A 115,343-nucleotide genomic window follows, 5' to 3' on the forward strand; every position below is an offset into this window, starting at 1 on the left:
TGGCCGTCATCCCACCAGTGGATGTGGCCGCAGCCAGATGTCCGAAACTATCCAGTGCAACCGCCCCGACTGTCCCGTGCTTACGGGCAGGATCGCCATCGTCAGCAGCGCCACTGCGGCGACGTGCCATTTCGTCATGCAATGCCTTGCGACGTTGATCCGTCGAGAACCATTCCGGAGGCATCATTTCCAAACCGGCCGCTTCGCAGAAACGCTTTGCTCCTTCGCCTGCGAAAAATACGTGGTCAGTCTGTTCCATGACTGCACGCGCCGCCAGAACAGGATTGCGTGGTCCGCAAATTCCGGAAATGGCACCGCATGCGCGGGTTGCACCATCCATGATAGCGGCATCCATCTCATGCATTTCATCAGTTGTGAACACGGCCCCACGGCCCGCGTTGAATAGCGGATTTTCCTCCAGCGCGATCACAGATGCCGTGACAGCATCGAGAGCTTTTCCACCGCCCCGCAACACGTTCAGCCCAGCCTGTAAACATTCGCGCAAACCAGCGTGATAGGCCGCTTCCTTCTCCGGCGTCATATTAGCCTTGAGAATGGTTCCAGCGCCGCCGTGCAACGCAATTACGGGTACGAAATCAGACATTTTAGCTCACTATTAAAGATGCGTTCACAGATCGGAAAAATGCGAAAAGGCATGCAAATTATCGAAATGTGTCGGCTGGTTTTGACTGGTTCGTTTCAGTTTGCATATTCTCAAGTTCCTTCGGCAAAGGCTGGCTTGAGCAACGCATGTGCATTTCACGAACGAATAGTTTTCGCCGCTTCTCGTCATTCTCTTTTATTGCCATTGCAATACCCAGTCCGTAGGGGCCGATAAGAAGTCCTGGAGCCAGATCGGAAACCTTCTTTTCTCCCGCTTCATAATTCACAGCCTCCGCGCGGATTTGTTCGCATTGCGGTGACTGCCATTTAGGGTCCTGCGAGGAGAGAGTGGCTGCATAGTTTTGCGGCGATGTGGTGCATCCTGCCAATGTCAACGACAGCAGGCCAATAGCCGCTGCCCCTATACGATCCATCGTCATGCTGCTCCATCTCATTGTTAAAACAGTTCCAATCCTGTGCCGATTGGTAGCGGCAGTTTCGAATACATCAGCCGCGCTTTCAGGTGGAGCTTCTTAATTTTTTCCATCTTCAAGAATCGCTTCTGCAACCAGACCGCCAGCTACACGAAAATCATCGGACCATTCTTCATCATCAAATACACAAAGCGCAATTGTTGCGCATCGCTGCCTCTCTCTGAGAATGGCGAGTGAAATAGCCTCTATGGAAGCCGCTTCTCCACTCGTTTGGGCGATTTCGAGCCACAAACTTCTCGCAACGTCTGCAATATCACGGGAAAACTCCATCTAGTCCGCCTCCTCGGACGCATCAGCAAGCAGAAACCTTATTTTACCGAATCATAAAATAGACCCTGATTTTTAGCGATTCAGAATGAATTGCGTCAGACACTTTTCAATCACACTACGGTCAACGATACTTTCTACTCGAATATAAGCTTTTGAAGCTTCAACGCATCACGACCGGTGGGTAGTGGTTTAACAATGAGCGAGGTCGAGTTTGAAGCCGGATTTACTCTTTAAAGTCATTCTCGCGCTTTGCACCGCCTTCCTTCTGATCGCTATATTTGTCAGATTCTATCACGAATATCATGGTATCGATCCGACCTGGGGCAATATGCGTCCCGGAATTCATCCTGGATGGAATGATCACGAGGACTAGTTTCATTCAGCCATGTTGATTGATTTGAGCTTCATCGAAGGGCCAACGTCGATCATGCAAACCTTCAGAGAAGAAAATCGCAGTAATCGTCACAATTTTATGACTGCAATCGTTAGACACCTTAGGCTAGGTTTCAACCTGCGAAGGTGATTTTTCGAACCCATAGTGGAGAGGCATGGCATGACGGCTGAATCTAAGTCCATCCGCATCATACGAACAGTCGTGGAAACGCTGCGCCCACAATTCAATATAGAACTGTGGGACGGTACGCGGATAGGCACATTCGACGGTCCGTCGCTGGTGATCAACGATCCGACGATTGTTCGGCAACTGATTCTCAAGCCCAATTACGATTCCCTGATTGATATCTGGACTTCGGGTCGTGTCGATATCAGCAATGGCACTATTTTTGATCTGGCCAATGCCCGAACCGACGGCAGTGTGAAGAACAGACTAAAAGAGCTGCCCAAGTGGCAATTGCTAAAGGATCTCCCGGCACTCCTATTTGCTGGAAAGTCCGACGCACGTGCGGCTTTGGACGGTAAGGAGCCTTTTGTCAGTGGATCAAGCAAGGAAGCGATTACCCATCATTACGATGTATCCAACGAGTTCTATCGTTTGTTTCTCGATGACCGGATGGTTTACACTTGCGGTTATTTTACCGATTGGACCAACGACATAGATCAAGCACAGAAAGACAAGCTGGAGCTGATCTGCCGTAAATTGCGTTTGAAATCCGGTGATCAGCTTCTGGATATTGGCTGCGGCTGGGGCGCTCTTCTTATTTATGCAGCGCAGAATTTTGGCGTCATCGGCACCGGTGTTTCGCTCTCAGAAGCGCAAACGGCGCTGGCTCGCGAGAAGATCAGGCGAGCGGGGCTTGAAGACAGGATCACCATTCACGTCAAATCCTATACCGAGCTTGACGGCCAGTTCGACAAGATATCGTCCGTGGGAATGTTCGAGCATGTCGGCATCACCAATTACGACAGTTATTTCAGCACAGTGAACCGGCTTTTGCGTCCAGGCGGACTTTACATGCACCACGCAATCACTCGGCGTATGAAAAAGAACAAGAAATCCTTCAAACGCAAAAGTGCAGAGCATAAGGCACTTGTGAAATACATTTTCCCCGGTGGGGAACTCGATCATTTGGGAATGACGGTAGAAAATCTCGAAGGGTACGGCTTCGAAGTTCACGACGTGGAAAATCTGCGCGAACATTATGGCCGTACCTGTCGTTTATGGAGCGAACGGCTCCATTCCAATTTCGACAAGGCGGTTGCCGAAATTGGCTACCCAAAAGCGCGGCTCTGGCTCCTCTATCTTGCAGGATGCGCTCTGGCATTTGAAAGAGGCACCGTTCAGATTAACCAGACATTGGCTTCAAAACGCAAACGCGGCATTTCCGCCGTGCCTCAGACCAGAGCGGATATCTACACCAATTTCGGTAACCCCGGCACTGGCTGAAGCAATACAAGACATCTGCACCGAGTTCGTCATCGATGGAGACATCTTCGCTAACTGCACGCCCTTTGTACCGAATTGGTCTGTATCAGACGCCAAAGCGGTGTCATTGCCTCCGTGATATCCCTGTAAAGCGCATAGCGACGATTGTAGTGTCCAACCAAAGCGGCATTCGGCTTATAGTGCCGATCGGCGCGCACCATAGCATTGGCACCCTCTGTAAAATCGGAGAACAAACCGACACCGGTTCCTGCTGCTATAGCGGCGCCGAGCGCTCCTGTTTCCCGCGAAACGGCAACGGACACAGGCACACCAAGCACGTCAGCAAAAATCTGGGGCCACAGACGGCTCCGGGAACCACCACCGGAAAGCACAGCCTCCTCGAAGGTCGCACCTGCTTCGCGGATTGTCTCGACGTGCTGGCGATGACCGAAGGCAACACCTTCGAGTAACGCTCGGATCAAATGCCCCTTGGTGTGCCAGCCCGCAATACCGTAAAATCCTGCACGCGCATGACCGTCTTGCTGCGCTCCATAGAGATAAGGATGGTAAAGCGGATCATCATTCGCGGGCTCAATCGCCGCTGCCAGGCCGCAACAGACATCAAATGGCGAGACATCGGCGTGATGTTCACCTTCGAAGAACTCCCGCACCAGCCATTCCAGATTTGCCGCCGAGGTCGCGCTGTTTTCCATCGCCATGTAACGGCTGCGATCGAAAGTCGAGGTCATGAAGACGGGCCCTTCAAGATCGGGACCGTCGACAATGATCTGATTGATGCTCCACGTGCCAGCGATGATCGACGCGCTCCCCGTGCGTGAAACCCCGGAACCGAGCGCCGATGCGACCACGTCGAAAAGCCCGCCAATCACAGGCGTACCCGCAGCAAGGCCAGTCTCACGCGCCACTGCTTCCGTTACGTTGCCTGCAATGTTGTCACTTTCGATGAGCGGCGGCAGGATATCCATGCAATCGCTCAGACCGTAAGCTTCCATCAGAGCACTGTCATAACGGCGCTTTGCCAGATCAAGCAAACCTGCCCCAGACATATCGGAAACTTCGCTGAAACGTTTTCCGGTCAAGCGATTGACGACAAAATCCTTGGAGAAGAATACCGTGCCAATCCGGTCAAACAGATCAGGCTGATAACGCTTCAGCCAGGCAAGCAGGGTCGGGGTTTGGGAGGGCCAAGGGCGCTGACGAGCTATCGGATAGGTCTTCGCACCCACGCCTTCCGCCGCCCACTTTTCCACGAGACCGGTCGCACGTGTGTCGATCGACTGTATGCCGATGAGAGGTTCCCCCTCCCGGTCAAGCGCATAGAGGCCGTTGCCGTGTCCGGCACAACCGATAGCGACTATATCGCTCGCCGCTATACCCGCCTTATCAAGGCAAGTCCGTATGACCCTCTTGGCATTGGACCAGAGTTCACCAAGGTCACGCTCGACATGGCCTGGATGCGGCATGCGGCTATGTCCTTCCTCCCCCGCATGTGCGAGTTCCCGTCCCGCCAGATCAAAGACCACCGCTTTGATGACGGTATTGCCGGCATCAAGCCCCAACAGATATTTTTGCATCCAGAACCCCTCCCAAGGTTCAACTAGTTCAGCAACTCAGCTCCGCTGATAGAGCGAGTAAGCCTCATCGCCACCTGCATCCTGATGAATGATCGCCATCAATCCGCGTACGACGGCGTTAGGATTGGCATGCTGATATATGTTGCGCCCATAGACCATGCCCATTGCGCCCTGCCGCATCAAGGCAGCAGATTTTGCAAATACTACCGCAAGATCTTCCTTGCCGCCGCCACGCACCAGAACCGGACAACGCGCCGCTTCCACAACACGATGGAAATCCTCCGCATTCGTTGTGGGATCGGCCTTGATGATATCAGCTCCCATTTCACGGGCGAGCCTCGTAAGTGTCACGATCTTGTCGGCATCACCATCAACCATGTAACCCCCGCGCTCCGTGACCGGCTGCATGACGAGTGGTTCGATCATCAGCGGCATGCCGTATTTTTCGCAATCAGCTCTGACACGCGAAATATTCTGCACGCATTGGCGAAAAAGGTCCGGCTCGTCCGGCAGCATGAAAAGGTTCACCACGACACAGGCCGCATCCATCTGCAGAGCACCGACCAGCGGTTCGGCTTCATTCTGCAGCACTGCCCACATGTCGCGATGGCGTATACGATTATAGGGATTGCCCATATCGAGGCGCATGACCAGAGCTGGCTTATCCTTGCCGGGGATGTCCTGCAAAAGATCTGCCTGGCCATAATTCATCTGAATCGCATCAGGCTTTGCATCGACCAATGCCTGGACGACGGACGACATGTTCTCCAGTCCGTCGAGAAAAGAAGGCTCGTTGCACACGCCATGATCGATAGCTACATCCAGACAGCGGCCATTGCCGAACAGCCGGTTCATCCGGACTTTGCGGTTCTCTCGCATAATTCACTCCTTTGTTCGTTCCTTGCGGAAAGGGTTTCCTCGGTGACACCGTGGCGCTCACGCATGAGGGTTAAAAATCGTGTCAACTCTGCATCGCTACGCTGCGACGGCCAGCTTTTCTCCGTCGCAAGCAGATCAAGCACAGCGTCGGTCATAGCGAGGGACAGTTCACCAGAAATCGCCAGTGTCGTGCGTCGCAGAAGCAGGTCATCCAGATGCTCAACGGCCTCAGCACGGATGAGATACAAGAACTCTCGCGTGCTGTAGTCGGTATTGGGCAAGGTGCGATCCACCCCACCCGCGATGAAACGGGCGATTTCGGCTGTATCGGTGCCGTAACGTTTGAAAAGCGATGCGATGCGAGCCGAAGATATTCCCGTGGTGGTGGCCAGTTTTTCGATCCAGCTTGCGCGATCTTTCGGAAATGCGCGTCCACCACCTATTGCACGTTCCGCCGTGTCGGTCCCGCGCGATAGACCCAACCGTTTCAGCACCATGTCGGCTGCCATTTCACCGAACGACCGGAAAGTCGTCCACTTGCCGCCAATCATGCAGAGCACGGGAGGGCGGCCGTCACATCCTTCAAGCACAGTACAGAAATGGTCGCGCGGAATACGTCCTGTAAAACTGTCATCGCTGGCTGGCAATGGACGCACGCCGGCGAACTGAAAGACAATCTCTTCGGAATGTATTTTGATCTCAGGCAACACGAAAGCGAGCGATTGCAAAATGTAGTCCCGCTCGTCCGCTTCGCAACGCACCTTGCCGGGGTCATCAACGCGGATGTCCGTCGATCCAACGAGAACCTTGCCGAGATAGGGAAACAATATGCAGATCCGCCCGTCCTCATTCTCATAATAGATCATATGTCCATCGAGGCTGTCGCTGAGGGCAGGATTGTCGACGATGAGATGCGACCCTTTGGTGCCCCCCACCAGAGGCGCGGGCTGCGCCTCTTTCGGAAAGAGCGAGCCATTCGCCATGTCGATCCAGCCGCCGGTCGCATTGATAATCAGCCGTGGCTTGATTGGCAGCGTTTCGCCGGAGATTCCATCGAGCAACAAGAAATCACCACGACCACTTTCCCGAACTGTCGCATAGTTCAGCGCCTTCGCATGGTGGCCGGCAGCAAGGCCATCGCGAAGAAGCTCTATACCGATCCGCTCGGGATGACTGACCCAGGCATCAAAATACGTAGCAGAGTTGCGGATCGCTGGATTGAGCGCAGGCCATTTCGCAAGCGTCGTCTTGCGATTGCGAAAACTGTGCTTTGGCATAAGCGCCCGTTTACGCGTCAGGAAGTCGTAAATGCCCAGCCCTGCTTTGATGGCGATTGCGCCACGTCGGCTTGGACGGCGGGTGAGCCCCATAAAGCGTACAATCCCATTACCGAGGCCCGAAAAAGTATCGAAGATCGGAACCGTCGTCGGCAAAGGAGCTACGTAGTGGGGAGCATTCCGCAGCAGTCTGTCACGCTCGACAAGAGATTCCTTGACGAGGCTGAATTCGCCATTCTCCAGATAACGCAAACCTCCATGAACCATGCGCGAGAGCGCAGCACTGGCACCCGAACAATAATCCGACTGCTCGACCAGCAGCACATTCACGCCCTGCAGCGCAAGCTCGCGGAAAACGCTGAGCCCGTTAATGCCGCCGCCAACAACACAAACATCCACCTTCGGGCTCTGGCGGAGCCCGTTCAACATCTCTTCACGGTTCATGATGGCCGTCCGTTATCCGTCCATGTTAACCAGTTGCGCCGAAATAGCCGTTTCGATTGCCATAAGATCGTCAACTGACAGCCGAAGCTCTCCCGCATGCGCATTGTCGAGTGCCTGCGTCGGGTTTCGCGCGCCGCAAAGCGCAAAGGTGACACCTGGCTGCGCGAGCGTCCATGCAATCACGATCTGAGCAACAGTCGCGTCATGCTGATCAGCGACCGGCTGTATCGCCCTGGCAAATTCCCTTACCTTCTGCCTGTTGGCGACGGAAAAGCGCGGATTGTCCTTGCGCTGATCGTCACCGGAAAATACTCGCTCCGGTCCGATCATACCGGACAGAAGACCAAGCGCGAGAGAGGAATAGCTCAACGTCGATACATCGTTTGCCGTGGTAAGCGGCAACAAATCCTTCTCGATTTCCCGATCTATCATGCTGAATCGCTCCTGGATCGCATCGAGTGCTCCCAACTGGATATATTGTTCCAGCTCCGAACGATTAACATTGCTCGCACCGACGGCACGGATTTTTCCTGCCTGCTTCAATTCCTCAAGCGCCGCGACGGTCTCTTCGATCGGCGTTGTCGGGTCCTGCCAGTGAGTGATGTAAAGGTCAATATAATCGGTACCGAGGCGACGCAGACTTTCTTCCACCTCATGGATGATCGCATCCCGTCCCAGATAGCGATGGACTGGTTTTCCATTCTGGTCGAAGAAGTGGTTACCTTTTTGGGTGTGCCAGACCAGGCCGCATTTTGTAGCAATAACTGCCTTGTCGCGACGCCCGGCAATCGCCTTGCCAACAATTTCCTCAGATCGCCCGAGACCATAAGCCGGTGCCGTATCGATCAGTGTTACACCAGCTTCCAGCGATATCTGGATTGCGGCGATGGATTGAGCTTCATCCGTTCCGCCCCACATCCAGCCCCCTATGGCCCATGTACCCAGACCGACTGCGGAGGCTTTGACGCCGGAGCGTCCGATTTCGCAGATCAACTGTTCGCCGCTCATGCGGAAAATCCTTCTTCGGATGCGAGTTCGAGAATGCGGACACCGGTCACCTCATCGGTGACAAGCGTATCGAGATGTTTGCCGCGAAGGACACTCAGGATAGACTCGGCCTTGTTCAGCCCGCTGGCGACACCGATCTTCGTCGGGATGTGCGCAAACTCATCCAGCGTCAGCGAGACCAGCGCACTGTTCAGACTGTACTCACAGACCTGACCGTCGACATCGAGCAGATGAGCAAGAAGCTCGGCACTCGCTCCGGAATGTTCGATAGCCGTGCGATCCTCACTCGAAGAGGGGTGCAGGTCGTAATAAGTCGAATCCGTACTGACGATGGAGCCTATGCCCACAACTGCTACCTTGGCTTCCCTTGCCCGTTGGAACACGTCCGCTACCGAACGCATATTCATCAGCATGGCGCGTTGCCCAGCGTCATCTGCAAACAGAGGCGCATGTATCTGATATGAGTGTCCACCAAGCTTTTCGGCCATCAACGTCGAGACGTGATTGACGTCAGTATAGTGCTTTCCCTGCACGCAGCCCGTTGCCGGGATGACCTCAATATCGAAACGACGTGGTGCCTGAATGCCTGTAACAACGGCACTCACGCCCTTGCCGCCGGTGATGCAGATCGTGTCGCCATCAGCGATTTCTTCAAGAAGCAAGCGGGCCGCGGCTTCCCCAACCGCCAGCAAAGCAGTTTGCGGGTTGTCGGATACGGACGGCACGACAACAGCGCGGCTGATACCACCGAGCGCCAGCAGACGTTCTTCCAGATCGACAAGAGGCTCGACCGGCGACTTGATCTTGATTTCAACGAGACCGAGCTGGCGACCGCGCTTGATGAGCCGGTTGACTGTCGCATGTGATATGCCGAGCTGGTCCGCTATCTGCGCCTGCGTCAGTCCTTCAAGAAAATGCAGGACGAGCGCCTGATGCATCTGGCGAGCGACAACGATTTCCTCTCGTGGCGCCGTTGTTCTGGGTTTCAGTTTGGCAATGGGCATATCAGGACGCCTTCCGCTTGTGGAGGAAATGGTCGATGGAAACCGCCGCGAGAAGAATGCAACCCTTGATCATGTCCTGCCAGTACACTGAAACATTGAGAAGGATCAGCGAGGATGTGACCAGCGAAAGCAGTGCCATGCCGAGAATGGCACCGAGGATCGTGCCGGAACCGCCGCTCAGCGATGCACCGCCGATGACTGCGGCAGCAATGATGTTCAACTCCATGCCAACGCCAAAGGTAGGCGTCGCAGCGCCGAAGCGGGACATATAGATGACGCCTGCAACACCGGCGAGTGTTGAGCACAAGACTGTCACCCAGAATTTGACGTGGTTCGTCTTGATGCCCGAATAGAGCGCTGCCTTTTCATTGCTGCCGGTATAAAACACCTTGCGAAAGGCCGTGGCCCGGCGCAGCAGGAAGTCGAACAGAATGACGACAGCAACGAAAATCAGAATGACATAGGGTATGCCGTAGAAGGTACCCTGTCCTACTGCCTTGAAACTGGGTGGCAGCGTGAAAAGCGATAGCGGCGTGCCTTTGGTAATGATCAGACAAAGGCCGCGTACAATCACCATGGCCGCCAGCGACGTGATGAAGTGGTTGAGACCGACAACGGTCACGAAGAACCCCATAGTGGCGCCGATGGCGCTGCTCGCCGCAATGCCGACGAGCGAAGCCGTCCATGGATCGAGCCCGGCAAGAAAGAGCGCGCCGGAAAGGACCATGGAGAAACAGACCACCGAGCCCACCGAAAGGTCGATGCCCCCGACAATCAGCAGGATTGTCATTCCCACGACGACAATGCCTTCCACAGAGAAGCTCATCAGCATCGCGCGAAAATTGCCGAGTGTTAGAAAATGCGGCGATGCGAAGCTCATCACCACGCCCAATGCAAGAATGATCGCAATCAGACCGGCCTCACGCATGGTACCAATGCGCCTTATCGACGATGTTCTCGGCACAGCCGCCACCATTGTGTCGATTGCCATTTCACCCTCTCCCATTTTCTTTTTATGCAGCATGGTGCGATGTCCGTTCCGTACCAACGCCCGAAGCGAGACGGATCACCGCCTCTTCTGACATCGCAGCCGCTGAAAGCTCTCCTGCAATGCGCCCTTCCCGGACCACTAGCAGGCGGTCGGAAAGACCGAGCAGTTCAGGCATCTCCGATGAGATGACGATGATGCCGATCCCAGAGCGCGCAAGCTCCCGCAGCAGTCGATGAATTTCCGCCTTCGCGCCGACATCGATGCCCCGTGTTGGTTCATCCATCAGAATGACTTTGGGTTTCACGGCGAGTTGCTTGGCGATTGCGACTTTCTGCTGATTGCCGCCGGATAGTGATTTCACCGGCGCTTCGATGCCGCCCATGCGTACCGAAAGTCGTTTCGCAAAATCCTCTGCAAGCGCGGCCTCGGCTCGACCATTCAGAAGTCCAGCGGAGTTGGTCAGTGATTTCAAATCCAGCACGGAAATATTCTGCGCGATGGACATCTCCAGAAACACGCCTGATCCCTTGCGGTCTTCAGAAAGATAGACGATGCCCGATCTGACGGCATCGGAATAGGAATTGATTTTCTGCGTTTTACCATGGAGGCGGACTGCTCCCGCCGCACGCGGACGAAGGCCGCAAATACCTTCGGCGATCTCGGTTCGTCCGGATCCTATAAGGCCACCTATACCAAGAATTTCCCCTTTGCGGACGGCAAAGCTCACATCGTGGAAACGCACACCATCGGCAATGTTATCGACTTCGAGAATGACTTCACCTGGCGCCTCGTGGGGTCCAAGCTTATCCGGGTAGAGCTGCGTTATCTCACGTCCCACCATCCGGCGCACCACATCGTCCGGCGTCACATCTGCGATACGGTCAGTGCATACATAACGACCATCGCGAAAGACGGTTACGCGGTCGCAGAGACTGAAAATCTCGGCCATACGATGACTGATATAAATGATGGAAATGCCATTGCTCTTAAGATCGCGGATGATCGAGAAAAGCTGCTTCGCTTCCGTTTCGGTGAGCGCTGCCGTCGGTTCATCCAGGATCAACACGCGGCAGTCGAGTGTCAGCGCCTTGGCGATCTCGACAAGTTGCTGACTGGAAATCGGCAAGTTGGCAACTTTCTGTCCAACATCAATAGCCGCTAGACGATTCATCACGATCTGTGCATTTTTTTCCAGAGCGCGATAATTCATGAAAGGCGAACGGCGGTGATTGGTCGCCGCCATGAACATGTTTTCAGCCACCGTTGCATCCGGGCACAGTGCAATTTCCTGATGCACAAGACCGATGCCGAGAGATTGCGCCACAGCGGGCGAAGCAATGTGAACCGCTTTCCCGTCGATACGTATTTCACCTTCAGTCGGTTGTAGTACGCCGGCGATGATACTCATCAACGTCGACTTGCCAGCACCGTTCTCGCCGCAAAGCGCATGAACTTCGCCGCGTTCAAGCGTGAAATCGACATGCGTCAGCGCCTTCACCGCTCCGAAATGCTTGGATACACCATGAATGGTCAGCACCGGCTCAGCCATCATCTTCCTCCTCTCCGTCAAAACCATCCGCGCCGCTTGACGCGGATGGTTCATGAGCAGAGCCTACTACTCTTCAATGCCCTTGGTGCCACGACGCTTCAGGTATTTGTCCCAATAGAAGTCGTCGGCATTTTCCGCCGTCACGATGGAAAGCCCGTTGTCGACAACGGGAATGCTCATCGCGTTGAAGCCGGAACGCTTGGCGTCATTCATCGGATCGATCAATTCCGGGTGCTTGGCGAGCCACAGCAGCATGAAGCCCATATAGCCCTGCATGCCCTGGTTCGGATTGATAGAACCGAAGACTTCGCCAGCCTTGATCATGTCGAGAATGTTGGCGTTGACGTCCGCACACATGACGAGGACCTTGCCACCTGCTTCCTTGTTCGCCTGCGCGGCGCCGATCGCCGAATTAGCCTCCGGCATGAAAACCGCGCCAAGGTTCGGATTGGCCTGAATCAGGCTCGATAGCCCTTGATAAGCCTTGGTCGGGTCCTGATTGGAAGCAGCGCGACCAACCAGTTTCATGTCCGGCCACTTCTCTTCCATGCGAGCGACGAAGGCAGCAATACGCTTGTCGTGATTATCCTGTCCGGGGTTTTCAAGAACGGCGTATTCGCCCTTGCCACCCATTTTCTGGGCGATGGCATCGGCAGCATAGGTACCTTCGCGAGTGTTGTCCGAAGTGATGAAGGACACACGCTTCGACAGTGGTGAGTCTGCTGCGAATGTGACAACCGCCGTGCCTTGATCGATGGCCCGGTTGATGGGCTCGATGAATGGATCGGAGTTCATCGGATGTACGAGAATACCAGCGGGATTCTGCGCCAAAGCCTGATCGAACGTAGCGATCTGCTTGTTCACATCGTATTCCGGCGTACCGGTATACTCTGTCTCGCAGCCGAATTGCTGGCCGGCCTGCTTGAACATTTCATAGACTGGAAACCAGTATTCAACGCCAGAAACCATGACGTTCATCACATATTTTTCACCCGGTTTGCAGCGGAACGGATTCTCCGTCTCACCTGCCGTAGCGGAACCGGCCAGAAGCGTTACCGCAAGGACCGTCAGTGCGGTCGTGCTCAGAAATTTGCGCAAGTGTCCTCCTCGAGGCCGAAGCCCCTCCCAAACGCGCCGAAAGCGTCCCAAAAACGCCGTTGAACTTTATGAAAACCGGCCCTCCTCCTCGAAGACCAGTATTGATAGCTAATCTCAAAGAAACGAGGCTGTCAATATAATTCAGCAAATGAAATATATTTCAAAATGACTGCACATTTTACTCGGCGGCGATTTCGATCGGCGGTGAAGCACATATCTGCGCAATGAAATTTTCGACACTAGCCGCATTCTCTTTGCTTCTGAAAATGGCGGCCACCTCCGACATGATCGGCTTTCCCGTTATTGGACGAAAAACCGTATTAGGCATGCTTACGACGTTTCTCACCACGCCGGGTATCACCGATATACCAGCGCCCAACGACACCTGTGTCAGAACGGCAAGAAGACCACCGGGCTTTGCAACGATTCTTGGCGTGAAGCCGCCGCGCCGCGCCACCTCGTACGTACCTGCCTCCTGTTCCGGCAGAATAAACCGGCTTTCTGAGAGGAGATCGTACTGATCTTCCACTTCGTGGATTGCAAGTCGATGGTCGGATGGCAAAGCCAGACAAAAATAATCCTGCAACAAGACATGGGCGTTGAGCGAAACCGGAAGTATCATCGGCAGACGGACGAAGCCAATGTCGAGATGCCCCTCCTCTATGAGCTTTGGCAGTTCTTCCATTGGAAACTCTCGCGAGTGAAGCTCCACCTGAGGCCAATCGCCTGCAAAACGGCTGATCTGCAACTGCAGTGCCCCCGCGTAAGCCGCCGAACCGACATAACCGATTTCGATCCGTCCGATCTCCCCGCGTCCAGCTCTTCGCCCCACGCTTTCGGCCCTGTCGAACTGGTCCAACACAAGCCTTGCTTCCTTCAGAAACATCTCACCAGCAGCGGTGATAGCGACGGATCGTTTTGTTCTGAGGAAAAGCTTTGCACTAAGCCGCCGCTCGATTTCCTGTATCTGGACTGTGAGCGTCGGGGCGGCAATATTCAACCGTTCGGCTGCTCTGGAAAAGTGAAGTTCTTCGGCGAGTGCCACGAAATAGCGAAGGTGCCTGAGTTCCATGTGCGATTCCAATAATTAGGTAAAAACTAATACTAGATCAAAACGCCGTGAATGAAAGTAATTCTAACATCCTGTTTATTGGCGCTTCATTCGCAATGAAGGAAAGCCCGATGTCCCCACGTCCTGCCACAATCCTCGCCTCGATGATCACAACTATAACCCTTGCCAACTCGGCATCAGCGGTAGACTTGCCAACAAAGCCCTATCTTACCCTCGAAGCCGCCCGTTCCGTAGTGGCTGCTGCCGAGGAAGAAGCGAAGACGAATGGTTGGCCTTGCGTGATCTCCGTCGTTGATGCGGAAGGACTGCCCGTTCTCACTGTACGTATGGACGATGCGTCAGTGCCTGCCGGCGTCGAGCTTGCGCCTGAAAAGGCCAGGACAGCCGCTCTTTTCCGTCGGGAAAGCGGCGCTCTGGAGGATGCCATCAACGGGACACGCCCTGCTGCCATTACCGCTCGCGGATTTGTGCTTATGCGTGGTGGCGTGCCAATCACCGTGGATGGTACGATTGTCGGCGCAATTGGCGTATCGGCAGATACGCCTGATCATGACCAGCAAATTGCAAAGGCTGGCGCGGCTGCGTTGACGACAAAATGACGACTGTTATTGCATCCACACCGCGCCTTACCAATTCGACTTTCATTTTGCTGACGACATCGACCGGTTGCGCGATGACCGTGCTGGACACAAATGTCGTCGCGATGGTTCTGCCGACCATCGCGCGGGAATTTTCTGCCAGCTTTGCCGATGTTGAGTGGGTAATCAGCACCTATGTTCTTTGTTTCGCATCCCTTCTCCTTCCCGCCGGGGCCGTGGCCGACCGGTTCGGACGCCGCACGGTTTTCCTGATCGGGATTGGCGCATTCGCATTCTCGTCGTGGCTTTGCGGTGTAGCGGATTCAGCCGCTTCGCTCTATTTCGCGCGTGCTTTCCAAGGTGCGAGCGCTGCATTCCAACTGGCACCTGCACTTGCAATCATTGGCCATACGTTCCACCGCGAGGAAGAGCGTAATCGGGCATGGTCCATCTGGGGCGGAATCATGGGGCTGACCATGGTATTGTCACCCATAATCGGTGGCCTTATCGCCCATGGTCTCGGCTGGCGATGGGCATTCTATATAAACATACCTGTCAGCATTGCGCTGGGGCTCGCAACGCTGCGCTTCATCACGGATTCAAAAGATGAAAATGCGCGCCGTCTCGATCCTGTCGGGATTATTTCCTTTGCCGCATCCATGTTCGCCCTGACATGGGGGCTCATCAATGGGCAGGCGCACGGCTGGACGTCTCCAGTAGCTGTGGCCGGCTTTGCTGGGGGTATGGCGGGATTGGTGATTTTTCTCATTGCCGAACGCGTCCAACAGCGCCCAATGCTCGACCTTAGCCTGTTTCGCAATCCCCGCTTTATCGGCGGGGTGTGGGCGATGTTCGCCTACGCCGCCTGCGCGCAGGTGATGGCATCCATGCTGCCGCTCTTTCTTCAAAATGGCTTCGGTCGCGCACCGTTACAAGCCGGTTTTGCCATGCTTCCATTTGCGAGCGCCATGCTGATCTTTCCCAATGTCGGGCGCTATCTCGGAAAGAGAGTATCTTCACGGGAAATTCTTTCTCTCGGGCTCATGATCGTGGGCATCGGCAGTCTCGTGACGAGCTGCGGCGCCTACTATAGCAACTGGTCTATTGTCATGTGCGGCATGTTTCTGATCGGGAGCGGTGGCGGCCTGTTGAATGGAGAAACACAGAAAGCGATCATGAGTACCGTTGCGCGCGACCGTGCCGGGATGGCATCCGGCATCAGCACAACCGCTCGATTTACGGGGATTTTGCTGGGCTTTGCGGTCCTGAGCGGCGTACTGGCAAGTGCTGTCAGGACTCATTTGATGCAAACGGGGTGCAACGATTCCACGTGTAGTGGAGAGTTTGCTGATGCGATAGTCGCAGGTGACCTGCCTAACGCACTTGGCATGGTCGCGCCTTCGGCAAGGGCCATCGCAACAGAACTTGCCATGCGGGGTTATTCCGTTGGCTTCTCGGTTGCGCTTCTTGTTTCCGCAATCGTGGCCATAGTCTCCTCGCTTTTGGTGTACCGCCTGATGAAACGACGATAGCCTTTTGGCGAGAAGCCCTATTCTTTCTTGTATAGTGTGCGTGATCGCTCCAGATGGCGCAGCATGGCAGCCTCTGCACGGTCCGCATCCTTCGCGGACAGGCAATCCAATATCTCCTCGTGTTCCACGAGTGTATATTTCTCCTTGCCGGTCCAGATAAGCATATGAGTGTGATACTCTTTCAGCCATGCCAGCATGGCTTCGCTCACTGCCGTTAATATTGGATTGCCGGAAATCCTGGCTATCCGGACATGAAACTCCATATCGGCAGCGATAAATGCATCCGCATCACCGAGCGATTCCCGCTGCCGCTCGATGATCTGCCTCAGTTCCGCGATGTCGCCATCCGTTATCCTCTGCGCAGTCTCGCGAACAATACCACGCTCGAAGAAAATTCGCGCACTCTTCAGATGCTCCAGGGTATCCATTGATTGCGCAAGCATGATCTTCGCCGTCGGGTCCACCTGCTGAAAGATCGACCTAGCCGTCAGCTTCAGCACCTTAGCACGCTCTCCATGCGAAATGCTGACCAGCCCCATCTTGGCAAGCGATTGCATTGCCTCGCGAATTGCGGGGCGACCAACACCGAAACGCTCCATCAAAACTCGTTCCGACGGCATTTCATCCCCCGGCCCCAACTCGCCGGAGGTGATCATGTTTTCGAGCCGATCAAAAACTTCGTCGGACAATTTGCGACGAACAATAGGTTCGAATGGCTGGTTCATTGCATCTCACCCCTCACGCGCTTCTCCCCCTTATGCATCTTCGACTGCCCGGAGAAAAGCTATTTGCCCACAGCAGCCGAGACGCCTCACAATTTTTCGCTTGCGCATATTGGGGTACTCATTATACCAGTCAACCTGTATACGCCAGGCGGACGCCGCTGGCAACAAACCAATAGCCAGTCCCCGGTAAAGACCATGCACATAAACTTGACCTATCGCATTGAGACCACCGGCAGCATCGAACAGATGGCCGCCAAGATCGCCAGCGATCAGTCGACCGGCACTTTCGTCGCCGTTCCCGGAGAAACTGAAGAGTTGAAGGCGCGCGTCGCAGCACGCGTGCTGGAAATTCGTCCGCTTGAAGCTGCGTGCGTGCCTGCTTGGCCAGAGCTTAAATCCGGTCACGGGCCGATCAAGCGCGCCGATGTCGATATTGCTTTTCCGCTCGATGCAATCGGCACCGATCTTGCAGCACTGATGACGATTGCGGTTGGCGGCGTCTATTCGATCAAGGGCATGACCGGTATTCGCATTGTCGACATGAAGCTGCCGGATGCATTTCGTACAGCCCATCCCGGACCACAATTCGGCATTGCCGGAAGCCGTCGCCTCACACGCGTTGAAACGCGCCCGATCATCGGCACTATCGTCAAACCAGCCCTTGGTTTGCGTCCGCATGAGACGGCAGATCTCGTCGGCGAATTGATCGAATCTGGTGTTGATTTCATCAAGGACGATGAAAAGCTGATGAGCCCGGCTTATTCGCCGCTCAAAGAGCGCATCGCCGCGATTATGCCGCTTATTCTCAATCACGAGCAGAAAACCGGCAAAAAGGTCATGTATGCTTTCGGCATCTCGCATGCCGATCCTGACGAGATGATGCGCAATCATGACATGGTGCTGGAGGCTGGCGGCAATTGCGCCGTGGTCAACATCAATTCGGTTGGCTTTGGCGGCATGAGCTTCCTGCGAAAGCGCTCTGGCCTCGTGCTTCACGCCCACCGCAATGGCTGGGACGTCCTGACCCGCAATCCGGGCGCTGGCATGGATTTCCGCGTCTATCAGCAGTTCTGGCGCCTGCTCGGCGTCGACCAGTTCCAGATCAACGGCATCCGCGTGAAATATTGGGAGCCGGACGAAAGCTTCGTCAATTCGTTCAAGGCTGTCAGCACGCCATTGTTCACGCCTGCCGATTGCCCGCTTCCCGTTGCCGGTTCCGGCCAGTGGGGCGGTCAGGCACCTGAAACCTATGAACGCACAGGCCGCACCACGGACCTGCTATATCTGTGCGGTGGCGGCATTGTCAGCCATCCGGGTGGTCCGGCAGCCGGTGTTCGCGCCGTGCAACAGGCATGGGAAGCAGCAGTCGCTGGCATCCCGCTTGAAACCTATGCAACGGACCATCCTGAACTTGCAGCTTCGCTCGCGAAATTCGGGAAAGGTGGCGAGTAATGTCACAAGCTTCCAACGAATTGCTGCTGTCCTATTACGGTGACGACCTCACCGGCTCGACTGATGTCATGGAAGCCATGGCTTCCAATGGCGTTGACACTGTCCTGTTCATGAATGTGCCGGATGAAGAACTTCTTTCGCGCTTTTCACACTGCAAGGCTATCGGTCTTGCAGGCACCAGCCGCAGCGAAACGCCGGAATGGATGCAGGAAAATCTCACGCCTGCATTCAACTGGCTCAAAAGTCTGAATGCTGCGATTGCGCATTACAAAGTCTGCTCAACATTTGATTCCGCACCACATGTTGGCAATATCGGTAAGGCCGTTGAAATCGGCAAAGCGATCTTTAATCAGGCCTATGTGCCACTTGTTGTCGGCGCACCGCAGCTCAAGCGTTACACTGCTTTCGGCAATCTCTTTGCCGCCTATCAGGGCGAAGTCTATCGCATCGACCGCCATCCGGTCATGAGCCGCCATCCCGTCACGCCAATGCACGAAGCGGACCTGCGCGTGCATCTGGCTCAGCAGACAGCACTTAAAACCGTGCTTGCTGATCTTGTTGCGCTTTCAGCCGCCGATGCGAATGAGCGTATAAACGCGATTGTCAAAGGTGCTGACGGCATGTTGCTCCTCGACGTCGATAGCCATGAAAGCCAGTTGCAGGCAGGCGAACAGCTCTGGCGTTTGCGTTCCCGCGATGGCTGGTTTGTCGCTGGTTCGTCGGGCATTGAATATGCGCTTCTGGCCGCTTGGGCCAAAGCCGGACTGATCGGCGCGAAAAAAGAGTTTCCGCTTCCGGGCAAGGCTGACCGCATTGCGGTCGTTTCGGGCAGCGTCTCGCCGACGACAGAACGCCAGATTCGTCATGCGACAGCATCAGGCTTTACCGGCATAGATCTCAACCCGCTCGATCTTCTGGGCGAAAGCAGCAATCAGGCAATCGAAACTGCCATTGCTGAAGGCCAGAAGGCGCTCAAGCAGGGCAACAGCGTGATCCTCAACACAGCGCTTGGCCCTTCGGCTGATCGCGGCACTGAAATCGATAAGATCGCAGGCAGCCGTCACAAGCTGGCGCGCAGCCTCGGCTTCATCCTCCGCAGCCTTGTCGAGCGCGAAAGGCTTACCCGCGCGGTGATCGCAGGCGGTGACACTTCCAGCCACGCATTGCGTGAATTGCATGTCGATGCACTCACCACGCTTTTGCCGCTTCCACAAACTCCAGGGTCGCCGCTTTGCACGGCACACGGCACTCACGCTGCCACCAACGGCCTCCAGATTGCTCTTAAGGGTGGTCAGGTGGGTTCTGACGGTTACTTCAGTCAGATTCGTGACGGGTTGACCGCTTGAATCTGGAATACTCATTGACTGGTTATACCAGTTGAGCTACCAAAAGTCTGGGAAGGAAATACAATCATGACAGCTATCGCTTTGTTCGGAGCGGGCGGCAAGATGGGCTACCGTCTGGCCAAGAACCTCAAGGGTTCGCGCTTTGACGTACGTCACATCGAAGTCAGCGACGCAGGCAAGGCACGTCTGAAGAACGACCTCGGCATCGACACCATTGATGCCGATGCAGGTCTCGAAGGCGCTGAAGTCGTCATTCTGGCGGTGCCGGATACCATCATCGGCAAGGTTGCTGCAGGCATCGTTGACAAGCTGAAGCCGGGCACAATGGTTATTGCGCTCGACGCAGCCGCTCCATTTGCCGGTCATCTGCCAGAGCGCGCAAACCTCACCTATTTCGTGACGCATCCTTGCCATCCCCCGATCTTCAACGACGAAACCGACATGCAGGCAAAGAAGGACCACTTCGGCGGTCTGTTTGCAAAGCAGCACATCGTTTCGGCTCTGATGCAGGGTCCAGAAGAAACCTATGCGCTTGGTGAAGAAATCGCCAAGGTCATCTGGGCACCTGTCATGCGCTCGCACCGCGTAACCGTCGAGCAGCTCGCAATCCTCGAGCCGGGCCTTTCGGAAACCGTTTGCGCTTCGCTTCTGGTCGTCATGAAGCAGGCGATGGACGAAAGCGTTCGTCGCGGCGTTCCTGAAGAAGCCGCTCGCGACTTCCTGCTCGGCCACATGAATGTTCTGGGCGCCGTCATCTTTGGCGAAGTTCAGGGCGTATTCTCCGATGCCTGCAACAAGGCAATTGAATTCGGCATTCCTGCGCTGATGCGCGACGACTGGAAGAACGTTTTCGAACCGGAAGAAATCGCAGAAAGCATCCGTCGCATTACGTGACGTCACTTGGGAGGGCGCAAGCCCTCCCCATTTACTGCCCTTTTGGGAAACGGGGCTTATTGGGAGGTCTACATGAAGTTTACACGCAGGAAAATTGCGCGCGGTTTTGCGATTGCAGCCGTTTCAGCAACATTGGCAGGTGGCGTGGTTATGCCAGCCTGGGCTGCCGATCTTATTGCGATCATCACACCATCGCATGACAATCCATTCTATAAGGCTGAAGCTGTCGGCGCAGAAGCCAAGGCCAAGGAACTTGGCTACGATACGCTGATCCTTCAGCATGACGACGACGCAACCAAGCAGTCGCAGCTCGTCGATACGGCTATCGGCCGTGGCGCCAAGGCGATCATCCTCGATAACGCCGGTTCGGAAGCATCAATTGCAGCCGTTCAGAAGGCCAAGGACGCGAAGATCCCTTCGTTCCTGATCGACCGTGAAATCAATGCCTCTGGTGTTGCGGTTTCGCAGATCGTTTCCAACAACTATCAGGGCGCACAGCTCGGTGCGGAAGAATTCGTCAAGCTGATGGGTGAAGCTGGCAATTATGTCGAACTGCTCGGTCGTGAATCCGATCTCAATGCCGGTACTCGCTCGAAGGGCTATCACGACGTCATCGACGAATATCCAGACATGAAGATGGTTGCGCAGCAGTCTGCCAACTGGAGCCAGACTGAAGCTTTCACCAAGATGCAGAGCATTCTGCAGGCAAACCCTGATATCAAGGGCGTGATTTCCGGCAACGACACCATGGCTATGGGTGCATGGGCAGCGCTTGAAGCTGCTGGCCGCAAGGACGTTATCGTTGTCGGCTTTGACGGCTCCAACGATGTGCGGGACTCCATCAAGGCTGGCGGCATCAAGGCAACTGTTCTTCAGCCAGCTTACGCTCAAGCACAGATGGCTGTCGTACAGGCTGACGAATATATCAAGACCGGTAAGGGTCCTGCTGAAGAAAAGCAGCTGATGGACTGCGTCCTCATCAATCCTGACAATGCAGACAAGCTCGAAACCTTCGCTTTGAAGGACTAACTCCCAAGGCTTGCGACATCGGGAGCGCCGACAAATGTTAGCGCTCCCCATGTGTTCCTAATACCGAGGATAAATTCATGTCAGTGCTGAAGTCAGCTTCCATTATCCTGCTGGCCTGCGGTGTCGCGCTTTCGGGCTGCAAAATCATCAAGACTCCGACAGCAGAAGAAGCCGCAGAAGCACGCGGCGATAATTTCAATCCTGATCGTTCGGTTGCCGATATCTGGGATTCAAAAGTTAAACCGTTCTTTGCCGAGAAAACTGCAACGCTCGATGAAGTGATGCAGGCAGCTTCCGCAGATGCGGATGCGGCCGGAGCAAAATACGGCCATCGCGAAAAACAGGGCAATGCCCCCTGGACCTTTGCAGCCAAGCTTGAAGGCACGGTGGTCGCCGCCGAAACGAAATCGCGCGCAGCCTACGTTGATGTCGACAGCAATGGCGATGGCAAGGCCGATGCACGCGTGCAGATCGGGCCGACCGTTCGCGGCAGCGCAATCCGCGACAGCCTGTCCTTCGTGAACTTCAACGAGTTCCGCAATCAGATCGACTGGGCTCAGTTCGGCAAGGCGTTCAACACCCGCGTCAATGACGATGTTCTTTCAAAGCTTTCGCGTGAAGATCTGGTTGGCATGAAGGTGAAAGCCGAAGGTGCTTTCCCGTTGCCGTCGAAGAGCCAGCTTCCACTTCTGACACCCGTTTCCATCTCTCTGGAGAAATAAACCATGGAGACGGAATTGAACCAGAAGGACGATATCGTCCTCAAGCTTGAGGATGTTTCCAAGGTCTACTCGGGCATTGTCGCGGTCAAGCGCGCCAATCTTGAGTTACGCCGCGGTTCGGTCAATGTGCTTGTCGGCGAAAACGGCGCTGGCAAATCCACGCTGATGAAAATCATCGCTGGCGTTGAGCGTCCGACCATGGGGAAGATCATTCTCGATGGCGAGGAAGTGTCATTCGACAATCCCGCCGACGCGCAGAAGCGCGGCATTGCGATGATCTTTCAGGAACTCAACCTGTTTTCAAACATGACGGTGGCAGAGAATATCTTTGCCACACGCGAGATTACACGCGGTTTGCGCGGCATTGATCACAAGGCGCAGGTTGTAAAAGCCAACGAATATCTCGACCGGCTCGATGCAGGCATCAGTGCAAATACGCTCGTCGCCGATCTGCCGATTGGTCAGCAGCAGCTTGTCGAAATCGCAAAGGCAATCTCGATTGATGCACGCATCGTCATTATGGACGAGCCGACATCCGCACTTTCTGCAGCCGAAGTCGACATTCTTTTCAAGGTGATCGCCGAGCTGAAAAGTCAGGGTGTGGCAATCGTCTATATTTCGCATCGTCTCGAAGAACTGATGCGGATCGGCGATTACATCACGGTTCTGCGTGACGGAAAAATCACCGGCCAGGAAGAGATCAAGAATATCGATACGCAATGGATCGTGCGTTCGATGATCGGCTCCGATGCCAAGGATTTTGCCAAGCCTGTGACCCACAAGGTCGGCGGGGAACGGTTTCGCGCTGAAAACATCACCCTGCCCCGCCCAACCGGCGGGCTGGCAGTCGATGATGTATCGCTGACCGTGCGCGCAGGTGAAGTTCTGGGCATTTACGGCCTTATGGGCGCGGGGCGCTCCGAGTTTTTCGAATGCGTCATGGGCCAGCATGGGCATTCCACCGGTAGGATCTATATTGATGGCGAGCAAGTGAAGGAGCGCGATACGACCCGTCGCATCCGGCGTGGCCTTGCCCTGATACCGGAAGATCGCCAGCGCGAAGGTCTGGTGCAGATTTTGTCGATTGCCAGCAATCTGACACTGGCAAGTCTCGACCGTCTGGCTCGCTTCTTCCACATCACGCCAAAGCGTGAAAAGCAGGCCATTCAACAGGCAATCAAAGACCTTTCGATCAAGGCACCGAACCCCGAATTCGAAGTCACTTCGATGTCAGGCGGCAATCAGCAAAAGGTTGTCATCGGCAAGGCGCTGATGACCAATCCGAAAGTTCTTCTGATGGACGAGCCATCGCGCGGCATCGATGTCGGTGCGAAGGCCGATGTCTTCCGCACCATGCGCAGGCTTGCTGCCGAAGGTCTCTCCATTCTCTTTTCAACCTCTGATCTGGAAGAAGTCATGGCGCTCTCCGATCGCATCGCGGTGCTCAGCAACGGAAAGCTGATTGCCATATTCGACCGCGATAAAGCGACGGAAGCCGACATTGTTGCCGCATCGGCCAAGGGCCACGGGCACACACATGACAACGACCACAACAAACAAACAAGGGAACTCGCGTCATGACAGCCAACACAACGGCGGCGGCCACTGACTCAACCTTTAACAGCGGCACGGCCCTGCTGACGCTGATGAAACTGAGAACCTTCATCGCGCTTTTCGCTGTGTTCATCTTCTTCTCATTCGCAGCGCCCAATTTCCTTTCTGCCGCCAACCTGATCCTGATGTCGAAGCACGTCGCCCTTAACGCATTCCTTGCAATGGGCATGACCTTCGTCATCATCACAGGCGGCATCGACCTTTCGGTCGGCTCCATTGTCGGGCTTTGCGGCATGGTTGCCGGTGGTCTGTTGATCTATGGCATTGACCTTGGCATCGGCTATACGATCTATTTCAACATCATTGAAATCTCGCTGATCACACTGGCTGTGGGTGTCGCAGTCGGCTTCATAAACGGGCTATTGATAACCAAACTGAATGTTGCGCCCTTCATCGCGACACTCGGCACGCTTTATGTAGCGCGAGGCCTGGCACTTCTGTCGTCGGATGGCCAAACCTTCCCGAACCTTGTAGGCCGTGAAGACCTGGGCACAACCGGCTTCGCCTTCCTCGGATCAGGCAGCATTCTCGGTCTTCCAGTTTCGATCTGGATTCTGATCGCCGTCGCACTAGCCGCAGCCTATATCGCGCGATACACACCACTTGGTCGCCAGATTTTTGCAGTCGGCGGCAATGAACGTGCGGCACGCATGTCGGGTATTCGCGTCGATCGCGTAAAGATGTTCGTTTATATGTTTTCGGGCTTCTGTGCGGCGATTGCTGGCCTTATCATCTCGTCCGAACTGATGTCGTCGCATCCGGCAACCGGCAACTCGTTCGAGCTGAACGCCATTGCAGCAGCCGTTCTCGGCGGCACTTCGATGTCGGGCGGACGCGGCACCATTGGCGGCACAATCATCGGTGCATTCGTTATCGGCATTCTCTCCGACGGTCTGGTCATGATGGGTGTATCGTCCTTCTGGCAGATGGTCATCAAGGGCCTTGTCATCATCATTGCCGTGGTGGTCGATCAGGCACAGCGCCGCCTCCAGCAGCGCGTTACACTCATGCAAATGGCAAAAGCGGGTTAAAAATGGCAGAATTGAATGGCGCTCTGATCGGCTGCGGTTTCTTCGCAATCAACCAGATGCATGCATGGAATGACGTTTCGAGTGCCAAAATCGTGGCAGTCTGCGACCGCGATCCTGAGCGGTTGAAGATTGTCGGCGACCAGTTTGGGATCGAACGCCGCTACACGGATGCGCAGGCGCTGTTTGCAGATGGCGGCATCGACTTTGTCGATATCGCCACCACGGTTTCAAGCCATCGCGCTCTGGTGGAACTTGCTGCTGCCCACAAGGTGCCAGCAATCTGCCAGAAGCCTTTTGCCAAAACGCTTGATGATGCAAAGGCCATGGTGAAGGTCTGCGACGAAGCAGGCATTCCGCTCATGGTGCATGAAAACTTCCGCTGGCAGACGCCTATTCAGGCGGTGCGCAAGGCACTCGACAGTGGCGTCATCGGCACGCCGTTCTGGGGACGTTTCTCCTTCCGCTCGGGCTTCGACGTGTTTTCCGGGCAGCCATATCTTGCAGAAGGCGAACGCTTCATCATCGAAGATTTAGGCATTCATACGCTTGATATTGCACGCTTCATTCTGGGCGATGTGACCAGCCTTGTTGCTCGCACAAAGCGTGTGAACCCGAAGATCAAGGGTGAAGATGTAGCAACCATTCTTATGGATCATGAGAATGGCGCTACTTCCATTGTTGACGTAAGCTATGCCACCAAGCTCGAAACCGATCCTTTCCCCGAAACGCTCATTGAAATAGACGGCACCGAAGGTTCGATCCGGCTTTATCAGGGTTATCGCCTTGAAGTGATTACGCCGAACGGCACCACGGTTTCCGACGTTTCGCCAAAACTGCTCTCATGGGCCTCACGTCCTTGGCACAATATTCAGGAAAGCGTTTTTGCCATTCAACAGCATTGGGTGGACAAGCTGGAAACTCGCGAAGAAACCTCGACATCGGGTGCGGATAATCTAAAGACTTTCGCGCTTGTCGAAGCCGCCTATGACAGTGCCGCAAGCGGCAATCGCGTCGACATTACGGCGTTGCTCAAATGAGCAACGTCGATCCTTTCCTGCTCTATGGAACGCCAGAAGCCGAAGCTCAGCCAACGCACCTAAAAGCGGGCTTGCTTGGCCTGGATTTAAGCGACGGCAATCTTCGCACCATCACTTATGACGGCGTCGAAGTTTTGCGCGCGGTCTCCTATCTCGTGCGGGATCGAGACTGGGGAACATACAACCCGGAAATCCATGATCTGAATGTCGAGCAAAACGACAGCGGTTTCATTGTCACCTATCAGGCACGTTGCGAAGGCCCGGATGCGACCCAACTCACCATTGATGTCCGCATTCAGGCAGAGAGTGGCGGTACGCTCACTTTCGATGCCGTAGCGAATACGGCGACAGGCTTTGAAACCAACCGGTGCGGCTTTTGCATTCTGCATCCAATCGTCGGCGTGGCGGGCTCACCTGTGAGCATCGAGCATGTCGACGGTACACTTAACAAGACTCGCCTGCCCGATCTGATTGAACCATGGCAGCCTTTGAAGGACATGCGCGCGATCATCCATGAGGCCATGCCCGGCGTTTCAGCCGAATGCCGCATGGAAGGCGATACGTTTGAGATGGAAGATCAGCGCAACTGGTCCGATGCATCTTACAAAACCTATGTGCGTCCGCTGGCCTTGCCATGGCCTTACCAGATCGAAGCCGCTAAACCCCAGCATCAGCGCATCGTGCTCAACATTTCCGACACACGCGCGGCGACACCAAATAGCACTCAATATGCGGAGCCGGTGGGCATCACGCTTGGTGACGCAAGCGGCAGAATGCCGAATGTCGGCATTATCATCACACCTGAAGAAGCCAAAGCAAGCCTCGCTGCAATTGATCTGTTGCAGGAAATTGGCCCGCAGGATTTGTTATTTCATTATGATCCGCTGGCAGGGCACAAAGGTTTGGCCTTTGCGGATTTTGCTGCCTTGGCTACGAAGCATAGTGGGCGCGTTTCGCTCGAAATTGCATTGCCTTGCGCGAAATCGCTCATCGAAGAGACGACTGCAATCGCTTCTGACATGAAAGCGGCTGGCTTTAACCCAGATGCGGTCATTGTTTCACCGGCTATAGATCGGCAGTCGACACCGCCCGGCAGCGAATGGCTACCCTGCCCCCCGCTTGAAGATGTTTATGCAGCAGCAAGAGCAGCCTTCCCGAATGTGCGGCTTGGTGGCGGAATGCTGAGCTATTTCACCGAACTTAATCGCAAGCGCATTCCGGGCGAGCTTGTTGATTTCGTCACCCATTGCACCAATCCAATTGTTCATGCCGCTGATGATCTGAGCGTTATGCAAACACTGGAGGCGCTGCCTTTCATTACCCGTTCGGTGCGCGCGATCTACGGCGACAAACCCTATCGCATTGGACCGTCCACCATCCCCATGCGTCAGAATCCTTATGGCAGCCGAACGATGGAAAACCTGAATGGTAAACGCATTGCTATGGCCAATCGTGATCCGCGCCACAACGGAAACTTCGCAGAAGTGTTTGCTATGGCTTATGCGACACAAATTCTGGATGCAGAACTCGATAATCTCATATTATCGGCACTCACGGGTTCTTTCGGCCTAAAAGCACAAGAAGGCGAACCGACACCCGCAGGTGGAAAACGTCCGCTTTTCAACACAATAAAAACTTTGGCCGAGCTAGCGGGACAGAAATGGCAGCAGCTTATCTCGTCACGGCCTGAGCGTGTTCTGGGCTTTGCAACCAAACAAGAACTCTGGCTGATGAATATTACGGCACAGCCTCAAACTGTCAGCATCGTCCAGTTCAAGGAGATTATCCTCGCACCCTATTCCGTTCGTAGCTTGAGGCGCTCTTAATTCTAGCCAAGTCGCTGTTACATTCTGGTCAAAGACTTCTAATCGGAACATTAAATGATTTATGCCCACCAGCAAAAAACTGATGGGCATAAAACAATATTTTTCAATGAATTAAATCAAGTCTGGCGCGCTATGCAGACCCAAATCATTCCCACTCGATGGTGCCGGGCGGCTTCGAGGTCACGTCGTAGACGACGCGGTTGATGCCGCGAACTTCATTGATGATGCGGGTGGCCGCATTGCCGAGGAAGTTCATATCGTAGTGGTAGAAATCCGCCGTCATGCCGTCTACCGAAGTTACGGCGCGCAGCGCGCAGACGAATTCATAAGTGCGGCCATCGCCCATCACGCCAACGGTTTGCACCGGCAACAAAACAGCGAAAGCCTGCCAGATGGCATCGTAGAGGCCAGCCTTGCGGATTTCGTCGAGATAGATCGCATCGGCTTCGCGCAGGATCTCCAGCTTGTCGCGGGTAATGCCGCCCGGGCAGCGGATGGCAAGGCCCGGACCCGGGAACGGGTGACGGCCAATGAAGCTGTCCGGCAGGCCGAGTTCCTTGCCGAGCATACGCACTTCGTCCTTGAACAATTCGCGCAGCGGCTCGACGAGCTGCATCTTCATGCGCTCGGGCAGACCGCCCACATTGTGGTGCGACTTGATCGTGACCGAAGGACCGCCGGTGAACGAAACGCTTTCGATGACATCCGGATAGAGCGTGCCCTGCACGAGGAAATCCGCGCCGCCGAGCTTCTTGGCTTCTTCCTCGAACACTTCGATGAAGAGACGGCCAATCGTCTTGCGCTTCTTTTCCGGATCGCTTTCGCCTTCCAGCTCGCCGATGAAACGGTCGGCTGCATCCACCAGGATCAGCGGAAGGTTATAATGTTCGCGGAACATTTCCACGACCTGCTGCGCCTCGTTTTTGCGCATCAGACCGTGATCGACGAGAATGCAAGTCAGCTGGTCGCCAATGGCTTCATGCGCCAGAAGGGCCGCAACGGACGAATCCACACCGCCGGAAAGAGCGCAGATAACCTTGCCGCTGCCGACCTGCTTGCGAATTGCCTCTACGGCCTGTTCGCGATAGGCGCCCATCGTCCAGCCTGGCTTCACGCCGACGATGCGATGAACGAAATTCTGCAAGAGCTTCGCGCCATCCGGCGTATGCACGACTTCCGGGTGGAACTGCACGCCGTAATATTTGCGCTTTTCATCGGCGATGGCCGCGAAAGGTGCGTTCGGCGAAGTGCCTATGATGGTGAAACCGTCGGGAAGCGAGGTGACGCGGTCACCATGGCTCATCCAGACCTGATGGCGGGTGCCCTTGGCCCAGATGCCTGCGAAAAGCGGGCTGTCTTCTTGCACGTCGAGGAAGGCGCGACCGAATTCGCGGTCATGGCCGCTTTCGACCTTGCCGCCCAGCTGGGCGCACATGGTCTGTTCGCCATAGCAGATGCCGAGAACCGGAATGCCTTGGTCGAAGACCGCCTGCGGTGCGCGCGGCGAACCAATGTCGGTCGTCGAATGCGGGCTGCCCGAGAGGATGACGCCTTTTGGCTTCAACCGCTTGAATGCCTCTTCCGCAGACTGGAACGGGACGATTTCGCAATAGACATTGGCTTCGCGTACACGTCGCGCAATTAGCTGCGTGACTTGGCTGCCAAAGTCGATGATGAGGATTGTGTCAGGATGTGCCGTGGTGCTCATGTGCAGCATCTATTTAAAAAGTGACCGGGATGCAATGGCTATATGGGGTATCGACGTCGTGCTCAACAAGTGCATTGTCAAAAAAGGGCCTATACTGACACACTGTTGTCAGGAGCAAACAGGAGTCCGTTGGCGATTGCGCCTTCTAATCGCTCGACGGCATTAGCCAGCTTCTCATCGATAATATGCAGATACTGAGTCCAGTCCCCTACGTGCTGCAATTCGCTTGCACCATCGGAAATACCGCGGAGACCTACAAGCGGAACTCCTGCAAGCTGGCATGCACGCAGACAGGCATATGTTTCCATATCGACCATATCTGCCTCAATTGACGCATAGGCCTTACCGGAAATGATATTTGCGCCCGTCGAAAGCGAAGCGGCGGCGACTCCCGGCACGGATATCGGGAGCTCAATCACTCTGGGCAGGTCAAGAAAAGGCGTTGTGCCTTTTTCAAACCCAAGTGGCGAAGCATCCATGTCGCGATACGATACACATGACGCCTGAAACACTTCGGCTTGTGGCAATTTTGCTGAGCCTGCAGAGCCAAGTGAAACCACGAGGTCAGGCTTTTCGCCCGCCTGCACCATACTTGCAAGAGCATAGGCAAGATTGGCGGCGGCTTCGACCGGTCCTACCCCCGTCATGAGTGGTGTAAAGAGTTTCGCCAGATGACGCCCATATTCGGCATCGACAGCCATAACGTAAAGCAGGCGCTTTCCGGCGACAGTTTTCATCATCCCTGCAGGCCTTTTCTGTCCTGCACGACCATCATTGTTCCGGTCATGGTTGCTATGAGGCGCACTTCCGTGTCGGTAACCGCGAATGCCTGCCCGTCGCTGACCATGATCGTGCGGCCGGGCTTGGTGACCTCGCCGCGAAACAGGAACCGTTCCCCCTTGCCGGGTGCCAACAGATTTACCTTGAATTCGATAGTCAGCACGGCGGCATCGGACGGCATCAGCGTCAGTGCCGCATATCCACAGGCGGAATCGAGCGCAGCAGAAATCATGCCAGCATGGAGAATGCCGTGCTGTTGCGTTAGTTCCTCGCGAAACGGCATCTCGACTTCCACGATACCGGGCTCACAACGTGTCAGTTCTGCGCCGATGAGTTTCATGGCAGCCTGCCGCCCGAAACTTTCCTCGATGCGTTCCTTGAAATCCGGTTCGGCTATGCGATGCGCTGACATTTATTCCCCGATGTCTTGGAGCATTTCCAGCAAACGTGCGTAGCGGTTTTGCGTAGGATAATACTTAAAAACAATTAGATAGAGCGGGTCCACGATTCCATTTTAACCGGAACCGCCCTAAGTCGCTTTCTTCATGACGCTTACATAAAACCCGTCCGTGCCGGTGGACAATGGGGAAAATACACTACCATGCGACGGAAACACCGGTTCTGCGCCATCGGCATCCGTGACGACCGACTGCCACAAGGCTTGCGAAGGCATTTCCGTGAAATCGGGATTGTCGGCCAGAAAGCGCGCAACCTGCCGCGTGTTTTCCTCTACGAACAGCGAACAGGTGACATAGGCTAGCCGCCCGCCCGGCTTCACATAATGCTTGGCCGCCTCCAGCACTTCTAGCTGGTCCTGAACCCGGCGCTCCAGCTGCTGGTCGTTAAGACGCCACTTCGCATCGGGGCGGCGGCGCCATGTGCCGGAACCCGTGCAAGGCGCATCGGTTAGCACGAGGTCCATCTGACCCGTGAGCGGGTCGAGTGCATCAATATTTCCATGCACCTGCGTATTGCGCACTCCTGCGCGCTGCAATCGCTCATGCATGGGCGAAAGCCGCGCACGTTCCGCATCATAAGCGTGCACCTGCCCCTTGTTCTGCATTGCTGCTGCAAGCGCCAGCGTCTTACCGCCCGCACCCGCGCAATAGTCAAGTACCTGCTGGCCTGGCTTTGCACCAGCAAAAAGCGCGGCGAGCTGCGAGCCCAGATCCTGCACCTCGAACCAGCCATCAAGAAAGGCCTGTTCGCCCTGCACATTCGGATGACGGCCCAGCGCTTCAATCGGCGGAATGCGCAATGCCTGTGCCAGAAATGGCGCAGGGGCAGCGCCCGCCTTTTCCAAGGCTGCGAGCGTTTGTTCAGGCTTCGCTTTCAGGCTGTTGACGCGCAGATCGACTGGCGGGCGGGTGGCAAGCGCCTTGCCTTCCTCGACCCAGCGCGCACCGAAAAGCTCCTGAAGCGAAGCAGCGCACCATTCCGGCACGTCGGCCTGAACATAGTCGGGCGCGCCAGCAATATCGCGGCTTTCCCACGCGACACGACGCGCCTGCTCCAGCGTTTCCGGCGCAAACTTGTCGCCGTCCAGCGCCGCGTCGATGGCTACGATATCCATGCCGCCATCAGCCAGTAGAGCGCCGAATGCCAAAGCGCGTGCATCATCAGCGTCCATGCGCCATGCAATGGACAGCTTACGACGCAGCGCGTCATAGACGATATTGCCGATCACAGCGCGGTCGCCTGCGCCTGCGAAACGATGGGAAGCGCCCCAATCCTTCAGCACGTCTGAAGCCGGGCGCGTCCCTGCTTCAATCTCGCCTAAAACCTCGATAGCCGCCTGCAAACGTCCGCCAAGCCGCATTGTGTCTCCTTCTCGAATGCCTGCTCGGGCATAGCCTTCATTACAGGGAAAAGGCAATCGGCAAATCAAAACAAAAAGCCGGAGCGGCAAGCTCCGGCTTTCTTTCAAGCTTTTAAAGACGGATTATTCAGCCGCCGTGGCCTCTTCATTGGTGGCAATCGTGTTGGCTTCGTAGCCATGCACTACCTTCAGCGCTTTGCGCACACCGGCTTCGTAGTCGGGATGGATCAGCTTGAAGTGACCGAGCTGACGCTCGACGATGAAGCCTGGCACCCCACCCATTGCCGCGGCAATGTTGGAGAACAAGCGCTGTTTCTGCCCGTCATCGAACAGATTGAACAGAGCTCGCGGCTGCGAGTAGTCGTCGTTACCAACACGATGATCATAACGATCGGCATTGCCGGAAAGACGCAGCGGCGGTTCCTTGGCTGACGGCTGCTCGACCGGGCCGTTAAACGAATTCGGCTCGTAATAAGCATCCGGATTGCCGGTCTTGATGCCGCCATAGACATTCATCTGACCATCGCGGTGGTAGTGATGAACCGGACACTTCGGCTGATTGACCGGAATGCTCTCATAATGCGTGCCAAGACGGTGACGATGTGCATCCGCATAAGAGAAGACCCGCGCCTGCAGCATCTTGTCGGGCGAATAGCTGATGCCCGGTACAATATTCGACGGTGAGAAAGCTGCGTTCTCAATCTCGGTGAAGTAGTTTTCCGGATTGCGGTTCAGCTCCATGATGCCGATATCGATCGGCGGATAGTCAGCATGCGGCCAGACCTTGGTGAGATCGAACGGATTGTACGGCGTCCTGTCGGCATCAAGTTCCGGCATGATCTGGACCTGGACCTTCCACTTCGGGAAATCTCCCTTGTCGATGGAGGTAAACAGGTCTTCCTGTGTGGATTCACGCGTACGGCCAATCACATTCTCGGCTTCTGCATTGGTCCAGTGCTTATGACCTTGCATGGTCTTGAAATGAAACTTGACCCAATAGCGTTCACCCGCATCGTTCCAAAACGAATAAGTATGAGAACCGTATCCGTTGATATGGCGCACATCGGTCGGCAAGCCGCGATCCGACATCAGGATCGTCACCTGATGCAGACTTTCCGGCGAGAGCGACCAGAAATCCCACATGGCAGTCGCCGAACGCAGGTTCGTCTTGGGATGGCGCTTCTGGGTGTGAATGAAATCCGGGAACTTGACCGGATCGCGCACGAAGAACACAGGGGTATTGTTACCGACCAGATCCCAATTGCCTTCCTCCGTATAAAACTTGAGGGCAAAGCCGCGCACATCACGCTCCGCATCAGCCGCACCCTGCTCACCGGCTACGGTCGAGAAGCGCGCCAGCATCGGCGTCTTGGCACCTGGCTGCAGAGCCTTGGCTTTGGTGTATTTCGAAATATCACCGGTAATGGTCAGCGTACCATGAGCACCCCAACCCTTGGCGTGGACAGCACGCTCTGGAATGCGCTCGCGGTTCTGATGGCTCAGTTTTTCAATGAGCTGATAATCCTGCATCAAGAGAGGGCCGCGCTCGCCCGCACTCAGGGAATTCTGGTTGTCCGGTATCGGAGCGCCTGCACTCGTCGTCATTGTCGGGCGATCTGCCATGGGAATTCCCTCCTGAAAAATCAATATTGGAATGCGACTAGCCTTGCTGGAAGCATGACACAGTTCGTCCGCGTCATGCCGTGGCTAGGTAACGGCCTCAGATTAGACCCATTCCAATCATAATCTCCAATTGCTTTTCCGATTATTTTCGATAAGTTTTTCCTATCATGTTCACTGTACGTCAAATGCGCTATTTCGAAGCGCTTGCCACCACGCTGCATTTCCGCAAAGCCGCGCAACTGGCACACGTCTCCCAACCCGCGCTATCGGCCCAGATCGCGGAAATGGAAGCCCTTGCAGGCGCGCCGCTCTTTGAGCGCTCTCACCGGCAGGTCATAATGACAGAGCTTGGCAAGCAACTTTATCCGGGTATCCAGACAGTCTTGCGCGAACTTCACGCACTTGAAGAAATAGCCGCGCAAAGCCGGGGGTTGCTGCAAACGAGGCTACGGCTAGGCATCATTCCTACCGTCGCACCTTATCTGGTTCCCGTTCTCATTCCCCTTTTGCGCGAACGGCATCCGTCGTTCCGCCTTCAATTGCGGGAAAGCGTAACCGCGAAACTTCTCGATGAACTACATGCGGGTGAAATCGATGCGATAGTGGCCGCTTTACCAATTGACGACGAACGGCTTGCGCAAAGAAAACTGTTTGATGACCATTTTCTGATCGCGACCTCCACCGATGATCGAACCGTTCTGGCTTCGCCCATGACACAGGACAACGTCGCTCTCGATCGTTTGCTCCTGTTGGAAGAAGGACATTGCATGAGGGAGCAGGCATTGGCCGTCTGTTCTCTGCCTTCGCAACGCCAACTTGTAAAGTACGGTGCCACCAGCATGACCACCCTTTTACAAATGGTAAGCCATGGCATGGGACTGACATTGATTCCAGAGATAGCAGTGCGTGCCGAAACTCGTGGCAATCATATGCGCATCGTCCCTTTTGATGGCGAACAGCCAAAACGAGAGATTGCGCTTTTCTGGCGTCGACAGAGTATGCGCCGCAAGGATTTTCAGGCGCTTGGCGATTGCGTCGTGGAAAGCGCCACCAAGCTCCTTATCAATCCAAAAGAACTAGAAATTCTCACAAAATGAAAGGGCGGCTTTAAGCCGCCCTTTCATGAATGCACTGAAACCAGACCTCACATACCGCCCGGATAATTCGGGCTTTCACGTGTAATGGAGACGCCATGAGAATGGCTCTCCCGCAAGCCGGCGTTGGAAATGCGCACAAAGGTTGCTTTCTCGCGGAACTCTGCCAACGTTTTTGCGCCTACATAGCCCATGGATGCACGCAGACCACCAGCGAGCTGGTGCAAAACTGCGGAAATCGGACCCTTATAGGCTACCTGCCCTTCAATACCTTCCGGTACAAGCTTCAGTTCGTCCCGCACTTCCGCCTGGAAGTAGCGGTCAGCCGAACCGCGAGCCATAGCACCGACCGACCCCATACCACGATAAGCTTTGAACGAACGGCCCTGATGCAGATAGACTTCGCCGGGGCTTTCTTCCGTACCGGCCAGCAGAGAACCAGCCATCGCCGCGACCGCTCCAGCGGCCAGCGCTTTGGCAAAATCGCCAGAGAACTTGATGCCGCCATCTGCGATCACCGGGATATTCTGCTTTTGTGCAGCCTCAACGGCTGACATGATGGCCGAAAGCTGCGGAACGCCGACGCCGGCAACGATACGCGTAGTGCAGATCGAGCCCGGTCCGATACCTACCTTGACTGCATCCGCTCCAGCATCGATCAGCGCCTGCGTACCGGCAGTCGTCGCCACATTGCCAGCAAGAATTGCGACATTCGGATAGGCTTTCTTGATACGAGCAACAGCGTCAAGAACACGCTGCGAATGGCCGTGCGCAGTATCCACGACCAGCAGATCGACGCCCGCTTCAATCAGGCGCTCCGCACGTTCGTAACCGTCTTCACCGACGCTGGTTGCTGCGGCAGCGCGCAGACGCCCCTGAACATCCTTGGCGGCATTCGGATTGAGCTGCGACTTTTCAATGTCCTTGACCGTCACCAGGCCGACACAACGGCCCTGGTCATCAACGACAAGAAGCTTTTCAATGCGATGAGCGTGCAAGAGACGCTTTGCTTCGTCCTGATTGACGTTCTCGCGAACCGTAATGAGGTTTTCGCGGGTCATCAGCTCGTGGATTTTCTGCTTTGGATCAGAAGCGAAACGGACGTCGCGATTGGTCAAGATCCCAACAAGTCGTCCGGGGCCTTTGGTTGCATTCTCAACGACTGGAATGCCAGAAATTCTGTGCGCCTTCATCAATGCCTGCGCATCCGCCAATGTGGCATCTGGCCCGATGGTGACCGGATTTACAACCATACCGGATTCGAACTTCTTCACCTGACGAACTTCTTCGGCCTGACGCTCCGGCGTCAGATTGCGATGAATGACGCCGATGCCACCGGCCTGCGCCATTGCAATGGCCAAGCGGGATTCCGTCACGGTGTCCATGGCAGCAGACAGAAGAGGAAGGTTAAGTTCGATATCCTTGGCGATGCGCGTGCGCAGATCAACCTGCCCCGGCATTACTTCGGAATGGCCCGGCTGCAACAGCACATCGTCGAATGTGAGAGCGAGAGCGCCAGTGGACGATTCCACGATTTTAGCCATTGCCAATTCCTTTGCCGATTTATTGAATGAGAAAAGCCGCCTCTCCGGAATATGTCCGGGAGCAGCGACGAGTCTGGTTTGCTAGGTTGAATTGGCACCGGCTGGTAACACGGTTATGACCAAATGGAAAGCCTTTTACTGACAAGTTTCAGTTACCGATAAGGATTTGCGTGGTAAATCTCCGCGCATATCGAATTCGGGCAGCAACAGGTTTGCAGGGGCAAAGTGAGAAAATCCTATAAACGCGTTCCGCTTATCCGCCGGTCAAGAGCCATGTGGATGTCCCCACATGTCTGGAAACCACGGCTGGTCTTCTGGTGCGGCGCATTGGCCATAGGCCTTATCAGCGTCGGCTTTGCCGAAGCTGCTGACATTGCACAAGATTGGTTCAAGACCCTTACGAGCGGAAGTGGCTGGCGCACGTGGCTTCCCCTGCTTATCACCCCTCTGGGGTTTATGGCCTGTTCCTGGATTGCTCTCTCCTGGTTTCCGAATTCCGGCGGAAGCGGCATCCCGCAGGCAATCGCCGCGCGTCACTTGCAAGATCATGAAGATCGATCCCTACTGCTTTCGATCCGAACAGCCGTCGGTAAAATCGTGCTTACTCTGGTAGGGCTTTTCAGTGGCGCATCCATCGGGCGTGAAGGCCCTACCGTGCAGATCGGTGCGTCCATCATGATGCAGTCGGCGCGTTTCGGCGGCATGGAACAAGCACGTGGCCTCATTCTCGCCGGCTCGGCGGCAGGTATTGCGGCTGCTTTCAACACACCTTTAGCGGGTGTCGTCTTTGCCATCGAGGAAATGGGGCGTGCCTATGCTGCCCGAACCAATGGGCTTGTATTATCCGCCGTCATTCTCGCCGGCCTTGCTTCGCTTGGTCTCGTCGGCAACTATAATTATTTTGGCCTAACCACCGTTACGGCCTCGACTGGCAAGGACTGGATTCTGGTGATCGCCTGTGGGGTAATCGGCGGAGCACTCGGAGCCGCTTTCAGCGCACTCGCGCTTGAACTGGGGCGTCGTGTGAGACGCCGCATTCAAAAAGCCCCTCTCCGCAATGCAGTATTTTTCGCGGGGATCTGCGGCCTTCTGGTAGCAATCATCGGGATTGCCTCCGGCGGATCTACCTTCGGCGCAGGCTACGATCAGGCTCGAAGCGCAGTTGAAGGGCTAGCCCTTCCACCTCTCTACTTCGTAGGAAAATTTCTCGCCGGGCTACTTTCTATGATATCGGGGATACCAGGTGGCATTTTCGCGCCGTCGCTCTCGGTCGGCGCAGGTCTTGGCAGCACAATCGGTCTTGTTCTTGGAACCAGTGCCAGCCTGGCGGCCGTGCTCGGAATGGCTGGCTATTTTGCTGGTGTCGTGCAGGCGCCCATGACTGCTTTTGTCATCATTCTGGAAATGACGGGTAATCATAACAACGTCATCCCCCTCATGTGTGCATCAATGCTGGGTTATGGCACCGCACGGCTTATCTCAAATGAACCGCTCTATCACGCCCTCTCGCGTGATTATGTGGCTGACGTACTGCGCCAGCGCCGAGCACGCGAAAAGAATACGCTCTCTTAACAGAAAAAATGGAGGAGAAAACTGTTCATGGATCGCAGAACATTTGCCAAGTCGCTTGCAGGAGTTGGAGCAATGCCCTTTGTCATCAATGCCGCGTCAGCAGCTACCAAGGGAGGAGCGAGCATGTTGGAACTTATGGGTGGGAGCATCACGGACGTGCCCGGAATCAAACTGGGGCACCATACGCTGACAAAACGCCCGACCGGCTGCACCGTTCTTCTTTGCGAGGAAAGCGCTTCTGCGGGCGTCGATGTGCGCGGCTCTGCGCCTGGTACACGCGAAACAGACCTGCTCGATCCGATCAACTATGTCCAACAGGTTCAGGCTATCCTGCTTTCCGGTGGCAGCGCCTACGGTCTGGCCGCTGCGACCGGTGTCATGCGTTATCTTGAAGAAAGCAATCTCGGTTTCAAGATCGGTAAAGGCGTTGTTCCAATTGTACCGGCTGCAATTCTGATGGACCTCGGCGTTGGCGATTTTTCTGTGCGCCCCGATGAGGAGGCTGGTTATCTGGCATGCAAAGCCGCCAAGGCAGAAGCCTCCGGGGAAGGTAATATCGGCGCAGGCGCAGGTGCGACGGTCGGCAAGATGTTCGGAATGGACTACGCCATGAAGGGCGGGCTTGGCACAGCCAGTTATAAGGTGCCAGGAACTGAAGTCGTGGTGGGCGCCATTGTTGCCGTCAATGCCGTTGGGGATGTCTACGCGCCGAACTCGCGCCAGATCCTGGCGGGTGCTCGGGCAGAAGACGGCAAGGGCTTCCGTGATACAATGTCTGCTATTATGCAGGGGCATGGCGTGGTCAAGTCCGGCGGCGCCAACACAACGATCGGCGCAATAGCGACCAATGTTCCCTTCGACAAAGCCCAGCTCAAAAAGATCGCTGGTATGGCACATGACGGCTTTGCGCGCACGATCAACCCAATCCACACAATGTGGGACGGCGACACGATATTTGCACTTTCGACTGGCAAGGCGAAGAGTGTGGAAGCCGATGTGACGGCAATTGGAGCGATTGCCGCGACTGTTATGGCAGAAGCTGTGGCACGCGCAGTTATCAATGCAGACAGCCTTCAAGATCTGAATTTGCCCGCATATAAGGATTATGCCTCGCAATAAGGTGATTATCTGCTGACAGTATCCTGTACTTCGGCGGTGCCGGGGAATGCACATGTCGCAGTCTGATCGGGCTATAGAAGCATGTTCTTTACAGAAGCGAATCCTTCTATAGTCCGTCTATGCCAATTCGACACTTAAGCGAAACCATCATCAACCAGATCGCGGCGGGCGAAGTCATCGAACGCCCCGCCAGCGTTATCAAGGAACTTGTCGAGAATGCTATCGACGCTGGCGCGACCCGCATTGAGGTCGTGACGGGCGGCGGCGGCAAGACATTGTTGCGCGTGACTGATAATGGTTCGGGAATTCCAGTCGATGAGCTTCCACTGGCCGTTTCCCGTCATTGCACATCCAAACTGTCCGATGATGTGCACGACATTCGTGCACTGGGATTTCGTGGGGAAGCCCTGCCGTCTATTGGCTCGGTCGCAAAACTGACTCTCAAATCGCGTCCGCAGGATGCCGATTCCGGCTTCGAAGTTTCGGTTTCCGGCGGGCATCTCGATGGTCCCCGCCCCGCCGCGTTAAATCGCGGCACAATTGCCGAGGTGCGCGATCTTTTTTATGCGACGCCTGCCCGGCTCAAATTCATGAAAACGGATCGTGCCGAAGCTTCCGCCATAACCGATGTCGTCAAGCGCATTGCGATTGCCTTTCCGCACGTCCGCTTTTCACTCGCGGGCACCGACAGAACGCCGCTGGAACTTGCGGCTACCGGCATCGGCACTGAGGCAATACTCGAGCGCATCAACCAGATACTCGGAAAAGATTTCGGCGAAAACGCCCTTGCCATCGATGCCGAGCGCGACGGTGTGCGTTTGGCCGGTTTTGTCGGCATACCCTCCCATAATCGCGGCAACGCCCTGCATCAGTTTGCCTATGTGAATGGTCGCCCAGTGCGTGACAAGCAGCTTTTCGGTGCGCTGCGCGGAGCCTATGCTGATGTCATGGCGCGCGACCGCCATCCGGTTGCCGTATTGTTTCTGACACTGGATCCGGCCTTGGTCGACGTCAACGTGCACCCTGCCAAAGCGGATGTGCGATTCCGCGACCCAGGTCTTGTACGCGGATTGATCGTCGGCGCAATCAAACAGGCACTGGCACAATCCGGCATCCGGCCTGCGACCAGCGGCGCCGATGCCATGTTGCAAGCCTTCCGCGCTGAAGGGTTCCAGCCGTCTTCGCCATCATTCACATCCCGTCCAACATCCACAGGTTATGCTTCTGGCGGCTGGCGTCCTGCACCTTCTGCACCAAGAAGCGAATGGTCTCCGCAGACTGCACATCCAGCTCATCGGCCACTCGACTTCGCAGCATCGCCATCTTTCCACGAAAGTGAGCAGGCGAGTCTTGCTGCTGTTATTGTTCCGACGGCTGATGCTCGGGCGACGCTAGATGACACACCGGTAGAACTACAGCGGAAGCCGCTTGGGGCTGCCCGTGCCCAAATCCATGCGAACTATATAGTGTCTCAGACGGAAGACAGCCTCGTCATTGTGGACCAGCATGCCGCTCACGAGCGCCTTGTCTACGAAGCGCTGAAAAACGCCCTGCATTCCGCCCCTATACCGGGACAAATGCTGCTTATTCCTGAAATCGTGGATCTGCCGGAAGAAGACGCCGAACGTCTTGCGGTCCACGCAGAAACACTTGCGCGCTTCGGCCTTGGCATTGAGCAATTTGGGCCAGGTGCTATTGCTGTGCGTGAAACGCCTGCAATGCTGGGAGCAATGAACGTGCAGCAGCTAATCCGCGATCTATCGGATGAGATCGCGGAACACGATACCTCTGAGGGGTTGAAAGCAATGCTGAACCATGTCGCCGCAACTATGGCCTGTCACGGTTCAGTACGTTCTGGGCGACGGTTGAAGCCTGAAGAAATGAATGCGCTTCTGCGCGAAATGGAAGCCACCCCCGGTTCAGGCACCTGCAACCACGGCCGCCCGACCTATATCGAACTGAAGCTGACAGATATCGAACGGCTTTTTGGCAGGCGCTGATAGAATTACGACGAACCGGGATGCGGTACTGCTGGACGCAGTGCCCGGTGCTTGCTAGAGTCGACTGCAAAGGTTTTAGACACATGAATAAATTTGAATCGCCCCGTTCCTCCGAAGCTGTTCTGCGCTATCTCGACGGCGATTATGAAATCGTCAGACACGGAGCTTATGTCGCGTGCGCCGTGACCGGTGCCCATATTCCGCTCGATGAGCTGAAATATTGGAGCGTTTCGCGGCAGGAACCCTACGCAACCGGCTTGATTTCGTTTGAGCGTGAGTTGGAAGTCAACCCAGAACTGCGTAGCCGCAAGAAGGCTTAGAGCCCGTTTCGATCTGATTGAATCAAATCGGCGCTTTAACTGGTTGTTTTGACGCGCAACTCGTTCCGAAAACCGTTTTTACACTTTTCGGGATGCGCTCTAAATTAACTCGTAACACGGTTTTTGAAGCGCTCGATGACCGTATCCAGAATGCGGTCAAGTGCGTCGTTACGGGCAAATTTGAGATCGACGTCAAGAACGGCTAGCTTCGCCAGAAACCCGGCAGGAATTCCGATCATCGTGGCCAGACGCACCAGATCCTTCGCCGTGGTGATCAACCCCAATCCTTGACGACGAGCCGTGTCTATCAAATTGCGAATGTCGTCCGGTTCAAAACTGTGATGATCCGGGAACGAGCGCGTTTCCACAATCTCACCACCTGCTTCGGCAACACTTGCATAGAATTTTTCAGGATTACCGATTCCCGCAAACGCAAGCCAGCGATTACCCGCTACTGGCGTGGTCGAAGACGGTTCTAGCCAGGCTTCATATATTGGTCTACCAGCTCGTGCCGCCTGCCGGATTACAAAATCAGCACCATCGCCCTTGCCGATACGCAGCAAAGCATCAGTTTTACGTAGCTGATCTATCAACGGAGCCCGCAATGGCCCTGCCGGTATGACTCTACCGTTGCCAATGCCGCGCATCGCATCCACCACCAGCAGCGAAAAATCGGCAAAAAGCCGTGCACTTTGAAAGCCGTCATCCATGATGATGAAGTCGCAACCGAGCGTCTCCAAATGTAGAGCCGCCTTCAGCCGATCAGGACAGAGAGCTACCGAAGCATGTCGCGCGAGCAGAAGGGGTTCATCCCCAACATAGCGAGCGCTGTCATGTGATGCATCAACGACATGCAATCCTTTATAGGCACCGCCATATCCGCGCGAGACAATTCCGGGCTTCAATCCCCGTGTTTTTGCACCTTTCGCGAAGGCGATGGCAGTCGGCGTTTTTCCCGCTCCGCCTACGGTAAAATTGCCAACGCAGAGGACGGGAAGAGAAACCTTTGGCGGCTCCGCTCTCAAAAGCCGACGCCCTGCCACTGCTCCGTAGAGCCAGGCAGCAGGTGCCAGAGACAAAGCGCGCCAATCAGGTTTTTCCCACCAGAATGGCGGCGCCTCACTCACCATCGTCAGTGTCCGCCCGTCTGATACGCAGCCTCATTGCGGTTGCCGGGCAACTGTGCCTGCAGGATCAACGGCTGGATAAAGGGCTCCAGAGCTACAAGCGTGCGATCCAGCGCACCACGCATATCCCTGACCGTACTCACCCCGGCATTGATCATTGCACGGAGATGCTGGGGATTGTTGAACAGGAAATTGATCGCCCCTGCCAGCATGTTGCGATCCTTCACAATACGCGCCCCACCATTTTTGATAAGACGCTGGAAGGACTCGCGGAAATTCTGGACGTTCCGTCCGGTTAACACCGCAGTCCCCATCATTGCCGGTTCCAGCGGATTATGGCCGCCTTCCTTGGTCAAGGAATTGCCAATAAATGCTATCTCAGTGAGCTGGAGGTAGAGCCCCATCTCCCCGATAGTATCTCCCAGAAGGATATCCGTGTCGGCTTCAATCGGTTCGGCAGCACTGCGACGCGCAACCTTGAGCCCTTTTTCAACCAGCATGGCCTCGATGGCTGGAGCACGGTCCGGGTGGCGTGGCACGATGATCGTGACAAGATGCGGATACCGGACTTTCAGCATCTGATGAACTTCCGCTGCAATCGCTTCTTCACCATCATGAGTAGAGATTGCAGCCCATGTGCGTCGTCCGGCAATCTGGCGCTGCAATGCGGCCAGCGCCTGCTGATCAGCTGGCGGAGGATTCGTATCTACCTTCAGATTTCCTGAAACGCTGACAGGCCGCGCTCCAAGCGCCCGAAAGCGATCCGCATCGAGTTCCGATTGTGCGACCACATAAGCGAAATTCTCGAAAAGAGCTTCGGCCAGTGCCGGTCTTTTTTGCCAGGCAGCGAATGAACGATCAGACATGCGCCCATTGACGAGAACCTGCGGCGTATGGCGACTGCCGAGCGAAAGTACTGTTGCAGGCCAGACTTCTGACTCACAACCGATGGCAAGATCAGGTTTCCAATGGTTGAGAAACCTGTTCACGGCCGGTTGCAAATCCAGCGGGGCGTATTGGTGAATGACTTTGTTACCCAACTGGTCCGCGACAACTTTTGCCGATGTCACAGTACCTGTCGTCAGCACGACATGAATACCTGTCGTGGCAATGCGTTCAATCAGTGGTCTGATCGCTACAGTTTCGCCAACACTTGCCGCGTGAGCCCAAATAACCGGTCCTTGTGGACGTGCGATGGAGGATTTGCCGTAGCGCTCACCGCGGCGCGTCCGTTCTTCCTTGCCGCGAGACGCACGATAGGCGATGTAGGGGCCTATGAAAGGATAGGCCGCAGAGCCGAGTGCGCGGTAGGCAGACAACATATTGCGCGCCCAACGTTCGCTCATTTCGCTTTCTCCAGCGCAGCATAGGCCTTGGCGGTCGCGTCGTTGAGTTGGCGCGTTAGCTCCATGCGTTTTTCTTCCAGTTGCGTTTCATCGGCATCCGCGTCGACCCAAACATTGTCGCCGCGCACGATAATCGAACGCCCAAAGGGTAGCGGAATCGCCGTCTTGTCCCAGGACTTTTCCAAAACATGGTTCCGCGAGAAAGCATAAGCAACCGGTATTATCGGACGACCGGACAATTTCGCCAATAAAATGATACCGTCTCCCGCTTCACGCGCCTTGCCATGAGCAATGTCCGCTATGATTGACGCCGACTGCCCTTTTTTGAGAGCATTCTTCAACGTCAGAAGTGCACGTGCGCCGCCCTTTTCAGGCTTGGAACGTGAGCCTCGTCCGCCGGAGCCGCGCACCGTCACCAATCCCAGCTTTTCCGCGACACGAGCGTTCAATTCCGCATCGGCACTTCGTGAAAACATGGCAACCAGTTCGATTCCCTTGGGACAGATAAATGGTCCCATAAGATGTTGCCCATGCCAGAAGGTCACGATGAAAGGATCGTCCTTGCCAACCAGCGCTTGCGGGTCGGCAGATTCTTTCAAGCGTGAATTCGTTATGTAAACAAACTTGAAATAAGCAGTAATGAGCCAGACGAGCACCGCTTTAACCGCAGCAGACTGCGCCAGAGGCCCGCGAATACGCCGCCAAAGGCGCTTCGCAAACCCCTGCTTCTTACGCTCGGCTGTTCGACCCGAGCTATCTCCGCTTTGCATCCGATATCGGTCGGGAGCAGGCAAAAGTTCAATCCGCCTTCAGCGTCAAGCTTTCCGGATCGAGCAACCGATGCAGATGCACAATGAAATAGCGCATATGAGCATTATCAACAGTTTGCTGAGCCTTAGACTTCCACGCGGTCTTGGCTGTCTCATAATCCGGGTAGATGCCAACGATATCTAGGTTCTCAAGATCCCGGAACTCAACAGTGCCGAGCTTTTTCAGCTCGCCGCCGAATACCAGATGAAGAAGCTGCTTTTTGTCGCCTTCGACGCTCATGACAATTATCCCTGAACAAATTTGGTTCGCGGCATGATTAACCCAAGGGTTAGCCCGCGACAACACTCAACATTTCTTGCAGAAGGTCCCCGCTGGCGGCGACGAGAGCACCATGACTCATAGTCGGGCCACCATATGTAATCGGCAAGGCATCGCTTGTCAGGATTGCCCCACCCGACTCACTCAGGATCAGATCAGCTGCTGCCAGATCCCAATCATGCGAATTGGGCCGAATGAAGGTACCGGCGATATCTCCGCGCGCCACCATAGCAATACGGTATGCGAGAGAAGGAACATAGGGATGAACCTTTACACGATCTCTCCAGCTATCCGGCAACGCTGTCACCATGTTGCGGGCTGATGCGATAGTGACCGGTTCTCCCGGTGACGGCAGCCTGACATGAACAGCAGTACCATTCTGCGAGGCACCGGCTCCTTTGCCAGCCTCGATCAGTTCCTCGCGCGCCGGGCATTCCAGAACACCAGCCAAAGGACGACCATTTTCAACAATGGCAATGCTAACACACCATTGATCCTGCCCCGCGATATAAGCGCGGGTACCGTCAATCGGGTCGACCACGAAGGCACGACTACGTTTTACAGCGGCCCGTTCATCGACTGTTTCTTCCGAAATCCAACCGTAATCCGGTCGTGCATTTAAAAGGACATCTTTCAAATAGCGGTCGACCGCCAGGTCCGCTTCACTGACTGGCGAGATACCGTCCTTCAGCCAAACTTCCGGAGAACGACCAAAATAGCGCATCGCGATGCGCCCGGCTTCCCTCGCAGCATCACGTAGAAGCGCCAGCTCTCCGGTAATGTCTTTGTGTTTGTCAGTTTCCGGCAAGAGTCATGCCTTCGATCACCAGGGTTGGGGCGGTCATCCCGAAGCTTCGGTCGATATCTGACGCAGGTGTCGTGTTGAGGAACATATCCTTGAGGTTCGAAGCGATCGTCACTTCGCTGACCGGATAGGAGAGTTCACCATTCTCGATCCAAAAACCCGACGCACCACGGCTGTACTGGCCGGTAATCATATCCACGCCCTGCCCGAACACTTCCGTTACATAAAAACCTGTACCTACCGCGCGAATTAATTCGTCTGGCGACTGCGCGCCGGGTTCGATGGCAAAGTTGGTCGATGCAGGCAAAACACCAGAACCGGAGCGGACACCACGACCATTGCTTTGCAAGCCAAGCTCGCGGGCGCTCGATCCGGAAAGTAGCCAATGATTGAGGACACCATCCTCGATCATCGTCAATTGCTGCCCCTCAATCCCTTCCCCATCGAAAGGGCGCGAAGAAGAACCACGTATACGCAATGGATTATCCGTGACATTGATGCCCCGCTTCAGAACCTGCTTACCAAAGTTATCGCGAAGGAAACTGGTCTTGCGGGCAACCGAAGCACCGTTGATTGCACTTGCGAGATGCCCGGCAATACCACGTGCAAGACGGGGATCATAAACGACAGTGACAGGGCCGGTCTTTGCCTGACGCGCACCCAGTCGACGCACTGCGCGTTCACCGGCACGGCGACCAATATCATCGGACGCATCGAGATCGGAGAAATGCAGGCGCGAACTGAAATCGTAATCGCGCTCCATTTTAGTGCCCTCGCCTGCGATAGCCGAAACCGACCTTCCGAAGCGTGTGGCAGCGTAATGCCCCGAAAAACCGGTTGACGTGACCAGCACCAAGCCACCCAGACTGCGCGAAGCGCCAGCCCCACCTGAATTTGTCACGCCTTTGACCGCAAGCGCCGCCGCTTCTGTTGCAAGCGCATCGTGGGTCAGATGTTCGGAATCGATTTCCGTCGAATCGTAGAGGTCAAGATCGCGGGGCGAAACCACAAGTAGCGATGGATCGGCCAGTTGCTCGTAGGGGTCTTCCGGTGCAACACGTGCCATGGCTACAGCCCGCTCCGCGAGGCGGTCCGGATCGGCGCCCGCATTAGCGGAAACACTGGCAATGCGACGACCTACGAAAACACGCAGGGCGAAATCATCACTCTCCGACGATTCGGTTCCCTCAACCTTGCCCAGTCTCACCGACACGCTAACAGATCGCGCCCGCATCACGACTGCGTCAGCGTGATCCGCACCTGCCCGCTTGGCTGCAGCCACAAGAGCAGCGGCCCGATCGACAAGTTTATCCGTCGAATTATCTGAAATCATTATATAATCCGAGTTTCCCAAGTTTATCACGGTTCAACCTTGCACTACAATCTGCAGCGGGACCTAAACCGGGACTTGCCAAAAAATATCGTCAAATTGTTCGACATCGGGCTGATTACAGCCATATCTTGTTTCTATATTGCCGAAATCAAAGAGCTTCAAGGCAAGCCCTTCTACATTTCTCCAAATTCCAAGAGCTAAGCATGGTTGCAACTGGCGGAAGCCTCTACCTACAGTGTCTGATGATTTTGGGCGGTGCCATTATCGCTGCGCCGTTGTTCAAGCGATTGGGGCTTGGCACCGTCCTCGGTTATCTTGCGGCAGGCATCACAATCGGCCCCGTGGCTCGGCTCATTGCGGATGGAGAAGAGTTTCTGCATTTTTCCGAACTCGGCGTCGTCTTTCTGCTTTTCATCATCGGTCTTGAGCTCAAACCTTCCAGACTTTGGGCACTGCGCCAATCAATTTTCGGTCTTGGCACTGCGCAAGTTCTGCTTTGTGGGGCAGCTCTGACTGCTCTCGGCATCTATTTTGCTGGCCTCAGCACAGAAGCGGGTATCATCATCGGTTTCGGCCTTGCACTCTCTTCCACGGCATTTGCCATGCAGGTTCTGGAAGATCGGGCGGAAACAAATCAGAAGCATGGCCAGCGAGCCTTTTCGATTCTGCTGTTTCAAGACCTTGCGATTGTACCGATTCTCGCCATCATCCCAGCACTTTCACCCAACGAACCTTCGCAGGCGAGCGCAGGGTTCCATCTCGCCACTGCCATTGCAGCCATCGCAGCGCTGGTGGTTGCAGGACGCTATCTCATTAATCCGATGTTCCGGATTATCGCCAATACCGGCGCTCGCGAAGTGATGATTGCAGCCGCACTCTTTGTGGTACTCGGATCAGCCAGCCTGCTCCAGGCTGCCGGTCTTTCCATGGCCATGGGTGCATTCATTGCTGGTGTCCTGCTAGCGGAATCTTCGTATCGGCACGAACTTGAAGCCGACATCGAACCGTTTCGCGGTATTTTCCTGGGGCTGTTCTTTGTTGCGGTCGGCCTTTCGCTGAACCTCACCGTGATCCTGCAATACTGGAAGATTATCCTTCTTGCTGTTCCCATCTTCATGGCGACCAAGATTATAATCATTTATCTGCTGTGCCGCGTTTTCCGCTCCAGCCATAATGATGCAGTGCGGATCGCTTTCCTTCTACCGCAGGGTGGAGAATTCGCCTTCGTTCTTTTCTCAGCAGCCTCAGCGGGGGCCATAATCTCAAGCGCCCTTGGATCAGAGCTTGTAGCCGCTGTCACCGTGTCGATGGCGCTCACACCGCTTTCGGTTGCAATAGGCTCGAAGCTGCTTATCAAAGACAAGACAATCGACGAGATTGAAGAGAACTTTGAAGGTGCTGGTTCCGACGTATTGATGATCGGCTTCTCGCGTTACGGTCAGATCGCCGCACAAATCCTGCTTGCTGGAGGCATCGATGTAACAGTGATCGACAGTTCGCCCAATCGCGTCCGCGCCGCCAGCAAATTCGGCTTCCGAATTTATTTCGGCGACGGCACCCGCAAAGACGTACTGGAAGCAGCCGGAATCCGAAAAGCGAAAATCGTCGCCGTGTGTACCCACAAGAAGGAAACAACCAACCACATCGTCAATCTCATACAGTCGGAATATCCCGATGTACGCCTGTTCGTTCGCTCATATGATCGCGAACATACGTTGCAATTACGAGCTCAAGGCGTTGAATATGAACTACGCGAAACATTCGAATCCGGTCTGCTGTTCGGTCAGCGGACGCTTGAGGGGCTCGGCATAGCTGAAACGCAAGCCTACGGAATTCGCGAAGATGTGCGTCAGCGCGACGAGGACCGTCTCCACGTGCAGGCTTCGGAAGGAATCATGGCCGGGCGTCATCTGCTTTTCAACAAGCCGGTCACACCAGAGCCTCTGGTTAAACCAGCTCGAGAAGGCCAGCGCATCGATAAAGGTACAGATGATATCGTATCCGCTTCGCCGTCAAGCGACGCAGTCGAGTCACCAGTACCGGCGGAATAGCAAAGGCGTCAGGATGTCGATAAACTCAAATCGCAATGCTTGAGTTTATCGACCCAATCTTTTGTTCGACCGCGACTTCTATGGCACGTTTCAACTCGTCGCGCACGCTGGCGCTTTGTGACAGGATTTGTTCAAACTTCAGAAAATCCAGAAGCCCGATCCGTTCGACATTCGGTCGTATAAAAATGTGCGGCGGGCGAATGCGAAATTTGTTTTCGATGATAGAACACATCGTCAACTGGTTCGCACCGATCACCGCTTCAAATGTGGTTGGCATATGGTCGTCCGGACCTACCGGCGTACCCACAACGTCGATGCCGATAACAATGTCGGCCTCATCGAATAACAAATCAAAGGGCACGGGGTTAAACAAACCACCATCGACCAGAATTCGACCGTCCCGCCGCACCGGAGCGAAAACCGGCGGTATGGCGCAGGATGCGGCGATTGCGGAATGCAGATCGCCATCGCGAATATGAAGCTCCCGAGCGGCATGAAAATCCGCCGCTGTAATACTCATCGGGATTTTCAGTTCTTCCACATTCGCGGGAAAGCTGGCGGGCAAAAAGACATCCAACACCTTTTCGATGTTGAACTGGCTAACCCGCAAGCCGCCTTTCAGTAACTCTGCCCAGCGAGCCGGTCTGGTTTGCCACATGCGCTTTGCGACTTCGGAGCGGCGATTGAAAATCGCTGCCATATATTCGTGAATTTCCTTGCCGGTCATGCCGCTAGCCATGCCGGCACCAACAATCGAACCTATCGAAGAGCCAGCAATGGCAACCGGTTTGATGCCCAGTTCGTCGAGCACTTCAACAATATGGATATGGGCAATGCCACGCGCCCCGCCGCCGCCGAAAGCGACGGCAATTCGGGGTGATGACGGCACTGCCTTTTCCAAACTGACACCTTTTAGCTTTGGGCTGGTCCAAAGATCAGAATAGCCGGTTCTGCTTCAAGCAGCTTTTTGGCAATGGCCTTGACCTGATCCAATGTCACGGCATCAATCAGCTCAGAGCGCTTATCGATATAATCACGCGGAAGTTCTGTTTCCTGCAAACTGACAAGAGTTTCGGCGATCGCAGCTGACGAGTCCAGATTGTTGACCGCATAAGACCCCTTGAGAAAGCTCTTGGCAGCAGCGAGTTCTTCTTCCGTCGGGCCGTCGGCAGCCATTGCAGCAACCTGTTCGCGGATGATCTTCAGGGATTCCTGAGCCTTATCAGGACGGGTCGCTGTCGAGATCATCAATGCCGAAACATGGTCACGCATGACCATGGATGATGACACTGAATAGGCAAGACCACGCTTTTCGCGCACTTCGGCATAAAGGCGCGAAGTAAAACCACCACCCAGAATATGGTTCATCAGATAGGCAGCAAAGAACTCGGGATCTTTACGCGGAATAGCCGGATAGACAAAGCTGATCGAGGTCTGCGGCATATCAAAATTGAGACTGGTCGTCGTACCAAGTGCCAGTTTGGCGTCCGGCACAGGAACCAGTTCAGCCATCGCGGGCAGATCGCCGAATACTTTATCCAGCAACACACCAAGATCCGTGGCGTTGATGGAACCCACCACACCAATAGTCAGCCGGTCACGCGCAAAATTTTTGCGATGAAAATTGACCAGATCGTCACGCGTAATCGACTGCAGCGACTTCACCGTGCCGTCATCGGGACGCGCATAAGGATGGTTGCCATATAGAACTTCGGAAAACTTGCGTGATGCAATCGTTGAAGGATTTCGCTGCGAAGCTTCGATGCTTGCAATTACCTGCTGGCGAATACGGTCAACAGCATCTTGATCGAAGCGAGGCTTGTTCACAGCAAGGGCGAGGAGATTCGTTACTGCGTCGCGATTTTCAGCCAGCATACGAATACCGCCTGAAACGGAATCCTGCGTTGCGGAAAAGCTCATTTCCGCTCCCAGATTATCCATCCGCTCCTGAAACGCATCCGATTTCAGATCACCCGCGCCTTCGTCGAAAAGCCCCGTCATCAGATTAGCCAATCCCTCCTTGCCGGAAGGATCTTGCGATGTGCCACCCTTGAACGAAAACCGCATCGAAACAAGCGGGACTGAATCGTCCTCTACCAGCCAGGCATGAATGCCCTTTGGCGAAACAACTTCTTGAATTTCGATGGCCCGCGCAGGCAAAGCGCACAAGATCAACAGTGCCATCGAGGCCGCAAGCATAGCTACAGCAGACCGGGCTGGGCGAAATTCGAGAACACGTTTGAAGTTCAGCATGATGATCTTCTTCACTGGATCGCTCCTCCCGCACCATCGGCACCGGCGCCTCCTGCCGACGCGGCCGGATTCTCGCGAGCACTTTCAGGCTCCGCATCTGGTGGAAGCAGGTAACTTGTTACCGATTGGTCTTTGACGAGATAGCGCGTTGCCACGTCTTTGATCTGATCGACCGTGACGCCTTTGATGATCTCAGGCCATTTCTGGATATCGTCAACCGTTTGTCCAACAGACAGCGTCGAGCCATAAATCCGAGCCATACCCGTCTGGCTATCACGTGCAAAGATTACTGCCTTCAGGAAACGATTGCGGGCTTGATCAAGTTCAGTTTGGTTGACGCCATCCTTGATAATCCGCGCCACTTCGGCCTCAACTGCCTTTTCAACGTCTCCGAGCGTCGCACCATTACGGGGCGCGCCATAAACCGAAAAAGTGCCGTCATCAAGCGCATCACTATCGTAGCTTGCGCCCGTATTGGCGGCTATGCCCTGTTTGACGATCAGTTCTTGATAAAGACGCGAGCGCAGTGAACCGCCAAGAATTTCGCTTAAGAGATCGAGAGCTGGCGCATCGCCCGGTTTTACATTCGGAAACCGTTTCTCATTCGTATAGGAGGGAACCAGCCAGGACATACGGAACGAGGGGGTGCTGACGCGCTCATCGTGCAGGGTAACGATGCGGGCTGCATGCTTCGCAGGCTCCTGCGGGCGTTCACGTGGCAAGACCTCGGCGCGTTTCGGCACTTTTGCCCAGGTTTGCAAGGTCAGATCGCGCACGCGTTCCGGCGAAACGTCGCCAGCGATAACGAGCGTTGCGTTGTTCGGCGTGTAATATTGCTGATAAAAGTCGATGGCGTTCTTGAGGCTCAGCTTTTCCATTTCCTGTTGCCAGCCGATGACAGGCTTGCGGTAAGGATGATTATAGAAAAGAACTGCGTCGGTATTCTCCATCAGCATGGATGCCGGATTGGAATCAACCCGCATCCGACGCTCTTCCAGAATGACGTCCCGTTCGGTTTTTACGGCTTCCTCATTGAGCACCAGATTTTCCATCCGGTCCGCTTCGAACTGCATCACCATTTCCAGTGCTTCAGGAGATACGCGCTGGAAATAAGCTGTATAATCATAAGAAGTGAAGGCGTTTTCCTGTCCCCCGATGGAGGCGACTTTCGCAGAGAATTCGCCAGCCGGATGGTTCGTTGTTCCCTTGAACATCAAATGTTCGAGGAAATGCGCGATCCCCGAAACACCGGGCGCTTCATCGGCCGACCCCACATGGTACCAGATCATCTGCGTCACCACCGGAGCGCGATGATCGGGAATGACGACTACTTCCAGACCATTTGGCAAAGCAAAGTGACTGACCCCATCCGACTGGATAATTTCAGGAGGCGTTGCCTGCACGGCAGATGTCGGTGACGCGGGCGTCGGTGCCAGTTGTGCTTCTGCGTTTGCAGCAGGTTGGCTTTCTGCCCGGACAGCACCATTCGTCAATGGTAAAATCAGCACGAAACCCAAGGCGGTGGACAATAGCAAGCGCCGGAGTGAGGGGTTATTCACCAAGCGACATCTCCAATTGGTTTCATTTCCGCCCAGGTCTTCCGGGGCGAAATATTCAATTTTCATGCGAACGGAATCGTCCGCTAATTCAACCGGCGGCTTTCAACTGGATCAGCCGAATGATCGTGCCCCCGTAGTTGCGCTCTTCCAGCACGACGAATCGCTCATCGAGCTCAAGAGCTGCCTCCGCATCTTCTTCAAGCACCAAAAGTGCGTCAGGATTAAGCCAACCACCCTGAAGCGCTGATAAAAATGCCTTTTCCCCCATACGGCGTCCGTAGGGAGGGTCAGCAAAAATCAGGTCAAACGGCTCCATCGTTCCGACGATACCCAACTGGCAGGCGTCCCGTCGCAAAATCTTGGTGTGTCCCTGAAGACCGAAAGCCTCAATATTCTGGCGTAATAATCCCCGCCCTTCCGCAGATTCTTCCACGAAGATCGCGTAGCGGGCGCCACGCGACAAAGCTTCCAGACCAAGCGCTCCTGTCCCTGCGAATAGGTCGAGGACGCGTGCGCCCTCTACCTTGTCGGGGAAATTATGCGCGAGAATATTGAACAGACTCTCGCGTGTGCGGTCGGTGGTGGGGCGGATGGCGTTGGTCGAAGGTGTTACGAGCGCTCGGCCGCGAAACTTACCGCCGACGATCCGCACCACCGCCTCCAGTCCTGCCACCGCCTGACTTGCCACCGCCCGGTTTTCCACCCGGTTTACCGCCCGGCTTATTACCCGGTCCGCGGCGCGGACCATCTTCAAAACTGCGGGACTTGTTACCTGGTCCACTGCTGCGCGGGCCGGAACGCGTATCGCGGTCAGAAGCCCCAGAACGGCCTTCTCCACGCGGTCCGCCCGGCTTCCCTGGCTTGCGGTTTTCAAAGCCAGCCTTGCCACGCTCTCCTACCCGGCTGTCCCCATCACGCAATTCCGCGCGCTCGCGCTTGCCAGGGCGACGCTCCTTGCGTCCATCCTCGCGTGGCTCACGGCGCTCTGGACGTCCTTCATCCGACCGAGTTCCATCCGAGCGATTGCGCGGTGGACGCGTATCCTTGTCGAAACGACCTTCCGGGCGTTTGTTGTAGCGACGTTCGCCGCCTTCTTCGCGTCCCTGATCCTCATCGCCAGCCCGACGCGGGCGCATCTGGAGATCGCCACTGAACTTCGCCGAGCGGTGCGGAACTTGATGCTCGACACGTGCCGATTTCGCAGCCGCCTTTTCGCCCTTGGGACGTGCGCCCGGAGCCATCCAGACATTGGCATTGCCGCGACGACGCGGTTCCACCTTCTCCGCATTCTTGTCGTCGCGACCACGACGACGCTCAGGGCCACTGGAAATCCACTCGCGTTCACGCGGGCCACGACGGCGTTCACCTTCCTCGCCCTCGTCTTCCATTTCGCGACGGGTACGCCCCTGAACAGTGGCATTGGAAAACTCATTCAAGACTGGCGCATCAAAATCTGCGCCCGCGTCTTCGATCAGTTTGTCACCCAGCTGGTCCCGCAGGATACGTCCTTTGATTTCGCGTACCGCACCTTCTTCAAGATCGCCAAGCTGGAACGGACCGAAGGAAACACGGATCAGGCGACCGACGGTGAGACCAAGAGCGCCAAGAATGTTCTTTACTTCGCGGTTCTTGCCTTCCCGCAAACCGATCGAAATCCAGACATTTGCACCCTGAACCCGCTCCAGTTCTGCTTCGATGCTGCCATAGAACACGCCATCGACAGCGATACCGTTCTTAAGTTCGTCAAGCTGTGGCTGCGTAACCTTGCCGTGGGCCCGGACGCGATAACGACGAAGCCAACCGGTGGATGGCAACTCCAGAACACGTGACAACCCGCCATCATTGGTCAGGAGCAAAAGGCCTTCGGTATTGATATCGAGACGACCGACCGAAAGAACACGCGGCATTTCGGCAGGCAGCGCCGCGAAAACCGTTGGGCGACCTTCTGGATCGCGATTGGTCGTCACGAGGCCGGCTGGCTTGTGGTAAAGCCAAAGGCGAGTACGCTCGGCCTGCTTCAGCGCCTTGCCGTCGACTGTGATAATATCCGTGCGTTTGACATTCACTGCCGGGCTGTCCAGCACTTTGCCGTTCACGGCGATACGACCGGCGGCGATCATCGTTTCAGCTTCGCGGCGGGAAGCTATGCCAGCACGCGCCAGGCGCTTGGCAATACGCTCGCTCGTGTCCTCTTGCTCCTCGGTGCTACGCGGCCCGAATTGACGTGGCTTGTCACGCCCACCGTCATCGCGGCGCGGGCGGCTGTCACGGTCTTGCCGACCGGGGCGATCGGAGCGCCCTCCACGGCCATGCGGACGCTTGCCGTCCTTGTTGTCGTCATCTTTAGTCATCTGATATTGGCCTTTCAGCGGCGCTGCCGTGTCACCTTACACCTTTAATGGCAGGCAAGGGACAGCCGGAAACAGGAACGCCGTATAAATCCGTTCGCAAATCGGTTTCGATTTCGTGAATTATGCAGTAACAAATCGCTCCATGGCTTGCGAGCGAAATTTCCGAAAGAATGCATGAAATGGAACAGGCATGAAAAAGATTGCCGACGCCGTGAACCGGAATACGGCCACTCCCATGGAGATCGCACTGCAAGAAGCGCGCACTGCGAGCTTACGCGGAGAAGTGCCGATTGGTGCAGTTGTCGTGCATCAGGGAACGATTATTGCACGGGCGGGCAACCGCACACGCGAACTCAATGACGTGACTGCCCACGCAGAAATACTGGCAATCCGCATCGCTGGCGATGTTCTTCAATCCGAACGCCTCGTCGAATGCGACCTCTATGTAACGCTTGAACCCTGCGCGATGTGTGCAGCCGCAATTTCTTTCGCCCGCGTCCGTCGCCTCTATTACGGCGCTTCCGACCCAAAAGGCGGCGGCGTAGAACATGGGCCGCGCTTTTACACGCAGCCCACCTGCCACCACATCCCGGAGATTTACGCCGGTTTCTCAGAGGCTGATGCCCAGAAGATCCTCAAGGACTTCTTTCGAGAGAAACGCTGAACCTTCAGCTCAACGCCTTGCGGCCGGTCATATAGCGCAACGTATCGTCCCGCAGCGCAAAGTGATGGACAAGCGCCATCAAGACATGTCCGGCAATTACTACAAGCAGGAGCCAACCCAGCAAACCGTGCAGCGCATTACCAGGAGCGGTCAGTGCGGCGTTCTGTATGCTTGTCTGCTCAAAGATCTGGATGCCAAGAAACGAGAAACCTCGCCCACTGCCATATGTGCGTAGCAAAGCCACAGCCGGAACTGCGAACATAAGCCCGTAAATAAGAAGATGCCCCAGCGCAACCAGCTTTCCGGCACGGCCTTGTTTATGCGGGCGCCTGTTAACGTTCAGCAACCCCCAAATACCGCGTAGCAAAACAAGCATTAGAAGCGCAAAACCGAGCTGGTGATGCGCAGACCAGAAAAAATTATAAAACATCGTATCCTTGGCAAAGACACGAAGAATGGCAGAGATGAATTGCCATAGGAACAAAAGGGCCATCAGCCAATGAAAGGCCCTGCTGATCAGGCCATATCCGTTTCGATTATCTAAAAAAGTATTTGTATTGCTCATCTAACCATACCTTACACTCAGAGCTAATATGGTACGATCTATCCAAAATAGATCTTTGATTGAAATCAAATACGCGTTAAAATACCAAACATTACAAATATTTAATATTTTTATCCATCAGTCAAAAACACAACAATCGACAGAGATAGAATATTTATATTCTATCAATAAAATAAGCCGCAGTAAATTTATTTACTGCGGCTTTCTTGTCGAAGAAGGAATAACAATCAGATATTAGTTCCAAGGCAGGTAATCACGCCAGCCTTTGGACTTGCCTGCGGCTTTCTTGCGTTCACGTTCTTTTTGCGCTTCGTCGGTTCCCAACTCGCCTGTGGCGGCCGTAGATGCCGGCTCGCGGTAAGCCAGCGGCGGCTCGCTCAGATAACGGCGCGTTGATGAGGAGCCTTGAGTCTGTTGCTCGCGCATAGCCTTATAGGCTGCAACTTTTGCCGGATCGAATGTCGGAGTACGAGATTCATAATCTTCGCGGCGGCTGTTACCGCGCGGCAATGCCGCCTGGATATTGGATGCAACCGGGCCATCCTGAACAACGGGCGACACGAAATTCGGGTCGTCACGGTTCGCAGTAATCTCGTCACGCAGGCGCTTGCGGCGCTGTTCCGGCGATTCCGGCCAGTTAGGATCATTGGCGCTTGCAAGACTCTGCTGCGGCGCTGGCAGCTGCCCCTTGTCACCCGGAGCGGGACGCACCAAATCGGGACGCGGCTTGTAATCGATGCGTTCTTTTTTGTTCTTGCCCTGACCGAAGCTCGCCATATTGGAAACGTCGTCGAAGAGCTGTGCGCCCGCCGTCTTGTCCGTTCCATAGGTCGGCGAAGAAACGCAACCGGATAGCGAAACTCCCGCTATCGCTGCCATAAGCACCAGAACTCGTCCTTCAATCTTCATTAGCGCCACTTCTTTTACGCTTGCCGATTTTATCTTCACCAAAATTTGCTCAAGCAAGCCTTGACTGAAGAAACCGGCAACTCCAAGGCAGATCGTGAATTTATCCAAGGACTGCCTTGTACATGAGAGGAACCCATGCGGCAATCCGGTGTTAATCTCTATTTCACCATGTTCACGCGCGGACCTGCAACCCCTGTCACGCAAACAAACAATCCGCCCCGGATGAAACCGGAGCGGATTGCGATCTCTGCAATCAGGCGTCGAGCTTGCCGAGCGCCTTCAATTCGCGCAGTGCCTCGGCATCGCGCGCCGACACTTCCGGGAATTCCGGGTCGGAACCCACATCGGTCGTGTAGCGCCACGAGCGGGCACATTTTTCGCCCTCCGCACGCGCTGGCACAACGGCCACGCCCTTCACATCGCCAAGCGTGAAAGCGCCTTCCGGTGCGGCTGCATCGCTGAACGAGATGCCGCTGGTGATGCAGATCTCCGCAAAATCGAGACCGTCCAGCGAATCGCTCAGGCTCTTGTCGGAGATATGAACCACCGGTGAAGCTTCCAGCGACGAACCGATGCGCTTGTCAGCGCGCTCCAGTTCGAGCGCGCCGGTCACGACGCGGCGAACCGCGCGCACCTTGCGCCACTTTTCAGCCAGCACGTCATCGCGCCATTCGGCCAGCGTCGGACGGAACTGCTCGGCATGGACCGAAACCGACTGCGGGTAACGGTCGAGCCATGCTTCTTCCATGGTGAAAGGCAGCATCGGCGCAAGCCAGGTCGTCAGGCGGTCGAAGATTTCACGCACGGTCTGCAGCGCGGCCTTGCGGCGAACACTCGACGGCGCGTCGCAGTAAAGCGCGTCCTTGCGGATATCGAAATAGAAGGCCGAAAGCTCGACATTCATGAAATCAATCAGCGAACGCGCGATGCGCTTGAAATCGAATGTGTCATAACCGGAGCGCACAACCTCATCCAGCTCCGTCAGACGGTGCAGCATCAGGCGCTCAAGTTCCGGCAGATCGGCATGGGCAACGTTTTCGCCTTCGTCATGCGCCAGCGTGCCCAGCATCCAGCGGATGGTGTTGCGCAGCTTGCGATAGGCGTCGATATTGGTCTGGATGATGCTCTTGCCGAGGCGCTGATCTTCCCAATAATCGGTCGTCATGACCCAGAGACGCAGGATATCAGCGCCGGATTCCTTGATGACGTCCTGCGGCGTTACCGTATTGCCGAGCGACTTCGACATTTTCTTGCCGTGCTCGTCCATGGTAAAACCATGGGTCACAACGGCATTATATGGCGCGCGACCGCGTGTGCCGCAGCTTTCGAGAAGCGACGAGTGGAACCAGCCGCGATGCTGGTCTGAGCCTTCGAGATAGACGTCTGCTGGCCACTTCATGTCCGGGCGATCTTCCAGCGTGAAGGTGTGGGTCGAACCGGAATCGAACCACACGTCCAGAATGTCGCGCACCTGCACCCATGGCTCAATAGCGCGGTTGCCAAGGAACCGCTCGCGCGCACCTTCGGCAAACCATGCATCAGCGCCTTCGGCTTCAAAAGCATCGAGAACACGCTTGTTGACCGCATCATCCTGAAGGATGCTGCCTTCTTCATCCACGAAAACGCAGATCGGCACGCCCCAGGCGCGCTGACGCGAAAGCACCCAGTCCGGGCGGCCTTCGATCATCGAGCGCAGGCGTGTCTGACCGGCAGCCGGAACGAAACGCGTATCGTCGATGGCCTTCAGCGCACGCGAGCGCAGCGTGGTGCCGTCGCCAAGGTTCTTGTCCATATAGACGAACCATTGCGGCGTGTTGCGGAAGATGACCTGCTTCTTCGAACGCCAGGAATGCGGATAGGAGTGCTTCAGGCGACCGCGGGCGAAGAGCTTGTCACGGGCGATGAGCTGATCCATCACCGACTTGTTGGCATCGCCCTTCTTGCCGTTGTCGTCGATGACCCGTGCCGGGCCGCCTTCGCGGTCAGGACCAAAACCGGGCGCGTCCTTGGTATAGTAGCCGCCATCATCGACCGGGAACGGGATGCTCGGATCGATACCGCGCGCTTCCAGTTCACGAACATTGTTCATCCAGGCTTCAAAGTCTTCGCGGCCATGGCTTGGCGCGGTGTGGACAAAGCCCGTACCCGCATCGTCGGTCACATGATCGCCGTCGAGCATCGGCACTGCAAATTCATAGCCGCCGCCAAAGCCTTTCAGCGGGTGGTCGAGCACGACCTTGCCAAGCTCATCGGACGAAACGCCACGCAGGCGCTTGAACTGAAGCTTTGCCTTGGCGAAGCTTTCTTCGGCCAGCTTGTCGGCGAAGACGAGCTTTTCGCCCGGACGCGGGCCAAAATCGTTTTCCGCTTCCATGACTTCGTAAAGTCCGTATTCGATGCGCGACGAGTAGGACACTGCGCGGTTGCCGGGGATCGTCCAGGGGGTGGTCGTCCAGATCACCACATCGCTGCCGGAGAGATCGTTCTGACCGGCGACCGGAAACTTGACCCAGATCATATCCGACTCGACATCGTGATACTCGACTTCCGCCTCGGCAAGCGCCGTGCGCTCGACGACCGACCACATCACCGGCTTGGAGCCGCGATAAAGCTGACCGGAAGCCGCGAACTTGAGAAGCTCGCCAGCGATACGCGATTCAGCATGGAAGTTCATCGTCGTATACGGATTTTCGAAATCGCCAAGGATCGCAAGGCGCTTGAACTCATCCGTCTGGACCCTGATCCAGTTGGCGGCGAATTCACGGCATTCCCTGCGGAATTCGTTGATCGGCACTTCGTCCTTGTTCTTGCCTTCGGCGCGGTATTTTTCCTCGATCTTCCACTCGATCGGCAGGCCGTGGCAATCCCAGCCCGGAACATAGTTCGAGTTGAAGCCGCGCATCTGGAACGAACGGGTGATGACGTCCTTGAGGATCTTGTTCAGCGCATGGCCGATATGGATATTGCCGTTGGCATAGGGCGGGCCATCGTGCAGCACATAAAGCGGGCGGTCTTTCGCCTGCTCGCGCAGCTTCTTGTAAAGGTTCATCCCCTCCCAGCGCTCGACGAACAGCGGTTCGCGCTGCGGCAGGCCCGCGCGCATCGGAAATTCTGTCTGCGGCAGATTGAGGGTTTTTGAGTAATCGATCTTGGTCGTCTCGGTCATGATGGGTATTCGCCTGTGGAGCCTCGGCCAGGAATGGCGGGCATGTGGATCAACGATAACAGGAGGACTGTAAGAGCACAGCCGGTCGTTCCCGGACCTCCGCACCAGTTATTGCCTGGCAAAACAGCCATTCAGGCAAAGCGGGAGGCCGGGCCAATAATTCGTATGGCCGTCATGATAAGCCGAAAATCCGTCATCATGGGCACGCTTTTAGCAATGAGCTTTGCAGGAATAAAGAGGCCAGGGGAACAAAGACGCAATAAAACTGCATCCTCGCCCCTGAAAATTGTCACATTGATGCTCTTGAGATCAATCCAGCGAGAAATCGAATCGATAGGTCGCAGATAGACCAACCATGAACTGGTTCGGCGACCCGCGCTCCTTGACGATACTTGAATCCTTTGCCGGTCCCTGCAGGCGACTATATTCACCGAACAGGCTCGTATCGATCTTGTCGGTCGCCTTCCACGTAATTGCGCCGCCGACACCTGCGGATTTAAAGCCGCCGCCCGGATTATACTCCGTAAGACCAGACGCGACTGCTTCCTCGGCATCGACCCCGAAATAGGTCTTGAAGTAATCTTTCGAAGCGAACGTCGCACGCGGACCGCCCGACACGCGGATGGTTGGCGTGACATCATAGAAAGCATCAGCAGCAATATCGGCTACGACACCGTTATGCGCACGAATACCATGACGGACTTCGCCGCGCACACGCAGCCAGTCAGTTGGATAAACGTCAACGAATGCGCCAGCCTCGCCGCCAAATTTCGTATCTTTGAGGCCGTGAATATCGTCGTCTCGCTCGAAAAGAAGTTTGCCAGCAAGGCCAACGCGGAAGCGATTATTATCAATCAGAGCGAAGGATACGTTGTCATTGCGTGAGGAAAAACGTGTCGCCTGCCCCTGTCGGCCAAGTGAGATCAACGGCTGGGCAGAAAAGCGATACTTGTTCGATCCTTCGAACTTCGGAGCAACGAGACCCGCCGCACCGACCTTGAGATACCAGTCGCCAGACCAGAAATGCTTGCGTGCGGGCTGAACCGTTTCTGCCGCATAGATATCAGCCTGCTGTACATCAGCAGAAAACGCGACTGAACCGCCTGAAAAAAATGCAGCACCTGCAACGAGGGCCAGCGAAACAATACGTGCCACATTAAACTCCAACAAAAAGCGCCCCAACAAGCTTTGAGACATTTATTACTTTTTGTCGAGAATAAGTAAAATTTGATTTAAATCTTAAGTGGAAAATGAACTGAAAACTCGCCTCACGCGAAAGAAAGCAAACGGTCCAGCTCTGAAAGCGGCTTCGCGCCTCCAAGCAGGGCTCGTGCCTCAGCATCGTCGCGCTTCATCTGCTCAATCAGCGGGTCAAGGCCATCAAACTTAACCTCTCCACGCAGGAACCCGAAGAACGACACGCAAGCGGTCTCACCATAAAGATCGCCCGAAAAATCAAAAAGAAAGGTTTCAAGAAGGGGGCTACCATCACTATCGACGGTTGGACGGCGACCGAAACTGGCCACTCCGTCATAAAGATCGCCATTCTCGCGCCTGAACCTGACCGCATAGATTCCGTGCTTCAGGCCTGCCTGCGCATCTATTTTCATATTGGCGGTGGGAAATCCAAGCGTTCGCCCGAGCTTTTTCCCGTGAATGACTTCGCCGCAGACGATATACCGGTAACCAAGAAGTCCTGCGGCTTGAACGACATCACCTTCACAAAGCAGGTTTCTTATACGGGTCGACGAAACAAGATTATCGCCTTCATCTGTAAAGGCATCGACAAGCGTTACCGTGAACCCGGCCGTTTCTCCTGCCTTCTGAAGAAATTCCGGCGTCCCGCGTCGTCCTTTGCCGAAATGAAAATCATAACCGGTAACAACACAGCTTGCGCGCAATTTTTCAACCAGAATATGCCCGACGAAATCTTCCGCCGAGCGGGATGAGAACTCACCGGTAAAGGGCTGTTCAACGACAGCATCAAACCCCATAAAGCGCAGTACTTCAGCCTTCTTTGCCGCTGCAGTCAAACGATCAATCGGTGCGTCTGGCTTGAAAAAGCTGCGCGGATGCGGCTCAAAAGTCAAGACCACTGCTGGCAAGCCGCGTTTTTCGGCGATCTCCAACGCACGCTCCAGCACAGCCTGATGGCCGCGATGGACCCCATCGAAATTGCCGATTGCCACGACACAATTCTGCAGGAATTCCGGCAAGGAATCCGTTCCAGAAAGGCGCTGAAAGCTGGGTTTAGTCATTTTGATCTGAACTTCGATTGGTCGTAACGAGATTGTTCAAACTCAAACAAGAGCGTTAAGCGCAGCGACCGGTCGATTGCCGTGCTTCTGGAGAAAGGCTTCCATTTGAGCGATGTCAACCGTGCCATCCGTTGTATAATCCGCCGCATGAACCCCACCGGAGATATAAAGCACATCCAGTCCGAAATCGGCAGCGCCCTTCACATCGGTCAAAACACCATCTCCGATACCGAGAATTCGGTTTTTCTCAATTTTTTCGCCGCGAATTTCTTCGGCAAACCGCAATGCTGCCTCATAAATCGGGCGATGCGGCTTACCGGCGATGAGGGTGCGTCCGCCAAGCTGGCCATATTCGCGCGCAAGAGCTCCGGCGCACCAGATCAGCCGCGTACCGCGCTCAACCATAATGTCCGGATTGGCGCAAATGAACGGAAGATTGCGCGAGCGCAACCGGGCCAGCAGTTCCTTATAATCTTCCGGCGTTTCGACTTCATCATCATAGAGTCCGGTGCAGACAACCCCAGAAGCTTCAAACTCCTCAACCAGCTCAACGTCGAGACCATCATAGATGGTCAACTCGCGCTCACAGCCAATATGAAACACCTTTCGCGGGCCTTCGGCTATCAGATCGCGGGTTACATCGCCAGATGTAACCACACGGTCATATGTATCGGCAGGTACGCCAAGCCCCAGCATCTGCTTTTCGACATCCGGATGAGGCCGTGGAGAATTGGTTACCAGGATAACCGTAACACCTTTGGCACGCGCACGTTTTAGCGCATCAATTGCAGCCGGATATGCGGACACACCATTATGCACCACACCCCATACGTCGCAGAAGAGCACATCGTACTGGTCGGTCAGATCGTCGAGGCGTTCGAGCTGCTTCATGGTTTCCTCTTGATAATCCATCTGTAAGGCGAGAACCGCAATAGGGTGTGTCTGGAAGACTGCCGGAAAGGCTGCCATCGCTCCCTCTAGCGTAGCGAACCACATCTGTCACGGCTTTTGGCCCGCATATCCGTTCAGCAAAGCGCGTCCAATGATCTCATAGTCTATTTCACCGATCATTTACCGTGCTTCGTGACCGACTGTTAGAAAGATGCTGATAGGAGCAGATACAACTTTTCATTTCATGTGTCACAGACACAACCGTCGGCGGGGGCCAAATTGAAAAACCGGGTTACTCAAGTCCGTAGGCTTGCGCAGCATATTTTTCACCGTTTGCCTCGACTGACGGGCCCAAGTTTCATCAAGGACGAGCGCGGCAATTTTGCGATGATAACGGCTTTGGTGCTGGTCCCTCTGCTTCTCGCAGGCATGATCGCGGTTGACTCCGCCAACCTCATGCGCGTGCGCAACAATGTGCAGGCATCGCTCGATGCTGCCGCACTCGCTGTGGGTAAGCGCTTTTCAACCGGCGCAAGCGAAGCCGACATGCAGGACTATGGCGGCAAGGTCTTCAACGTGAACCTGACCGCCATCGCCGCAGACCGCGTAGCCTTCGCCGTCAGATTTCCGCAAACGGTAAATGATAACCAGCAGATCGCAGCAACCGCGAGCTTCCAGTATCCGTCGCTGTTCGGCTCCATCGCCGCTCAACTCACCAATTCGGCCAACGACTGGGACAACAAACAATATGCGATGAGTTCCTTCGTGCGACTGAAGAACACAGTCGAAGTAGCGCTCGTGCTGGATAATTCCGGCTCCATGAATGACAACGGTGCCGGTTCGAACACACAGCGCCTGCAATTGTTGAAAGACGCCGCAACGCAGCTCGTCGATACCATGGCTGCGCAATCGGCGCTGATCACGCGTGTCGAAAGGCCGGTGCAGTTCTCGCTTGTGCCTTTCGCAGGTTCAGTCAATGTTGGGTCCGGCTACCTTAAAGAGCCATGGATGGATCCGAGCGGAACCTCGCCGGTCAATCTCGAAAACTTCATCCTGCCTGTTAAGATCGATAGCACGCGCAGCATCGTCGAAAGCCCGGTCGGCAGCGGCCTTTACATCAAATCGGGCACCGGCTGGGGCACGGAAAATGGCAAGGCCTTTTCCCGCGCCGCCCTCTATACCGATCTCGCAAAGCGTTCGACCGCCTCATGGATTCCCTGGTCGGGATGCGTCGAGGCACGCCCTGGAACCCTGGCGCTGGACGTGACGCCGCCATCTGCCGGCAAACCTGAAACCCTGTTCGTCCCGATGTTCGGCCCGGCGGAATATTACGATGTCAACTCGAAGAGCAACCCGACAACCCTCACGCTGAACAGCTGGTGGACCGACGACTTGAGCTTGACCGGGGTAGCCCGCCAGAACGACCTCAAGAAATATTATCTAAACAATGTGCTTTCAAAACGGTCTACGGACGGTGGGCCGAATTACAGCTGCACGACTACAGCTATCACACGCATGACTGACATCTCCACTGACGCAGGCAAGACCGCCATCAAGACTGCAATCAAGGCCATGCAGCCGAGTGGCGGTACGAATGTACCCGAAGGCATGGCATGGGGATGGCGGACGCTCGTACAAGGCGCGCCCTTTACGGAAGGCCGACCGGCGACCGACCGCGGCAACGATAAGGTGGTCATCGTGCTCACCGACGGCGCTAACACCTATTATACTTACAATTCGCTTGCAGGGTCGGGTAAGGATAAGGCCAGCAACCTGTCCTACTATTCGGCGCACGGCTATACGAGCCGCACCACCAAAGGCTACAGCCAGACCCGCCTGTTTCAGGAAAGCGGCGTGTCCGTTGCGCAAGACAACAGCGTCTATACCAAAGCGATGAATACCCGCTTCAACAAGCTTTGCAATAATGCGAAGGACGCCAACATCATTGTTATGACCGTTGCAGTGGACCTGAACAGCAGCAAGACGGACGAAAAAGCCCAGATCGACCTGCTGAAAAGCTGTTCGTCCGACTCCCGCGTCCGTCTCGACGGCGGCAAGCCCGCCAAGCTGTTCTGGAATACCACCGGCGGCAATTTGTCGGAAACTTTCCGCCAGATCGGCGACGAACTGTCAAACCTACGCATCTCGGGTTGATCCTGCAAAATCGAGCCACCATATGCGGTGTTGGCAATGGCCAACCTCGGCTGTTCCGCGCTCAAGACCGTGCAAATTAACCATCATTCGCCTGTCAAATTTCTCAGGCAATCTTGACAAGTTCGGGTCCGGCTTCTATCTCAGAGCCACGTTAGCACTCTCGCATGATGAGTGCTAACAAGCGCGGATCAGCTCGATCCGTTAACAGGGTTCAACGTCTATAACACCAAGGGTTATACCATGGCTGATATCAAGTTCCGCCCGCTTCATGACCGCGTCGTCGTTCGTCGCGTTGAATCGGAAGCTAAGACTGCTGGTGGGATCATTATCCCTGACACCGCCAAGGAAAAGCCACAGGAAGGCGAAATCGTTGCTGCTGGCGCTGGCGCTCGTGACGAAGCAGGCAAGCTGATCGCTCTCGAAGTCAAGGCTGGCGACAAGGTTCTGTTCGGCAAGTGGTCGGGCACCGAAGTCAAGATCGGCGGCGAAGATCTGCTGATCATGAAGGAATCCGACATTCTTGGTATTGTCGGCTAACACCTCCAGCTCGGTATCATCGGCTAATTCAGCCGGGGCGATTTCGCTCTTACCGGAAATCAATTCACCATAATCTGACCGGGACAATTCCCAGGAGAGTAAAATGGCTGCAAAAGACGTAAAATTCGGTCGCACTGCGCGCGAAAAGATGCTGCGCGGCGTCGATATCCTCGCTGACGCTGTTAAGGTAACGCTCGGCCCGAAGGGGCGTAACGTTGTTATCGACAAGTCCTTCGGCGCCCCGCGCATCACCAAGGACGGCGTATCGGTCGCCAAGGAAATCGAACTCGAAGACAAGTTCGAAAACATGGGCGCACAGATGCTGCGCGAAGTGGCTTCGAAGACCAACGACACCGCCGGTGACGGCACGACCACTGCGACCGTTCTCGGTCAGGCTATCGTTCAGGAAGGCGCCAAGGCTGTTGCTGCCGGCATGAACCCGATGGACCTGAAGCGCGGTATCGACCTCGCAGTGACTGAAGTTGTTGCTAACCTTCTCGGCAAAGCCAAGAAGATCAACACCTCGGAAGAAGTTGCCCAGGTCGGCACGATCTCCGCTAACGGCGAAGCCGAAATCGGCAAGATGATCGCTGAAGCGATGCAGAAAGTCGGCAACGAAGGCGTGATCACGGTTGAAGAAGCCAAGACCGCTGAAACCGAACTTGAAGTCGTTGAAGGCATGCAGTTCGACCGCGGTTACCTGTCGCCTTACTTCGTTACCAACCCGGAAAAGATGATTGCGGACCTCGAAGACGCATACATCCTTCTGCACGAAAAGAAGCTCTCGAACCTGCAGGCTCTTCTGCCAGTTCTCGAAGCTGTTGTTCAGACTTCCAAGCCACTCGTCATCATCGCTGAAGACGTTGAAGGCGAAGCCCTTGCAACCCTCGTCGTCAACAAGCTGCGTGGCGGCCTGAAGATTGCTGCTGTCAAGGCTCCTGGCTTCGGCGATCGCCGCAAGGCAATGCTCGAAGACATCGCGATCCTCACCGGTGGTCAGGTCATTTCCGAAGACCTCGGCATCAAGCTCGAAACCGTTACGCTCGACATGCTCGGCCGTGCAAAGAAGGTTTCGATCTCGAAGGAAAACACCACGATCGTGGACGGTGCAGGCCAGAAGGCTGAAATCGACGCTCGCGTTGGCCAGATCAAGCAGCAGATCGAAGAAACCTCTTCGGACTACGACCGTGAAAAGCTTCAGGAACGTCTCGCCAAGCTCGCTGGCGGCGTTGCAGTGATCCGCGTTGGCGGTGCAACGGAAGTTGAAGTGAAGGAAAAGAAGGACCGCGTAGACGACGCCCTGAACGCAACCCGCGCTGCGGTTGAAGAAGGTATCGTTGCTGGTGGTGGTACCGCTCTGCTCCGCGCTTCGGCTCAGATTGCTGCCAAGGGTGCAAATCCTGACCAGGAAGCTGGCATCAACATCGTTCGTCGCGCTCTGCAGGCTCCAGCTCGCCAGATCACGACCAATGCCGGTGAAGAAGCTTCGGTTATCGTTGGCAAGATCCTTGAAAACGGCTCGGACACCTATGGCTACAACACAGCCAATGGCGAATTCGGTGACCTGATCAAGGCTGGCGTTGTCGATCCGGTTAAGGTTGTCCGCACCGCTCTGCAGAACGCAGCATCGATTGCTGGTCTCCTGATCACCACCGAAGCCATGATCGCCGAACTGCCTAAGAAGGATGCAGCTCCTGCTGGCATGCCTGGTGGTATGGGCGGCATGGGCGGCATGGATTTCTAAGAAATCCATAAAGCTCGCCCATGAGTACAATACCTGCACCGCAAAGCGGTGCGGGTCGCGGCATGGATTTCTAAGAAATCCATAAAGCTCATTTCGATGAGAATACGAGAAAGGCGGCCCTTGGCCGCCTTTCTTTTTACGTTACGTAACCATTTGTGATTTATGAAAAATTTACTCTGCTCGCGCTTTGCGGCGACGAAGCTAGTATTTTAGAAACTTCTGATTGACTCCCAGCCGCCAATCATGGTCAATCCCGAATGACATAGAGATGGACTTCCTGTTTGCCCCCGCACTTTGGAAGTCCTGTCTCAGGCAACAGGAAAGGCAGGCTTCGGCCTGTCTTTCCACTTGCACTCCTTTAAAGGTTCAGCCCTTATTCCGCGGCGTCGATCTGTGCCTTGCCTGATGACAGGGCATCATAACGAGCACGCGCCATCATTACTTTTGCTTCATTGGCTGTCGCCCATTCGCCCAGCGCACGCACGGGTCGCAAAAGATCACGCCCCATTTCTGTCAGTTCATATTCGACCTTGGGCGGAATTGTCGGGAAAACCGTACGTGTAACGAAGCCGTCCCGTTCCAGATTACGCAATGTCGTCGTCAGCATTTTCTGAGAAATACCGTCTACGGTTCGGCGCAATTCATTGAAACGCATTGGGTGATTGCCGAGGTAACTCACCACAAGCACTGTCCATTTATCACCAACGCGGGACAGAATTTCCGTTACGGTTCTGCACGCACTGGTTTCCTTGAAGTCACCGGGTTTCATAAAAGTGCCTCCTTGCGCCGTGAATAGGTCACTTATATAGCGTCGGTTTCCAACGGTTACCACTCGAATAAAGGTGCTATCAATGTCTAAGCTCAAAGTCGCCGTTATTGTCGGCAGCACACGCGAACAGCGTTTTGCTCCTGTTCCCGCGCAATGGATTGCGAAACTGGTTGCTGAACGGCCGGAATTGAATGTGGAGATTCTCGATCTCGCCGACTATCCGATGAGCTTTTATGGCGACACCTCGACCACGACCGCTCAAGCCGAAACCGCCGACAAATGGAAAACAAAGCTGCGCGAATTCGATGCCTACATTCTGACTGCAGCTGAATATAACCACGCTCCTACTGCCGTTCTGAAGAACGCCATCGACTATGGTGACTGGATTCAGAAGCCAATGGGATTTGTCGGCTATGGTGGCGTCGGCGGCGCTCGCGCTGTTGAGCAGTTGCGAATGATTGCAGTCGAAATGTCTTCGATGTCGGTCAAAACCGGCGTCCATATCCTTTTTCCTGATTATCTCGCTGTTGTTAAAGGCGAGAATACGCTCGACGATCTCCCTCATCTGGCTGAAGCTGCCAAGAATATGCTGGATCAGCTAATCTGGTGGGGCAAGGCACTTAAGTCTGCTCGCGCCGTATAAGCAACGCGTAGAGCAAGCCGGAGCGCTAGAATTCCGGCTTGCCGCCAGCATTGCCTGCCCTATGATTATCCTCAGTCATAATGGAACGGATAGTCATATGCCCAAGGAACTTCCCATCGCCACAGCCCCGAAAGATGGTCGCAAGATAACGGTCGTCTGGACCGATGAAGACGATCAGCGCAACGAGTCTATCGCACAGTATCGAACGCTTGCTCAGTTGCAGGCTGGCGGCGGGCAATGGGACGAAACCGATACTGGCTGGTGGACTTTCACCGACAGCAAAACCCAGCGCAAAATAGAACCTACCGCCTGGATTTCCGAGACGGATGACGGCGACGAAGAAGACGATGCGTGACCGGGAAATCCCGGTCAACAAAAATTGACTTTTTCAATCATATTTTATCAAATGATTGCATACTAAATGTTTCACAGAGAAACATTGGCCCGCCAAGGCTTTGGCGGTGCTATATTCAATCTGAAAGGCTCGGTTCCGAGTCCAAGTTAGCCGGAGAACTGAAATGACTGCTACGCGTACCGAAACAGATACTTTCGGACCGATCGATGTTCCCGCAGACCGTTATTGGGGCGCGCAGACACAACGCTCTCTGCAAAATTTCAAGATCGGCGGCGAGCGCATGCCGCTGCCGTTAGTTCACGCATTAGGTGTCGTTAAGCGTGCGGCAGCGGAAACCAATATAGCACTTGGCAAGCTCGACCCGGTTCTGGGCCAGGTCGTCGCAGTTGCGGCATCCGAAGTCATCGAGGGTAAACTCGACGATCATTTCCCGTTGGTCGTCTGGCAAACTGGTTCGGGAACACAGTCGAACATGAACGCCAATGAAGTGATTTCCAATCGTGCGATCGAACTGCTTGGCGGCGAGAAAGGTTCCAAGAAGCCGGTTCATCCGAACGACCACGTCAATATGAGCCAGTCGTCCAATGACAGTTTCCCAACGGCAATCCACATTGCCACGGCGGTTGAAGCGGTTAATCGCCTTTATCCAGCATTGGAGCACCTGACCAAGGCGCTCATGGCCAAGGAAGAATCATTCAAGGACATTATCAAGATCGGTCGTACCCATACACAGGACGCAACGCCGGTTACTCTTGGACAGGAATTCTCCGGTTATCGCGCCGCCTTGGAATATGCGCGTCTTCGCATCGAACAGTCACTCGCAGACGTCTTTCTGCTCGCACAGGGCGGCACCGCCGTCGGTACGGGTCTGAATGCGCCGCTTGGCTTCGATACGGGCTTTGCCGAAGCCGTAAGCGAGATTACAGGCCTCACTTTCAAAACCGCGCCCAACAAATTCGAAGCTCTTGCCAGCCACGGTGCTATTCTCAACTTCCATGGTAGCCTGAATGCCCTGGCGGCAGACCTTTTCAAGATCGCGAATGACATCCGCTTCCTCGGCTCCGGCCCGCGTTCCGGGCTCGGCGAACTGTCATTGCCTGAAAACGAACCAGGGTCCTCCATCATGCCGGGCAAGGTCAATCCGACCCAGGCCGAAGCAATGACCATGGTGGCAACGCAGGTATTCGGCAACCAGACGACAGTAACGGTTGCCGCAAGCCAGGGCCATTTCGAACTGAATGTGTTCAAACCGGTAATCGCATACAATGTCCTGCAATCGATCCGCATTCTCAGCGACGCCATGGTGTCATTTGCCGATCATTGTGTAGAGGGCATCGAACCTAACTTGAGCCGCATCAAGGAACTGCTGGATCGCTCGCTGATGCTCGTGACCGCGCTGGCCCCGGCTATCGGTTATGACAATGCAGCCAAGATTGCCAAGACTGCTCACAAGAACGGAACCACCTTGCGCGAAGAAGCCTTGGCAAGTGGACTGGTGTCGGAAGAAGACTATGAACGGCTGGTGCGAGCGGAGAGAATGATTGCACCAGAATGAATTGGTATTCATACTGTAAACAAACTGTCGAGGATTAGACGGCTTTCCTTGACAGTCAGCAATCGTTAATTGATGCCTCAGTTCAACAGGAGATAGCCCCGCATGTCCTCTATCACTCCACAGTCCAACGGCGCTGTAACGCTCATCGCCCGCATCTTTCTTTCGATTCTCTTTATCATCGCCGGCTACGGCAAGCTGACCGCCATTTCGGGTACCGCAGGTTATTTCGCCGGAATCGGCCTTCCGGTTCCAATCGTTACGGCTGTTATCGTCGGTCTGGTAGAATTTGTCGGCGGCCTTGCAATTCTCGTTGGCTTTCAGACCCGCATTGCTGCGGCCATTGTCGGTCTCTTCACCATTGGCGCAACACTTGTTGCCCATATGGACTTCTCGCAAGGCATGAATGCCATGATGGCCCAGAAAAACCTCGCAATTGCCGGTGGTCTCTTCATCCTCGCCCTGCACGGCGCGGGTTCGCTTTCGATTGACGCCAAGCGCGGCTGATCGAGCAGTATCAATGGCACATAAAGAAACCGCGCCATTCTTATGGCGCGGTTTTTTCTTTTCTAGGTTTTGCCGTCAATGCACTCATAAGGCAGGATGCTCTTCGAACTGAGGAAGATCATCCAAAATGTCATACCATGCCGCTTTCGAGCCAACAAAAATATGTGCAGACGGCTTCAGACCTGGCTCATCAGCCAGCGCACCGAAATTGACATGTACATATTCGCCGTCGCGAACAATTGAATACAGATAAGAACCACAAAAGGCGCATCGCACGTCGTGATCGGTCTCGTTGCCAACGAGCATGAGAGACGCTTTATCCTGCGTCTCGTCCAATGCATTCGTTCTTACTCCACCGAAGGCCTTGAAAGCGCTGCCCGTGGACCGGCGGCACAACGAACAATGGCAATTCAGAGCATATTCGAATTCATCTGATACGGTGAAGCGAACTGCTTCACACGCACAACGGCCATTCAATCTGCGCGCACCATTCATCCATACTGTCCCGAATTTTGATTATGAAATCCTATTCCGCAACAGCATAAGACAAAACTCGAAATTATCTACCCGTCCAATCCCTTACGGATGCGTGTCGCAACTTCTGCAACACGCGGGTTCACGTGGCTGCGGCGCGCCGAAACAAGGCACGCCTGCGAGCGCAGGATGATGCCGTCTTCCAGCACCTTGAGCCGGTTGGCGCGCAAGGTTGACCCCGTCGAGGTGATATCGACAATCATATCAGCAGAACCTGCCGCCGGAGCGCCCTCGGTCGCACCGAGACTTTCCACGATGCGGTAAACCTGAATGCCGTGTTTTTGCGAGAAGAACTGCTGCGTCAGACGCCAATATTTGGTGGCGATGCGCAGGCGGCGACCATGACGCTGGCGGAAATCGGCAGCCACGTCGTCAAGATCGGCCATGCTGGTTACATCACGCCAGACTTCCGGCACGGCCACAACCACATCGGCGTGACCGAAACCCAGTTCCGCCTCGATGGCCACACGCTCATCGGCATGGGCCAGTGTTTCGCGCACGAGGTCTTCCCCCGTGACGCCCATATCAACGCTGCCATAGCCCAGTTCGCGCGCAATTTCGGAAGCCGAAAGAAACAGAATATCGAGATCGTCTTCACCTTCGACGCGCGCGCGATAATTACGGTCGTCGTCCGGCAGGATCACTTTGTATCCGGCCTTTTCGAGAACGGCGAGCGTCTGTTCCTTCAGCCGACCCTTGGACGGCAATGCCAGTGTGACGCTCATTTCGTTGCTCCCGCCAGCACTTGCAGCCGGTCCAGCCAGATGGAGAAGCCGACGCCGGGAATGTTTTCGGAAGCACCGAGCATGGTCAAAAGCCGATCGTAACGGCCACCGCCTGCCAGAACCGCATCCTTTTCCACGCCAGCGGCGCGGATTTCATAGACAAGGCCGGTATAATAATCGAGCGGACGCCCGAACGATGCGTCATAGACAATATCGCTGGTCTTGATGCCAGCCGCAGCAATCGCTTCGGCACGAGCTTCGAATTTCTGAAGCACAGCGCCAAGATCGAGCGCGTTTTCGGATGCGAAGGCGCGCAAGGTCACCGCTGCGGAATCGAGCGTGACATGGGTTTCCAGAAACTGCTTGAGCAGATCGAGCGCCGAAGCGGGGAACCGTGTCGCGGCCAGATCTTCCTTTTCGATCAGGCGACGGGCGATTTCCGCAGGCGAACGGCCAGCGCCCGGCGATATGCCAGCTTCCAGCATTTCGGTTTCCAGCGTGCGCGCAAGGCCGGTTTCGTCACCTTCGGCAACGAGAACGGCCAGCGTTTCCGGCAGGGAATCGCGCAGCTTGTCGCCCGTCAGTTCAGCCAGAGCCAGTTGCATGGAATGCGCATCACCGAAGGAACGCAGCAGCTTCTTGCGCCAGCCCTGCGGGAGACCCAGCGCCTTGAGCATGCCTGCGAAAACCGACTGGTCGCCCAGCACGATTTCGAGCTTGGCTTGCGGAACGACAGAGCGAACGCAGGACAGCGCATCGGCAATCGAGCGTGCATCCGAAGCCGCCTCATCGGCAGCACCCAAATCCTCGATGCCTGCCTGAAGAAACTCAGCCGCGCCATCACGACGCTGGCGGAACACTTCGCCAAGATAGGCGTAACGCTTCGGCGTGGCCGCATTGAGCGCAATATGGTTGCGGCAGACTGGAATCGTGAATTCCGGTCGCAGGCACAGGCTGTCGCCATTTTCATTTTCGGTGAGGAAAATACGACGGCGCAAATCTTCGCCAGCCATATCCAAAAATGGATCGGCAGGCTGGATCAGCGGTATTTCCACCAGATCGGCATCGCGCGCATCAAGCTCAGTGCGAAGCGCGTTGAAAACCGGCGATGTGCGCGTTGCGGCCATGGTTCCGATCACTTTGCGGCTTGAGCGCGGTCCTGCGCCTGACTGCTGAGAATTTCCCGAACCGCTTCGACCAGACCGTCTTCCTTGACGGTGATCTGCGCCGGACGGCTCTCGCGCCAGGTCACATTGTCCTCGATCTCGGCGGAAAGGCGCTTGCCCTCGACCAGATCTTTGATCTGCACTTCACCGGCTTCGCGCTCCTGCGAACCCTGAATGATCACGCATGGCGCATCGCGACGGTCGGCATATTTCATCTGCGCCTTCATGCCGGAACCGCCGACATACATTTCAGCGCGGATGCCCTGCTGGCGCAGATCGGAGACCATCTTCTGATAGCGACCGAGGCTTTCCGTGTCCTTGTCCATCACCAGCACGACAACCGGGCCGACGACATCGGATACGTCCAGCTTGCCGAGGTTTTTCAGCGCCGTCATCAGGCGCGAAACGCCGATGGAGAAGCCCGTCGCCGGAACCGGCTCGCCACGGAAACGCGACACGAGGCCGTCATAACGACCGCCGCCGCCAACCGAACCGAACACGACCTTCTGGCCGTCTTCATTGGTCACGTCGAACAGAAGCTCGGCTTCGAAAACCGGGCCGGTGTAATATTCAAGACCGCGCACCACGGACGGGTCGATCTTCACGCGGCCGTCATAGCCGCCTGCCGAGAACAGCGCCTGCATGTCGGAGAGTTCGGTGACACCTTCCTCGCCCTTGGCGTTGCCCGCAACGACAGCGCGAAGATTGGCAATCGTATCGGCACCCGTCGCACCGCCAGCGGCGGTGAAGGCCAGCACTTTTTCAATTGCAGCATCGGCCAGTTCAGCGCCCTTGGTAAAGTCGCCGCTTTCGTCGAGGCGACCCTTGCCGAGCAGAAGGCGCACGCCCTCCGGGCCGAACTTGTCGAGCTTGTCGATGGCCCGTAGTACGTTCAGGCGCTTGGCGGCATTGCCCTCGCCTTCAAGGCCGATCGCATCCAGCACGCCGTCCAGAACCTTGCGGTTGTTGACGCGGATCGCGTAATCGCCGCGACGAATGCCGAGACGCTCCAGCGTGTCGGCCATCATCATGCACATTTCGGCATCGGCGGAGACGTTCGGCGCACCGACCGTGTCGGCGTCGAACTGCATGAACTGACGGAAGCGGCCCGGGCCCGGCTTCTCGTTGCGGAACACCCAGCCATTGCGATAGCTGCGATAAGGCTTCGGCAACTGCTCGAAATTTTCGGCCACATAACGCGCCAGCGGCGCGGTCAGATCATAGCGCAGCGACAGCCACTGCTCATCGTCGTCCTGAAAGGAAAACACGCCTTCATTCGGACGGTCCTGATCCGGCAGGAACTTTCCAAGCGCGTCGGTATATTCCACCAGCGGCGTTTCCACCGGCTCAAAGCCATAGAGGTCATAGACTTCGCGGATGGTCGCCATCATTTTTTCGGCGGCGCGCAAGTCGTCCGGAACCCGATCGACAAACCCGCGCGGCAGCCGCGCCTTCATCTTGTCCGCTTTATCGGCCATTTTTCCTGCCTGATCGCTAAATATATACAATACATGCCGGAAAAAACCGGCAGCAAACCCGTTGCCGGTTTCCTAACCGATCAAGCCCGTTGCGGCAAGTGCAGGAAGCGTGTTCAGCGTGCGGCAATGGCGACGGCGGCGCCCGCCATCACGCCAGCGCTGGTTCGATTGGCGATGCGCATCATGCGCGGACTGCGCAAAACGCGCCGGGCCTGCGCGGCCAGCACCACCCATGCGGTGTCTACCGCCGCCAGAACGACAAACATGACAGCTAGCAGTTCTGCCCAACCAACCAGCGAGACATGGGTGATATTCACGACCGTCGGCAAAATGGCGATGTAGAAGACCATGATCTTCGGATTGCCGAGCGTGACGGCAAGTGCGCTGAGGAAAAGCTTCCGCCCTTCGCCCTCGCGCGGAATGGCGTTTTCATCCGCTTCTTCGGCCGCCGGCGCGGTCCACATTTTCCAGGACAGATAGATCAGATAGGCCACGCCAGCATATTTCAGCACCAGAAAGGCAGTGTGGAAGCTGTTGGCGAGCGCCGACAGGCCCCAGACGGCAAGCGACAGCCATATGGCGTCGCCGAGCCAGAGGCCAAACATGAATGGAAAGACGCCCTTGTGCCCACGGCTGATGACGCGCGCCACCAGCGCGCCGACATTCGGCCCCGGCGTGCCAGCGGCTACGACCAGGATACCCGCGAAAGCAATGAGCGACGTCAAATCCATGGCTGTTCCTCCGAATGAATACTGCTTTTCGCAGAAAGATCGCCGGTTATCAATCTCCGGTTTATTGGGCTTCGCTTATTGGGGTCGCTTGAATGACAGCCGCAGTTTTTCGATATGGGCGCGGCAATGGCAGCCTTCGATATGGTCGTTGACCAGCCCCATGGCCTGCATGAAGGCATAAACCGTTGTCGGCCCGACGAAGGACCAGCCGCGCTTCTTCAAATCCTTGGAGATGCGGATGGACGTATCGGTTTTCGGATTGGCTACCAGCGTCGGATAATCGACCACGGCAGGGCGGTCCGCCGCGCCCGGCTCGAACGACCAGAAATAGGCCGCGAGCGAGCCTTTTTCCGCGACCAGTTCAATAGCGCGGTTTGCATTGTTGATGGTCGATTCGATCTTGCCGCGATGGCGCACGATACCCTTGTCGGCGAGCAGGCGTTCCACGTCTTTTGCGTCATAGTGTGCAACGCGGCGGAAATCGAAGCCATCGAAAGCGGCGCGGAAATTCTCGCGCTTGCGCAAGATGGTGAGCCAGGACAGGCCTGACTGGAAACCTTCAAGGCATATCTTCTCGAACAGCCGGTGATCATTGGAGACCGGCACGCCCCATTCATTGTCGTGATAGGCGAGGTAATCCGGCAAGACGCCCGGCCAGAAGCAACGGGTCTTGCCATCTTCGCTGACGATCAAACCTGTCTTGACCTCGGCAACATCACTCATTTTCCCGCCTCCATTTTCCTGCTCATGACGCTATCCGAAAACTGTTTCCCACTTTTCGGGGACATGCGCAAAGCTTCATCGATCATTAAACATGTGACGCAACCTGACGCTAACCACAACTCTACTTAGAGCTTCAGGCAGGCAGAACACGCGACCGAAATTTACCTTTACGATTCCATTGGGGCGCACAATCCCGTCATGAAATTGAATGCTGTTCTCCTGACAGTGCATGTCAGGAAGCGCAGCCAGGCAACCGCGCCAACGGACCCAAACTGGTCAAACAACCGGGATGATGGCGCAAAGAGAGACGGATCTGGACCATGAAACCACGTCATCTTCTTTTGATCGGATCGCTTGCGGCGATTGCCGTTTCCGTCGTCAGTACCGGCATGGCTTTCGCCAATGAACGTTATGCGACCTTGCCGCCAGTCGCCGTCAGCCCCGACCTGTCCGCGCCCTGGGTTGCTCAACTGCACGGCCAGCCTGCCTGCATGCGCCAGATGCCGGATGGCACCGTCCAGCAGCCCGTGCGCCGCACGACGGTCAAGCAGCGCCAGAAGCAGAAGTCGAACTATCGTCAGGTTTCCTACCAGCGCCCGGCACAAAACCCGGCCGCAGTGCCGACCAAGCGCCAGATCGACCCGATCTATCTGCCGCAGAGCGTTTCTTACTCCGGCAAGGAAAAGCCCGGCACCATCGTCATCGATACCGGCAAGCGCTTTCTCTATCTCGTGCAATCCGATGGCAGGGCCATGCGTTACGGTGTTGGCGTCGGCAAGCAGGGTTTCAGCTGGAAAGGTTCACAGCGCATCAGCCGCAAGGCCGAATGGCCAACCTGGACACCGCCGAAGGAAATGATTGCCCGCGAGCGCCGCAAGGGTCGCATCCTGCCTGCGCGCATGGATGGCGGCGTCAATAATCCGCTCGGCGCGCGCGCCCTTTATCTCGGCTCCACGCTTTACCGCATTCACGGCACCAACCAGCCATGGACCATCGGCAAGGCGATGTCTTCGGGCTGCATCCGCATGCGCAATGAGGACGTCACCGATCTTTATGAGCGTGTTCCGGTTGGTGCAAAAGTAGTTGTCCGCTAAACCAACCATCGTTCCGTGATATTTGCGACCGTCTTCTTCCACAGGCGGTCGTTTTGTTTTTACAAATCTGAAAAGATCAAAATTTCTGCACAGAAAGAATGATTGCAGACTTACAAACATAGTTGAAAGGGCTTTTCCTTTTCCCCCGAACACCCATATGCTGACCATGGCAAAGTCCAAAGAGAGATGAGAAGGGCTGCCGGATGGCAGTTCGCGCCGGAGAAGGAACCGGCACGCAGGTTAATAGCATTTTTGTGCACCACGGGTCGCCCTTGCACAGAATGCTTCGGAGGGAAAGGATAAATCATGACCGTACCGACGGTTAAACTGAACGACGGCAACCATATTCCGCAGCTCGGTTACGGTGTCTGGCAGGTTGGCAATGATGAAGCGGTTACAGCCGTCAGCGAAGCGCTGAAAGCGGGCTACCGGCACATCGACACTGCCGCCATCTATGGCAATGAAGAAGGCACAGGCAAAGCCATCAACAGTTCAGGCATTGCGCGCGGCGACATCTTCCTGACGACAAAACTCTGGAACAGCGAACAAGGCTATGAATCGACGCTGAAAGCGTTCGACGCCAGCCTGAAAAAGCTCGGCACGGACTATGTAGATCTTTATCTGATCCACTGGCCTATGCCGTCAAAAGACCTGTTCATGGAAACCTGGCGCGCCTTCGTCAAGCTGAAGGAAGATGGCCTCGTGAGATCCATCGGCGTATCGAATTTCCGCACCGCCGATCTTGAGCGCGTTATCAACGACAGCGGCGTCACGCCGGTTCTCAACCAGATCGAGCTGCATCCGCAGTTCCAGCAGGACGAGTTGCGTCTGTTCCACAGCAAACACGATATCGCCACGGAAGCCTGGAGCCCGCTAGGACAAGGCAAGATTCTGGAAAACGAGAAGCTGAAGGCCATTGCCGAAAAGCACGGCAAGTCCGTCGCACAGGTTATCTTGCGCTGGCATATCGAGACCGGCAATATCGTCATTCCAAAATCGGTCACGCCTGCCCGGATCAAGGAAAATTTTGAGGTCTTCGATTTCAGCCTCAATGGCACCGATCACGATGCCATCACCAAGCTGGACAAGACCGACGGTCGCATCGGCCCGAACCCGGCGACGTTCTCGGCAGGTTGAACCAAGACGCATGCCAAAATGCATGAATGTAGAAGCCGGGCAATTGCCCGGCTTTTCTATTTTCAGGCCGCGATTTGCGACAGTCCTTGCGGCTTCGGCCCGCCATAGGCCCAATCGATCAGCTCCACCGTGTGGACAATCGGCAATTTGCTGCCAGTGGCGATCTGGGTCATGCAGCCGATATTGCCGGTTGCAATAAGGGCGGCGCCCGTTGCCTCGATATTCTTCACCTTGCGGTCACGCAGCTTGGCGGCTATCTCCGGCTGCATGATGTTATAGGTGCCAGCCGATCCACAGCATAGATGCCCTTCCAGCGGTTCCTTCACCGTAAAGCCCGCCTTCGAGAGCAGGTCTTTCGGCTGTCGCACAATTTTCTGCCCGTGCTGCATCGAGCAGGCCGAGTGATAGGCAACTGTTAGCGCCAGTGGCACATCGGGGTCCGGCAGATCGATGCCAGCGAGATATTCGGTGATATCCTTGGCCAGCGCCGAAACCCGCGCAGCCTTGTCCTGATAGGCCGGATCGAGCCGCAGCATATAACCATAATCCTTGATCGTCGTGCCGCAGCCGGACGCCGTGACAATGATCGCATCGAGACCGCCCGCTTCAATCTCGCGCGTCCAGACATCGACATTGTGCCGCGCCTGTTCAAGCGCCTGCTCCTCGCGGCCCATATGGTGAACCAGCGAACCGCAACAGCCTTCGCCCTTCGGTGTCACCACTTCGATGCCGAAGCGGTTCAAAAGGCGCAAGGTGGCGGCATTGATACCCGGATTGAGCACAGGCTGCGCGCAGCCGTTGAGGATTGCCACGCGACCGCGCTTTTCACCCTTGGCGGCGCTGACAGTTTCGATGGGAACTGCCGTTGGCAGGTTTTGCGGCGCGAGATCCAGCATAGCCGCCATGGGTTTCAGGGCATCGCTCTTGCGCAACAGTGGCGCGAACGGCTTGCCGAGCTTCGCCAGTTTCAGCGCTGCGCGGAAGCGGCCCGGATAGGGCAGCACCTGTGCCAGAACTCCGCGCAGGACGCGGTTCATGAACGGACGCTTGTAGGTTTTCTCGATATGGGCGCGGGCATGATCGACCAGATGCATGTAGTTGACGCCCGAAGGACAGGTCGTCATGCAAGACAGGCACGACAGGCAGCGATCGACATGGCGCACGACTTCCTCATCCGCAGGACGGCCGTTTTCCAGCATGTCCTTGATCAGATAAATGCGCCCGCGCGGGCTGTCGAGTTCATTGCCCAGCGTCACATAGGTCGGGCATGTGGCCGTACAGAAGCCGCAATGCACGCATTTGCGCAGGATTTTTTCCGATTCCTGAACACCAGGATCACGCAGCTGATCGGGGCTGAAATGAGTTTGCATCGTGTCACGCTCCAACCTGATGGGAATGCATGCGGCCCGGATTGAGAATGTTTTCCGGATCGAATTGCTGCTTCAACCGCTGCGACAAGGCCGCAAGGGCTGCCGGCTGCGGTTCGAACACATCGATACCAGCGCGGATTGCCTCCGGCGCGCGCACCAGCGTCGCATGACCGCCGCCATGTCTGGCGATCAGCTTGCGCAAGATTTGCGCTTCCGGATCGGCCTCCATCCGCATCCAGATCAGGCCGCCCTGCCAGTCGTAATAGGCATCCACGCCCGCATGACGACGGAACTCGTCCACCATCTGCCAGCCTTGCATCGGCGTCATCGACACACGCCAGACGGCGCGATTGTCGCCCGCATTGGCATAAGGCAACACATCACGCACTTCGCGCCAGAGCTGATGCGATTGCGACCCGTCCAATGCTTCCACCGCGCCGGATTGGCGGAGCAACGCCTGCAATTGGCGGCTGCGATGTTCGACAGAAGGCGCAAAGCCCTCGAGCCGCAACACGGTCGCCGCTTCCCAGCCAAGCTTCCCGTCCAGGAAGCGATTGGCAACTGTCGGCGGCAAATGCGCTGCCGATGCAACTTCCTCGCGTGATCCCATGGCCATGGCCATGACGCGCGCCGCCTGTTCGTCAGTCAACCCGCGCACGACAAGCGTCGCCGCCGTTTCCGGCTTCGGCAGAACCTTGAACGTTACTTCGGTGGCAACGCCCAGCGTGCCCCAGGAATTGGCCATGCCCTTGGACAGGTCATAACCCGTCACGTTCTTGACCACGCGACCACCGGATTTGAACAATTCGCCGCGCCCAGACACAACGCGCACGCCGAGCACATGGTCACGCGCAGCGCCCGCCTTGAGACGGCGTGGACCGGACAAATTGGCAGCAAGCGCGCCACCAATAGTGCCGCGACCACCTTCGCCAGACAGCAACAGACCGTAATCCATTGGTTCGAAGTGAAAACACTGATTGTTGTCAGCCAGAAGCTTTTCGATCTCGACCATCGGCGTTCCGGCCTTTGCCGAAAGTACCAGCTCATCCGGCTCATACAATGTCACGCCCGACAGCGCAGATACGTCCAGCACGTGGCCCGCATCGACCTTGTGTCCGATGCCGCGCTTGGAACCATGGCCGATGATTTCAAGCGAGGTGGAACGGGCCAGCGCATCCTGCACGACCTCCAGAACACCTGCTTCATCCTGCGGCTTAAAGATAATTGTATCACTCATAATCGTAACCACAGATTAGAAACGGGGAAGATCCGGGAACGCCAGTTCGCCGCGATGCACATGCATGCGGCCAAGCTCGGCGCAGCGGCGCAATTGCGGAAAGACCTTGCCGGGGTTGAGCAGATGCTTGGCATCGAAGGCACATTTGACGCGCATCTGCTGGTCGAGATCGATGTCGTTGAACATTTCCGGCATCAGATCGCGCTTTTCAATGCCGACGCCGTGCTCGCCGGTGAGAACCCCGCCAACCTTTACGCAAAGACGCAAAATATCGGCGCCAAAATCTTCAGCCGCCTCCAATTCGCCCGGAATATTCGCATCATAAAGAATGAGCGGATGCAGATTGCCATCGCCTGCGTGGAACACATTGGCGACGCGCAGCCCGTACTTTTCCGAAAGTTCACGCATCCCCGACAGAACACGCGGCAGCTCTTTGCGCGGAATGGTGCCGTCCATACAAAGATAGTCGGGCGAAATGCGCCCCACCGCCGGGAAAGCCGCCTTGCGCCCGGCCCAGAAAGCCAGACGCTGTTCTTCCGATTGCGACAGGATACAGGTGGTGGAACCGTTTTGCAGTGCCAGTGCTTCGACCCGACCGATCAGGTGATCAACCTCCACCGGCGGGCCGTCGAGTTCGACGATCAACAGCGCTTCCACATCGAGCGGATAGCCAACGCGCACAAAATCCTCCGCCGCTTTGATGGCTGGCCGGTCCATCATCTCCATGCCGCCGGGGATAATGCCTGCGCCGATAATATCCGCCACGCACTGGCCGGCCTGTTCGCTGGATGGAAAGCCAACCATGACTGCGCGCGCCGTTTCAGGCTTTTGCAGGATACGCACCGTGATTTCCGTCACGACGCCAAGCAGACCCTCCGAGCCGGTCATCAACCCCAGGAGGTCATAGCCCTCGCTATCGAGATGCTTGCCACCGAGGCGCAACACCTCGCCGGTAATCAGCACCATTTCGATGCCAAGCACATTATTCGCCGTCAGTCCGTATTTGAGGCAATGCACGCCACCGGCGTTTTCCGCCACGTTGCCGCCGATGGAGCAGGCAATCTGCGACGACGGATCGGGCGCATAATAAAAGCCCTCATGCTCGACGGCTTTGGTAATGCCGAGATTGGTCACGCCCGGCTGCACCACGGCAACGCGGTTTGGATAGTCGATTTCGAGAATACGGTTGAAGCGGGACATGCCAAGCAGCACCGCATCCTGCAACGGCATGGAGCCGCCGGACAGCGATGTGCCCGCACCGCGCGGCACGACACGAATGCCGTTGTCGTAACAATAGCGCAGAACCTTGGAGACCTGATCGACCGTTTCCGGCAGCACGACCACCAGAGGCAGTGAGCTGTGCGCCGTCAGACCGTCGCTCTCGAACACCCGCATTGCGTTGACTGTATCGACCACGCCCTCGCCTGGCACGATGCCGCGCAGATCAGCAACGATCTGCTCACGTCGCTGCATAACGGACGCGTCCGGCTCTGGCATGATGAGACCGCTCATTTTTATCCTCCACCACTTATGTCGTCAAAGTGCACTCCGGATCATTTTCGTCAAGTGGTAAATCATTTTTACCACTCTAGTCGGCAGTTAAACAGTTTCCACGCTGCGGCATAATTGCTTGCCTAGTTTCCCAGCGCTCGGCTAGATGCTTTAAAACCCAACGCTTTAGCAAAAGCACGGCAGGGAGTGAGATAACAGAACATGATGAGCAGCCTGGCAGATATGGAAATCTTTGCCCGCGTCGTGGCAACGGGCAGCATGTCGGCAGCCGCTCGCGATCTGGGTCTTTCGCCTGCGGTCGTTTCAAAACGCCTCGGGCGGCTTGAAGAGCGCCTCGGAACCCGACTGATGCAACGCACAACCCGCCAGATCGCGCTTACCGAGGCAGGTCACGGTTATCATGAGCGAGTTCTGGCCATTCTCTCCAACATCGAAGAAGCGGAAGCCTTTGTCGCCCGCCGTTCGGCCGATGCGCGCGGCACATTGAAAATTTCAGCTCCGACGACCTTCGGACGGATGCATATTGCACCCTATCTCGTGCCATTCATGCGCGCTAACGCCGATCTCACCGTCAATATGCAACTTACCGACGAGATGGTCGACATTGTCGGCGACGGTTATGATCTTGCTATCCGTATTGCAGAACTTTCAGATTCAACCCTCGTGGCGCGCCGTCTTGCGCCTGTGCGTCGTATCCTCGTTGCTTCCCCCGGCTATATCGCAGAACGCGGCACACCACAGACGATTGAGGATTTACAGGATCACATCTGTCTAGCCCCGCACAACAACGACCCCTGGCGACTGGAAGGGCCAAAGGGCCCAATTGTCATACGCCCGGCAGGTCCGCTGCAAACCAATTCCAGCGAAATGGTGCGCGAAGCAGTACTGGCAGGCCTCGGCATCGCGCAACGCTCCACATGGGATATCGGCCCGGAACTGGCTGCAGGCAAGCTGGTACAGGTGCTGCCCGATTACGCTGCCTCCCGCAACGTGGCAATTCATGCCGTCTATCCGTCAAAACAATTCCTCCCGGCAAAAGTCCGACTGTTTATAGACTATCTGGCCGATCTCTATGGCCCGGTTCCTTATTGGGAGAGCGGCGCATCTCCACAGGAAGTAGCAAGAAAATAGACTGGCTTTCGTTCGTCGGTTAATAAGCAGCGCGTTTTATATTAGCGACATAACATATAAAGCTGACTAAGCATTTGATTCCAAAACGCTTAGTTTTCTCACAATCCACCATTCAAGCGAATCGGATGGCATCCTTCCTGTTGTCCTGATTTCCTAGGAAAAATGATGAACACACCTGTACGCTTCATTCTAGCAATCATCGTTGCCCTCATCGTCGGCTGCGGCTTCATGTTTTATGACAAATCGCGCGGTGCCGAATGGGTCGTGTCCCCACAGCAGATCGAGCAGGCCAAAGCTGAAGGCAAGTCGGGCGTCGAAAGCCGTCCCGGCACGGTGACTGTGCTTCCGATCCGTAGCGAAACCGCTGACGCACTCCCGTTCAAATGGGCAATGTACGGCGTCGTCGCTGGGCTTTTCGTGCTCGTTGCAACACGCAGGCGCAAAAAAACCTGATCATTTTTCAAGAATATGTTCAGGAAGCCCGGTTGCATCATCGACCGGGCTTTCATTTCCAATATATTCCGTTGCCGGGCATCGGGCTAAAGGCTACTTTGCCGCCGTTATGGAGAGGGCTTCAGACGGCATGGCCGAAACGATTTTTTCCCGCATACAGGCAAGCCGCACGGCAGACGACGTCGTGCACCAGATCGAAACGCTTATCCTGGAAGGCGTTCTGCGCGGAGGCGACCGGCTTCCCGGCGAGCGCGAACTGGCGCGCCAGTTCGATATTTCCCGCCCGATATTGCGCGACGCGCTCAAGAGACTTGAGAACGCAGAACTGCTGATCTCCCGTCACGGTGGGGGTACATTCGTTGCAGATGTCATCGGGCAGGTATTCAGCGCCCCTGTGGTGAGGCTTTTTGCCGATCACCGCAAGGCAACTGCTGATTATCTTGAATACCGCCGCGAAATCGAAAGCATTGCGGCGGAATATGCCGCCCTTCGGGCCACGCCAGCCGATAAGGCGCTTTTGACCGAAATCATGGATGCTATGGAAAAAGCTCACGGCGTCAGTGACTTCGACACCGAGGCGCGTCTTGATGTTGAATTGCACAATGCAGTCGGCGAAGCGGCTCACAACATCGTGCTGCTGCATACATTGCGCTCCTGCTACCAGCTATTGAAAGACGGCGTGTTTTATAACCGCAGCCTCATCTATAGCTATCCCGGCGTCGCTGACATGTTCCTGTCGCAGCATCGCGCCATTTACGATGCCGTCATGGCCGGCAACCCGCAGGCTGCACGCGAAGCTGTCCAAAAGCACATTCGTTTCGTGGAACAGGCAACGCACGATCGCGAGCTTCACGAAGAACGCGAACGTGTCTCGCGTCTACGCTATCGGCAGCGGGTTGGCCCGAAGACAGATAAAAATTCAAAGGAAGATGACGGCAAATGAGCGTAGTTTTCAAGGATGCAGGAGGGCCGGACGGTATCCGCCTTTATGCCATTGGGGACGTCCATGGCCGTCTCGACTTGCTGCAGGATATGCATGGGCTCATCCGTGCTGACCTTGATCACCGCCCCGTTCACGACTGGCGTATCATTCATCTTGGCGACTATATTGATCGCGGCCCGAACTCAAAGGACGTGCTGGATTTCCTGATTGATGCGTCGCGTCGGGATCAGCGCATCATTTCTCTGCTTGGCAATCACGATGACGGCTTTCTTACCTATCTCGCAACTGGTGACGTAGCAGGCGTATTCGCACTGCATGGCGGTGTCGACACAGCTCGTTCCTACGGCGCAGACATTGATTTTGCTGACTCGGATTCGGCCCGCCGAGGTTATGCCGCGCTTGTCCGCGCCGTCCCGCAAGACCACATCGACTTCATTCGCGCCATGCCGCGCTCGGTCGCTTTTGGCGATTTCTTCTTCTGTCACGCAGGCATCAACCCTGCAATGCCACTTGATGCACAAGACCCTGAAGAACTCATCTGGATCCGCACAGCTTTCCTCAAATGGATTGAACCTTTCGAAAAGGTCATCGTCCACGGGCATACGCCACAAAGCGCTATCGACATTCAGCCCAACAGGGTTAATCTCGATACATATGCATGGAAAAGCGGTCAGCTTTCGGCCATCGTGATCGACGGCACGGAAAAGCGGTTTATTGAAACCAAATGATTTTTAATGGGCGCTGGAAATGCCGTAACCGTCGGTCGACATCGCGTTGTTGCCCGCGTCGACGGTGAATATGCCGACCGCCATAAATACAATAGCGGAAACCATCAGAACGGTGAGAAGAGCGGCATGCTTGGCGGTCATATTCGGAAACTCTTTCGACGGTGGCCGGATAAAGTTCGGTAGGCGAGCTGCCACACGGGAGCGTGGCGAACTGCCTTGCTCATTCGGTCGCTGCCCAGGGAGACGGCGTTCAGTTACACCCGAAAAAAGTTACCCGCAACTGAACGGTTCCAACGGGGTCACCGCTTTTTTCTGGAAAAGCCGAATTGCCTGTACGCTGTGGCAAAGCAGCAACGCGAGACTTCGACTTAAGGTTAAGGAGGGATTACAAAACCTCTAGACTTGGCTTATCCATGCCTTGGCAATTGCTGCGCCTGCAGCATCCGCCTGCGTTCCGAATTTCTTTGCAAGTTCAGGAAACTGCACTGCCCAATCCGGTGCAAATCCCAAGATCAGTTCGCTTAGCTGGCCGTTCCACTCGGCGACGAGTTGCGTGTCCGCTTCGAAATGGAACTGTGTGCCATAGACTGCACGCCCGATGCGATAGGCCTGATGAGGCGTCATATCGCTCAACGCCATATGCAAAGCATTCTTTGGAAGCGAAAACGTATCTCGGTGCCAGTGAAAGATTGGAAAGGAATCGCCTGCTGCAGACAAAACCGGATCGCTTCTACCTTCCTCGGTAAGTCGAACTTCATGCCAGCCGAATTCCATCGGGCGGTTCAGAATATTTTCGCCGCCGTAAGCGCGAGCTATGAGCTGACTACCCAGACAAATGCCGAGAACGGCTTTATCTCTGCCGCCAAACCTGCGTATGAGTTCGAGTAAACGGGGGAAATAGGGAAACTCGGCATCGGCAAGCGCATTCTGCTCGCCGCCAAGAACGATCAAGGCTCGGTATCCATCATCATCGGCGGGCAGTATATCACCGTCGTAGGGATGACGCAGATCAATAGAATAGCCCGCATTTGTTACAATGGGTTCGATCTGCCCCAGTCCAGACCCCTCATAATTCTGAACGACCAGCACGCTCATAATAAACCCCCGACCGTTTTTATCTTTGCTAACATGGAAAAGGCCCGGACGACAGCCGGGCCTTTACATCAATTCACCACTGAAACGCTGACCGTTCGGCCCGCAACCAGATGAACACCGTCAGGCACCTCTTCAAGCTTCACGCGAACGGGCACGCGTTGCGCAAGACGGACCCAGTTAAAGGTCGGCGAAACATTTGCAAGCAAGCTGGAAGAATCGCTGCGCTCGCGGTCCTCAATCCCACCGGCGATACCTTCGACCTTTCCCTTGAGCTTCACTTTGCTGCCCATAAGATCAACCACTACCGGATCACCGATCTGGATACGTTCAAGCTTATTTTCTTCGAAATAGCCGGAGACGTAGAATGAGTCCGTATCAACAAGAGCAGTCACTGCCGAACCGGCTGAAACATAGTCACCCGGTTGAAGTGAGAAGTTAGTAATAACACCGTTGACGGGCGCCTTTACCGCTGATCGGTCCAGATTGAGTGCAGCAAGATCACGATCCAGTTGCGCCTGGCGATAGGAAGCCTCCGCCTGCTGGGCTGTCGTTTCGATCTGCTCCAGTTTCTGGCGCGTCACCGTGGTGTCGTTGAGTTGGCGATAGCGGACCAGATCCCTGTTGGCCATATCGAGCGCCGCCTTGCTGCTATCAACCTTTGCGTCCGCTGTTTGCAGGGCAAGTTTGTAACGGGCCTGATCAATACGGAAGATTACTTCGCCCTCATGAACAGTCTCATTATCATGGACGAGCACTTCGCCGACAAGGCCCGAGACGTCCGGCGCAACACGCACGACATCCGCGCGAATCTTGCCATCACGCGTCCAGGGCGCATTCATATAGTAGTCCCATAAATGCCAGCCAAGAAGCCCCGCCATTGTGACCATGACGACGGTTACAAAGACACGGCCTGAATGGGCGAAGAGCTTTTTCATAACGGTATTCCATTGAGAATGACGGCAGCAACGCCGAGAATGCAAAAATACATCGCAGCATCGAACAAAGGCCGATGCCATACGAAACGATAGAAGCGTATGCGTGCCAGAAGGCGCTGCATTATCGTGTTTGCGAAATAAGCGCCGAGCGCCAGCACGCCGAGGGTCGGAATGTAGATTCCGTAGATGTCGAGTTCAGGTTGCATCACAAATCACATTGTTCTTTTAGGCTGCTTGCGGAAGTGCCATCGACGGACGCGGCGGCAAGGCAAAAGGCGCTGCCTTAGGGAAAAGATTGAAGCGAAGGGCGACCAGCGCCATCCTCGTGCGTTTGGCTATTGCTGGTGATCCGCTCTCGATAATGATGGTGATCGCCGTATCGATAGAGGCGAGCAAGTTTCTGTCGATCTCGCCCGTTTCGTGAGGCTTGCTCGCCAAGGCACGGTAATGTGCACCAACGCCATCCAGCACCTGGTCAACAGCAAACCGACAGTCTTCGGGCAACTTGGAGCGATATTGCTGAAGATCGATCGTGTTCATCCCGTTTCGCAAATCGCGCAACAGATCGATTTTCGCCATATCAGCCGCTGGGATCAATGCCAGGCGTGGCGTCATCATACCGATACGATCTATCATGCGGAGCAAGAGACGGTTCATGCGCTGGCGGCGATGACGTCCCGGGCGGCGTTCAGCAGCAAGCGCGATATCGTTCCAACCCGCCTTGATCAGGCGGCGCACGCTCCATTCCGCACCTACCGATCGGACAATCGAGGTCACCACGGCAGCGATCACAATGCCCAGAACCGTGGCCAGATTGGCATTGGCAAAGCTGACAAAATCATGCGTCAGATGCCCCTGCAGCATAAGCATGTTCGGCAGATTCACGCAGAGCACCATGCCCAGCAGAAACTGCGAAGGAATAGCGAGCAGCAAACCCGCCGGAATGAGGAAAAGCCCCAGCACCAGAACCAGCGGAAAGAAGCCGTCGACAAGCGGCAGCAACGCGAATTCGAAAATGAAAGCAGCAGCAATCACGATCAAAAGCAGCCAGTTGAACTTGCGCATGACAGGCACCGGATCATCCATGGTTGCAAAGATGCAGCAGAAGATGCCAGCCATCATGGCCGCAGCGCTTCCCTGCGCCCAGCCGGTTGCAATCCAGAATGCGGTTGCCACACAGGTCGCCAGAAAAGCAGAAAATCCCGACAAAAATGCCATGCCATAGTCGCGGTGCATTGGACGGCTTTTCAGATGCGCATCATAACGACGCCAGCGCAGCGAATGCCGGGAACCGGACACGATATCCTGACGAAGCGTAATGCAATCACTCCAAATCTGAACCAGGTCGCGAACGCGTGCGGCCACATTGAAAGGCAGCAATTCGCCCCAACTTGTCGCATCCCTTCCATGCCGATCGATCTCTCCGATCAACTGCAACAGAACGGCACGGCGTTCTTCCGTCAGGTTTTCGCCACCCTCGATCCAGTCACAGGCCTCGTCCAACAGCTTCTGGACGGCCGGATGCCAGGACCTTTCGTTTTCACCGGGCTTCAGTGCCAGCACATCGTGCAAGCTTGATATGATCGGGAGAACAGCCACCATGCGCTGTTGCAATACCTGAAGCAGCGTTCCGACATTCCTGATAGACGAGGTATCATAGGCAACGTGCGTGGTCAGATTGCGCAACTCAAGAGCATCGGCGGCAAGACGCTGGCGATCTCGCAAAAACTCTGGTGTGGCACCCTCGCCTCGCATACTCGCCAGCGCGAGTTTTGAACCGTCGCGGAGCCAATTATCAATACGACTGACGAGAACCGGACCGCTGTGACGTGGAAAAACAAGACGATTGACGACGGCGGCGCAAATAATGCCGATCGCGATCTCTTCAACGCGACCAACCGCATAGTCAAACGTCGTTTCAGGCACGGAAACAACCGCAAAACTCGCGATTGCCACCGTATAGCCGGCAAGCATGAACAGATAACTGCGCGGCGTCCCATCAAGCAGGCTGATGGCAAGGCAGAGGCCCATCCAAAGGCCGATTGCCAGCGTCAGAATTTCAGGTGAATTGACCAGATGCGGAACGAACAGAATGGTCACTGCGCCGCCGATAATCGTACCGATCAGACGATAGAAACCCTTTGATGTCGTCGCGCCTGACAACGGATGCGCAACGATATAGACCGCCGCGATTGACCAATAAGGATTGGGCAGGTTGGCCATCAGGCCAATCCACAGGGCGAGCATGGCCGCCGCGAAAGTCTTTAATGAAAAGACTACGTCCCAGAACTTCGGGGTTGTTTCGGCTGGCTTCGTCATAGCTTGTTGGGACACCGGTTGAATGCATTGCATCTTTCCGGTCAGAAGGCCGATCAGAAAGACTATGTTTGAAATTTCTCATTCAGCTTGCGCAACACTTCCATGGCGACATCGACCATATCGGAATCGAAATCTCCAAGGAAAAGAGCGCGAAGACGGGCGGCAGACTTTTCCACCTTGGCGGCAAGAACGCGGCCGTCCTCTGTCAGTTGAATGAGCTTGACGCGACGATCAGCATCGTCGGCAACACGCTGGATCAGGCCATCCTTTTCCAGCTCATCGACAACCCGGACAATCGTTGCTCCCTCGATACCGACCCGTTCGGCCAGTACACCTTGTGGAACACGATCTCCGTGCCGCAACAGGGTCATCAGCGGAATGGCTTTCGCGTCGGAAAGACCATGTTCCGCCATCGCCGCATCGAAAGCTTTCCGCCATCCTCTGGCGGTACTCGCGAGAAGCGGTGCGAATTCGACCCAAGCTTGTTTCATCACATCAATTCCATTCAAATAGATAGCTTCATACCTATATGGATACAATCTAATTAAATGCAACTGGCATGATATTCCTCATCAATTGTTTGTGTAGGAATGCTAATTAATTGTCTTACGATACGTTGCCAAAGCGCTTGACCGCCGCCCCTACGCTCTGCCATCGATGCTGACATGCGCGCAAACTATAAAATGCAGAGACTATACATTGAAGACGACCTTCAAACCGGGGGCCGGATAGAGGTTGCCTCGCAGGCAGCGCACTATCTCACCCATGTGCTGCGATTGAAGGACGGTGACGAAATTCTCGCCTTCAACGGACGTGACGGTGAATGGAAATCGCGACTGAAGCCGGAAGGCAAAAAGCGGCTTCTCCTCGAGCCCTCCGAACAGACGCGTCCGCAACCCTTGCCGAGCGATCTCGTCTACTGCTTCGCCCCGCTAAAACAGGGACGACTGGACTATATGGTCCAGAAAGCGGTCGAGATGGGTGCGGGTATTCTACAGCCAGTCATCACACAGCACACTCAGGTACCAAAGCTCGGAGCTGACCGGATCAGAGCCAATGCGATAGAAGCTGCGGAACAGTGTGGTGTTCTTTCGATACCCGAATGTCGCGAGGCAACCCGCTTCGACCGCTTCATTGAGCAGTGGGACACATCGCGGCGCCTGATTTTCTGTGACGAAGGACACGAATCGGACGATCCGCTAACCATCCTGCAGGCATTGAAGCCCGGTCCTGCGGCACTATTGATCGGTCCGGAAGGTGGGTTTTCGGAGGACGAACGCCAAACGCTTCGCAAACTCCCATTCGTGACGGCCATTCCGCTCGGACCGCGAATCCTGCGTGCAGATACGGCTGCGGTCGCTGCAATGGCTCTGGTACAATCTGTCCTGGGAGACTGGCAGAACGCAGGATGACATTCTCGAAATTTGATGTTCAATGGAATTGACTTGCGTGATTTGACAAATTTGTCCAATCACGCTGAGAAGCGAAAAATCGACTAGGGATACACTGCATGGCGCGCGATACGACTGATGAAACGGCACTGACGGGCGTTGAACAACTGGCAGATTATCTGGCTGAAGGGTGCAAGCCCAAGGATGCCTGGCGCATCGGTACAGAGCATGAGAAATTTCCGTTCTATACAGCGGACAACAGTCCAGTTCCCTACGAGGGACCGCGCGGTATCAAAGCCATTCTGGAAGGCATGCAGAGGACGCTCGGCTGGGAGCCTATCATCGACGAAGGCAATATCATCGGCCTGGTGGAACCGACCGGACAGGGCGCTATTTCGCTGGAGCCCGGCGGCCAGTTCGAGCTTTCCGGAGCACCACTTTCCACGATCCATCAGACATGTCGTGAAGTAAATGCGCATCTGTCTCAGGTCCGTGAAATAGCAGAACCTTTGGACATTCGCTTTCTGGGTGTTGGCGGCAGTCCGAAATGGACCCTGGCAGAGACACCCGTCATGCCGAAATCACGCTACAAGATCATGACCAACTACATGCCGAAGGTCGGGCATGAAGGTCTGGACATGATGTATCGCACGTCGACTATTCAGGTTAATCTCGACTTCAGCTCGGAACGAGACATGCGTCGCAAGATGCAGGTTTCGATGAAACTGCAATCAGTGGCCACTGCACTTTTTGCCAGTTCTCCGTTCACCGAAGGCAAGCCGAACCGTCTTCTGTCGTGGCGCTCGAGTATCTGGCGCGATACCGACAACCAGCGTTCAGGCGTTCTGCCTTTTGTCTTCTCGGAAAACTTCAGTTTTGCCGACTATGTCGAATGGGCGCTCGATGTGCCGATGTACTTCATCCTGCGCGACGGCCATTATCACGATTGCACACATGTCACTTTCCGCCAGTTCATGAATGGCGCATTGAAAGGCGAAGTGAGCGACCCGGTTCCCAATATGGGCGACTGGACCAATCATCTTTCGACCCTTTTCCCTGAAGTACGTTTGAAACGCTTCCTCGAGATGCGTGGTGCCGACGGTGGCCCGTGGCGCCGCATCTGTGCCCTCCCTGCCTATTGGGTTGGGTTGCTTTATGACGAAGAGGCTCTGACCGCCGCGGAGCTTCTGACCAAGGACTGGACTTATGAAGAGGTTCTCACGCTTCGCAATGAAGTTCCTGCCAAGGCTTTGAACACGACCTTCCGTGGCAAGCCGCTGGAACAGATCGCTCGCGAAACTTTGAAAATCTCCCGCCTCGGCCTTCTGAACCGCAACAAGTTGAACAGCGAAGGCCATGACGAAACGCACTTCCTTGCACCGCTCGAGGAAATTGTTGCGGCTGGCGTCACAGACGCTGAGCGTATGCTGAAGGCATATAACAGCGTCTGGGCAGGATCGGTCGATCCAATCTTTCTGGAATATGCTTATTGAGCATTGAGCAGCAAATACATCCAACAAAAAGGGCGCGTTATTCGCGCCCTTTTTGTTTTAGAGCGCCGATCCGATTCAATCAGATCGGCGTTCTAACTGCTTGTTTTAACGTTCATCTGGTTCCGAAAGCCGTTTCACACTTTTCGGGATGCGCTCTGATCAGCTCGTAACCTGCTGGCCTTTACTTGGATCGGGTATCACAACAATCGTGCTGCCATCGCGCACATTGTTGTAAAGGTCGATCACGTCCTGATTGAGCATGCGGATACAGCCGGATGAAACGGACTTTCCAATGCTCCAGGCTTCTGGTGATCCATGGATACGGTATAACGTATCACGCCCGTCCTTATGAATGTACATCGCGCGCGCACCGAGCGGATTCTTGATCCCGGGAGGCATTCCGCCATTGGCGATGCTGTAAGGTTCCAGTGAGGGTTGACGTGCGACCATCTCATCCGGCGGCGTCCAGCGTGGCCATTGGCGCTTATAAGCGATCCTCGCACGTCCGGCCCATGCAAAACCATCACGCCCGACACCTATACCGTAGCGCATGGCCCGGCCATTGCCGAGAACATGATAAAGATATTTGTTCGGCGTATCGACGATAACAGTGCCTTTGACTTCGCTCGTCGGATAGTCGACTTCCTGACGCCAGAATTTGGGGGCAACCTTGCTCGTATCGACAGCGGGGATGGGAAACTGTTCTTCCGGCATGGCCTGATACATAAGTGGCACGGGCCGCAACGGCGCAGGCTCGGGCAGTTTCTTGGCTGGTTGGGGCGGTTGTGCCGTCGAAACGCAGCCTGACAACGCAACAGCGCTGACACCTACAAGAAAGCCCCGGCGGCTGAAAGCAGCCTTCGCAAAGCCGTGTGCAAGGTCGTCTTGGGATTTTTCTCGCGACATCCTGAATCTCTAACTGTGACAGATGCGTGAGAAAAAGAAGGTCAAGCTTAAGCCAGCCTTAAGGACAACACATCCCAACAAGACGAGGCGAAAACGGCTGCTAAGTGTTGCTAAAATAACGATCCCTGATTTCCAGAGCCCGGCGACGTAGAGGTTTTCGTTTGTACGCGCCTTGCAGGCTCGCTCGCATCTTCGTCACTCGTAACAACGGCAATATCACCGTCGCGAAACCGTATGGACAATGTGTCACCGACCGAAACGGATGCAGCCTGTTTCACTGGTTTTCCATCTGCGTCGAAGACAACCGCAAAACCGCGATCAAGCACACTTTCATATGAAAGCGTACGCATGAGACGTTCAAGCTCCTGCCCACGCCGTTTGGCTCTCTCTAATAAAAGTCGAATAGCTTGGTCGCGACGGCGATCGAGCTGTTCTATAGCGATGGTCGTAAGTTTCGTTCGCCGCAAAATAGGCTCAGCCGAAAGGCGATTTGCTCGATGAGCGAAAACTGTACGGCGTTCGCGCAGGAATGCTTCCAGCGCCCGAGGCAACCTTTGTCCCAGAACGGACACCCCGCGCTCCAGCTCAAGAAACCGACGCTGCAGGAGACGCGGCGACAATTGTCGCGCGTGGCCTTCAAAATGAACCCGTTTCTTTTGCGTATTGACGAAAAGAGCCCGCGTAAGGCGCGAAGCTGCTTCATCGAAACGGCGACGCGGCAAAGCCAGCAACTGGTCGGCGGACGGAAGAGCACGCGATGCCGAACGGTGCGCTTGTCGTTTGAGGTCGATAAATCGGGACATGGCCGACGAAAGCCGCGCGGATTGTCCGGCCAGTGCCGCCAGCAGATCCGCCTTTACCGGCACTGCCATTTCAGCGGCACCTGTCGGCGTCGGCGCGCGAACATCCGCAGCCAGGTCAATTAACGTCCAGTCGGTTTCGTGGCCGACCGCCGAAATCACCGGTATATGCGACGCAGCAACAGCACGTACGACAATTTCATCATTGAAGCCCCACAGATCTTCCAGACTGCCACCACCACGCGCCACAATCAGAACATCCGGCCTCGGAATAGGTCCGCCATCAGGTAGGGCGTTGAATCCATCCACGGCGGCGGCGACTTCCGGCCCGCTCGTCTCGCCCTGCACACGCACAGGCCAGACAATGACATGCAGCGGGTAGCGGTCTGCAATCCGGTGAATAATATCACGAATGACCGCTCCGGTCGGAGATGTCACCACTCCGATGACATGAGGCATATAGGGCAGGAGCTGCTTGACGGCGGGATCGAACAAGCCTTCCGAAGCCAGCCGTCGCTTTCGGTCCTCCAGAAGCGCCATAAGGGCACCGGCTCCCGCTGGCTCCATCTGCTCGATGACAATCTGGTATTTAGAAGAACCGGGATAGGTGGTGAGTTTGCCGGTAGCAATGACCTCCATCCCCTCCTCGGGACGGAAGCGCAGGCGGCTCATTGAACCGCGCCAGATTACCGCTTCCAGCCGCGAGCGGTCATCTTTCAAAGCAAAATAAGCGTGTCCCGACGAATGCGGCCCCCGATAGCCGGAAATTTCGCCACGCACGCGTACATGTCCGAACGTATCCTCGACCGTACGCTTCAACGCGCCGGAAATCTCGGAAACGCTATACTCAGCGACGTTAGACGACGCGCCGGTAAAACTCGAATCGGAAGCCATGCTCATCCCATCATAGGCAACCAGGTGGCATGGCCGGTCAAGAAGCCATGCTGCGATTTAGAGCGCATCCAGAAAACTGTGAAACGGTTTTCGGACCAGATACGCGTGAGAACGCCGGTCTGAATCAATCAGATCGAACGCACTCTCCTGTCCCATCACCAGCCCGGCAGCAATTCGTTGGCTCGCACCCTCCTCGTGCGAACCGCCGGAAACGGTGAAATTTCCGCCGAAGCCATCGCGCCGGGCTGCGGTGACGATATATTGTCTAGACTTTCGATAATGTGCTGCGCAAGTGCATCTACAACGGCGTTCTGTTTTGTATGGCCACGCATGATGCCGATGCCGAATTCCGGCAACATTCCAAATCCATCAGCTTCACCAAGGACCCGCATACCGGGACGAAGTGCACATTCCGGAAGAACAGAGATCGCAAGCCCGGAAAGAACTGCTGCCGCCAGAACTGTCGCTGACCAGCTTGTGATGATGATGCGATAATCGCGTCGGGCCGCTTCCAACACGTCGATAGCTGCATGCCGCCAGATACAGGTTGGGCGTCCGACAGCAAGTGGCAGCACCGCCTCTTCGTGCACTGCATGGTTGGCAGAAGTCACCCAAAGCAAGGGTTCTGTGCGAACCACTTCAGAACGGCGTTTGTCATCGCACTGGGTGACGAGGGCAATGTCCAGCGTTCCGCGACGAATCATTTCATCCAGATTTACGGTCGGTTCGCAGACAACCGATAATTCGACCCGCGGGTTTGAACGCGCAAACCGAGCCATGATTTCCGGCAGAAACCGATCGGCATAATCATCCGGTGTGCCGATGCGCACGTGACCTTCCAGTTGCGTGTCATCGAAGGCCGCGACGGTCTCACCATTGAGCTGCATCATGCGGCGCGCATACAGCAGAAGCCGTTCTCCGTCTTCGGTAAGACGATTGGTTCGTCCGTCGCGTTCGAACAATGGTTTACCGATGCGCTCTTCCAGACGGCGCATCTGCATCGAAACAGCCGACTGCGTCTTGAAAACTGCGTCCGCTGCCCGCGTAAAACTGCCCATATCCGCTATGGCTATGAAAGTCTGCAATTGATCGAGATCCAGAGGCGCACTCATTGGCGTCATCCATCATTATAATTGAAGAATTACATTAAAAACATTCGTTGGAACAATCAATCCGATTGTTGGATAAAACGGCCATCGTAAAGGAAAAGGAGCCGCGAAAGCGAATGACCCTGACGATAAGGATCCCATAGCCCCGCTAAAATCAAAGGAGAGCGGACATGACAGCGACAAGCAAGATAACGACAACGCATTTACCGGCAACGAGCGGACCGACCTCCACGTTCGCGCAGATGGTGAAGGCCACATTTACGTCGATCATGCGTCGCTGGACGTTTTCCAATGGTCGGCGACAACTACTGAACCTGAGTGATTTTGACGATCACATGCTGCGCGATATCGGGCTCCGCCGAGAAGATATTTACACAGCGGTTCACTATCGCGGCATGGAGGACCCGACCCAGGTCCTCAGTGAACTCGCAGATGCCCGCCTTCGGATCAAAGCGACGCGCCAGATCTGCTGAGAGGGAAGCTTTTTGCAGTTCAGCAAGGCGATAGCTCTTTTTGAACTCACAGACTGATCATCTGGCAGGCGCCACCTTCACATGCCGGGTCCCCTCCCGGCCAGCCTGCCCCTTGCCCGGCCGCTCCTCCGCTGGCCGGGCTTTTTTTATACGCCGGCTTCAGGGAAGCACTCCACCGCATACCAATTTGCAACGCCACAGCTACTCGAATTCAGCAATCGCGGGATAACTGAAATCGCTTTGATTTTTTTCTAAGAAAAGTGTTGCGTTCGCTGTTTGAGTTCGCTAGATGGAGGCCGTCGACAAACGAAGCTTCATGCTTCTGTCGCAATCGCGCTTCAGCCGAATATGACTGATACGCGGACCCTGCTGGGGAATAGTTTAATGGTAGAACGACGGACTCTGACTCCGTTAGTCTTGGTTCGAATCCAGGTTCCCCAGCCAAATCTTCTTTTCTTCATAAAAAATTAGAAGAAAATGGCAAGTTAGGTCTTACCTCAACTTTTCTTTGTTGGATTCGACCAGACACAACTTCCAGGTATTCGGCTCTTTTGAAGACTTGTGCTTCCTGCGCACTAAAGACGACTGTGTGTCGTTGGCATTGCATTAAACCATTTTGAAACTGCGGCACGTACCGGATTTAAACATTACAAAAAATTCAGGTTCCACTCTTGAACTTGGCAACTGCATACACATTTGAAGAGATGCAGCGCCGGGCCCCTCTGGTCATGGTTTCCGCTATGGCGATGTCGGGGCTGCTCCACTTGTTCAAATGGAGATGGTCCGGCGATGGATTCGCTTATTGTAGCCCTTTCGGGCGATTTTCTCGGCACACCTGTATATTTCTGGGCAGCATTTATCATTGTTGTCGTTGGCCTGCTTGTTTTCGACCTCGGCATTCTGCATCGCGACGAACACGAGATCGAAGCCAAGGAAAGCCTGCTGCTTTATGGTTTCTATGTCGTGATCGCGCTGGCATTCGGTGGCTGGGTATGGTGGCAGCGCGGCCCCGAGGCCGGTCTCGAATTTTACACCGGCTATTTGATTGAGCAGAGCCTTGCGATGGACAATATGTTTGTTATCGCGACGATTTTCGGCTTCCTTGCCATCCCCCGGCTTTACCAGCATCGCGTTCTGTTTTGGGGTATTCTGGGCGTTATCGCCTTCCGCGCTGTTCTGATTGGACTTGGCGCCGCGCTCGTACACGAATTTAACTGGATTCTCTTCCTCTTCGGCGCGTTCCTTGTTTTCACAGGTTTCAAGATGTTCGGGCATCAGGACGAGACGCCCGATATCGAACAGAATGCCGTATTCAAGTTCCTGCGTCGGCGATTTAATATCACCCGCGAACTGCATGGGCGGCATTTCACAGTCAAGCAACCACATCCGAAGACCGGCAAGATGGTCACCTGGCTCACGCCGCTGGCAGTCGCTCTCATCATGGTGGAAACTGTCGACCTGATCTTTGCCGTCGACTCTGTTCCCGCCGTCTTCGCCGTCACTCAGGACACGTTCATCGTCTACACCTCGAATATCTTTGCGGTGTTGGGTTTGCGCGCACTGTATTTCGCACTTGCTGCGGCAATGAACCGGTTCCGCTATCTGCAGGTGTCTCTCGCAATCATTCTTGTGCTGATCGGCATCAAGATTTTCCTCGTGCCACTGGGTGTTCACATCAACACGCTGCTGTCGCTTGTCGTGACACTCAGCATCCTCGCAAGCGGTGTATTTTATTCGCTCTATAAAACCCGCAATGAACCGGACATGAGTGTCGAGGAAATCGCCAAGCAACAACATGTTGAGAACTGATAGAACATTTTTCCAACACGGAGAGGCCGGCCCTATGTGCCGGCCTTTTTCGTCTGTAGCATCACTCGAGCGTACACCGATGCTCCGGGATACACTTTGTTCATCTGTGCACTGGCTCCGGGTCGACGACATGAACCATTGAGAGGGAAAGCATATCCTTTTGGTGAAGCTGCGCCCCACCTTGTGGATGTTATACTAGGCTTCAAAAATCAATTTACCCGAGAGCACGTCGCGGAAGTCGAAGTTGAACTCCTTATTGCTTGGCGCACTGGTATTCATCATTTTGATAGCGGCAACCATGCTGGGCATGTTTTGCCGAACGCGACTGCCTGAGCATCATCTCAGTTCCGAATCCAAGGATGTCATTCGCCTTGCCACTGCGGTTGTCGGAACGCTTTCCGCTCTCGCGCTCGGACTTCTTATCGCCTCAGCAAAAACCGATTATGACGATGCGCAGGCCGAGATGAAAACATCTGCAGCACGCATCGTTCTTCTGGATCGAATTATGGCGCGCTATGGGCCCGAAACCGAACAACCGCGCGCCATACTCAAGCAAATCATCCAAAAACGTCTCGATCGGTCATGGAACGCCGAGAGAGCAGATCAATTCTCTGGTGGCGCTCTACCGGAGTTCAAGGATATCGAGGAAATCCAGGCCAATCTACGCGCCTTGAAACCGTTGGATGCCGCGCAAAGCTCCCTGCAAGCGCGAGCACTTGAAGTCAGCGGCGTGATTGCTGAAGGTCATTGGCAATTGGTAGAAACAACCGATGAGGGTCTTCCCCTCCCATTTCTTATCGTGCTGATTTCATGGCTGGCACTTTTATTCGCTACTTTCGGGCTGCAAGCTCCAGTAAATGGCACGGCTATATTGATAATAATGGTGTGTTCACTGTCTGTTGCGGGTGCAATTTTCGTGATTTCGGATATGGCGAGCCCATATGCCGGGCTGATACACATTTCGGAAGCCCCGCTACGGACTGCGTTGAGCCGCCTCGGTGCACCATAACGCTGCTTTATAGCGCCACAAAGTGCAGAGGCGACACCTCACGATATTCACGTAAAGGCACGATGAAATCCGCTGGACGGATTGGGCTCTTGAGCTCGTCCGCTTCACTTGAAAGTTTGGCCCGTCGCCGATCAGGGTCCGGAACAGGAACAGCCGCCATAAGCTTGCGGGTATAGTCGTGTTGCGGATTCTCAAACACAGCCGACCTTGGCCCGATTTCTACGATCTCACCCAGATACATGACAGCCACGCGGTGGCTTACGCGCTCGACAACTGCCATGTCGTGCGAGATGAACAGGAATGCGAGGTCAAGGCTCTGCTGAAGATCAAGCATGAGATTGATGACCTGTGCCTTGATCGAAACATCAAGCGCCGACACGCTTTCATCCGCAACGATAACTTTCGGCTTCAGGGCAAGCGCCCGTGCAATACAAATGCGCTGCCTCTGCCCGCCAGAGAATTCATGCGGATAGCGCTTGGCCATATCCGGCGTCAGGCCGACCTTTTCCAACATGTCGGCAACAACGTCCTTTGCGTCCCGCGCGCTCCCCAGCCGGTGCTCGATATAGGGTTCCGCAATAGCGGCCCCGACTGTCATGCGCGGGTTCAGCGAGGCATAAGGATCCTGAAAGATCATCTGAACCGACCGTCGCATTTCGCGCATAGCTTGTTTGTCGAGGGTCAGAATATTGCGGCCTTCCACAAAAACTTCACCAGAATCCGGTTCGGTCAGTCGCATGATGGCGCGCCCGGTCGTCGACTTGCCGCATCCGCTCTCGCCGACCAGCGACAGGGTTTCACCCTTGCGGAGCTCAAAGGATACATTCTCCACTGCGTGAACACGCCCGCTCAAGCGCGCCATGAAACCCGAGTAAATCTCGAAACGCTTGGTAAGGCCTTTGACTTCCAGCACCGGTCCGTCGGCCTTATCAACCGTATCCGCCACCTCGACCGGCTTCTCCGAAAGACCAGTCGCATTGTCTACGACCGGAAATCGCAACGGACGTTGATAGCCCTGCATGGAACCCAGCACGGGAACTGCCGAAAGCAGCGCACGGGTATAGGGATGCTTGCTCTGCCGAAAAATATCGGGCGTCCGTCCTGTCTCAACCTGCTTGCCACGAAACATGACGACCGTACGGTCCGATATTTCAGCCACCACGCCCATGTCGTGCGTGATGAAAAGAACTGATGTGCCTTCTTCTTCCTGCAATGTCTTGATCAGATCGAGGATTTGTCCCTGAATAGTCACATCCAGGGCTGTGGTCGGTTCGTCGGCGATCAACAGTTTAGGTTTGGACGCCAATGCCATTGCAATCATCACACGCTGACGCATGCCACCCGAGAAGCGATGCGGATATTCGTCGAAACGCGATACCGCCGACGGGATACGGACTTTTTCCAGCAAGCGGATCGTTTCAGCACGCGCATCAGCCTTCGACATTTGCGAATGACATAGCAGAGCTTCAGAAATCTGATCTCCAATTGTAAAGAGCGGATTGAGACTGGTCATCGGCTCTTGAAAGATCATGGCGATTTCATTGCCACGTATCCGGCGCATTTCCTCTTCCCGCAGCGTCAGAAGCTCCCGATCACCCAGCGTGATACTGCCCTTGATGCGGCTTGTATCTTTCTGCAACAGCCGCATGATCGAAAGCGAAGTGACGCTTTTACCGGAGCCGGATTCTCCGACGATTGCTACAGTCTCTCCTGGATGGACATCGAAGGAAACATCATCGACAACCGCCTTCCAGGCACCGTCGACCAGAAAGGACGTAGTCAGTCCTTGAACGGATAGTACAGGATCACCGTTTCCAACCTTTGCAATCTTTTCTGACGTCATAATGTTCCTCCGATCTACTCAGGCTCTGCCAATCAATCCGGCCAGCGCAGCAAGCCATCGAAGCGATGTCTGCTTCTATCCTCGAACGGCGTAGCGATAAGCTCGTTCGATGCCCGAGCCTTGTCGAGCTCCTCACCCAGACGCTGGGCAACGATGATTTCCTGACCGGGATGCAGATTGCAGGGATCGAGATAGAAATAATTGTGTTCCACCTCATGGTCCCGCGTGATGATAGGCGGATTTCCGCGTGCTAGAGCCGTCACCAGATCCCAGGCCGTGATATGGGCGTCCGCTGCCGTCACGATAACTCGTAGGCGGTCAAGCGGATTGCTTGTCGGATCCGGCTCGATCAGAGCTGTAATGCCCGGGCGACCGTCTAGCGTCTTCTTCCACAGTTCAAGATAGCTGGTCTCTCTCTCACGAATTCCGGCATGGTCGCGCTTTTCCCATGCTTCCAGCGCCGCCATAACGCCGTAGATGCTCTCTTTGCCAACTTTCATGCCTCGCCCGATGCCGAGATTTTGCAGAAACGCATTGCGGACGAGTTCCTTCTTGCCCGCCACGATGCCGGATGTCGGGCCACCCAGAAACTTGTGACCCGAATAGATCACGACGTCGGCGCCCTTTTCCAGAAACAGCTTCAGATCGTATTCGGATGCGGCATCCACGATCACCGGCACGCCCTTTGCGTGCGCGATCTCGACAAATTCGCAGAGATGCAGCAGGCCGTAGTCGACGACGTGATGCGATATGACGTAAACTGCCGCGGCTGTCTTTTCGGTAATCGCATTTTCCATATGATACAGATGGGTCGATGTTGCCTGTCCGATCAGGACGGCCTTGCCACCGGCAAGCCGAATTGCCTGATCAACCGGGGCGCCGTAGCTGACCACATGTCCCGTCTGCACAAGGATTTCGTTCCTTTCCGGCGTGACATCCGGCAATCTCTCAATCGCAAGAAGATTGTTACCCGTCATTGCACCGGCAACTGCAAGCGTGATGCCCGAGGAGCAAGAGGCCGTGACAAATCCAGCCTCGCCGCCCGTCAGACGCGCGATCACTTCACTCGCCTTGCGCTGCAGATCATTGATCTCGACGAATTGCGGCAGGATTGCTGCCATCGCCTCTACCGCTTCGGGCACGACAATGGATGCACCGAGCGATGTCATCGTGCCGGAAACATTGATGACCGGTCGAAGCCCGATCTTGCGGCGGATATCATCGGTCATTTCATTTCTCCCATTTCTTTCATTGCCTCAGCCATCGACACGTATGCCATAATAATGTAATAACTTCTTGAATTCATATGGAGCACTTGCGTGAGCGTATCGTCATCCACCGACACCACCGAAACGTCCCTCGTGGACAACGCCGAAGCCAAGTCGGTACGCCGTTCGCGCGTGAGCGGCATCGACCGTGCGCTGCAGGTGATCGACTATCTTTATGAAACCGGTGCTCCAGCCGGTCCTTATGCGATTGCGAAAGCCATCAAGGCGCCTTTGTCGACCGTTTATGTGACCATCGATGATCTGGTTGAAAAGAATATGCTCGCCCGCAACGCGGATGGCGCAATCTGGCTTGGTGCCCGGCTCTATCATTACGGTCTTGCCTATGCGCGCTCGCTCGATTTCATGAGCGTAGCCACACATGAGATGCACGATCTCTGCCGCGAAGCGAACGAAGCTGTGCAGTTGTGCGGTCGGGATGGGGACCACATGCTTGTTCTGGCCATGGCGGATGGGCCGAGCCCGTTTCAGGTTGCCTCGCGTGTCGGCACCAGAGTGCCGTTGAACTGGACGGCATCCGGTCGTCTTCTGGTCGGTCATTTGGCCGCTGATGAACGGGTCGAGCTTTTCAGGCGCTGTGCCAGGACGTCCCCGACCGGTCGAGCCGAAATTGACGCTACAAGCCTTTCGGAGGCTGCGGCCAAAGCGTTCGACGAGCGGCTCTCGATCCAGATTGCTGAATCCGACTATGCAGTTGCCTGTATCGCTTCCCCAATCTGCGACGGTGACGGGCAATGCGTTGCGACGATCTCCATCGTGCTCCCCGAACAGAAGGTGCTTTCCGACGAAGGTCGCTACACCAATCAAGTGCGTAGTTCGGCAGCAAAGATCGAAAAGCTGATGGGTTGGCGCAATCATTGACATTGTCCTAGTCGTTCAAAGCGACGATCGCTTCGATTTCGACCGTGATATTGCCGGGCAACGAACCAAAGCCGACGGCTGAACGTGCGTGCTGTCCGGCGTCACCAAAGACCTCGATGAACAGATCGGAACAACCATTGATAACGTTGGGATGCAGTTCGAAATCCGGCACCGCGTTGACCATACCCAAAAGCTTCACAACCCGCTTCACGCGGGAAAGGTCGCCCAGCGCCTCGTGCATGACAGCCAGCAGATTGATACCGGTCAGGCGGGCGTCTTGATAGGCTTGATCGACGCCAATATCGCAGCCGACCTTACCCGAACGCAAATGACCGCTCTCTTCCCGAGGCCCCTGTCCTGAAAGATAGAGAATATTGCCCTCGCGAACATGCGTGACAAAATTTGCAATCGGCGGCGGGGGCGGCGGCAAAGTTATGCCGAGTGATGCCAGCCGGTCGTAGGGAGAATGCTGTATTTCAGTCGTTTGGGGGGAATGAGCCACGAATTTTCCTCGTCATTCTGTTACGGGTCGTTCCCGCAAATTCAATGTTGTGCCGACAGTCTCAGCGCCACGAATAGCCATGGCTATGGCGAACGAGTTTACGCGCACGTGGGATATACCGGCTGGCCGTAATGGCCTCGGCACCGATCACCGCGTAGCGCGGCTCGAAAAGCCTGTTCAGACGGGACACATCACCGTTGGAATCTGTCGCTTCCAGATCTGCATCGACCAGATCGAAGATCGTGAAATCGGCGCGCTGGCCAACTGAGAGCCGGTTTTCCATCGAAAGCTTGATAACCGACGCAGGATTATGCGTGACGGCTTCAATGACATTTTCGAACGGCATATTGACCGACAACAGTTTCGACATGGTCGTCGCCAGATCCCAAACCGGGAAATTCATCGAATGACCATGAAGGTCCGTCGAGATCGAAAAGGGAAGGAGACCGCGTTCAATTGCCGCTTCGGCAACTTTGAACGAGAAGGACGCACCGCCGTGGCCAATATCCAGTCGGATGCCCTCACCTGCACAGCGTTCCGCGAGGTTGAAGAGATCCTCGTCTTCCATGATGCTGGAACCGGACTTGCCGTTGAAGCAATGTGTGACGACATCGCCGGGGCCAAGGATTTCCAGAACTTCGTCATAAAGCGCAGGCGGTTCGCCCACATGCACCATCATCGGCACTTTGAGTATTTTAGCAATCTTCTTGCCAAGCTTGACCGGTGTGACGCCCCAAGATCCGGTGATGACATGGCTGGCGCGGACCTTGATCCCGACAATATGCTCGCTGTTGGCGGCATAGCATTCGAGAATGCGATCAAGATCAATGTCCTTGATGTCGCGCAGTTCGGGTACCCGGTTGCAGGCGACGAGACCTATCGAACCAAGATTGAGGAAAGCCTTGATCCGTTCCTTGGCCGGCTCAATGATATATTCACGAAAGCCGTGGAAATTGGCCTCCCCCGCCGAACCGGCATCGACCAGCGTCGTCACCCCACGTTCAGCGCCGCACTCCGATGGGCGTATCGAAATGTCTGTACCGCCATGCCAGATATGAACGTGCAGATCGACCCAACCTGGCGAAATCCAGGCTCCTTTGCCATCGACGCGCTCGGCATCAGCCGGTGCGTTCAACGACTTGCCAATGGCGCTGATATTACCGTCTTTCCCTACCAGAATATCGGTTGTCGCATCGGCGTGTACCGTACCGAACGCTACCGGCTTTACATTGGTGATGAGGAGCGTTTTCGCCTGTTCACCGGAAACCATATTACAAATCCCTTCGCAGTCTTGGGTCGAGCATGTCGCGTAGTCCGTCCCCCACCATCTGGAGCGAGAGGACGGAAAGAATGATGGCGAAGCCGGGGAAATAGGTCATCCAGTCGGCCTGACCGATATATTGGCGTCCCGCGGCAATCATCGTTCCCCAGGTCGGAATTTCTGGGCTGACGCCAAGGCCGAGGAACGAGAGCCCCGCTTCAGCGAGCATTGCGCTCGCAAACAGGAAAGTGCACTGCACGATAATCGGCGAGATCAGGTTCCTCAGCACGTGCCGCGTCATGATGTGGAATGTCGAAATTCCAAGCGATTGAGCGGCTTCGACATAAGGCAGTTCACGGATCACCAATGTCGAGGCACGCACGATACGCGCCAGCCTTGGTGAATAAACCACGGACAGCGCGACGATGACCGTCGCCAGCGAGGGGCCAAGCGCAGCAACCAATGCAATGGCCAAAAGAATATCAGGGAAAGCCATCATCGCATCAATCAGGCGGGCAATAGGCGTGTCCAGACGCTGAAAGAAACCGGCGAGCAATCCGAGCGTAACCCCTATGATTGTTGACAGGACAACAACCGCCGCTCCAACCATAAGTGACAGCCGCCCGGCGTAGATCGTGCGCGAAAAGACATCGCGTCCGAACTCATCCGTACCGAACCAGAACATCTCGCTCGGTGGCTTGAGACGGTTGACGATTGAAAGCTTCGACGGTGAATAAGGCGCAATCCAGGGCGCAAGCAGCGCAAGGATAACGAAGACCGTCAGAACGATGATGCCTGCCGCCACGGTCTTACGCTTGAACAACCGACGAATGAACAACGCGCGTTCCGAAGGTGCTTTTTGTGTGGTCGCAACAAGATTGGTCATCAGTAACGAACCCTCGGATCCACGAACAGATAAAGCATATCGATGATGAAATTGATCAGGACATAGAGCCCTGCAATGACGAGCAGCGCGCCCTGAATTATGGGATAGTCCCGTCGCAGGACGGCAGACACGACAAGATTTCCGATCCCCGGCACACCGAACACAGTTTCCGTCACCACAGCGCCAGAGATCAGGACGGCTGCGGTCAGGCCGATGACCGTCAGGATCGGGATCAAAGCGTTTTTCAAGGCATGTTTCATAATCACGCGCCGCTCGATCAATCCCTTTGCGCGCGCCGTGCGAATATAATCATCGCCAAGGACATCAAGCATCGAGGCACGCGTGAAACGCAGGATCAGAGCAGAGGAAACCAGTCCCAGCGCGAAGGCCGGCAGGATGAGATGGTACATTCGATCCATAAAACTCGAACCCGGCCCGCCATAGCCGGATACCGGAAACAGGTTCAGCCGAACGGCAAAAAACTGCATGAGGATGAGCCCGAGCCAGAAGCTCGGTATGCTCGCTGCGAGCATGGCGACCGTTGTCGCCGCCTGATCGACAAAGGAACCGCGCCGGTAAGCGGCGTAAATCCCGACCGGTAAAGCAATGATGCAGGCGATCAGAAGAGAAAGAACCGTCAGAAAGAATGTCGGTTCGGCTCGGTCCAGCAATGCTGCGCCAACCGGCATGTTGAGAAAGATCGACTGACCGAGATCACCCTTCAAGAGTTGGCCGATGTAATAGAAGTACTGAACGACCAGCGATTGATCGAGCCCCAGCCGGGAGCGCAGATCGGCAATGTCCTGCGCCGACGCATCCGGCCCGAGCATGACTGCGGCAGGATCGCCGGGTGTCACCCGAACGATCACGAATACAATCGTCACGACCAGAAACATGACGACAGCCATGCCGACAAACCGCTGAAGGATGTAGCGCACCATGCGATCAGATTCTCCAGATTGACCCGTTTAGAGCGCCATGCGTCCATTTGGACGCACATAGGTCGCTCTAGCTCATTGAAGCTACGCATCGTGCTTCCCAAAATCGTTACCAATTTTAGGCCGATGCTGTAGCGAATGCCGACCATCAGATCGGCATTCGCAGTGGCAGGAAGTTACTTCTTCAGCGAAGCGTTCCAGAAATAGGGCCACGGAGCCGTATCGACGCCCTCAAGTTTGGTCGACATGGCCGCAACAGCGTTGAAATCGCCGATCTTGATCAAGGGCAGTTCGTCATAGATGGTCTTCTGGACGTCTGCCCACAGCGCAACACGCTTTTCTGGATTGGATTCGGATGTGAACGCATCGACCACGGTTTTACGCGCAGGCGTATCCCACCAACCTGGCGAACTGGTCGACAAAGAGCCGATCAAGGCAGGTTCAGGCAGGAAAGGGCTATGCGTTATGTAGATATCCCAAAGCTTGGGATCAGCACGGCGCTGCGTCAGTGTCGCCCAGTCGACAACCTGCAGGTCGACCTTGAACCCGGCAAGTTTCAGATATTCGGCAGCCACCTGCGCCATCTTGTAATGGAACTCATACTGGCGGCTGGTCAGGATACGCAACGGTTCGCCGTTGTAGCCCGCAGCCTTCAACGCTTCTGCCGCCACCTCGGGCTGAGCGACATTATAATTTCCTTCGACACCGGCTTCCGTATTCCAGACAAAATTGGACGGATAGAAAGCACCGTCCAGTGCGTAGAATTCCGTACTGCCAAATGCAGCAGCAAGCATGTCTTCCATGCTCAATGCCTGTGTCACGGCCTTTCGTACCGGCAGCTTTGACGCCACACCTTCCTTGGTATTGAACACAAAGACAGGATAGCCGAAGGGCTTCAGAACCAGCGGTTGGGAAGCAGTCGAAGACTTGATCTTGTCAAATGATTCCACTGGAATGGAATCGACATAGTCGTATTGTCCGGAAACCGCTGCTTCAACACGGGTATTTGCGTCAGGAACCGAGACAAACCGGATCTCATCGAGATATTGATGGCGCGCTCCACCGTAGCCGTCACTTTCGCCGTCGCGCGACTTGTAACCATCGAAACGCACGAGCTGAATGTACTGGTCCGCCTTGCGTTCCTTGAGCATGTAGGGCCCGGTACCGATAAACTCGTTCATCGGCTCTGCCTGCTTTTCCGACGGGATGATGATCGCCGCGGAATTGTTGAAAGCGAGCAGAGAAGTAAGCGGTGCATAAGGCTGCTTCAGCGTAATGGTCACTGTAGCCGGATCAGTAGCCGCAATATTTTCGATGAAGGCTGATGCCTGTTTTCCGCGTGATGCCAGCTTCGTCCAACGCTGCAACGACGCAACCACGTCTTCCGATGTCATGTCAGTGCCGTCATGGAACTTAACGTCTGAACGCAGCTTGATCGTATAAGTTTTTCCGTCTGCACTGATTTCGGGCAGGCTTTCCGCTAGCAGCGGCGTCGGTTTCCATTCCTTGTCGAACGTATAGAGCGTTTCAAAAATATGCTGCGTGACGATGCCCACAAGATCGGCAGTGGATACCATCGGGTCAAGCGTCGGTGGCTCGCCAATGGTGGCGACATTGATGACGCCACCCTTGTCTTGCGCCAGCGAAACGCCGGGACTGAAGATCATGGCAGAAGCCAGAAGGAGTGCTAGTTTGATCCGCAAGGCATAACCCCCATTTTTGATTTGTTCCACAATTATGTTATATAGGCTTTTATAAAAGAATAGCTGAGAACTTCGGGGTGTCAATCCATCAAAAAGCTTCGACTGGAATTCTTCATGCGATAAAATTGGAACTCCTTCCAAATCAAGGAGATACGACGCGATAAAGTAGGAGGCGCCGCGGGGGGCATTCGCCTTTCGTTAGTTTTCAACTTTGGTGGCGGTGACGACAAAATGTCTCGACTGCGGTGTGGAGCGCCTAAACTATCCGCGTTTATCAGATTTTATGGGTGGCACCTCCGAAGCTGTATCGATAAGAGTGCGCCATGACACGCAAAGGCCAGGGCTACCTCTTCACACTTCTCGCAGTTACCATTTTTGCAACGCAGGACGGTATTTCGAAGTATCTTGGCACTCATTATTCGCCGATCCTGATAACGATGATCCGCTATTGGGTCTTTGCAGCTTTCGTTCTTCTGCTTGCAATGCGCTCCGGCGGCATCGCCAAAGCCGCAGCAACGAAACGCCCCTTTCTGCAACTTTTTCGCGGAATTTTGCTTGCAGCAGAAATCGTTACATTCATATTCGCTCTCAGTCGCGCAGGCATGGCAACAGCGCAGTCAATCTTTCAAGGTGCACCTTTATTGGTGACAATGCTCTCTGTGCCGTTCCTTGGTGAAAAGGTTGGCTGGCGACGTTGGACGGCGATCGTCGTCGGACTGATTGGCGTTTTGCTGATTATCAATCCTGTGAATGCGAAATTCGACGCAAGTCTGCTTCTGCCGGTGGCCGCGATGGTCATGTTCGCCGTTTATGCCGTTGCGACACGCGCTGTCAGCAAAAGTGACGATGCAATGACCAGTTTCTTCTACACCGGCATAGCGGGGGCTGTGGCCCTCACCTTTGTCGGCAGTTTCTATCTGATGCCGATCGCGCGAAGCGACTGGTTCTGGATGGCAGCTCTTTGTGCCTGCGGCATCGCAAGCCACTACTTCCTCATCCGCGCCTACAACATTCTGGAGGCGGGAGAAGTGCAACCCCTCACCTATCTGCAGCTTGTTATCGGAGCATGTATCGCGGTCACGGTTTTCCACGAACAATTGACATGGAATATCGTCGCTGGCGCGATTGTCGTCGTTAGCGCTGGACTGTTCTCGGTCTTCCGCGAGCGGCAACTTGGCAGAAGCAAGCCGCCAGCGCTTGGGTAGATAACAAACCCAATATGGAAAGAGCAGATAAGTCAAAAAATGTTAAAGCGCTTTCCGCCAGTTTATTTCACGTCTCGGTTTATGATCTTTATGCCTTTCTATTCGGGGGCCTAACCGAATATTGAAAGGTTTTTATCATGAAAAATGCAGGCCTAGGCACCTTTATGCTAGCTGTTCTTACCAGTGGAGGCGCGATGGCCCAAGGTGCGCCGCAAATTTCGCCTGAAGATCTGTACAAGGCCGCAACAAATCAGCTTGGTATTGTCGAATACTGTAAGGATAAGGGCTTTGCCACGCAGGAGGATATTGACGGCCAGCAGTCGATCATGAAATTGATGCAGGCACCGGCTGACAAGGCAGGGCTCGACGCTACCCTCGAAGCAGGGAAGAAAGGTGTTGTCCAGTCGATGGGGCAGGAAACCGACGTCGAAAAATTTGCCAAAACATCGGGCAAGAGCGTGGAACCGTTCTGCCAGCAGATCACGGCTGCGATCAAGCAATCGGCGGCACAGATTCAGAAATAGACCGCCTCGGAATGATCTTCGACGTGTTTATCATCCAGAACCCCCAGTCCATCGAGATCGGGGGTTCCATGACACCAGACCGCAGAACAGATCTCGGTTTCAGCCACAACGTCACCGAAGGGAGAGTTCATCCCTCATCGAACAATAGCGCGCACTGACTTGACAGATTAATCTTGATAATTTAGTTCATGTTTTGACCTCTAGTGGTCGCGTAGACTTCCAGCCGGCGCTTGACCTACCGAGAGCGCCGGTCTTTTTATGTCTTGAGCACAACACAAGTGCGGTCGAGCGGGTATGTCATGACGCAGCCAGTCACATCGAATAGCAGCCATATTGAAACCGATTGCGCGATAGCGGGCGGTGGTCCAGCAGGATTGATGCTGGGACTTCTGCTTGCACGCGCAGGCGTGAACGTCACTGTCCTGACCTGCCACTGAACTTTCATCCAACGGCCATTAGAGCCTCGGCGGTTTTGAATACGCCAATTGGCGTGTTGGTAGCAACCGGCGGAAACGCCAAGCTTTCATATTGCGCAGCGTTGGAGCCGGTTGCGGCGATAATTCCGGCGTAGCATGCCGGTGTCTGATAACCGAGCGATGAGTGTGGCCGGAAATGATTATAATCCTCTGCCCATTCAGCGATGGCGCTTCGGGCATGTTCGAGGCCGAAGAACAGGCTTTCGTTGAGCAGTTCGTCACGCATTCGTCCGTTGAAGCTCTCGACATAGCCGTTTTGCATGGGCTTTCCCGGCGCGATGTAATGCCACTCGACCTTGTGATCCTTCGACCAGGCCAGAATGGCATTCGAGGTGAGTTCCGTGCCGTTATCGGAGACAATCATCCCGGGCTTGCCGCGTCGTTCGATCAGCGTCGTCAGCTCCCGTGCGACACGGCGGCCGGAGATTGAGGTGTCCGGGATTGCTGCCAGGCATTCACGGGTCACATCATCAACGATATTGAGGACCCGGAACCGTCTCCCGCATGCAAACTGGTCGTGCACGAAATCGAGAGACCAACGGGCATTTGCCTTCGCCTCGACCAGGATCGGCGCACGCGTGCCGACGGCCCTTCGTCGAGCCTTCCGCTTGCGAACCGAAAGCCCTTCCTCGCGATACAGCCGATAGATGCGGTTGACGCCGGATGGCTCTCCGTCCCGCCTGAGCAGGACGAACAGCCGTCGGTAGCCGAAGCGCCGTCGCTCGTTGGCGAGATCGCGCAACTTTGCTCGCAATTCGACCTCCGGCGGTCGGCAGGACCGATAGCGGATCATCTTGCGATCAGCCGACACAATCTGGCAGGCCCGCCGCTCCGACAGACCCATGACGGCCTTCAGATGCATGACAGCTTCACGCTTGGCGGCAGGCCCTACCATTTTTTTGCGAGGAGCTCGCGGAGTGCGGCGGCATCGAGCATCTGCTCGGCCAACAGCTTCTTAAGCTTGGCGTTCTCTTCTTCGAGTGCCTTCAGGCGCTTCGCCTCTGACACCTCCATACCGCCGTATTTGGCTTTCCAGTTATAAAATGTTGCGTCCGAAATCCCATACTTGCGGCAAAGGTCGGCCACCTTCATGCCTGCCTCCTGCTCCTTCAGCACCGCAATAATCTGCTCTTCTGTAAATCGCTGCTTTTTCATTCGTCCGTCCTTTATTGGGCCGGACTCTAATCCATTCTGGAGGAAATTCTCAGTGGCAGGTCAGTCCTCGAAAAACATTCCGATTTTCTGCGTGATTTTCGCGGCGACACAATTCATCCCTCCACCCTGCAGATCATGCATGAACTAGACTTGTTGGACGGGCTCCTCGCTTTGCCTCATACCAAGGCGCATCAGCTGAATGCGGAGATCGGCGGCAAGGATGTCACGATAGCTGATTTTTCCAGAATTCCCGCTCAATGCCGCTTCATCGCTTTCATGCCGCAATGGGAATTTCTTGACTATATCGCGCGCGAAGCCGCGAAGTATCCAAACTTCAGGCTCATTATGTCAGCCAGCGTGACTGAGCTGACCGAACGGGACGGGAGCGTCACCGGTCTCCTCGCAACGACCCCTGATAAGGTGATCACAATCGATGCCAAACTCGTCGTCGGTGCAGACGGGCGAAACTCTGTGGTGCGCGCGAAAGCTGGCCTGGAGGTCGAAAGCTATGGTTCGCCAAGCGAGATTCTCTGGATGAAGCTGTCTCACGCCCTCAATGATCCGCCCTATACGATGGGCCATGGCGGGCCCAGACAGGGTTTCGTCATGATTGATCGCGGCAAGTACTGGCAATGCGGTTACGTGCTTCGCCGACAAACTTTCACCGATGTGAAGCAAGAAGGGCTCGACGCATTCCGGGAAGCAGTCGCGAAAGTATCGCCATTGCCTGCAGAGCGAATGGACGAAATACGCACATGGGATGACGTCCATCTGTTGAGCGTACGCATCGACCGGCTGAAAACATGGTGGAAGCCTGGACTACTGTGCATCGGAGATGCTGCCCACGCCATGTCGCCTATCGGCGGGTTCGGAGTCAACCTCGCCATTCAGGATGCCGTTGCCGCAGCAAATATTCTGGCTCAACCGCTCAAGGGGAGCAGAGATTTGGCCCCGTATCTTGCCGCCGTCGAAGCACGGCGCCGCTTTCCGACAAAGGCAACACAGAAGCTGCAACTGATGATGCGCAGTGATCGCCGCAAACGTGAAACCAACTCTACCAGGCGCGATGGGCCACCAGCATTTATGCGTCATCTCGCACGTTGGCCCATTCTTGCACATCTGGCTGGCAGACTGATCGGGATGGGCTTTCGCCCGGAACACATCCGCAAGCTCTGAACGACGGATTCAGTCCACATCGTTGAGTTCGTCGTGAATACCGGCGACGATCTTCAACTGCTGCCGCTCCAATTTTCCTACATGCGAAGCATAGGTCATTGCCAGAAGCCGGACGCATTTACCGCATCCGGCTTTTTAGTTTGGCGATCCTGAAATCGTTACATACCAATCACGAGCTTCAGCGCAATTGACCACATCGTAATGGCAATGACGCCTTCCAGAATGCGCCAGGA

At 55.4% G+C, this 115,343-nt stretch carries 104 protein-coding genes, 1 tRNA gene and 2 pseudogenes (2 of these 107 running past the window's edge); 43 read left to right on the forward strand and 64 right to left on the reverse strand.

Annotated features, from left to right (window positions below; genetic code table 11):
- The 3 genes from CQZ93_RS22340 to CQZ93_RS22350 all read right to left on the reverse strand — a co-directional run.
- On the reverse strand, positions 1 to 604 hold the 5' portion of the coding sequence (locus CQZ93_RS22340; protein WP_105544721.1) for an isoaspartyl peptidase/L-asparaginase family protein. 329 nt of this gene lie to the left of the window's left edge; only the first 604 of its 933 coding nucleotides appear in the window; it begins with the start codon at positions 602 to 604; the stop codon falls past the left edge of the window.
- Between the two features lie 58 nt (positions 605 to 662).
- Positions 663 to 1,043, reverse strand: coding sequence for a hypothetical protein (locus CQZ93_RS22345; protein WP_105544722.1), 381 nt, complete (start codon positions 1,041 to 1,043; stop codon positions 663 to 665).
- Positions 1,044 to 1,136: 93 nt separating this feature from the next.
- The gene (locus CQZ93_RS22350) at positions 1,137 to 1,367 is read right to left on the reverse strand and encodes a hypothetical protein (protein WP_105544723.1); all 231 of its coding nucleotides are present in this window, start codon (positions 1,365 to 1,367) and stop codon (positions 1,137 to 1,139) included.
- Positions 1,368 to 1,920: 553 nt separating this feature from the next.
- On the opposite strand from CQZ93_RS22350, the gene CQZ93_RS22355 reads away from it, so the two are divergent.
- The gene (locus CQZ93_RS22355) at positions 1,921 to 3,210 is read left to right on the forward strand and encodes an SAM-dependent methyltransferase (protein ID WP_105544724.1); all 1,290 of its coding nucleotides are present in this window, start codon (positions 1,921 to 1,923) and stop codon (positions 3,208 to 3,210) included.
- 50 nt (positions 3,211 to 3,260) lie between these two features.
- On the opposite strand, the gene CQZ93_RS22360 is transcribed toward CQZ93_RS22355, so the two are convergent.
- The 9 genes from CQZ93_RS22360 to CQZ93_RS22400 form a co-directional block, all read right to left on the reverse strand.
- A complete protein-coding gene (locus CQZ93_RS22360; protein WP_105544725.1) occupies positions 3,261 to 4,784 on the reverse strand; it encodes an FGGY-family carbohydrate kinase in 1,524 nt (507 codons plus the stop codon).
- Between the two features lie 36 nt (positions 4,785 to 4,820).
- Entirely contained in the window at positions 4,821 to 5,663 is an 843-nt protein-coding gene (locus tag CQZ93_RS22365; RefSeq protein WP_105544726.1) for a class I fructose-bisphosphate aldolase, read from the reverse strand.
- Positions 5,636 to 7,384 carry a glycerol-3-phosphate dehydrogenase/oxidase gene (locus tag CQZ93_RS22370; protein WP_181153450.1) on the reverse strand — a complete coding sequence of 583 codons (1,749 nt, stop codon included), beginning with the start codon at positions 7,382 to 7,384 and terminating at the stop codon, positions 5,636 to 5,638. The genes CQZ93_RS22365 and CQZ93_RS22370 overlap by 28 nt, the downstream gene beginning before the upstream one ends.
- 12 nt (positions 7,385 to 7,396) lie before the next feature.
- Positions 7,397 to 8,392: an aldo/keto reductase gene (locus CQZ93_RS22375; protein ID WP_105544728.1), complete on the reverse strand. Its 996-nt coding sequence runs from the start codon at positions 8,390 to 8,392 to the stop codon at positions 7,397 to 7,399.
- Complete coding sequence (locus CQZ93_RS22380) at positions 8,389 to 9,396, reverse strand: sugar-binding transcriptional regulator (protein WP_105544729.1); 1,008 nt, start codon at positions 9,394 to 9,396, stop codon at positions 8,389 to 8,391. Before CQZ93_RS22380 ends, CQZ93_RS22375 begins: the two co-directional genes overlap by 4 nt.
- 1 nt (position 9,397) lies before the next feature.
- Positions 9,398 to 10,387: an ABC transporter permease gene (locus tag CQZ93_RS22385; protein ID WP_181153451.1), complete on the reverse strand. Its 990-nt coding sequence runs from the start codon at positions 10,385 to 10,387 to the stop codon at positions 9,398 to 9,400.
- Between the two features lie 22 nt (positions 10,388 to 10,409).
- Positions 10,410 to 11,936 (reverse strand): sugar ABC transporter ATP-binding protein, encoded by a 1,527-nt coding sequence (locus CQZ93_RS22390; protein ID WP_105544731.1) that lies wholly within the window; start codon positions 11,934 to 11,936, stop codon positions 10,410 to 10,412.
- Positions 11,937 to 12,002: 66 nt separating this feature from the next.
- The gene (locus CQZ93_RS22395; protein ID WP_105544732.1) at positions 12,003 to 13,034 is read right to left on the reverse strand and encodes a substrate-binding domain-containing protein; all 1,032 of its coding nucleotides are present in this window, start codon (positions 13,032 to 13,034) and stop codon (positions 12,003 to 12,005) included.
- 178 nt (positions 13,035 to 13,212) lie between these two features.
- Positions 13,213 to 14,106, reverse strand: a complete 894-nt coding sequence (locus tag CQZ93_RS22400) for a LysR substrate-binding domain-containing protein (protein ID WP_105544733.1) — start codon at positions 14,104 to 14,106, stop codon at positions 13,213 to 13,215.
- A gap of 110 nt (positions 14,107 to 14,216) precedes the next feature.
- Here CQZ93_RS22400 and CQZ93_RS22405 point away from each other — a divergent pair, with 110 nt between their 5' ends.
- Positions 14,217 to 14,705 (forward strand): GlcG/HbpS family heme-binding protein, encoded by a 489-nt coding sequence (locus CQZ93_RS22405; protein WP_105544734.1) that lies wholly within the window; start codon positions 14,217 to 14,219, stop codon positions 14,703 to 14,705.
- Positions 14,702 to 16,216 carry an MFS transporter gene (locus CQZ93_RS22410; protein WP_105544735.1) on the forward strand — a complete coding sequence of 505 codons (1,515 nt, stop codon included), beginning with the start codon at positions 14,702 to 14,704 and terminating at the stop codon, positions 16,214 to 16,216. The genes CQZ93_RS22405 and CQZ93_RS22410 overlap by 4 nt, the downstream gene beginning before the upstream one ends.
- 17 nt (positions 16,217 to 16,233) lie before the next feature.
- Here the strand turns inward: CQZ93_RS22410 and CQZ93_RS22415 are convergent, their stop codons facing one another.
- Positions 16,234 to 16,941 carry a transcriptional regulator NanR gene (locus CQZ93_RS22415; protein WP_105544736.1) on the reverse strand — a complete coding sequence of 236 codons (708 nt, stop codon included), beginning with the start codon at positions 16,939 to 16,941 and terminating at the stop codon, positions 16,234 to 16,236.
- 195 nt (positions 16,942 to 17,136) lie between these two features.
- Between CQZ93_RS22415 and oiaX the strand changes: the two genes are divergently transcribed.
- The 9 genes from oiaX (at position 17,137) to apnL (ending at position 27,892) form a co-directional block, all read left to right on the forward strand.
- Positions 17,137 to 18,393 carry a 3-oxo-isoapionate-4-phosphate decarboxylase OiaX gene (gene oiaX, locus CQZ93_RS22420; protein WP_105545265.1) on the forward strand — a complete coding sequence of 419 codons (1,257 nt, stop codon included), beginning with the start codon at positions 17,137 to 17,139 and terminating at the stop codon, positions 18,391 to 18,393.
- Complete coding sequence (locus CQZ93_RS22425; protein WP_105544737.1) at positions 18,393 to 19,739, forward strand: four-carbon acid sugar kinase family protein; 1,347 nt, start codon at positions 18,393 to 18,395, stop codon at positions 19,737 to 19,739. Before oiaX ends, CQZ93_RS22425 begins: the two co-directional genes overlap by 1 nt.
- A 66-nt stretch (positions 19,740 to 19,805) precedes the next feature.
- Positions 19,806 to 20,633, forward strand: a complete 828-nt coding sequence (locus CQZ93_RS22430; protein ID WP_105544738.1) for a phosphogluconate dehydrogenase C-terminal domain-containing protein — start codon at positions 19,806 to 19,808, stop codon at positions 20,631 to 20,633.
- Between the two features lie 72 nt (positions 20,634 to 20,705).
- Complete coding sequence (locus CQZ93_RS22435; protein ID WP_105544739.1) at positions 20,706 to 21,662, forward strand: D-ribose ABC transporter substrate-binding protein; 957 nt, start codon at positions 20,706 to 20,708, stop codon at positions 21,660 to 21,662.
- A gap of 77 nt (positions 21,663 to 21,739) precedes the next feature.
- A complete protein-coding gene (locus tag CQZ93_RS22440) occupies positions 21,740 to 22,384 on the forward strand; it encodes a DUF2291 family protein (RefSeq protein ID WP_105544740.1) in 645 nt (214 codons plus the stop codon).
- Positions 22,385 to 22,387: 3 nt separating this feature from the next.
- Positions 22,388 to 23,965 (forward strand): sugar ABC transporter ATP-binding protein, encoded by a 1,578-nt coding sequence (locus CQZ93_RS22445; protein ID WP_105544741.1) that lies wholly within the window; start codon positions 22,388 to 22,390, stop codon positions 23,963 to 23,965.
- Positions 23,962 to 25,029: an ABC transporter permease gene (locus CQZ93_RS22450; protein ID WP_105544742.1), complete on the forward strand. Its 1,068-nt coding sequence runs from the start codon at positions 23,962 to 23,964 to the stop codon at positions 25,027 to 25,029. Before CQZ93_RS22445 ends, CQZ93_RS22450 begins: the two co-directional genes overlap by 4 nt.
- 2 nt (positions 25,030 to 25,031) lie before the next feature.
- Entirely contained in the window at positions 25,032 to 26,066 is a 1,035-nt protein-coding gene (locus CQZ93_RS22455) for a Gfo/Idh/MocA family protein (protein ID WP_105544743.1), read from the forward strand.
- Complete coding sequence (apnL, locus tag CQZ93_RS22460) at positions 26,063 to 27,892, forward strand: D-apionate lactonase (RefSeq protein WP_105544744.1); 1,830 nt, start codon at positions 26,063 to 26,065, stop codon at positions 27,890 to 27,892. Before CQZ93_RS22455 ends, apnL begins: the two co-directional genes overlap by 4 nt.
- Before the next feature lie 145 nt (positions 27,893 to 28,037).
- On the opposite strand, the gene guaA is transcribed toward apnL, so the two are convergent.
- The 5 genes from guaA to katA form a co-directional block, all read right to left on the reverse strand.
- The gene (gene guaA, locus CQZ93_RS22465; protein ID WP_105545266.1) at positions 28,038 to 29,600 is read right to left on the reverse strand and encodes a glutamine-hydrolyzing GMP synthase; all 1,563 of its coding nucleotides are present in this window, start codon (positions 29,598 to 29,600) and stop codon (positions 28,038 to 28,040) included.
- Positions 29,601 to 29,689: 89 nt separating this feature from the next.
- On the reverse strand, positions 29,690 to 30,340 hold the full coding sequence (locus tag CQZ93_RS22470; RefSeq protein ID WP_105544745.1) for a 5'-methylthioadenosine/S-adenosylhomocysteine nucleosidase: 651 nt from the start codon (positions 30,338 to 30,340) through the stop codon (positions 29,690 to 29,692).
- Positions 30,337 to 30,792: a PaaI family thioesterase gene (locus tag CQZ93_RS22475; RefSeq protein WP_105544746.1), complete on the reverse strand. Its 456-nt coding sequence runs from the start codon at positions 30,790 to 30,792 to the stop codon at positions 30,337 to 30,339. The genes CQZ93_RS22470 and CQZ93_RS22475 overlap by 4 nt, the downstream gene beginning before the upstream one ends.
- 117 nt (positions 30,793 to 30,909) lie before the next feature.
- Positions 30,910 to 32,199: an RsmB/NOP family class I SAM-dependent RNA methyltransferase gene (locus tag CQZ93_RS22480; RefSeq protein WP_105544747.1), complete on the reverse strand. Its 1,290-nt coding sequence runs from the start codon at positions 32,197 to 32,199 to the stop codon at positions 30,910 to 30,912.
- A gap of 123 nt (positions 32,200 to 32,322) precedes the next feature.
- Positions 32,323 to 33,822 carry a catalase KatA gene (gene katA, locus CQZ93_RS22485; RefSeq protein WP_105544748.1) on the reverse strand — a complete coding sequence of 500 codons (1,500 nt, stop codon included), beginning with the start codon at positions 33,820 to 33,822 and terminating at the stop codon, positions 32,323 to 32,325.
- Between the two features lie 167 nt (positions 33,823 to 33,989).
- Between katA and CQZ93_RS22490 the strand changes: the two genes are divergently transcribed.
- The gene (locus CQZ93_RS22490; RefSeq protein ID WP_105544749.1) at positions 33,990 to 34,919 is read left to right on the forward strand and encodes a hydrogen peroxide-inducible genes activator; all 930 of its coding nucleotides are present in this window, start codon (positions 33,990 to 33,992) and stop codon (positions 34,917 to 34,919) included.
- Positions 34,920 to 34,966: 47 nt separating this feature from the next.
- Here the strand turns inward: CQZ93_RS22490 and guaB are convergent, their stop codons facing one another.
- The gene (gene guaB, locus CQZ93_RS22495) at positions 34,967 to 36,460 is read right to left on the reverse strand and encodes an IMP dehydrogenase (RefSeq protein ID WP_105544750.1); all 1,494 of its coding nucleotides are present in this window, start codon (positions 36,458 to 36,460) and stop codon (positions 34,967 to 34,969) included.
- Positions 36,461 to 36,685: 225 nt separating this feature from the next.
- On the opposite strand from guaB, the gene CQZ93_RS22500 reads away from it, so the two are divergent.
- The 4 genes from CQZ93_RS22500 to CQZ93_RS22515 all read left to right on the forward strand — a co-directional run bounded on the left by CQZ93_RS22500 (position 36,686) and on the right by CQZ93_RS22515 (position 41,471).
- Positions 36,686 to 38,032: a chloride channel protein gene (locus tag CQZ93_RS22500; protein WP_105544751.1), complete on the forward strand. Its 1,347-nt coding sequence runs from the start codon at positions 36,686 to 36,688 to the stop codon at positions 38,030 to 38,032.
- A gap of 27 nt (positions 38,033 to 38,059) precedes the next feature.
- Complete coding sequence (locus CQZ93_RS22505; protein ID WP_105544752.1) at positions 38,060 to 39,151, forward strand: P1 family peptidase; 1,092 nt, start codon at positions 38,060 to 38,062, stop codon at positions 39,149 to 39,151.
- 119 nt (positions 39,152 to 39,270) lie between these two features.
- Positions 39,271 to 41,151: a DNA mismatch repair endonuclease MutL gene (gene mutL / locus CQZ93_RS22510; protein ID WP_105544753.1), complete on the forward strand. Its 1,881-nt coding sequence runs from the start codon at positions 39,271 to 39,273 to the stop codon at positions 41,149 to 41,151.
- Positions 41,152 to 41,234: 83 nt separating this feature from the next.
- Complete coding sequence (locus CQZ93_RS22515) at positions 41,235 to 41,471, forward strand: DUF2093 domain-containing protein (protein ID WP_105544754.1); 237 nt, start codon at positions 41,235 to 41,237, stop codon at positions 41,469 to 41,471.
- 104 nt (positions 41,472 to 41,575) lie between these two features.
- Here the strand turns inward: CQZ93_RS22515 and lpxK are convergent, their stop codons facing one another.
- Genes lpxK through CQZ93_RS22545 form a run of 6 tightly spaced genes read right to left on the reverse strand, consistent with a single transcriptional unit; the run spans position 41,576 to position 47,171 of the window.
- On the reverse strand, positions 41,576 to 42,601 hold the full coding sequence (gene lpxK / locus CQZ93_RS22520; RefSeq protein WP_105544755.1) for a tetraacyldisaccharide 4'-kinase: 1,026 nt from the start codon (positions 42,599 to 42,601) through the stop codon (positions 41,576 to 41,578).
- A gap of 2 nt (positions 42,602 to 42,603) precedes the next feature.
- Positions 42,604 to 43,944, reverse strand: coding sequence for a lipid IV(A) 3-deoxy-D-manno-octulosonic acid transferase (gene waaA / locus CQZ93_RS22525; RefSeq protein ID WP_105544756.1), 1,341 nt, complete (start codon positions 43,942 to 43,944; stop codon positions 42,604 to 42,606).
- Complete coding sequence (locus tag CQZ93_RS22530; RefSeq protein WP_105544757.1) at positions 43,941 to 44,714, reverse strand: lysophospholipid acyltransferase family protein; 774 nt, start codon at positions 44,712 to 44,714, stop codon at positions 43,941 to 43,943. Before CQZ93_RS22530 ends, waaA begins: the two co-directional genes overlap by 4 nt.
- A gap of 28 nt (positions 44,715 to 44,742) precedes the next feature.
- Positions 44,743 to 44,994, reverse strand: coding sequence for a DUF4170 domain-containing protein (locus CQZ93_RS22535; RefSeq protein ID WP_105544758.1), 252 nt, complete (start codon positions 44,992 to 44,994; stop codon positions 44,743 to 44,745).
- Between the two features lie 49 nt (positions 44,995 to 45,043).
- Positions 45,044 to 45,841, reverse strand: coding sequence for a 3'(2'),5'-bisphosphate nucleotidase CysQ (locus CQZ93_RS22540; RefSeq protein ID WP_105544759.1), 798 nt, complete (start codon positions 45,839 to 45,841; stop codon positions 45,044 to 45,046).
- Positions 45,828 to 47,171 carry a TldD/PmbA family protein gene (locus tag CQZ93_RS22545; protein ID WP_105544760.1) on the reverse strand — a complete coding sequence of 448 codons (1,344 nt, stop codon included), beginning with the start codon at positions 47,169 to 47,171 and terminating at the stop codon, positions 45,828 to 45,830. Before CQZ93_RS22545 ends, CQZ93_RS22540 begins: the two co-directional genes overlap by 14 nt.
- A gap of 203 nt (positions 47,172 to 47,374) precedes the next feature.
- Between CQZ93_RS22545 and CQZ93_RS22550 the strand changes: the two genes are divergently transcribed.
- On the forward strand, positions 47,375 to 49,222 hold the full coding sequence (locus tag CQZ93_RS22550) for a monovalent cation:proton antiporter-2 (CPA2) family protein (protein ID WP_105544761.1): 1,848 nt from the start codon (positions 47,375 to 47,377) through the stop codon (positions 49,220 to 49,222).
- A 25-nt stretch (positions 49,223 to 49,247) separates the two neighbouring features.
- On the opposite strand, the gene CQZ93_RS22555 is transcribed toward CQZ93_RS22550, so the two are convergent.
- The 5 genes from CQZ93_RS22555 to CQZ93_RS22575 form a co-directional block, all read right to left on the reverse strand.
- On the reverse strand, positions 49,248 to 50,123 hold the full coding sequence (locus CQZ93_RS22555) for a patatin-like phospholipase family protein (RefSeq protein WP_105544762.1): 876 nt from the start codon (positions 50,121 to 50,123) through the stop codon (positions 49,248 to 49,250).
- Positions 50,124 to 50,134: 11 nt separating this feature from the next.
- Positions 50,135 to 51,475, reverse strand: coding sequence for a M16 family metallopeptidase (locus CQZ93_RS22560; RefSeq protein ID WP_286154287.1), 1,341 nt, complete (start codon positions 51,473 to 51,475; stop codon positions 50,135 to 50,137).
- A gap of 11 nt (positions 51,476 to 51,486) precedes the next feature.
- Positions 51,487 to 53,034: a M16 family metallopeptidase gene (locus tag CQZ93_RS22565; protein WP_105545267.1), complete on the reverse strand. Its 1,548-nt coding sequence runs from the start codon at positions 53,032 to 53,034 to the stop codon at positions 51,487 to 51,489.
- 88 nt (positions 53,035 to 53,122) lie between these two features.
- Entirely contained in the window at positions 53,123 to 53,686 is a 564-nt protein-coding gene (gene rsmD / locus CQZ93_RS22570; protein ID WP_105545268.1) for a 16S rRNA (guanine(966)-N(2))-methyltransferase RsmD, read from the reverse strand.
- On the reverse strand, positions 53,667 to 55,385 hold the full coding sequence (locus tag CQZ93_RS22575) for a pseudouridine synthase (RefSeq protein WP_105544764.1): 1,719 nt from the start codon (positions 55,383 to 55,385) through the stop codon (positions 53,667 to 53,669). Before CQZ93_RS22575 ends, rsmD begins: the two co-directional genes overlap by 20 nt.
- Before the next feature lie 190 nt (positions 55,386 to 55,575).
- On the opposite strand from CQZ93_RS22575, the gene CQZ93_RS22580 reads away from it, so the two are divergent.
- Complete coding sequence (locus CQZ93_RS22580; protein ID WP_105544765.1) at positions 55,576 to 56,049, forward strand: nucleoside deaminase; 474 nt, start codon at positions 55,576 to 55,578, stop codon at positions 56,047 to 56,049.
- A gap of 4 nt (positions 56,050 to 56,053) precedes the next feature.
- Here CQZ93_RS22580 and CQZ93_RS22585 read toward each other — a convergent pair whose 3' ends face one another.
- The 6 genes from CQZ93_RS22585 to CQZ93_RS22610 all read right to left on the reverse strand — a co-directional run bounded on the left by CQZ93_RS22585 (position 56,054) and on the right by CQZ93_RS22610 (position 63,838).
- Entirely contained in the window at positions 56,054 to 56,614 is a 561-nt protein-coding gene (locus CQZ93_RS22585) for a cytochrome b (protein ID WP_105544766.1), read from the reverse strand.
- A gap of 234 nt (positions 56,615 to 56,848) precedes the next feature.
- Positions 56,849 to 57,523 (reverse strand): hypothetical protein, encoded by a 675-nt coding sequence (locus CQZ93_RS22590; RefSeq protein ID WP_105544767.1) that lies wholly within the window; start codon positions 57,521 to 57,523, stop codon positions 56,849 to 56,851.
- A 253-nt stretch (positions 57,524 to 57,776) separates the two neighbouring features.
- Positions 57,777 to 60,689, reverse strand: a complete 2,913-nt coding sequence (gene ileS, locus CQZ93_RS22595; protein WP_105544768.1) for an isoleucine--tRNA ligase — start codon at positions 60,687 to 60,689, stop codon at positions 57,777 to 57,779.
- A 309-nt stretch (positions 60,690 to 60,998) separates the two neighbouring features.
- Positions 60,999 to 61,886, reverse strand: coding sequence for a MipA/OmpV family protein (locus CQZ93_RS22600; RefSeq protein WP_422616107.1), 888 nt, complete (start codon positions 61,884 to 61,886; stop codon positions 60,999 to 61,001).
- A gap of 71 nt (positions 61,887 to 61,957) precedes the next feature.
- Positions 61,958 to 62,947: a bifunctional riboflavin kinase/FAD synthetase gene (locus tag CQZ93_RS22605; RefSeq protein WP_105544769.1), complete on the reverse strand. Its 990-nt coding sequence runs from the start codon at positions 62,945 to 62,947 to the stop codon at positions 61,958 to 61,960.
- Positions 62,948 to 62,989: 42 nt separating this feature from the next.
- Positions 62,990 to 63,838: a TIGR01459 family HAD-type hydrolase gene (locus tag CQZ93_RS22610; RefSeq protein ID WP_105545270.1), complete on the reverse strand. Its 849-nt coding sequence runs from the start codon at positions 63,836 to 63,838 to the stop codon at positions 62,990 to 62,992.
- Between the two features lie 279 nt (positions 63,839 to 64,117).
- On the opposite strand from CQZ93_RS22610, the gene CQZ93_RS22615 reads away from it, so the two are divergent.
- From CQZ93_RS22615 to groL, 3 genes are all read left to right on the forward strand, one after another.
- Positions 64,118 to 65,992 (forward strand): VWA domain-containing protein, encoded by a 1,875-nt coding sequence (locus CQZ93_RS22615; protein ID WP_286154240.1) that lies wholly within the window; start codon positions 64,118 to 64,120, stop codon positions 65,990 to 65,992.
- Between the two features lie 240 nt (positions 65,993 to 66,232).
- Complete coding sequence (groES, locus tag CQZ93_RS22620) at positions 66,233 to 66,529, forward strand: co-chaperone GroES (RefSeq protein WP_105545271.1); 297 nt, start codon at positions 66,233 to 66,235, stop codon at positions 66,527 to 66,529.
- A gap of 103 nt (positions 66,530 to 66,632) precedes the next feature.
- Positions 66,633 to 68,273: a chaperonin GroEL gene (gene groL, locus CQZ93_RS22625; RefSeq protein ID WP_105544771.1), complete on the forward strand. Its 1,641-nt coding sequence runs from the start codon at positions 66,633 to 66,635 to the stop codon at positions 68,271 to 68,273.
- A 373-nt stretch (positions 68,274 to 68,646) separates the two neighbouring features.
- Here the strand turns inward: groL and CQZ93_RS22630 are convergent, their stop codons facing one another.
- The gene (locus CQZ93_RS22630) at positions 68,647 to 69,042 is read right to left on the reverse strand and encodes a winged helix-turn-helix transcriptional regulator (protein ID WP_105544772.1); all 396 of its coding nucleotides are present in this window, start codon (positions 69,040 to 69,042) and stop codon (positions 68,647 to 68,649) included.
- A gap of 82 nt (positions 69,043 to 69,124) precedes the next feature.
- On the opposite strand from CQZ93_RS22630, the gene CQZ93_RS22635 reads away from it, so the two are divergent.
- The 4 genes from CQZ93_RS22635 (at position 69,125) to CQZ93_RS22650 (ending at position 72,099) form a co-directional block, all read left to right on the forward strand.
- Complete coding sequence (locus CQZ93_RS22635; protein WP_105544773.1) at positions 69,125 to 69,685, forward strand: NADPH-dependent FMN reductase; 561 nt, start codon at positions 69,125 to 69,127, stop codon at positions 69,683 to 69,685.
- Positions 69,686 to 69,782: 97 nt separating this feature from the next.
- Positions 69,783 to 70,040 carry a hypothetical protein gene (locus tag CQZ93_RS22640; RefSeq protein ID WP_105544774.1) on the forward strand — a complete coding sequence of 86 codons (258 nt, stop codon included), beginning with the start codon at positions 69,783 to 69,785 and terminating at the stop codon, positions 70,038 to 70,040.
- Between the two features lie 163 nt (positions 70,041 to 70,203).
- Positions 70,204 to 71,595 (forward strand): class II fumarate hydratase, encoded by a 1,392-nt coding sequence (gene fumC, locus CQZ93_RS22645; protein WP_105544775.1) that lies wholly within the window; start codon positions 70,204 to 70,206, stop codon positions 71,593 to 71,595.
- A 102-nt stretch (positions 71,596 to 71,697) separates the two neighbouring features.
- On the forward strand, positions 71,698 to 72,099 hold the full coding sequence (locus CQZ93_RS22650) for a DoxX family protein (RefSeq protein WP_105544776.1): 402 nt from the start codon (positions 71,698 to 71,700) through the stop codon (positions 72,097 to 72,099).
- Between the two features lie 84 nt (positions 72,100 to 72,183).
- Here CQZ93_RS22650 and CQZ93_RS22655 read toward each other — a convergent pair whose 3' ends face one another.
- From CQZ93_RS22655 to CQZ93_RS22680, 6 genes are all read right to left on the reverse strand, one after another.
- Entirely contained in the window at positions 72,184 to 72,594 is a 411-nt protein-coding gene (locus tag CQZ93_RS22655) for a GFA family protein (RefSeq protein WP_105544777.1), read from the reverse strand.
- Positions 72,595 to 72,662: 68 nt separating this feature from the next.
- A complete protein-coding gene (hisG, locus tag CQZ93_RS22660; protein ID WP_105544778.1) occupies positions 72,663 to 73,358 on the reverse strand; it encodes an ATP phosphoribosyltransferase in 696 nt (231 codons plus the stop codon).
- On the reverse strand, positions 73,355 to 74,485 hold the full coding sequence (locus tag CQZ93_RS22665; RefSeq protein WP_105544779.1) for an ATP phosphoribosyltransferase regulatory subunit: 1,131 nt from the start codon (positions 74,483 to 74,485) through the stop codon (positions 73,355 to 73,357). The genes hisG and CQZ93_RS22665 overlap by 4 nt, the downstream gene beginning before the upstream one ends.
- An 8-nt stretch (positions 74,486 to 74,493) precedes the next feature.
- Positions 74,494 to 76,002: a histidine--tRNA ligase gene (hisS, locus tag CQZ93_RS22670; protein WP_105544780.1), complete on the reverse strand. Its 1,509-nt coding sequence runs from the start codon at positions 76,000 to 76,002 to the stop codon at positions 74,494 to 74,496.
- A gap of 113 nt (positions 76,003 to 76,115) precedes the next feature.
- Entirely contained in the window at positions 76,116 to 76,733 is a 618-nt protein-coding gene (locus tag CQZ93_RS22675) for a LysE family translocator (RefSeq protein WP_105544781.1), read from the reverse strand.
- A gap of 75 nt (positions 76,734 to 76,808) precedes the next feature.
- Positions 76,809 to 77,456: a DNA-3-methyladenine glycosylase I gene (locus CQZ93_RS22680; protein ID WP_105544782.1), complete on the reverse strand. Its 648-nt coding sequence runs from the start codon at positions 77,454 to 77,456 to the stop codon at positions 76,809 to 76,811.
- 320 nt (positions 77,457 to 77,776) lie between these two features.
- On the opposite strand from CQZ93_RS22680, the gene CQZ93_RS22685 reads away from it, so the two are divergent.
- Entirely contained in the window at positions 77,777 to 78,550 is a 774-nt protein-coding gene (locus CQZ93_RS22685; RefSeq protein WP_105544783.1) for a L,D-transpeptidase, read from the forward strand.
- Between the two features lie 306 nt (positions 78,551 to 78,856).
- Positions 78,857 to 79,687, forward strand: a complete 831-nt coding sequence (locus CQZ93_RS22695; RefSeq protein ID WP_105544784.1) for an aldo/keto reductase — start codon at positions 78,857 to 78,859, stop codon at positions 79,685 to 79,687.
- Between the two features lie 62 nt (positions 79,688 to 79,749).
- On the opposite strand, the gene glcF is transcribed toward CQZ93_RS22695, so the two are convergent.
- From glcF to CQZ93_RS22710, 3 genes are read right to left on the reverse strand one after another with little or no spacing between them, the layout of a single operon-like run.
- Positions 79,750 to 81,057: a glycolate oxidase subunit GlcF gene (glcF, locus tag CQZ93_RS22700; RefSeq protein WP_105544785.1), complete on the reverse strand. Its 1,308-nt coding sequence runs from the start codon at positions 81,055 to 81,057 to the stop codon at positions 79,750 to 79,752.
- A 4-nt stretch (positions 81,058 to 81,061) separates the two neighbouring features.
- Complete coding sequence (gene glcE / locus CQZ93_RS22705; RefSeq protein WP_105544786.1) at positions 81,062 to 82,294, reverse strand: glycolate oxidase subunit GlcE; 1,233 nt, start codon at positions 82,292 to 82,294, stop codon at positions 81,062 to 81,064.
- Between the two features lie 15 nt (positions 82,295 to 82,309).
- Entirely contained in the window at positions 82,310 to 83,806 is a 1,497-nt protein-coding gene (locus CQZ93_RS22710) for an FAD-linked oxidase C-terminal domain-containing protein (protein WP_105544787.1), read from the reverse strand.
- Between the two features lie 201 nt (positions 83,807 to 84,007).
- Here CQZ93_RS22710 and CQZ93_RS22715 point away from each other — a divergent pair, with 201 nt between their 5' ends.
- From CQZ93_RS22715 to CQZ93_RS22730, 4 genes are all read left to right on the forward strand, one after another.
- The gene (locus CQZ93_RS22715; RefSeq protein ID WP_105544788.1) at positions 84,008 to 84,937 is read left to right on the forward strand and encodes a LysR family transcriptional regulator; all 930 of its coding nucleotides are present in this window, start codon (positions 84,008 to 84,010) and stop codon (positions 84,935 to 84,937) included.
- 165 nt (positions 84,938 to 85,102) lie between these two features.
- Positions 85,103 to 85,390 (forward strand): hypothetical protein, encoded by a 288-nt coding sequence (locus CQZ93_RS22720; RefSeq protein WP_105544789.1) that lies wholly within the window; start codon positions 85,103 to 85,105, stop codon positions 85,388 to 85,390.
- Between the two features lie 130 nt (positions 85,391 to 85,520).
- Positions 85,521 to 86,333 (forward strand): FCD domain-containing protein, encoded by an 813-nt coding sequence (locus CQZ93_RS22725; RefSeq protein WP_105544790.1) that lies wholly within the window; start codon positions 85,521 to 85,523, stop codon positions 86,331 to 86,333.
- Positions 86,330 to 87,061, forward strand: coding sequence for a metallophosphoesterase (locus tag CQZ93_RS22730; protein WP_105544791.1), 732 nt, complete (start codon positions 86,330 to 86,332; stop codon positions 87,059 to 87,061). The genes CQZ93_RS22725 and CQZ93_RS22730 overlap by 4 nt, the downstream gene beginning before the upstream one ends.
- Before the next feature lie 3 nt (positions 87,062 to 87,064).
- Here CQZ93_RS22730 and CQZ93_RS26720 read toward each other — a convergent pair whose 3' ends face one another.
- The 6 genes from CQZ93_RS26720 to CQZ93_RS22755 form a co-directional block, all read right to left on the reverse strand.
- Positions 87,065 to 87,202: a hypothetical protein gene (locus tag CQZ93_RS26720; RefSeq protein ID WP_010660970.1), complete on the reverse strand. Its 138-nt coding sequence runs from the start codon at positions 87,200 to 87,202 to the stop codon at positions 87,065 to 87,067.
- 255 nt (positions 87,203 to 87,457) lie between these two features.
- Positions 87,458 to 88,156 carry a type 1 glutamine amidotransferase gene (locus tag CQZ93_RS22735; RefSeq protein WP_105544792.1) on the reverse strand — a complete coding sequence of 233 codons (699 nt, stop codon included), beginning with the start codon at positions 88,154 to 88,156 and terminating at the stop codon, positions 87,458 to 87,460.
- Positions 88,157 to 88,224: 68 nt separating this feature from the next.
- Positions 88,225 to 89,091, reverse strand: coding sequence for an efflux RND transporter periplasmic adaptor subunit (locus CQZ93_RS22740; RefSeq protein WP_105544793.1), 867 nt, complete (start codon positions 89,089 to 89,091; stop codon positions 88,225 to 88,227).
- Positions 89,088 to 89,297 (reverse strand): DUF1656 domain-containing protein, encoded by a 210-nt coding sequence (locus tag CQZ93_RS22745; protein WP_105544794.1) that lies wholly within the window; start codon positions 89,295 to 89,297, stop codon positions 89,088 to 89,090. Before CQZ93_RS22745 ends, CQZ93_RS22740 begins: the two co-directional genes overlap by 4 nt.
- Before the next feature lie 19 nt (positions 89,298 to 89,316).
- Entirely contained in the window at positions 89,317 to 91,410 is a 2,094-nt protein-coding gene (locus CQZ93_RS22750) for an FUSC family protein (RefSeq protein WP_105544795.1), read from the reverse strand.
- A 62-nt stretch (positions 91,411 to 91,472) separates the two neighbouring features.
- Positions 91,473 to 91,901 carry a MarR family winged helix-turn-helix transcriptional regulator gene (locus tag CQZ93_RS22755; RefSeq protein ID WP_105544796.1) on the reverse strand — a complete coding sequence of 143 codons (429 nt, stop codon included), beginning with the start codon at positions 91,899 to 91,901 and terminating at the stop codon, positions 91,473 to 91,475.
- Positions 91,902 to 92,075: 174 nt separating this feature from the next.
- Here CQZ93_RS22755 and CQZ93_RS22760 point away from each other — a divergent pair, with 174 nt between their 5' ends.
- Together CQZ93_RS22760 and CQZ93_RS22765 are read left to right on the forward strand one after the other, a co-directional pair.
- Entirely contained in the window at positions 92,076 to 92,822 is a 747-nt protein-coding gene (locus CQZ93_RS22760) for a 16S rRNA (uracil(1498)-N(3))-methyltransferase (protein WP_105544797.1), read from the forward strand.
- 98 nt (positions 92,823 to 92,920) lie between these two features.
- Positions 92,921 to 94,294, forward strand: coding sequence for a glutamate--cysteine ligase (locus tag CQZ93_RS22765; protein WP_105544798.1), 1,374 nt, complete (start codon positions 92,921 to 92,923; stop codon positions 94,292 to 94,294).
- A 159-nt stretch (positions 94,295 to 94,453) separates the two neighbouring features.
- On the opposite strand, the gene CQZ93_RS22770 is transcribed toward CQZ93_RS22765, so the two are convergent.
- From CQZ93_RS22770 to CQZ93_RS22780, 3 genes are all read right to left on the reverse strand, one after another.
- Positions 94,454 to 95,200 (reverse strand): L,D-transpeptidase, encoded by a 747-nt coding sequence (locus CQZ93_RS22770; protein WP_105544799.1) that lies wholly within the window; start codon positions 95,198 to 95,200, stop codon positions 94,454 to 94,456.
- Between the two features lie 110 nt (positions 95,201 to 95,310).
- On the reverse strand, positions 95,311 to 96,894 hold the full coding sequence (xseA, locus tag CQZ93_RS22775; RefSeq protein WP_105544800.1) for an exodeoxyribonuclease VII large subunit: 1,584 nt from the start codon (positions 96,892 to 96,894) through the stop codon (positions 95,311 to 95,313).
- A gap of 155 nt (positions 96,895 to 97,049) precedes the next feature.
- Positions 97,050 to 98,006: a LysR substrate-binding domain-containing protein gene (locus CQZ93_RS22780; RefSeq protein WP_105544801.1), complete on the reverse strand. Its 957-nt coding sequence runs from the start codon at positions 98,004 to 98,006 to the stop codon at positions 97,050 to 97,052.
- A 167-nt stretch (positions 98,007 to 98,173) separates the two neighbouring features.
- Between CQZ93_RS22780 and CQZ93_RS22790 the strand changes: the two genes are divergently transcribed.
- From CQZ93_RS22790 to CQZ93_RS22810, 4 genes are all read left to right on the forward strand, one after another.
- The gene (locus CQZ93_RS22790; RefSeq protein ID WP_105544802.1) at positions 98,174 to 98,476 is read left to right on the forward strand and encodes a DUF1127 domain-containing protein; all 303 of its coding nucleotides are present in this window, start codon (positions 98,174 to 98,176) and stop codon (positions 98,474 to 98,476) included.
- Positions 98,477 to 98,846: 370 nt separating this feature from the next.
- Positions 98,847 to 98,920, forward strand: a tRNA-Gln gene (locus CQZ93_RS22800).
- Positions 98,921 to 99,265: 345 nt separating this feature from the next.
- Positions 99,266 to 100,285, forward strand: a complete 1,020-nt coding sequence (locus CQZ93_RS22805) for a TerC family protein (protein ID WP_105544804.1) — start codon at positions 99,266 to 99,268, stop codon at positions 100,283 to 100,285.
- 244 nt (positions 100,286 to 100,529) lie between these two features.
- Positions 100,530 to 101,294, forward strand: a complete 765-nt coding sequence (locus CQZ93_RS22810; RefSeq protein ID WP_105544805.1) for a bestrophin-like domain — start codon at positions 100,530 to 100,532, stop codon at positions 101,292 to 101,294.
- A gap of 7 nt (positions 101,295 to 101,301) precedes the next feature.
- On the opposite strand, the gene CQZ93_RS22815 is transcribed toward CQZ93_RS22810, so the two are convergent.
- Positions 101,302 to 103,137 (reverse strand): ABC transporter ATP-binding protein, encoded by a 1,836-nt coding sequence (locus tag CQZ93_RS22815; protein ID WP_105544806.1) that lies wholly within the window; start codon positions 103,135 to 103,137, stop codon positions 101,302 to 101,304.
- A 32-nt stretch (positions 103,138 to 103,169) separates the two neighbouring features.
- The gene (locus tag CQZ93_RS22820; protein ID WP_105544807.1) at positions 103,170 to 104,366 is read right to left on the reverse strand and encodes an aminotransferase class V-fold PLP-dependent enzyme; all 1,197 of its coding nucleotides are present in this window, start codon (positions 104,364 to 104,366) and stop codon (positions 103,170 to 103,172) included.
- A gap of 90 nt (positions 104,367 to 104,456) precedes the next feature.
- Here CQZ93_RS22820 and CQZ93_RS22825 point away from each other — a divergent pair, with 90 nt between their 5' ends.
- Positions 104,457 to 105,284: an IclR family transcriptional regulator gene (locus CQZ93_RS22825; RefSeq protein ID WP_105544808.1), complete on the forward strand. Its 828-nt coding sequence runs from the start codon at positions 104,457 to 104,459 to the stop codon at positions 105,282 to 105,284.
- 7 nt (positions 105,285 to 105,291) lie between these two features.
- Here the strand turns inward: CQZ93_RS22825 and CQZ93_RS22830 are convergent, their stop codons facing one another.
- The 5 genes from CQZ93_RS22830 to CQZ93_RS22850 form a co-directional block, all read right to left on the reverse strand.
- Positions 105,292 to 105,786 (reverse strand): RidA family protein, encoded by a 495-nt coding sequence (locus tag CQZ93_RS22830; RefSeq protein ID WP_181153453.1) that lies wholly within the window; start codon positions 105,784 to 105,786, stop codon positions 105,292 to 105,294.
- Positions 105,787 to 105,847: 61 nt separating this feature from the next.
- A complete protein-coding gene (locus tag CQZ93_RS22835; protein WP_105544809.1) occupies positions 105,848 to 107,056 on the reverse strand; it encodes an amidohydrolase/deacetylase family metallohydrolase in 1,209 nt (402 codons plus the stop codon).
- A gap of 1 nt (position 107,057) precedes the next feature.
- Complete coding sequence (locus CQZ93_RS22840) at positions 107,058 to 107,933, reverse strand: ABC transporter permease (RefSeq protein WP_105544810.1); 876 nt, start codon at positions 107,931 to 107,933, stop codon at positions 107,058 to 107,060.
- Positions 107,933 to 108,874, reverse strand: a complete 942-nt coding sequence (locus CQZ93_RS22845) for an ABC transporter permease (protein ID WP_181153454.1) — start codon at positions 108,872 to 108,874, stop codon at positions 107,933 to 107,935. Before CQZ93_RS22845 ends, CQZ93_RS22840 begins: the two co-directional genes overlap by 1 nt.
- Positions 108,875 to 109,047: 173 nt before the next feature.
- Positions 109,048 to 110,574 carry an ABC transporter substrate-binding protein gene (locus tag CQZ93_RS22850; RefSeq protein WP_105544811.1) on the reverse strand — a complete coding sequence of 509 codons (1,527 nt, stop codon included), beginning with the start codon at positions 110,572 to 110,574 and terminating at the stop codon, positions 109,048 to 109,050.
- A gap of 323 nt (positions 110,575 to 110,897) precedes the next feature.
- On the opposite strand from CQZ93_RS22850, the gene CQZ93_RS22855 reads away from it, so the two are divergent.
- The 3 genes and pseudogenes from CQZ93_RS22855 to CQZ93_RS26435 form a co-directional block, all read left to right on the forward strand.
- Complete coding sequence (locus tag CQZ93_RS22855) at positions 110,898 to 111,779, forward strand: DMT family transporter (RefSeq protein ID WP_105544812.1); 882 nt, start codon at positions 110,898 to 110,900, stop codon at positions 111,777 to 111,779.
- Between the two features lie 194 nt (positions 111,780 to 111,973).
- Positions 111,974 to 112,303, forward strand: a complete 330-nt coding sequence (locus tag CQZ93_RS22860) for a hypothetical protein (RefSeq protein WP_105544813.1) — start codon at positions 111,974 to 111,976, stop codon at positions 112,301 to 112,303.
- A gap of 299 nt (positions 112,304 to 112,602) precedes the next feature.
- Positions 112,603 to 112,737, forward strand: a pseudogene (locus tag CQZ93_RS26435) (FAD-dependent monooxygenase); the annotation flags it as partial.
- Positions 112,738 to 112,744: 7 nt separating this feature from the next.
- Here CQZ93_RS26435 and CQZ93_RS22865 read toward each other — a convergent pair.
- Positions 112,745 to 113,934, reverse strand: a protein-coding gene (locus tag CQZ93_RS22865; protein WP_105543971.1) for an IS3 family transposase whose coding sequence is annotated in 2 segments (ribosomal slippage) — positions 112,745 to 113,682 and positions 113,682 to 113,934 — 1,191 coding nt in all. Because the reading frame shifts where the segments join, the coding sequence is not laid out codon by codon here.
- A 60-nt stretch (positions 113,935 to 113,994) separates the two neighbouring features.
- Here CQZ93_RS22865 and CQZ93_RS22870 point away from each other — a divergent pair.
- Positions 113,995 to 115,110: pseudogene (locus CQZ93_RS22870) on the forward strand (FAD-dependent oxidoreductase); the annotation flags it as partial.
- 158 nt (positions 115,111 to 115,268) lie between these two features.
- Here the strand turns inward: CQZ93_RS22870 and CQZ93_RS22875 are convergent.
- On the reverse strand, positions 115,269 to 115,343 hold the end of the coding sequence (locus tag CQZ93_RS22875; RefSeq protein ID WP_105544815.1) for a LysE/ArgO family amino acid transporter. It continues 534 nt past the right edge of the window; 75 of the gene's 609 nt are visible here — the last part of the coding sequence; its start codon lies off the right edge, out of view — the gene reads right to left on this strand; its stop codon occupies positions 115,269 to 115,271.

The organism is Ochrobactrum vermis, from assembly GCF_002975205.1.
Lineage (GTDB): Bacteria > Pseudomonadota > Alphaproteobacteria > Rhizobiales > Rhizobiaceae > Brucella > Brucella vermis.

Excerpts from the sequence above, each read along its gene's own strand:
- CQZ93_RS22675 (WP_105544781.1), bottom strand. The coding sequence starts at position 76,733 with ATGGATTTGACGTCGCTCATTGCTTTCGCGGGTATCCTGGTCGTAGCC.
- CQZ93_RS22585 (WP_105544766.1), bottom strand. The coding sequence starts at position 56,614 with ATGAGCAATACAAATACTTTTTTAGATAATCGAAACGGATATGGCCTG.
- glcF (WP_105544785.1), bottom strand. The coding sequence starts at position 81,057 with ATGCAAACTCATTTCAGCCCCGATCAGCTGCGTGATCCTGGTGTTCAG.
- CQZ93_RS22390 (WP_105544731.1), bottom strand. The coding sequence starts at position 11,936 with ATGGCTGAGCCGGTGCTGACCATTCATGGTGTATCCAAGCATTTCGGA.
- CQZ93_RS22385 (WP_181153451.1), bottom strand. The coding sequence starts at position 10,387 with ATGGCAATCGACACAATGGTGGCGGCTGTGCCGAGAACATCGTCGATA.
- CQZ93_RS22575 (WP_105544764.1), bottom strand. The coding sequence starts at position 55,385 with ATGACTAAAGATGACGACAACAAGGACGGCAAGCGTCCGCATGGCCGT.
- katA (WP_105544748.1), bottom strand. The coding sequence starts at position 33,822 with ATGGCAGATCGCCCGACAATGACGACGAGTGCAGGCGCTCCGATACCG.
- CQZ93_RS22490 (WP_105544749.1), top strand. The coding sequence starts at position 33,990 with ATGTTCACTGTACGTCAAATGCGCTATTTCGAAGCGCTTGCCACCACG.
- ileS (WP_105544768.1), bottom strand. The coding sequence starts at position 60,689 with ATGACCGAGACGACCAAGATCGATTACTCAAAAACCCTCAATCTGCCG.
- apnL (WP_105544744.1), top strand. The coding sequence starts at position 26,063 with ATGAGCAACGTCGATCCTTTCCTGCTCTATGGAACGCCAGAAGCCGAA.
- waaA (WP_105544756.1), bottom strand. The coding sequence starts at position 43,944 with ATGAGCGAACGTTGGGCGCGCAATATGTTGTCTGCCTACCGCGCACTC.
- CQZ93_RS22505 (WP_105544752.1), top strand. The coding sequence starts at position 38,060 with ATGGATCGCAGAACATTTGCCAAGTCGCTTGCAGGAGTTGGAGCAATG.
- CQZ93_RS22475 (WP_105544746.1), bottom strand. The coding sequence starts at position 30,792 with ATGTCAGCGCATCGCATAGCCGAACCGGATTTCAAGGAACGCATCGAG.
- CQZ93_RS22815 (WP_105544806.1), bottom strand. The coding sequence starts at position 103,137 with ATGACGTCAGAAAAGATTGCAAAGGTTGGAAACGGTGATCCTGTACTA.
- CQZ93_RS22745 (WP_105544794.1), bottom strand. The coding sequence starts at position 89,297 with ATGCAACCTGAACTCGACATCTACGGAATCTACATTCCGACCCTCGGC.
- CQZ93_RS22790 (WP_105544802.1), top strand. The coding sequence starts at position 98,174 with ATGACAGCGACAAGCAAGATAACGACAACGCATTTACCGGCAACGAGC.
- CQZ93_RS22480 (WP_105544747.1), bottom strand. The coding sequence starts at position 32,199 with ATGCGGCTTGGCGGACGTTTGCAGGCGGCTATCGAGGTTTTAGGCGAG.
- oiaX (WP_105545265.1), top strand. The coding sequence starts at position 17,137 with ATGCACATAAACTTGACCTATCGCATTGAGACCACCGGCAGCATCGAA.
- CQZ93_RS22805 (WP_105544804.1), top strand. The coding sequence starts at position 99,266 with ATGGATTCGCTTATTGTAGCCCTTTCGGGCGATTTTCTCGGCACACCT.
- CQZ93_RS22450 (WP_105544742.1), top strand. The coding sequence starts at position 23,962 with ATGACAGCCAACACAACGGCGGCGGCCACTGACTCAACCTTTAACAGC.
- CQZ93_RS22410 (WP_105544735.1), top strand. The coding sequence starts at position 14,702 with ATGACGACTGTTATTGCATCCACACCGCGCCTTACCAATTCGACTTTC.
- CQZ93_RS22365 (WP_105544726.1), bottom strand. The coding sequence starts at position 5,663 with ATGCGAGAGAACCGCAAAGTCCGGATGAACCGGCTGTTCGGCAATGGC.
- mutL (WP_105544753.1), top strand. The coding sequence starts at position 39,271 with ATGCCAATTCGACACTTAAGCGAAACCATCATCAACCAGATCGCGGCG.
- CQZ93_RS22405 (WP_105544734.1), top strand. The coding sequence starts at position 14,217 with ATGTCCCCACGTCCTGCCACAATCCTCGCCTCGATGATCACAACTATA.
- guaB (WP_105544750.1), bottom strand. The coding sequence starts at position 36,460 with ATGGCTAAAATCGTGGAATCGTCCACTGGCGCTCTCGCTCTCACATTC.
- CQZ93_RS22535 (WP_105544758.1), bottom strand. The coding sequence starts at position 44,994 with ATGAGCGTCGAAGGCGACAAAAAGCAGCTTCTTCATCTGGTATTCGGC.
- CQZ93_RS22770 (WP_105544799.1), bottom strand. The coding sequence starts at position 95,200 with ATGTCGCGAGAAAAATCCCAAGACGACCTTGCACACGGCTTTGCGAAG.
- CQZ93_RS22400 (WP_105544733.1), bottom strand. The coding sequence starts at position 14,106 with ATGGAACTCAGGCACCTTCGCTATTTCGTGGCACTCGCCGAAGAACTT.
- CQZ93_RS22590 (WP_105544767.1), bottom strand. The coding sequence starts at position 57,523 with ATGAAGATTGAAGGACGAGTTCTGGTGCTTATGGCAGCGATAGCGGGA.
- CQZ93_RS22470 (WP_105544745.1), bottom strand. The coding sequence starts at position 30,340 with ATGATGAAAACTGTCGCCGGAAAGCGCCTGCTTTACGTTATGGCTGTC.
- groES (WP_105545271.1), top strand. The coding sequence starts at position 66,233 with ATGGCTGATATCAAGTTCCGCCCGCTTCATGACCGCGTCGTCGTTCGT.
- CQZ93_RS22820 (WP_105544807.1), bottom strand. The coding sequence starts at position 104,366 with ATGACCGATGATATCCGCCGCAAGATCGGGCTTCGACCGGTCATCAAT.
- CQZ93_RS22545 (WP_105544760.1), bottom strand. The coding sequence starts at position 47,171 with ATGATTTCAGATAATTCGACGGATAAACTTGTCGATCGGGCCGCTGCT.
- CQZ93_RS22695 (WP_105544784.1), top strand. The coding sequence starts at position 78,857 with ATGACCGTACCGACGGTTAAACTGAACGACGGCAACCATATTCCGCAG.
- CQZ93_RS22355 (WP_105544724.1), top strand. The coding sequence starts at position 1,921 with ATGACGGCTGAATCTAAGTCCATCCGCATCATACGAACAGTCGTGGAA.
- lpxK (WP_105544755.1), bottom strand. The coding sequence starts at position 42,601 with ATGGTGAGTGAGGCGCCGCCATTCTGGTGGGAAAAACCTGATTGGCGC.
- CQZ93_RS22725 (WP_105544790.1), top strand. The coding sequence starts at position 85,521 with ATGGCCGAAACGATTTTTTCCCGCATACAGGCAAGCCGCACGGCAGAC.
- CQZ93_RS22855 (WP_105544812.1), top strand. The coding sequence starts at position 110,898 with ATGACACGCAAAGGCCAGGGCTACCTCTTCACACTTCTCGCAGTTACC.
- CQZ93_RS22370 (WP_181153450.1), bottom strand. The coding sequence starts at position 7,384 with ATGAACCGTGAAGAGATGTTGAACGGGCTCCGCCAGAGCCCGAAGGTG.
- CQZ93_RS22445 (WP_105544741.1), top strand. The coding sequence starts at position 22,388 with ATGGAGACGGAATTGAACCAGAAGGACGATATCGTCCTCAAGCTTGAG.
- CQZ93_RS22740 (WP_105544793.1), bottom strand. The coding sequence starts at position 89,091 with ATGAAAAAGCTCTTCGCCCATTCAGGCCGTGTCTTTGTAACCGTCGTC.
- xseA (WP_105544800.1), bottom strand. The coding sequence starts at position 96,894 with ATGGCTTCCGATTCGAGTTTTACCGGCGCGTCGTCTAACGTCGCTGAG.
- fumC (WP_105544775.1), top strand. The coding sequence starts at position 70,204 with ATGACTGCTACGCGTACCGAAACAGATACTTTCGGACCGATCGATGTT.
- CQZ93_RS22380 (WP_105544729.1), bottom strand. The coding sequence starts at position 9,396 with ATGCCCATTGCCAAACTGAAACCCAGAACAACGGCGCCACGAGAGGAA.
- CQZ93_RS22550 (WP_105544761.1), top strand. The coding sequence starts at position 47,375 with ATGGTTGCAACTGGCGGAAGCCTCTACCTACAGTGTCTGATGATTTTG.
- CQZ93_RS22360 (WP_105544725.1), bottom strand. The coding sequence starts at position 4,784 with ATGCAAAAATATCTGTTGGGGCTTGATGCCGGCAATACCGTCATCAAA.
- CQZ93_RS22760 (WP_105544797.1), top strand. The coding sequence starts at position 92,076 with ATGCGCGCAAACTATAAAATGCAGAGACTATACATTGAAGACGACCTT.
- CQZ93_RS22860 (WP_105544813.1), top strand. The coding sequence starts at position 111,974 with ATGGCCCAAGGTGCGCCGCAAATTTCGCCTGAAGATCTGTACAAGGCC.
- CQZ93_RS22610 (WP_105545270.1), bottom strand. The coding sequence starts at position 63,838 with ATGAAGCAGCTCGAACGCCTCGACGATCTGACCGACCAGTACGATGTG.
- CQZ93_RS22730 (WP_105544791.1), top strand. The coding sequence starts at position 86,330 with ATGAGCGTAGTTTTCAAGGATGCAGGAGGGCCGGACGGTATCCGCCTT.
- CQZ93_RS22515 (WP_105544754.1), top strand. The coding sequence starts at position 41,235 with ATGAATAAATTTGAATCGCCCCGTTCCTCCGAAGCTGTTCTGCGCTAT.
- CQZ93_RS22440 (WP_105544740.1), top strand. The coding sequence starts at position 21,740 with ATGTCAGTGCTGAAGTCAGCTTCCATTATCCTGCTGGCCTGCGGTGTC.
- CQZ93_RS22375 (WP_105544728.1), bottom strand. The coding sequence starts at position 8,392 with ATGAGCGGCGAACAGTTGATCTGCGAAATCGGACGCTCCGGCGTCAAA.
- CQZ93_RS22350 (WP_105544723.1), bottom strand. The coding sequence starts at position 1,367 with ATGGAGTTTTCCCGTGATATTGCAGACGTTGCGAGAAGTTTGTGGCTC.
- CQZ93_RS22650 (WP_105544776.1), top strand. The coding sequence starts at position 71,698 with ATGTCCTCTATCACTCCACAGTCCAACGGCGCTGTAACGCTCATCGCC.
- CQZ93_RS22435 (WP_105544739.1), top strand. The coding sequence starts at position 20,706 with ATGAAGTTTACACGCAGGAAAATTGCGCGCGGTTTTGCGATTGCAGCC.
- CQZ93_RS22715 (WP_105544788.1), top strand. The coding sequence starts at position 84,008 with ATGATGAGCAGCCTGGCAGATATGGAAATCTTTGCCCGCGTCGTGGCA.
- CQZ93_RS22780 (WP_105544801.1), bottom strand. The coding sequence starts at position 98,006 with ATGAGTGCGCCTCTGGATCTCGATCAATTGCAGACTTTCATAGCCATA.
- CQZ93_RS22455 (WP_105544743.1), top strand. The coding sequence starts at position 25,032 with ATGGCAGAATTGAATGGCGCTCTGATCGGCTGCGGTTTCTTCGCAATC.
- glcE (WP_105544786.1), bottom strand. The coding sequence starts at position 82,294 with ATGAGTGATACAATTATCTTTAAGCCGCAGGATGAAGCAGGTGTTCTG.
- CQZ93_RS22630 (WP_105544772.1), bottom strand. The coding sequence starts at position 69,042 with ATGAAACCCGGTGACTTCAAGGAAACCAGTGCGTGCAGAACCGTAACG.
- CQZ93_RS22425 (WP_105544737.1), top strand. The coding sequence starts at position 18,393 with ATGTCACAAGCTTCCAACGAATTGCTGCTGTCCTATTACGGTGACGAC.
- CQZ93_RS22755 (WP_105544796.1), bottom strand. The coding sequence starts at position 91,901 with ATGAAACAAGCTTGGGTCGAATTCGCACCGCTTCTCGCGAGTACCGCC.
- CQZ93_RS22750 (WP_105544795.1), bottom strand. The coding sequence starts at position 91,410 with ATGACGAAGCCAGCCGAAACAACCCCGAAGTTCTGGGACGTAGTCTTT.
- CQZ93_RS22735 (WP_105544792.1), bottom strand. The coding sequence starts at position 88,156 with ATGAGCGTGCTGGTCGTTCAGAATTATGAGGGGTCTGGACTGGGGCAG.
- CQZ93_RS26720 (WP_010660970.1), bottom strand. The coding sequence starts at position 87,202 with ATGACCGCCAAGCATGCCGCTCTTCTCACCGTTCTGATGGTTTCCGCT.
- CQZ93_RS22580 (WP_105544765.1), top strand. The coding sequence starts at position 55,576 with ATGAAAAAGATTGCCGACGCCGTGAACCGGAATACGGCCACTCCCATG.
- CQZ93_RS22685 (WP_105544783.1), top strand. The coding sequence starts at position 77,777 with ATGAAACCACGTCATCTTCTTTTGATCGGATCGCTTGCGGCGATTGCC.
- CQZ93_RS22680 (WP_105544782.1), bottom strand. The coding sequence starts at position 77,456 with ATGAGTGATGTTGCCGAGGTCAAGACAGGTTTGATCGTCAGCGAAGAT.
- CQZ93_RS22345 (WP_105544722.1), bottom strand. The coding sequence starts at position 1,043 with ATGACGATGGATCGTATAGGGGCAGCGGCTATTGGCCTGCTGTCGTTG.
- CQZ93_RS22655 (WP_105544777.1), bottom strand. The coding sequence starts at position 72,594 with ATGAATGGTGCGCGCAGATTGAATGGCCGTTGTGCGTGTGAAGCAGTT.
- hisG (WP_105544778.1), bottom strand. The coding sequence starts at position 73,358 with ATGAGCGTCACACTGGCATTGCCGTCCAAGGGTCGGCTGAAGGAACAG.
- hisS (WP_105544780.1), bottom strand. The coding sequence starts at position 76,002 with ATGGCCGATAAAGCGGACAAGATGAAGGCGCGGCTGCCGCGCGGGTTT.
- CQZ93_RS22835 (WP_105544809.1), bottom strand. The coding sequence starts at position 107,056 with ATGGTTTCCGGTGAACAGGCGAAAACGCTCCTCATCACCAATGTAAAG.
- CQZ93_RS22765 (WP_105544798.1), top strand. The coding sequence starts at position 92,921 with ATGGCGCGCGATACGACTGATGAAACGGCACTGACGGGCGTTGAACAA.
- groL (WP_105544771.1), top strand. The coding sequence starts at position 66,633 with ATGGCTGCAAAAGACGTAAAATTCGGTCGCACTGCGCGCGAAAAGATG.
- CQZ93_RS22640 (WP_105544774.1), top strand. The coding sequence starts at position 69,783 with ATGCCCAAGGAACTTCCCATCGCCACAGCCCCGAAAGATGGTCGCAAG.
- CQZ93_RS22665 (WP_105544779.1), bottom strand. The coding sequence starts at position 74,485 with ATGGCCGCAACGCGCACATCGCCGGTTTTCAACGCGCTTCGCACTGAG.
- CQZ93_RS22560 (WP_286154287.1), bottom strand. The coding sequence starts at position 51,475 with ATGCTGAACTTCAAACGTGTTCTCGAATTTCGCCCAGCCCGGTCTGCT.
- CQZ93_RS22710 (WP_105544787.1), bottom strand. The coding sequence starts at position 83,806 with ATGAGCGGTCTCATCATGCCAGAGCCGGACGCGTCCGTTATGCAGCGA.
- CQZ93_RS22600 (WP_422616107.1), bottom strand. The coding sequence starts at position 61,886 with ATGTCTCAAAGCTTGTTGGGGCGCTTTTTGTTGGAGTTTAATGTGGCA.
- CQZ93_RS22845 (WP_181153454.1), bottom strand. The coding sequence starts at position 108,874 with ATGGTGCGCTACATCCTTCAGCGGTTTGTCGGCATGGCTGTCGTCATG.
- CQZ93_RS22530 (WP_105544757.1), bottom strand. The coding sequence starts at position 44,714 with ATGCAAAGCGGAGATAGCTCGGGTCGAACAGCCGAGCGTAAGAAGCAG.
- CQZ93_RS22840 (WP_105544810.1), bottom strand. The coding sequence starts at position 107,933 with ATGACCAATCTTGTTGCGACCACACAAAAAGCACCTTCGGAACGCGCG.
- CQZ93_RS22605 (WP_105544769.1), bottom strand. The coding sequence starts at position 62,947 with ATGACTAAACCCAGCTTTCAGCGCCTTTCTGGAACGGATTCCTTGCCG.
- CQZ93_RS22635 (WP_105544773.1), top strand. The coding sequence starts at position 69,125 with ATGTCTAAGCTCAAAGTCGCCGTTATTGTCGGCAGCACACGCGAACAG.
- CQZ93_RS22720 (WP_105544789.1), top strand. The coding sequence starts at position 85,103 with ATGAACACACCTGTACGCTTCATTCTAGCAATCATCGTTGCCCTCATC.
- guaA (WP_105545266.1), bottom strand. The coding sequence starts at position 29,600 with ATGAGCACCACGGCACATCCTGACACAATCCTCATCATCGACTTTGGC.
- CQZ93_RS22415 (WP_105544736.1), bottom strand. The coding sequence starts at position 16,941 with ATGAACCAGCCATTCGAACCTATTGTTCGTCGCAAATTGTCCGACGAA.
- CQZ93_RS22430 (WP_105544738.1), top strand. The coding sequence starts at position 19,806 with ATGACAGCTATCGCTTTGTTCGGAGCGGGCGGCAAGATGGGCTACCGT.